The organism is Actinoallomurus liliacearum (assembly GCF_039542035.1).
GTDB lineage: Bacteria > Actinomycetota > Actinomycetes > Streptosporangiales > Streptosporangiaceae > Actinoallomurus > Actinoallomurus liliacearum.
In genome coordinates, this window is sequence record NZ_BAABHJ010000008.1 from 313,976 (window position 1) to 427,653 (window position 113,678).

At 71.1% G+C, this 113,678-nt stretch carries 107 protein-coding genes and 1 tRNA gene (1 of these 108 cut by a window edge); 40 read left to right on the top strand and 68 right to left on the bottom strand.

The window, feature by feature from the left end; genetic code table 11:
• The coding region (locus ABD978_RS16185) for a DUF8129 domain-containing protein (protein WP_345354353.1) at positions 1-524 on the top strand (524 nt) is incomplete at its 5' end.
• 161 nt (positions 525-685) lie between these two features.
• On the opposite strand, the gene ABD978_RS16190 is transcribed toward ABD978_RS16185, so the two are convergent.
• The 3 genes from ABD978_RS16190 to ABD978_RS16200 form a co-directional block, all read right to left on the bottom strand.
• Positions 686-1,915 (bottom strand): MFS transporter, encoded by a 1,230-nt coding sequence (locus ABD978_RS16190; RefSeq protein WP_345354355.1) that lies wholly within the window; start codon positions 1,913-1,915, stop codon positions 686-688.
• A gap of 17 nt (positions 1,916-1,932) precedes the next feature.
• Positions 1,933-2,355 (bottom strand): MarR family winged helix-turn-helix transcriptional regulator, encoded by a 423-nt coding sequence (locus ABD978_RS16195; protein ID WP_345354357.1) that lies wholly within the window; start codon positions 2,353-2,355, stop codon positions 1,933-1,935.
• Between the two features lie 138 nt (positions 2,356-2,493).
• Positions 2,494-3,219 (bottom strand): ArsR/SmtB family transcription factor, encoded by a 726-nt coding sequence (locus tag ABD978_RS16200; protein ID WP_345354359.1) that lies wholly within the window; start codon positions 3,217-3,219, stop codon positions 2,494-2,496.
• A 115-nt stretch (positions 3,220-3,334) separates the two neighbouring features.
• On the opposite strand from ABD978_RS16200, the gene ABD978_RS16205 reads away from it, so the two are divergent.
• The gene (locus ABD978_RS16205; protein ID WP_345354361.1) at positions 3,335-4,567 is read left to right on the top strand and encodes an MFS transporter; all 1,233 of its coding nucleotides are present in this window, start codon (positions 3,335-3,337) and stop codon (positions 4,565-4,567) included.
• A 10-nt stretch (positions 4,568-4,577) separates the two neighbouring features.
• Here ABD978_RS16205 and ABD978_RS16210 read toward each other — a convergent pair whose 3' ends face one another.
• Together ABD978_RS16210 and ABD978_RS16215 are read right to left on the bottom strand one after the other, a co-directional pair.
• Positions 4,578-5,555 (bottom strand): hypothetical protein, encoded by a 978-nt coding sequence (locus tag ABD978_RS16210; protein ID WP_345354363.1) that lies wholly within the window; start codon positions 5,553-5,555, stop codon positions 4,578-4,580.
• Positions 5,556-5,575: 20 nt separating this feature from the next.
• Positions 5,576-5,887: a PadR family transcriptional regulator gene (locus tag ABD978_RS16215; protein ID WP_345354364.1), complete on the bottom strand. Its 312-nt coding sequence runs from the start codon at positions 5,885-5,887 to the stop codon at positions 5,576-5,578.
• 57 nt (positions 5,888-5,944) lie between these two features.
• Between ABD978_RS16215 and xseA the strand changes: the two genes are divergently transcribed.
• The 3 genes from xseA to ABD978_RS16230 all read left to right on the top strand — a co-directional run bounded on the left by xseA (position 5,945) and on the right by ABD978_RS16230 (position 8,318).
• The gene (gene xseA / locus ABD978_RS16220; protein ID WP_345354365.1) at positions 5,945-7,150 is read left to right on the top strand and encodes an exodeoxyribonuclease VII large subunit; all 1,206 of its coding nucleotides are present in this window, start codon (positions 5,945-5,947) and stop codon (positions 7,148-7,150) included.
• 137 nt (positions 7,151-7,287) lie between these two features.
• Entirely contained in the window at positions 7,288-8,034 is a 747-nt protein-coding gene (locus ABD978_RS16225) for a hypothetical protein (protein ID WP_345354367.1), read from the top strand.
• A gap of 47 nt (positions 8,035-8,081) precedes the next feature.
• Positions 8,082-8,318: an exodeoxyribonuclease VII small subunit gene (locus ABD978_RS16230; RefSeq protein ID WP_345354369.1), complete on the top strand. Its 237-nt coding sequence runs from the start codon at positions 8,082-8,084 to the stop codon at positions 8,316-8,318.
• Positions 8,319-8,415: 97 nt separating this feature from the next.
• On the opposite strand, the gene ABD978_RS16235 is transcribed toward ABD978_RS16230, so the two are convergent.
• The 6 genes from ABD978_RS16235 to ABD978_RS16260 all read right to left on the bottom strand — a co-directional run bounded on the left by ABD978_RS16235 (position 8,416) and on the right by ABD978_RS16260 (position 13,485).
• Positions 8,416-9,054, bottom strand: coding sequence for a response regulator (locus tag ABD978_RS16235; RefSeq protein WP_345354371.1), 639 nt, complete (start codon positions 9,052-9,054; stop codon positions 8,416-8,418).
• The gene (locus ABD978_RS16240) at positions 9,051-10,232 is read right to left on the bottom strand and encodes a sensor histidine kinase (RefSeq protein ID WP_345354373.1); all 1,182 of its coding nucleotides are present in this window, start codon (positions 10,230-10,232) and stop codon (positions 9,051-9,053) included. The genes ABD978_RS16235 and ABD978_RS16240 overlap by 4 nt, the downstream gene beginning before the upstream one ends.
• 2 nt (positions 10,233-10,234) lie before the next feature.
• Entirely contained in the window at positions 10,235-11,890 is a 1,656-nt protein-coding gene (locus ABD978_RS16245) for a substrate-binding and vWA domain-containing protein (RefSeq protein WP_345354375.1), read from the bottom strand.
• Positions 11,891-11,991: 101 nt separating this feature from the next.
• A complete protein-coding gene (locus ABD978_RS16250; protein ID WP_345354377.1) occupies positions 11,992-12,756 on the bottom strand; it encodes a DUF4245 domain-containing protein in 765 nt (254 codons plus the stop codon).
• Positions 12,740-13,327, bottom strand: a complete 588-nt coding sequence (locus ABD978_RS16255; RefSeq protein ID WP_345355917.1) for a TetR/AcrR family transcriptional regulator — start codon at positions 13,325-13,327, stop codon at positions 12,740-12,742. Before ABD978_RS16255 ends, ABD978_RS16250 begins: the two co-directional genes overlap by 17 nt.
• A 20-nt stretch (positions 13,328-13,347) precedes the next feature.
• Positions 13,348-13,485: a hypothetical protein gene (locus ABD978_RS16260; RefSeq protein WP_345354379.1), complete on the bottom strand. Its 138-nt coding sequence runs from the start codon at positions 13,483-13,485 to the stop codon at positions 13,348-13,350.
• 101 nt (positions 13,486-13,586) lie between these two features.
• On the opposite strand from ABD978_RS16260, the gene glpX reads away from it, so the two are divergent.
• Positions 13,587-14,621 carry a class II fructose-bisphosphatase gene (gene glpX / locus ABD978_RS16265; protein WP_345354381.1) on the top strand — a complete coding sequence of 345 codons (1,035 nt, stop codon included), beginning with the start codon at positions 13,587-13,589 and terminating at the stop codon, positions 14,619-14,621.
• Between the two features lie 47 nt (positions 14,622-14,668).
• Here the strand turns inward: glpX and ABD978_RS16270 are convergent, their stop codons facing one another.
• From ABD978_RS16270 to ABD978_RS16285, 4 genes are all read right to left on the bottom strand, one after another.
• Positions 14,669-15,538 carry a carbohydrate ABC transporter permease gene (locus ABD978_RS16270; protein ID WP_345354383.1) on the bottom strand — a complete coding sequence of 290 codons (870 nt, stop codon included), beginning with the start codon at positions 15,536-15,538 and terminating at the stop codon, positions 14,669-14,671.
• Positions 15,535-16,494, bottom strand: a complete 960-nt coding sequence (locus ABD978_RS16275) for a carbohydrate ABC transporter permease (RefSeq protein WP_345354385.1) — start codon at positions 16,492-16,494, stop codon at positions 15,535-15,537. The genes ABD978_RS16270 and ABD978_RS16275 overlap by 4 nt, the downstream gene beginning before the upstream one ends.
• A gap of 10 nt (positions 16,495-16,504) precedes the next feature.
• Positions 16,505-17,758 (bottom strand): extracellular solute-binding protein, encoded by a 1,254-nt coding sequence (locus ABD978_RS16280; RefSeq protein ID WP_345354387.1) that lies wholly within the window; start codon positions 17,756-17,758, stop codon positions 16,505-16,507.
• 341 nt (positions 17,759-18,099) lie between these two features.
• Positions 18,100-18,705 carry a DUF1707 SHOCT-like domain-containing protein gene (locus ABD978_RS16285; protein WP_345354389.1) on the bottom strand — a complete coding sequence of 202 codons (606 nt, stop codon included), beginning with the start codon at positions 18,703-18,705 and terminating at the stop codon, positions 18,100-18,102.
• Between the two features lie 54 nt (positions 18,706-18,759).
• Here ABD978_RS16285 and ABD978_RS16290 point away from each other — a divergent pair, with 54 nt between their 5' ends.
• The 3 genes from ABD978_RS16290 (at position 18,760) to ABD978_RS16300 (ending at position 21,752) form a co-directional block, all read left to right on the top strand.
• The gene (locus ABD978_RS16290; RefSeq protein ID WP_345354391.1) at positions 18,760-19,695 is read left to right on the top strand and encodes an ABC transporter ATP-binding protein; all 936 of its coding nucleotides are present in this window, start codon (positions 18,760-18,762) and stop codon (positions 19,693-19,695) included.
• Positions 19,688-20,470 carry an ABC transporter permease gene (locus ABD978_RS16295; protein WP_345354393.1) on the top strand — a complete coding sequence of 261 codons (783 nt, stop codon included), beginning with the start codon at positions 19,688-19,690 and terminating at the stop codon, positions 20,468-20,470. The genes ABD978_RS16290 and ABD978_RS16295 overlap by 8 nt, the downstream gene beginning before the upstream one ends.
• A 70-nt stretch (positions 20,471-20,540) precedes the next feature.
• A complete protein-coding gene (locus ABD978_RS16300) occupies positions 20,541-21,752 on the top strand; it encodes an MFS transporter (protein ID WP_345354395.1) in 1,212 nt (403 codons plus the stop codon).
• A gap of 76 nt (positions 21,753-21,828) precedes the next feature.
• Here the strand turns inward: ABD978_RS16300 and ABD978_RS16305 are convergent, their stop codons facing one another.
• Positions 21,829-23,070 carry a helix-turn-helix domain-containing protein gene (locus ABD978_RS16305; protein ID WP_486303912.1) on the bottom strand — a complete coding sequence of 414 codons (1,242 nt, stop codon included), beginning with the start codon at positions 23,068-23,070 and terminating at the stop codon, positions 21,829-21,831.
• Positions 23,071-23,199: 129 nt separating this feature from the next.
• On the opposite strand from ABD978_RS16305, the gene ABD978_RS16315 reads away from it, so the two are divergent.
• Positions 23,200-23,574, top strand: a complete 375-nt coding sequence (locus tag ABD978_RS16315) for a hypothetical protein (RefSeq protein ID WP_345354397.1) — start codon at positions 23,200-23,202, stop codon at positions 23,572-23,574.
• Between the two features lie 705 nt (positions 23,575-24,279).
• Here the strand turns inward: ABD978_RS16315 and ABD978_RS16320 are convergent.
• Positions 24,280-24,534, bottom strand: coding sequence for a hypothetical protein (locus ABD978_RS16320; protein WP_345354399.1), 255 nt, complete (start codon positions 24,532-24,534; stop codon positions 24,280-24,282).
• Positions 24,535-24,611: 77 nt separating this feature from the next.
• Entirely contained in the window at positions 24,612-26,027 is a 1,416-nt protein-coding gene (gene pdxR / locus ABD978_RS16325; protein WP_345354401.1) for a MocR-like pyridoxine biosynthesis transcription factor PdxR, read from the bottom strand.
• An 85-nt stretch (positions 26,028-26,112) separates the two neighbouring features.
• Here pdxR and ABD978_RS16330 point away from each other — a divergent pair, with 85 nt between their 5' ends.
• Positions 26,113-27,066, top strand: coding sequence for a DMT family transporter (locus ABD978_RS16330; RefSeq protein ID WP_345354403.1), 954 nt, complete (start codon positions 26,113-26,115; stop codon positions 27,064-27,066).
• A gap of 33 nt (positions 27,067-27,099) precedes the next feature.
• Here ABD978_RS16330 and ABD978_RS16335 read toward each other — a convergent pair whose 3' ends face one another.
• The gene (locus tag ABD978_RS16335; protein WP_345354405.1) at positions 27,100-27,351 is read right to left on the bottom strand and encodes a hypothetical protein; all 252 of its coding nucleotides are present in this window, start codon (positions 27,349-27,351) and stop codon (positions 27,100-27,102) included.
• Between the two features lie 135 nt (positions 27,352-27,486).
• On the opposite strand from ABD978_RS16335, the gene ABD978_RS16340 reads away from it, so the two are divergent.
• Complete coding sequence (locus ABD978_RS16340) at positions 27,487-29,127, top strand: fumarate hydratase (protein ID WP_345354407.1); 1,641 nt, start codon at positions 27,487-27,489, stop codon at positions 29,125-29,127.
• A 37-nt stretch (positions 29,128-29,164) separates the two neighbouring features.
• Here ABD978_RS16340 and ABD978_RS16345 read toward each other — a convergent pair whose 3' ends face one another.
• The gene (locus ABD978_RS16345; protein ID WP_345354410.1) at positions 29,165-30,391 is read right to left on the bottom strand and encodes a serine/threonine-protein kinase; all 1,227 of its coding nucleotides are present in this window, start codon (positions 30,389-30,391) and stop codon (positions 29,165-29,167) included.
• A 188-nt stretch (positions 30,392-30,579) separates the two neighbouring features.
• Between ABD978_RS16345 and ABD978_RS16350 the strand changes: the two genes are divergently transcribed.
• Together ABD978_RS16350 and ABD978_RS16355 are read left to right on the top strand one after the other, a co-directional pair.
• Complete coding sequence (locus tag ABD978_RS16350; protein ID WP_345354412.1) at positions 30,580-32,688, top strand: serine/threonine-protein kinase; 2,109 nt, start codon at positions 30,580-30,582, stop codon at positions 32,686-32,688.
• A gap of 92 nt (positions 32,689-32,780) precedes the next feature.
• On the top strand, positions 32,781-34,184 hold the full coding sequence (locus ABD978_RS16355) for a class II fumarate hydratase (RefSeq protein ID WP_345354414.1): 1,404 nt from the start codon (positions 32,781-32,783) through the stop codon (positions 34,182-34,184).
• 201 nt (positions 34,185-34,385) lie between these two features.
• Here the strand turns inward: ABD978_RS16355 and ABD978_RS16360 are convergent, their stop codons facing one another.
• The 8 genes from ABD978_RS16360 to ABD978_RS16395 form a co-directional block, all read right to left on the bottom strand.
• On the bottom strand, positions 34,386-34,850 hold the full coding sequence (locus tag ABD978_RS16360; RefSeq protein WP_345354416.1) for an aggregation-promoting factor C-terminal-like domain-containing protein: 465 nt from the start codon (positions 34,848-34,850) through the stop codon (positions 34,386-34,388).
• Between the two features lie 301 nt (positions 34,851-35,151).
• Positions 35,152-35,628 (bottom strand): aggregation-promoting factor C-terminal-like domain-containing protein, encoded by a 477-nt coding sequence (locus ABD978_RS16365; RefSeq protein ID WP_425550721.1) that lies wholly within the window; start codon positions 35,626-35,628, stop codon positions 35,152-35,154.
• 418 nt (positions 35,629-36,046) lie between these two features.
• Positions 36,047-36,880: an aggregation-promoting factor C-terminal-like domain-containing protein gene (locus tag ABD978_RS16370; RefSeq protein WP_345354420.1), complete on the bottom strand. Its 834-nt coding sequence runs from the start codon at positions 36,878-36,880 to the stop codon at positions 36,047-36,049.
• Positions 36,881-37,465: 585 nt separating this feature from the next.
• Positions 37,466-38,773, bottom strand: coding sequence for an RNA 5'-3' helicase PhoH2 (gene phoH2, locus ABD978_RS16375; RefSeq protein WP_345354422.1), 1,308 nt, complete (start codon positions 38,771-38,773; stop codon positions 37,466-37,468).
• A gap of 162 nt (positions 38,774-38,935) precedes the next feature.
• Positions 38,936-39,700, bottom strand: a complete 765-nt coding sequence (locus ABD978_RS16380) for an isoprenyl transferase (protein WP_345354425.1) — start codon at positions 39,698-39,700, stop codon at positions 38,936-38,938.
• 37 nt (positions 39,701-39,737) lie between these two features.
• Positions 39,738-40,358, bottom strand: coding sequence for a hypothetical protein (locus tag ABD978_RS16385; protein ID WP_345354427.1), 621 nt, complete (start codon positions 40,356-40,358; stop codon positions 39,738-39,740).
• 265 nt (positions 40,359-40,623) lie between these two features.
• The gene (locus ABD978_RS16390) at positions 40,624-42,159 is read right to left on the bottom strand and encodes a phosphoenolpyruvate carboxykinase (protein ID WP_345354429.1); all 1,536 of its coding nucleotides are present in this window, start codon (positions 42,157-42,159) and stop codon (positions 40,624-40,626) included.
• Between the two features lie 277 nt (positions 42,160-42,436).
• Positions 42,437-42,961 carry a hypothetical protein gene (locus ABD978_RS16395; RefSeq protein WP_345354431.1) on the bottom strand — a complete coding sequence of 175 codons (525 nt, stop codon included), beginning with the start codon at positions 42,959-42,961 and terminating at the stop codon, positions 42,437-42,439.
• 114 nt (positions 42,962-43,075) lie between these two features.
• Between ABD978_RS16395 and ABD978_RS16400 the strand changes: the two genes are divergently transcribed.
• Together ABD978_RS16400 and ABD978_RS16405 are read left to right on the top strand one after the other, a co-directional pair.
• Entirely contained in the window at positions 43,076-44,605 is a 1,530-nt protein-coding gene (locus ABD978_RS16400) for a DHA2 family efflux MFS transporter permease subunit (RefSeq protein ID WP_345354433.1), read from the top strand.
• Positions 44,586-45,203, top strand: a complete 618-nt coding sequence (locus ABD978_RS16405; RefSeq protein ID WP_345354435.1) for an acyl-CoA-like ligand-binding transcription factor — start codon at positions 44,586-44,588, stop codon at positions 45,201-45,203. Before ABD978_RS16400 ends, ABD978_RS16405 begins: the two co-directional genes overlap by 20 nt.
• 57 nt (positions 45,204-45,260) lie before the next feature.
• Here ABD978_RS16405 and ABD978_RS16410 read toward each other — a convergent pair whose 3' ends face one another.
• On the bottom strand, positions 45,261-46,415 hold the full coding sequence (locus tag ABD978_RS16410; protein ID WP_345354437.1) for a C40 family peptidase: 1,155 nt from the start codon (positions 46,413-46,415) through the stop codon (positions 45,261-45,263).
• Positions 46,416-46,625: 210 nt separating this feature from the next.
• The gene (locus tag ABD978_RS16415) at positions 46,626-48,611 is read right to left on the bottom strand and encodes a thioredoxin domain-containing protein (RefSeq protein WP_345354439.1); all 1,986 of its coding nucleotides are present in this window, start codon (positions 48,609-48,611) and stop codon (positions 46,626-46,628) included.
• A 157-nt stretch (positions 48,612-48,768) separates the two neighbouring features.
• Here ABD978_RS16415 and ABD978_RS16420 point away from each other — a divergent pair, with 157 nt between their 5' ends.
• Entirely contained in the window at positions 48,769-49,104 is a 336-nt protein-coding gene (locus tag ABD978_RS16420) for a hypothetical protein (RefSeq protein ID WP_345354441.1), read from the top strand.
• 102 nt (positions 49,105-49,206) lie between these two features.
• Here ABD978_RS16420 and ABD978_RS16425 read toward each other — a convergent pair whose 3' ends face one another.
• Positions 49,207-49,971, bottom strand: coding sequence for an MBL fold metallo-hydrolase (locus ABD978_RS16425; protein WP_345354443.1), 765 nt, complete (start codon positions 49,969-49,971; stop codon positions 49,207-49,209).
• 179 nt (positions 49,972-50,150) lie between these two features.
• Between ABD978_RS16425 and ABD978_RS16430 the strand changes: the two genes are divergently transcribed.
• A complete protein-coding gene (locus ABD978_RS16430) occupies positions 50,151-50,699 on the top strand; it encodes a hypothetical protein (protein ID WP_345354445.1) in 549 nt (182 codons plus the stop codon).
• A gap of 62 nt (positions 50,700-50,761) precedes the next feature.
• On the opposite strand, the gene ABD978_RS16435 is transcribed toward ABD978_RS16430, so the two are convergent.
• The 4 genes from ABD978_RS16435 to ABD978_RS16450 are packed head-to-tail and all read right to left on the bottom strand — an operon-like array spanning position 50,762 to position 54,605.
• Positions 50,762-51,397, bottom strand: a complete 636-nt coding sequence (locus ABD978_RS16435; protein WP_345354446.1) for a hypothetical protein — start codon at positions 51,395-51,397, stop codon at positions 50,762-50,764.
• 18 nt (positions 51,398-51,415) lie between these two features.
• Entirely contained in the window at positions 51,416-52,693 is a 1,278-nt protein-coding gene (locus ABD978_RS16440) for an ABC transporter permease (RefSeq protein ID WP_345354447.1), read from the bottom strand.
• On the bottom strand, positions 52,690-53,424 hold the full coding sequence (locus tag ABD978_RS16445) for an ABC transporter ATP-binding protein (RefSeq protein WP_345354448.1): 735 nt from the start codon (positions 53,422-53,424) through the stop codon (positions 52,690-52,692). Before ABD978_RS16445 ends, ABD978_RS16440 begins: the two co-directional genes overlap by 4 nt.
• Positions 53,421-54,605 (bottom strand): efflux RND transporter periplasmic adaptor subunit, encoded by a 1,185-nt coding sequence (locus ABD978_RS16450; protein WP_345354450.1) that lies wholly within the window; start codon positions 54,603-54,605, stop codon positions 53,421-53,423. Before ABD978_RS16450 ends, ABD978_RS16445 begins: the two co-directional genes overlap by 4 nt.
• Positions 54,606-54,794: 189 nt before the next feature.
• Between ABD978_RS16450 and ABD978_RS16455 the strand changes: the two genes are divergently transcribed.
• Positions 54,795-56,282: an efflux RND transporter periplasmic adaptor subunit gene (locus tag ABD978_RS16455; RefSeq protein WP_345354452.1), complete on the top strand. Its 1,488-nt coding sequence runs from the start codon at positions 54,795-54,797 to the stop codon at positions 56,280-56,282.
• Between the two features lie 248 nt (positions 56,283-56,530).
• Here ABD978_RS16455 and ABD978_RS16460 read toward each other — a convergent pair whose 3' ends face one another.
• From ABD978_RS16460 to ABD978_RS16470, 3 genes are all read right to left on the bottom strand, one after another.
• On the bottom strand, positions 56,531-58,135 hold the full coding sequence (locus tag ABD978_RS16460) for a S1C family serine protease (protein WP_345354454.1): 1,605 nt from the start codon (positions 58,133-58,135) through the stop codon (positions 56,531-56,533).
• 137 nt (positions 58,136-58,272) lie between these two features.
• A complete protein-coding gene (locus tag ABD978_RS16465; RefSeq protein ID WP_345354456.1) occupies positions 58,273-59,748 on the bottom strand; it encodes a sensor histidine kinase in 1,476 nt (491 codons plus the stop codon).
• Positions 59,748-60,443, bottom strand: coding sequence for a response regulator transcription factor (locus ABD978_RS16470; RefSeq protein WP_345354458.1), 696 nt, complete (start codon positions 60,441-60,443; stop codon positions 59,748-59,750). The genes ABD978_RS16465 and ABD978_RS16470 overlap by 1 nt, the downstream gene beginning before the upstream one ends.
• Positions 60,444-60,629: 186 nt before the next feature.
• On the opposite strand from ABD978_RS16470, the gene ABD978_RS16475 reads away from it, so the two are divergent.
• Positions 60,630-61,427, top strand: a complete 798-nt coding sequence (locus ABD978_RS16475; RefSeq protein WP_345354459.1) for a phosphatase PAP2 family protein — start codon at positions 60,630-60,632, stop codon at positions 61,425-61,427.
• Between the two features lie 159 nt (positions 61,428-61,586).
• On the opposite strand, the gene ABD978_RS16480 is transcribed toward ABD978_RS16475, so the two are convergent.
• Together ABD978_RS16480 and mca are read right to left on the bottom strand one after the other, a co-directional pair.
• Positions 61,587-61,805, bottom strand: coding sequence for a hypothetical protein (locus ABD978_RS16480; RefSeq protein ID WP_345354460.1), 219 nt, complete (start codon positions 61,803-61,805; stop codon positions 61,587-61,589).
• A complete protein-coding gene (gene mca / locus ABD978_RS16485; RefSeq protein ID WP_345355923.1) occupies positions 61,802-62,659 on the bottom strand; it encodes a mycothiol conjugate amidase Mca in 858 nt (285 codons plus the stop codon). Before mca ends, ABD978_RS16480 begins: the two co-directional genes overlap by 4 nt.
• Before the next feature lie 253 nt (positions 62,660-62,912).
• Here mca and ABD978_RS16490 point away from each other — a divergent pair, with 253 nt between their 5' ends.
• Positions 62,913-63,326, top strand: coding sequence for a DUF4307 domain-containing protein (locus ABD978_RS16490; protein ID WP_345354463.1), 414 nt, complete (start codon positions 62,913-62,915; stop codon positions 63,324-63,326).
• 133 nt (positions 63,327-63,459) lie between these two features.
• Positions 63,460-63,960, top strand: a complete 501-nt coding sequence (gene greA, locus ABD978_RS16495) for a transcription elongation factor GreA (RefSeq protein ID WP_345354465.1) — start codon at positions 63,460-63,462, stop codon at positions 63,958-63,960.
• 141 nt (positions 63,961-64,101) lie between these two features.
• Here the strand turns inward: greA and ABD978_RS16500 are convergent, their stop codons facing one another.
• Positions 64,102-64,569 carry an Lrp/AsnC family transcriptional regulator gene (locus tag ABD978_RS16500; protein WP_345354467.1) on the bottom strand — a complete coding sequence of 156 codons (468 nt, stop codon included), beginning with the start codon at positions 64,567-64,569 and terminating at the stop codon, positions 64,102-64,104.
• Positions 64,570-64,728: 159 nt separating this feature from the next.
• On the opposite strand from ABD978_RS16500, the gene hppD reads away from it, so the two are divergent.
• From hppD to ABD978_RS16515, 3 genes are all read left to right on the top strand, one after another.
• Complete coding sequence (gene hppD, locus ABD978_RS16505) at positions 64,729-65,874, top strand: 4-hydroxyphenylpyruvate dioxygenase (RefSeq protein WP_345354469.1); 1,146 nt, start codon at positions 64,729-64,731, stop codon at positions 65,872-65,874.
• A 156-nt stretch (positions 65,875-66,030) separates the two neighbouring features.
• Positions 66,031-67,455, top strand: coding sequence for a M1 family metallopeptidase (locus ABD978_RS16510; protein ID WP_345354471.1), 1,425 nt, complete (start codon positions 66,031-66,033; stop codon positions 67,453-67,455).
• A 97-nt stretch (positions 67,456-67,552) separates the two neighbouring features.
• The gene (locus ABD978_RS16515) at positions 67,553-68,971 is read left to right on the top strand and encodes a M1 family metallopeptidase (protein WP_345354473.1); all 1,419 of its coding nucleotides are present in this window, start codon (positions 67,553-67,555) and stop codon (positions 68,969-68,971) included.
• Positions 68,972-69,035: 64 nt separating this feature from the next.
• Here the strand turns inward: ABD978_RS16515 and ABD978_RS16520 are convergent, their stop codons facing one another.
• From ABD978_RS16520 to ABD978_RS16535, 4 genes are all read right to left on the bottom strand, one after another.
• Complete coding sequence (locus ABD978_RS16520) at positions 69,036-69,782, bottom strand: SDR family NAD(P)-dependent oxidoreductase (RefSeq protein WP_345354475.1); 747 nt, start codon at positions 69,780-69,782, stop codon at positions 69,036-69,038.
• Between the two features lie 34 nt (positions 69,783-69,816).
• A complete protein-coding gene (locus ABD978_RS16525) occupies positions 69,817-70,992 on the bottom strand; it encodes an NADH:flavin oxidoreductase (protein ID WP_345354477.1) in 1,176 nt (391 codons plus the stop codon).
• A gap of 71 nt (positions 70,993-71,063) precedes the next feature.
• Positions 71,064-71,156, bottom strand: a complete 93-nt coding sequence (locus ABD978_RS16530; RefSeq protein ID WP_345354479.1) for a DUF397 domain-containing protein — start codon at positions 71,154-71,156, stop codon at positions 71,064-71,066.
• Positions 71,147-71,923 (bottom strand): helix-turn-helix domain-containing protein, encoded by a 777-nt coding sequence (locus tag ABD978_RS16535; RefSeq protein ID WP_345354481.1) that lies wholly within the window; start codon positions 71,921-71,923, stop codon positions 71,147-71,149. Before ABD978_RS16535 ends, ABD978_RS16530 begins: the two co-directional genes overlap by 10 nt.
• Before the next feature lie 160 nt (positions 71,924-72,083).
• Here ABD978_RS16535 and ABD978_RS16540 point away from each other — a divergent pair, with 160 nt between their 5' ends.
• The gene (locus ABD978_RS16540) at positions 72,084-72,491 is read left to right on the top strand and encodes an ATP-binding protein (RefSeq protein ID WP_345354483.1); all 408 of its coding nucleotides are present in this window, start codon (positions 72,084-72,086) and stop codon (positions 72,489-72,491) included.
• Positions 72,488-72,742: a hypothetical protein gene (locus tag ABD978_RS16545; protein ID WP_345354485.1), complete on the top strand. Its 255-nt coding sequence runs from the start codon at positions 72,488-72,490 to the stop codon at positions 72,740-72,742. Before ABD978_RS16540 ends, ABD978_RS16545 begins: the two co-directional genes overlap by 4 nt.
• Positions 72,743-72,804: 62 nt before the next feature.
• Here ABD978_RS16545 and ABD978_RS16550 read toward each other — a convergent pair whose 3' ends face one another.
• From ABD978_RS16550 to ABD978_RS16575, 6 genes are all read right to left on the bottom strand, one after another.
• On the bottom strand, positions 72,805-73,200 hold the full coding sequence (locus ABD978_RS16550; protein ID WP_345354487.1) for a nuclear transport factor 2-like protein: 396 nt from the start codon (positions 73,198-73,200) through the stop codon (positions 72,805-72,807).
• A gap of 11 nt (positions 73,201-73,211) precedes the next feature.
• Positions 73,212-74,060 (bottom strand): alpha/beta fold hydrolase, encoded by an 849-nt coding sequence (locus ABD978_RS16555; protein ID WP_345354489.1) that lies wholly within the window; start codon positions 74,058-74,060, stop codon positions 73,212-73,214.
• A gap of 67 nt (positions 74,061-74,127) precedes the next feature.
• Positions 74,128-74,610: a winged helix-turn-helix transcriptional regulator gene (locus ABD978_RS16560; RefSeq protein ID WP_345354491.1), complete on the bottom strand. Its 483-nt coding sequence runs from the start codon at positions 74,608-74,610 to the stop codon at positions 74,128-74,130.
• Between the two features lie 175 nt (positions 74,611-74,785).
• Entirely contained in the window at positions 74,786-75,997 is a 1,212-nt protein-coding gene (ilvA, locus tag ABD978_RS16565; protein WP_345354493.1) for a threonine ammonia-lyase, read from the bottom strand.
• A 148-nt stretch (positions 75,998-76,145) separates the two neighbouring features.
• The gene (locus ABD978_RS16570; RefSeq protein ID WP_345354494.1) at positions 76,146-76,580 is read right to left on the bottom strand and encodes an SRPBCC family protein; all 435 of its coding nucleotides are present in this window, start codon (positions 76,578-76,580) and stop codon (positions 76,146-76,148) included.
• An 87-nt stretch (positions 76,581-76,667) separates the two neighbouring features.
• Positions 76,668-77,546, bottom strand: coding sequence for an MBL fold metallo-hydrolase (locus ABD978_RS16575; protein ID WP_345354496.1), 879 nt, complete (start codon positions 77,544-77,546; stop codon positions 76,668-76,670).
• 147 nt (positions 77,547-77,693) lie between these two features.
• Between ABD978_RS16575 and ABD978_RS16580 the strand changes: the two genes are divergently transcribed.
• A complete protein-coding gene (locus ABD978_RS16580; protein WP_345354498.1) occupies positions 77,694-78,146 on the top strand; it encodes a MarR family winged helix-turn-helix transcriptional regulator in 453 nt (150 codons plus the stop codon).
• 9 nt (positions 78,147-78,155) lie between these two features.
• On the opposite strand, the gene ABD978_RS16585 is transcribed toward ABD978_RS16580, so the two are convergent.
• Both ABD978_RS16585 and ABD978_RS16590 read right to left on the bottom strand, forming a co-directional pair.
• Positions 78,156-79,079, bottom strand: coding sequence for an ROK family protein (locus ABD978_RS16585; RefSeq protein ID WP_345354500.1), 924 nt, complete (start codon positions 79,077-79,079; stop codon positions 78,156-78,158).
• Positions 79,076-80,266 carry an FIST signal transduction protein gene (locus ABD978_RS16590; protein WP_345354502.1) on the bottom strand — a complete coding sequence of 397 codons (1,191 nt, stop codon included), beginning with the start codon at positions 80,264-80,266 and terminating at the stop codon, positions 79,076-79,078. The genes ABD978_RS16585 and ABD978_RS16590 overlap by 4 nt, the downstream gene beginning before the upstream one ends.
• 284 nt (positions 80,267-80,550) lie before the next feature.
• Between ABD978_RS16590 and ABD978_RS16595 the strand changes: the two genes are divergently transcribed.
• From ABD978_RS16595 to ABD978_RS16605, 3 genes are all read left to right on the top strand, one after another.
• Positions 80,551-81,933: a sigma 54-interacting transcriptional regulator gene (locus tag ABD978_RS16595; RefSeq protein ID WP_345354504.1), complete on the top strand. Its 1,383-nt coding sequence runs from the start codon at positions 80,551-80,553 to the stop codon at positions 81,931-81,933.
• A gap of 109 nt (positions 81,934-82,042) precedes the next feature.
• Positions 82,043-84,007, top strand: coding sequence for a VWA domain-containing protein (locus ABD978_RS16600; RefSeq protein ID WP_345354506.1), 1,965 nt, complete (start codon positions 82,043-82,045; stop codon positions 84,005-84,007).
• Between the two features lie 67 nt (positions 84,008-84,074).
• Complete coding sequence (locus ABD978_RS16605) at positions 84,075-84,671, top strand: hypothetical protein (protein ID WP_345354508.1); 597 nt, start codon at positions 84,075-84,077, stop codon at positions 84,669-84,671.
• On the opposite strand, the gene ABD978_RS16610 is transcribed toward ABD978_RS16605, so the two are convergent.
• Positions 84,668-85,825, bottom strand: a complete 1,158-nt coding sequence (locus tag ABD978_RS16610) for a cystathionine gamma-synthase (RefSeq protein WP_345354510.1) — start codon at positions 85,823-85,825, stop codon at positions 84,668-84,670. The genes ABD978_RS16605 and ABD978_RS16610 overlap by 4 nt on opposite strands.
• 179 nt (positions 85,826-86,004) lie before the next feature.
• On the opposite strand from ABD978_RS16610, the gene ABD978_RS16615 reads away from it, so the two are divergent.
• Positions 86,005-88,170: an MMPL family transporter gene (locus tag ABD978_RS16615; protein WP_345354512.1), complete on the top strand. Its 2,166-nt coding sequence runs from the start codon at positions 86,005-86,007 to the stop codon at positions 88,168-88,170.
• A 110-nt stretch (positions 88,171-88,280) separates the two neighbouring features.
• Here ABD978_RS16615 and ABD978_RS16620 read toward each other — a convergent pair whose 3' ends face one another.
• Complete coding sequence (locus tag ABD978_RS16620; protein WP_345354514.1) at positions 88,281-89,651, bottom strand: cystathionine beta-synthase; 1,371 nt, start codon at positions 89,649-89,651, stop codon at positions 88,281-88,283.
• A 135-nt stretch (positions 89,652-89,786) separates the two neighbouring features.
• On the opposite strand from ABD978_RS16620, the gene ABD978_RS16625 reads away from it, so the two are divergent.
• From ABD978_RS16625 to ABD978_RS16640, 4 genes are all read left to right on the top strand, one after another.
• Positions 89,787-91,154, top strand: a complete 1,368-nt coding sequence (locus tag ABD978_RS16625; protein ID WP_345354516.1) for an outer membrane protein assembly factor BamB family protein — start codon at positions 89,787-89,789, stop codon at positions 91,152-91,154.
• A 169-nt stretch (positions 91,155-91,323) separates the two neighbouring features.
• Positions 91,324-92,544 carry an acetyl-CoA C-acetyltransferase gene (locus ABD978_RS16630; RefSeq protein WP_345354518.1) on the top strand — a complete coding sequence of 407 codons (1,221 nt, stop codon included), beginning with the start codon at positions 91,324-91,326 and terminating at the stop codon, positions 92,542-92,544.
• Between the two features lie 223 nt (positions 92,545-92,767).
• On the top strand, positions 92,768-92,995 hold the full coding sequence (locus ABD978_RS16635; protein WP_252777695.1) for a DUF4287 domain-containing protein: 228 nt from the start codon (positions 92,768-92,770) through the stop codon (positions 92,993-92,995).
• 6 nt (positions 92,996-93,001) lie between these two features.
• The gene (locus ABD978_RS16640; RefSeq protein WP_345354520.1) at positions 93,002-93,412 is read left to right on the top strand and encodes a PPOX class F420-dependent oxidoreductase; all 411 of its coding nucleotides are present in this window, start codon (positions 93,002-93,004) and stop codon (positions 93,410-93,412) included.
• A gap of 75 nt (positions 93,413-93,487) precedes the next feature.
• Here the strand turns inward: ABD978_RS16640 and ABD978_RS16645 are convergent, their stop codons facing one another.
• From ABD978_RS16645 to eno, 8 genes are all read right to left on the bottom strand, one after another.
• Positions 93,488-94,273 carry a Bax inhibitor-1/YccA family protein gene (locus tag ABD978_RS16645; RefSeq protein ID WP_345354522.1) on the bottom strand — a complete coding sequence of 262 codons (786 nt, stop codon included), beginning with the start codon at positions 94,271-94,273 and terminating at the stop codon, positions 93,488-93,490.
• Between the two features lie 241 nt (positions 94,274-94,514).
• Positions 94,515-94,589 (bottom strand) — tRNA-Leu (locus ABD978_RS16650).
• 99 nt (positions 94,590-94,688) lie between these two features.
• Positions 94,689-96,032, bottom strand: coding sequence for an NAD(P)/FAD-dependent oxidoreductase (locus ABD978_RS16655; protein WP_345354524.1), 1,344 nt, complete (start codon positions 96,030-96,032; stop codon positions 94,689-94,691).
• 332 nt (positions 96,033-96,364) lie between these two features.
• Positions 96,365-97,177 carry a uracil-DNA glycosylase gene (locus ABD978_RS16660; RefSeq protein ID WP_345354526.1) on the bottom strand — a complete coding sequence of 271 codons (813 nt, stop codon included), beginning with the start codon at positions 97,175-97,177 and terminating at the stop codon, positions 96,365-96,367.
• 29 nt (positions 97,178-97,206) lie between these two features.
• Positions 97,207-98,265: a Ppx/GppA phosphatase family protein gene (locus ABD978_RS16665; protein WP_345354528.1), complete on the bottom strand. Its 1,059-nt coding sequence runs from the start codon at positions 98,263-98,265 to the stop codon at positions 97,207-97,209.
• Between the two features lie 160 nt (positions 98,266-98,425).
• Positions 98,426-98,980 (bottom strand): DUF501 domain-containing protein, encoded by a 555-nt coding sequence (locus ABD978_RS16670; RefSeq protein WP_345354530.1) that lies wholly within the window; start codon positions 98,978-98,980, stop codon positions 98,426-98,428.
• Positions 98,981-99,150: 170 nt separating this feature from the next.
• The gene (locus tag ABD978_RS16675; RefSeq protein ID WP_345354532.1) at positions 99,151-99,573 is read right to left on the bottom strand and encodes an FtsB family cell division protein; all 423 of its coding nucleotides are present in this window, start codon (positions 99,571-99,573) and stop codon (positions 99,151-99,153) included.
• Between the two features lie 12 nt (positions 99,574-99,585).
• Positions 99,586-100,866 carry a phosphopyruvate hydratase gene (gene eno, locus ABD978_RS16680; RefSeq protein ID WP_345354534.1) on the bottom strand — a complete coding sequence of 427 codons (1,281 nt, stop codon included), beginning with the start codon at positions 100,864-100,866 and terminating at the stop codon, positions 99,586-99,588.
• A 268-nt stretch (positions 100,867-101,134) separates the two neighbouring features.
• On the opposite strand from eno, the gene ABD978_RS16685 reads away from it, so the two are divergent.
• The 4 genes from ABD978_RS16685 to ABD978_RS16700 all read left to right on the top strand — a co-directional run bounded on the left by ABD978_RS16685 (position 101,135) and on the right by ABD978_RS16700 (position 105,721).
• Positions 101,135-102,178: an ABC transporter substrate-binding protein gene (locus ABD978_RS16685; protein WP_345354536.1), complete on the top strand. Its 1,044-nt coding sequence runs from the start codon at positions 101,135-101,137 to the stop codon at positions 102,176-102,178.
• A gap of 27 nt (positions 102,179-102,205) precedes the next feature.
• Positions 102,206-102,985, top strand: coding sequence for an ABC transporter ATP-binding protein (locus tag ABD978_RS16690; protein ID WP_345354538.1), 780 nt, complete (start codon positions 102,206-102,208; stop codon positions 102,983-102,985).
• Positions 102,975-103,859, top strand: coding sequence for an ABC transporter permease (locus ABD978_RS16695; RefSeq protein ID WP_345354540.1), 885 nt, complete (start codon positions 102,975-102,977; stop codon positions 103,857-103,859). The genes ABD978_RS16690 and ABD978_RS16695 overlap by 11 nt, the downstream gene beginning before the upstream one ends.
• A 128-nt stretch (positions 103,860-103,987) precedes the next feature.
• Positions 103,988-105,721 carry an alpha/beta hydrolase-fold protein gene (locus ABD978_RS16700; protein ID WP_345354542.1) on the top strand — a complete coding sequence of 578 codons (1,734 nt, stop codon included), beginning with the start codon at positions 103,988-103,990 and terminating at the stop codon, positions 105,719-105,721.
• Positions 105,722-105,802: 81 nt separating this feature from the next.
• Here the strand turns inward: ABD978_RS16700 and ABD978_RS16705 are convergent, their stop codons facing one another.
• The 5 genes from ABD978_RS16705 to ABD978_RS16725 all read right to left on the bottom strand — a co-directional run.
• A complete protein-coding gene (locus ABD978_RS16705) occupies positions 105,803-107,323 on the bottom strand; it encodes an MFS transporter (RefSeq protein WP_345354545.1) in 1,521 nt (506 codons plus the stop codon).
• A 155-nt stretch (positions 107,324-107,478) separates the two neighbouring features.
• On the bottom strand, positions 107,479-109,869 hold the full coding sequence (locus ABD978_RS16710; RefSeq protein ID WP_345354546.1) for a transglycosylase domain-containing protein: 2,391 nt from the start codon (positions 109,867-109,869) through the stop codon (positions 107,479-107,481).
• Between the two features lie 126 nt (positions 109,870-109,995).
• Entirely contained in the window at positions 109,996-112,206 is a 2,211-nt protein-coding gene (locus tag ABD978_RS16715; protein WP_345354547.1) for a transglycosylase domain-containing protein, read from the bottom strand.
• A 94-nt stretch (positions 112,207-112,300) separates the two neighbouring features.
• Positions 112,301-113,230, bottom strand: coding sequence for a nucleoside triphosphate pyrophosphohydrolase (locus ABD978_RS16720; RefSeq protein ID WP_345354548.1), 930 nt, complete (start codon positions 113,228-113,230; stop codon positions 112,301-112,303).
• On the bottom strand, positions 113,218-113,678 hold the 3' portion of the coding sequence (locus tag ABD978_RS16725) for a hypothetical protein (protein ID WP_345354550.1). Its footprint extends 223 nt past the window's final position; the window shows 461 of its 684 coding nt (coding positions 224-684); the start codon falls outside the window, past its right edge; it ends in the stop codon at positions 113,218-113,220. The genes ABD978_RS16720 and ABD978_RS16725 overlap by 13 nt, the downstream gene beginning before the upstream one ends.

Genomic DNA, 113,678 nt, shown 5'->3' on the forward strand with positions numbered 1-113,678 from the left:
GCCGGGCCGGGGCGGCGGAGCCGAAACCCGCGAAGCCGGGGGCCGGCCCGACAGGGGATGCCGGGGCCACCGGGCCGTCCGAGGCCGCCGCGGCGGCGACGGCGGAAGCCGCCTCGTCGGCCGCCGCCGAGCGCACGCGGCCGGCGGCCAATAGGACGCCGCGGGCCAAGGCCGCTCCGGCGAAGGCTCCCGCGTCGTCCACGGCTCCGGCCAAGGAGCGGAAGACCTCTCCGGCCAAGGCCACGCCCGCCACCCGCGCCCCGGAGCAGGCACCCCCCACGCGGACCACGGCTTCCGGGGCGACCGCGAGCGCGCCGAGCGCCGAAGCGGGGACGACGGCCGGCCGGGACCTGCCCGTCGCCGACTACGACCACGCGACCATCGCCTCTGTACGGGCCCGGCTGCGCAACCTGAACGCGCGCCAGGTCAACGAACTGCGCGACTACGAGCGGGCGCACGCGGCGCGCGCCGAGTTCCTGCGCATGTACGAGAACCGCATCGCCAAGCTCCGCGGCCAGGCCTGACCGGCACCGCGACACGGAGGCGAGCAGGAACAGGTTCGGGGCGACGAGCGCTCCGGAACCTGGAGCGAGGACGACGACGGCCGTGGCCGGGGGAACCCGGCCACGGCCGTCCCGCTCCGGACCCGCGTACGGAGCACGGCGGTCCGGGCGGGTCTGGGCGGTCAGTGCCGCGCGAGCGTGGGAGCGTCCTGGAAGGTGTGGTCGATGTCCACCCGCTCCAGTGACCGGAGGTGCCGTCGGCGCGTGTACAGCACCGCCATGCCGATGAGGCAGCAGAGGGCGCCGGCGTAGTACGGCAGGCTCGGATCGACGCCCTCACCCAATTTGCTGGCGATGTACGGCGCGACGGCGCCGCCGAGCCAGCGGACGAAGTTGTAACCGGCGGAGGCCACCGGGCGCGGCGCGTCGGAGACCTCCATGGCGGCCTCGGTGAAGACCGTGTTGTTGATGCCGATCGGAACGCCGGTCAGGATGACGAAGACGATGATCCCGGTGTGCCCGGACAGGGCGATCGCGACCTGCAGGACGAGCAGCACGGTGAGCGCGAGGTGGAGGACGCGGACCGAGCCCAGCCTGCGCTGCAGCACGGGGGCGACGAACACCGAGCACAGGGCCAGCAGGACGCCCCAGGCGAAGAAGACCAGGCCGATGCCGTGCGCGTCCATGTGCAGGACGAACGGGGTGAAGGCGAGGATCGTGAAGAACGCGTAGTTGTAGAAGAGCGCGGTGAACGCCGTCGTGGACAGGCCGCCGTGGCCGAGCGCCCGGATCGGGTCGGACAGGCGGGTCTTCTTCACCGGCCTGGCGGTCTGCCGGAGCAGCGTGGCGATCAGGACGAAGCCGATCGCCATCAGCGCCGCGGTCCCGAAGAACGGATACCTCCAGTGCCACCCGCCGAGCACCGCGCCGAGCAGGGGGCCGGTCGAGATGCCGAGGCCGAGCGCGGCCTCGTACAGGATGATCGCCGACTCGGCGCCGCCGCTGGCCGCGCCGACGATGACGGCGAGGGCGGTGGCGACGAACATCGCGTTGCCGAGGCCCCAGCCGGCCCGGAAGCCGACGAGTTCGCCCACCGAGCCGGACGTGCCGGACAGCGCCGCGAAGACGACGACCAGCGTCAGGCCGATGAGAAGGGTCTTCTTTCCGCCGATGCGGCTGGAGACGAACCCGGTGACGAGCATGGCCACCGCGGTGATCAGGAAGTAGCTCGTGAACAGCAGGGAGACCTGGCTCTGCGTCGCGTCGAGCCCCTTCGCGATCGCCGGGAGGATGGGATCGACCAGGCCGATGCCCATGAACGCCACGACGGCGGCGAAGGCGGTCGCCCACACGGACAGCGGCTGACGGAGGAGTCCTCCTGTCTCAGGGGAGTCGGGGGTTGTAGCGCTCATCGAGGTGAAAGTCCTCCTCAGGAGTCGGCGAAGAGCTTGGCCAACGCGGGCAGGGCGGCCTCGATGGTCCCCCGCTCGTCCTCGCTCAGCGCCATCAGTCGTTCGGTGAGGTGGTCGATGCGCCGTTCCCTGGCCCGCAGCAGCCGCTCCCCGCCCGCGGGCGTGAGCTCGACGGTGACCACGCGCGCGTCGTCGGCGTACCGGCCGCGGACGACCAGGCCGTCCCGCAGCAGGCGCCCGATCTGCCGGGTCATCGTGGGGAGCCGGACGCCGTGCTCGGCGGCGAGGTCGGACATCCTGCGGGGTCCGGCCTCCAGCGAGCCCAGGACGGCCATCTGCTGGGTCGTGATCGGCTGCCCGAGGCTCACCCGTCGCAGCACGAGCACGAGGTCACGGAGCCCACGGTTGATGTGCTCGGCGAGCGTCCGCGGGTCGGTCATCGCCCCTCCTCATTACTTAGCCAGTCTAAGTTAGCTTGGCTAAGCATATGAACGTCCCGACTCACTCTGGACATTCCCGGGGCGCGCCGATCCGTCAGGCCGAGACGACGGCCGAAGCGCAGCGAAATCCGTGATCCGTCACCCGACGGCGGTGGCGAGATCGGGCAGGAGGGCCGGCAGCTCACGGAGTCCGCGATCCGTCACCCGGAGGTCGCGGGTGCCCGGCTGCGGCTCGACCAGCCCGCGCTCGACGAAGGCGTCGAGGACCTCCTTGCCCAGCGCGCCGCCGAGGTGCGGCAGCCGCCGGGTCCGGTCCAGGCAGGCCGTCGCCAGTTTTCGGCGCCCGCCCCGTACGGCGTCCGGATCGACGCCGAGCTCGGCGAACGCGGATCGGTCCGGCCCGAGGGCGAGCTCGGCGGTGCGCCCGTCGGGCGGCACGAGGGCTCCCCTCTCGACCAGCGCCGCGAACACCGCCACGCCGAGCCGGCCCGCCGCGTGGTCGTAGCAGGTACGGGCGAGGCCGTGCGCGTCCGCCCGGCGACGCGGGCGGGCGTCGGCGGCTCCGCCGTCGGCGAAGCGGGACAGCGCGGCCAGGACCTCACCGATCCCCACCTCGGCCACTCGGTAGGTCGCGTGCCGGCCGGAGTGTTCGACGGCGACGAGTCCGGCGGTGCGCAGCCGCGCCAGATGGTTGCCGAGCCGAGGTGCCGACACCTCGAGCGCGTCGGCGAGCTGGCTCATGGTGTGCGGCCCCTCGGCCGCGAGGACCTGCAGCACGGTGAGGCGGATCGGGTCGGCCAGCTCCCGTGCGAGCGAGGTCACCGAAGCGAGGACGGGGTTCTCGAGATCCAGCCATCCGCTCATGGGACACCCCCCTCTCCGCCGCACCCACTTTACACCGAACCCTGAATCGTGCTTGTCGGAAGTCATCCACGGGGGCTACCGTCACGATTAATGATTCTGTGAAAGGTGGTTGTCCTTGGTCGCCGTCTCCGCACCCGAGGTCACCGCGCCGGTCGCCGTCGGCCTGCGCCGCCTGCTGTGGGGACGGGGAATCTCCGCGCTCGGCGACGGCCTGTGGTTCACGATCTGGGCGCTGTACTTCACCCGCATGCTCCACCTGGCGCCGGCGCTCGTGGGCGTCGGCATGGCCGTCGCCGGCGGGGCGGGCCTGGCGGCGTCCGTTCCGCTCGGCGCCCTGGCCGACCGGTTCAGCCCTCGCGTGATCCTCATCGCGCTCACGGCCGTCCGCGGCGCCGCCATGGCCGCTTACCTGCTGGTCCACGGGACCTGGGGTTTCCTCGTGGTCACCGTGCCGTTCGTCGCGCTCTCCAACGGCGGGACCGCCGTACGGACGGCCCTCGTCGCGGCGCTGGTGCGGGACAACGAGGCGCGCCTGGCGGCCCTGGGAGGCCAGCGAGTCGTCCAGCACATCGGCTACGCCGTCGGCGCCGGTCTCGGCGCCGTCGTCCAGTCGGCGGACCGTCCGGGCGCGTACGTCCTGGCCATCGCCGCCAACGCGGCGACCTTCGCGGTCCTGGTCGCCATGACGGCCGCCGTTCCGGAGCCCGCCGTACGACCGCCGCACTCCGAGCGCACGCCGCGATCGGCTCCGAGCGCCCAGACCGCCCTGGCCGACCGTCCCTATGTCGCCGTGATGGCGGTGTCGGCGGTCCTCTCGCTGTGCTGGGCGATGCTGTCGACCGGACTGCCGCTGTGGATCTCGCACTCGACGCGCCTGCCGCTGTCCCTGAGCGGCGCGGTCGTGGTGATCAGCTCGGTGGGGATCGCGCTCCTTCAACTGCCCGCCAACCGGCTGGCGCGGACGACCGCGAGCGCCGCCCGCACCGGCTCGTGGGCAGGCGTGTCGCTCGCGGTCGCCTGCGTGCTCCTAGCCGCGACCTCGGGCGGTGGCGGCCTCCTGGCCGCGACCGCCGTGATCGCCGCGGCCCTGTTCCACCTCGCCGGCGAACTAGGGTACGTCGCCGCCGGCTGGGGACTGTCGGTGTCCCTGATGCGGGAGGAGGCCAAGGGCGCCTACCAGGGGGTGAGCGAGGCGGCCACCGCGACGGTCCAGATCGCCGCACCGGCGATCTTCACCGCGGCGCTGGCCGCCTTCGGCGCGGGCGGCTGGCTGCTCGTGGCGGCCGTCTTCCTCGCCGTGGCCGTCCCGCTTCCCCCGCTCGCCCGCCACGCCCTCCGCACCCGCTGAACCCGGCGGCTCAGACCCGTTCGCGAGCCCCTCGGCGGGCCGTGACGACCATCGCCCCCACCAACACGGCCTGCAGGGCCCAGAAGACGGCCGTGACCGTCGTCGGGACGACGCCCTCGGTCAGCGCGAGGTACGGACCACTGCTCGTCAGGAGGACGAACGCCCCGGCCAACGCCCAGCGCAGATCCCGGGTCACCGCGGTCGCCCAGACCCCGCATGACAGCAGCACCATGGTCAGTCCGGCGCGCGCCAGATCGACCACCGGGAAATAGTCCGGAACCCGCGTCACGTGACAGTCGGTGTCCGAGGAACAGAACGTCTCGGTGTGCGAACTCATCGGGAGGTGCACATGCCGGGCCGCCCACATGGTCGCCAGCGCGGCGACCCACCACCAGGAACGGCTCTGCGGCCTGGACGAGCGGCGTACCGCGAGGACCGCGAGGACGACCAGGGCGGCCGCCATGGCGCCGTACCGCGTGACCGTCTCCCCGGAGCTGTAGTCGGGTCCGAAGTTCGGCACCACGCCAAGGATCGAGTCTCCGCCGATCAGCGACCGGTTGACCTGGTACGCCTCGAGCAGCACGAGGGGCAGCGCCACCCAGAGCCGGCCGCGCAGCAGGGCCAGGAACAGGACGGCGGAGCCGATCGCCCACACCGTGTCGGGCCCCCCGCGGTCCACCTCGACCATCGTCAGGTCACCGAAGAGGTTGATCAGTGCGATCAGGAACGCGCCCAGGGCGAGGCCGTCGGCCCACCACGGCCCGGACTGCGCGGCGCGCTCGCGGAGGCGGGCCGCCAGGCCGCCCGCGACCAGGCCGGCGCACTCCCGGATCGAGGGCCTCCCCTTGCCCGCCGAGACCTCCAGCAGCGTCCCGACGATCTCCTCGCCGTGCGCCGCCCGGTAGGCGGGCGGATAGGCCCGCAGCAGGCGGCGGTACCACGACTCCGCGCGGCCGGCCCCCGCTCCGCGCGGCGGCGCTGTCCTCATGATTCGCTCACTCCTTTCGCTCATGCCGGCGCCGCCCCGGGCCGGCCGAAGACGATCCTGGCCGCTCGTGCCATGCGTTGTGCCTCCTCGGTGACGGCGTCGGCGCCGTCCTCGGTGATCCGGAAGTAGCGGCGGGGTCGCCCGCCGACGGTCTCCTCGCGGTCGACGGCGATCAGGCCGGACCCGGCGAGCCGGTCCAGCGCGCCGTACAGGGTGCCGACCGCCAGCCGCACGCGGCCGCCGGACTGCTCCTCGGCGCGCTTGATGATCGCGTACCCATGGAGGGGACCGTCGAGGAGCGCCGCCAGGATGAAGTAGGTGGGCTCGCTCATCGATCTCATGCGACCGAACCATATATCGAGTGGCGAAGTATTGGCTACGCTTTCGCCATGGCGTTGGAGACCTCACCCGAGCAGCCCACCCCGGTCCGCACCGTCCTGCAGCTCGTGGGCGGCTGGATCGCCAAGCTTGGAAGGATCTGGGTCGAAGGCCAGATCACCGAGCTGAACCGCCGCGGCGGCACGGTGTACTTCACGCTGCGCGACCCGGTGGCGAACGTCTCGGTGCGGGTGACGTGCCCCCGCGCCGTCTGCGACAACGCGGGTCCGGCCGTGATCGACGGCGCGCGGGTCGTCGTGCACGCCAAGCCGGACTTCTACATCAACCGTGGGTCCTTCGCGCTGTCGGCGTTCGAGATCCGGCCCGTGGGCGTGGGTGAGCTGCTCGCCCGGCTCGAACGCCTCAAGCAGCTCCTCGCCGCCGAGGGGGTGTTCAACGCCGAGCGCAAGCGCCCGCTGCCGTTCCTGCCCGGGACGATCGGGCTGATCTGCGGCCGCGACTCCGCCGCCGAGCGCGACGTGCTGGAGAACTCCCGGCGCCGCTGGCCCGCCGTCCGGTTCACGGTGGAGAACACCGCCGTGCAGGGCTCGTACGCGGTGGGCGAGATCATCGACGCGCTGCACCGGCTGGACGCCGCACCCGACGTCGAGGTGATCATCATCGCCCGGGGCGGCGGGTCCCTGGAGGATCTGCTGCCGTTCTCCGACGAGGCGCTGGTCCGCGCGGTCGCCGCCGCCCGCACGCCCGTCGTCTCCGCGATCGGCCACGAACAGGACACGCCCCTGCTCGACTACGTCGCCGACGTGCGCGCCTCCACCCCGACGGACGCGGCGAAGAAGACCGTCCCCGACGTCCGCGAACAGCTGGCGCTCATCGGCCAGCTGCGCGACCGGGGGCGCCGCTGCCTGTCCGGGCGGGTCGAACGCGAGATCCAGTGGCTGACGGGCATGCGCTCCCGGCCCGCGCTCGCCGACCCGGCGCGGGAGATCGAGCGGCAGGCGGAGGGCGTCGCGACCCTGCGGGACCGGTCCCGGCGCTGCCTGGCCGCGGCCCTCGACCGGGCGGGGGACGGCCTGTCGCACACCCGCGCCCGGCTCGTCGCCCTCTCCCCCGCGGCCACGCTCGAGCGCGGCTACGCGATCGCGCAGCGCCCCGACGAGTCCGTCGTACGGGCGGCGGCGGACGTCCGCAAGGACGACGAGTTGCTGGTGCGGTTCAAGGACGGCCGGATCACGGTGCGCGTCGACGCGGTCTGAGCAGGCGTTTCCGGCGGAACAGGATGCGCAAAGGTCCCATAAGTGGCAAAAATGGTCTCCTGCCACTGGCTCACCTTCCCTCGGGCTGACCGACCGCGGACAGCGGCATGGACCCGACCTCGCGAAAAGGACCCCCGTTGACCCAGCCTCCGCCGTACCAGCAGCCCGGCCCCTACGGGCAGCAGCCCTACCAGGGATACCCCCAGCAGCAGGCCGCACCGCAGCAGTACCAGCAGCCCTACCAGGCGCCGCAGGGTTACCCGCCCGCGCAGGGACACCCCGGGGCGTACCCGGCCGACCAGGGTTACCAGCAGGCCTACCAGGGACAGCAGCAGGCCTATCAGGGCCAGCAGCCCGCCTACCCGGCACAGGGGTACCAGGGACAGCAGCCCGCGTACCCCGCGCAGGGGTACCAGGGACAGCCGATGGCGTACCAGCAGGCGCCGGCCCAGGGCTACGCGGCGCCGATGGGGGCCCCGTCCGGGTTCAACGGGATCACCTGCCGTGTCTGCGGGAACGGGCCCGCGGCGGAGGCGACGTTCCGCGGCGTCGTCGGCGCGGTCATCATGCACACCATCTGGACGGCGCGCGGGCCGTTCTGCCGGGACTGCGGCCTGGCGACGTTCCGCAAGCAGACGACGAAGACGCTGGCCGGCGGCTGGTGCAGCATCGGCGCGATCGCGCTGACGCCGTTCTTCCTGCTCTTCAACCTGATCGCCCGCGGCAAGGTGGCGAACCTGCCCGCGCCCCAGCCGGCCACCGCGAACGCCCCGGCGCCCCTGGACCCCGGGCCCTCGGTGTTCGAGCGGCCGGCCGCCTACGTCTATCCGGTGCTCTTCGTCCTGTTCTGGATGCTCGTGATCATCGGGAACCTGGCCTCCTGACCGGCGTCTCTCACCGCCCGCGACGCAACTACCTCTAGGGTTGGAGCGTGGCGGAGGAGAAACCGGAGCTGTCCTACGAGCAGGCCCGCGACGAGCTGACGGACGTCGTACGACGCCTTGAGGCGGGCGGCCTGACGCTCGAGGAGTCCCTGGCCCTGTGGGAGCGCGGCGAGAAGCTGGCCGCGATCTGCGAGGAGTGGCTGGAGGGCGCCCGGGCCAGGCTCGCCGCGGCCATGGCCGAGCGCGCCGAGCCCACGGAGCGCTCGGAGGGCGCGCCCTTCTGACTCCGCTGAAGCGCCGACGCGCCCTCCGAGATCCGCGGACGCGTCGTCCGAGCTCGGCGATGTGGTCCGGCGGGGCGATGGCGGCGGCGGCCCGCGCTCAGGACTTCGCGGTGCCGAGCCAGCGGGCGATCGCCGCGGCCCGGGAGCGCACGCCGAGTTTGGCGTAGATACGGCTGACGTGGTTCTTGACGGTCTTCTCGGACAGCACGAGCCCGTCGGCGATCTCCAGGTTCGAGCGGCCCTGCGCGATCAGGCGCATGACCTCCACCTCGCGCGTGGACAGGCCCAGGCCGCCGCGTCCGGGCGGTGGGCCGGCGGACGCGGACTGCAGGGACTCCACCACGACCCGGGCCGCCACCGCGGACAGCGGGTTGGCGCGGCCCGCCACGACATCGCGGATCGCCACGACGAGGTCGTCCGGAGAGAACGATCCGTGGACGAGGTACCCGCACGCCCCGGCCTGGATGGAGTCGCGGATCGAGTCGGGGTCCTCGTTGTACGACAGCATGAGCACCTTGCTGATCGCGGAGAGCGGACCGGCCGCCCGGATGCCGTCGACGTCGGGCATGCGCACGTCGAGGAGGACGAGGTCGGGGCGGAGTCGCCGGGCCAGATCGATGGCCTGACGGCCGTCACGGGCCGTCGCGACGATCTCGACGTCGTCGGCGACCTCCAGGAGCGCGACGAGCCCCATCAGCACGACCGGGTTGTCGTCCACCACCATGACGCTGATCATCGAACCGCCTCCCGTACTCCGTTGACCTCCGGCAGGCAGACCGTGAGCGTGCTGCCGTTGCCGGGCGCGGACGTCAGGGTCAGCAGGCCGCCGACCCGCCTGGCCCGTTCCGCCATTCCGACGACGCCGTAGTGGCCGTCCCGCGCCAGCGCGGTCGTCAGGTCGGCCATGGCGGGCGGGCAGGCGAAGCCCCTGCCGTCGTCCCGTACGGACAGCTCCACGCCGCGGTCGTCCGCCGTCAGGGTGACGCGCACGGTCGCGGCGGCGGCGTGGCGTTCGACGTTGGTCAGCGCCTCTTTGAGGATCGCCAGCGTCTCCGCTCGCCACGCGGGCGGTAGGCGTACGTCGGCGGTCGCGCCGACCTCCGCCGTGATCCCGGTGCTCGCCGCCCAGTCCGCCGTCATTCGCCGGACGGCCTCGGCCAGCGGGCGGCTCTGGTCGCCGTCCCGCAGGCCGCCGATGAGCTCTCTGGCCTCGGCCAGCGCGATCTTCAGTCCGGCGGCGATGTTCTCCGCCTCCTGCTCGGCGCGCGCCGGGGACTTGCGCACCCAGGCCGGCAGCGCGGCCGCCGACAGCGCGACTCCGTGCAGCGTCTTGGCCAGCGAGTCGTGCATGTCGCGGGCGAGCCTCAGGCGTTCCTCCGCGGACGCCGCGACCACCTCGGCCTCGCGGCGGGCCTCCTCGGCCTCGGCGTACTGCTGGAGCAGCCGGTGCACGGCGATGCCGACGCATCCCGCCACCGGGTAGAAGACCGGCAGCGCGACCACCGCCTGCAGGCCGACGCTCTGGATCGACCGGGCGGCCAGGTCGTACAGCATGACCTGCAGCGCGCACACGAACAGCAGGCCCCGCCACTCGTACAGGACCCCCGCCAGCGCCGAGGTGACCACGCTGAAGAGGAAGAACGGGCCGAAGGCGCCGGCGGACTCCAGAACGAGGTAGGCCACGGCGGCGTCCAGGGCCAGCATGAGCGGCCTGCGGGCCAGCATCGGCAGCAGCCGGCCCGTCAGCTGTGCCACCGTGACCGAGATCACGGCCACGGCGCCCATGGGGACGAGCACCGCCCAGGTGAAGCGCACGCTCGGCACGAGGACGACCGCCATCGCGAGCAGCAGCAGACGCGCGTACATCAACAGCCGGACCGTGACGTAGAGCCGCGAGGTCAGAGTGGCCTTCATGGTCAGCGCGGGCAGGGCAGGTCTTCGTCGACGCGTAGGGCGACGGCGCAGCGGAACAGGGTCATGATCTGCTGGTCGTTCCGAATGGAGTAGGCGGCGCCCGCCGTCGCCTCGGCGATCTTCCGCAGGGGCCTCATGTCGACGCCGTCCCCGAACGCCATGAGGGTGATGTTGACCTGGCGTTCCGGGTCGAAGTCCTTCTTCAGCTCGGCGACCAGCCGGTCGAGCGTGAGGCCGTCCCGGCTGCCGGAGGCGCCGCCGGTCAGCACGAGGATCTCGTTGAGCATTCCGGGCCGGTATCCCTGGGACAGCTCACGGTAGGCGTCGAGGATGGCGTCGTACATGCCGCCGTCCCTGCCCCCCTTCGCCCGCAGCCGGTCGATCCGCTGGAGCAGCCGGGCCCGGCGGGTTCCGGTGGGGGCGAGCTCCCGCAACGGACCGGTCTCGACCAGCCGCTGGTACGGGCGCCCGCGGGCGGGGAAGGACCACAGTCCGAACTCGGTGTCGTCCTCCAGCAGCGACAGGCCGTTGCTCAGCGCCCCCGTCATCACCTGCACGCGCGTCCGAGGCCCCATCCGGGCGAGCGTCGCGCCGGACACGTCGATCAGCGCGATGGCCCGCAGGCCCTGCTGCATCTTCTCCCAGGTCCCGCGCATGGCGAGCGCCGCTCCCGGGCGGACCACGGGCAGTGCCCGCGGCGCGGCGGCGGGCAGTCCGGAGGAGGCCGGCCTGCCCGCGTCGCCGGCCGGGGTGCGCAGTCCGGCGGCGTGCAGGCGGGCCACGCCGCCGGCGGAGCGCAGCGCGTCGAGCAGGCCCGCCGCGACCCGTCCGCGTTCCCGGTCGGTGGTGAGGACGGCGTACGGGAAGTCGAGGGTCGGTGCCGTCGCCGGGTACACCGCGGCGACCTGGCGTCCCTCCTGCCGCTGCCGCCAGATGGTCTGCTCCGCGAGCGGCAGCACGGGCGGCCTGCCCTGGTCGGCGAGGGCGGCGATGGCATCCGTGACGTCCGACGACGGCTTGACGCCCTGCAGCATGCGGCTGAACGTCTGCAGGCCCCCGGACCCGCCGCCCGCGGCGGACGAGAGGGCGAGCAGCGACGTCATCGCCGTCGCGGACGGGACCGGGTCGAGCAGGCGCAGGCTGTAGGCGCCGGTCGTGAACGCGCCCCATCCCCGGCTCGCCAGCCGCGACCCGTAACGCTGGGCGTTCTCCGGTGTCATGGCGAACACCACCGGAGACGACGCCACGGACGGCGCGGACCGCACCGCCTGGCTCTTGACGCCGTCGAACCACAGCGAGGAGTCGGCGATCCAGACGTCGGGCCGGGCGTCGGCGGCCTTGTCGCCGGACGCGAGCAGCCGCGCCGTCTGCGCGGAGTCACCGGTCACGACGTTCACGTCGGCGCAGCGGGCCTTGTTGTAGCGGACCGCGACCTCGGTGATCACCGCCGCGATGGCCGGGTCGGCCGTCACGGTGAGCGACCGGTCCTGGCAGGCGGTGTGGTTCCGGTAGACGAGCCAGCCTCCGCCGCCGAGCGCGAGACCGACGACGAGGGCTACGGCCGCCGCCACGCTCGCGCGTTCGCGCCCGCCCGCGGAGGACGGCGCCGCTCCGGTGGAGTCCGGCGGCACCTCATGGTCGGAGAATGAGGAGTCCACCGTTGTACGTCCTCAGGGGGAGGCGCGTGCCTGCACGGCATCTCGCAAGCGCGACGATCACTGGGCTCCCCATGATCCCCAAGCTACCCGAATCTCCCGACTTATCGCGGGGTTTCGGACTTCCCTGGAGACGCCTTCGGCTGGGGTCGAAGGGAGCCCGCGAGCGTGGCGAGTTCCTCGTACGAGGCCGTACCCGTGACGACCAGCGTGACGCCGGGCAGCCGCCGGACGAGCGACCGCTGGTTCTTGTCCTTACGGAGCGTCTTGTCCCACGCCGCCCCGGCCACCTGGAGCGAGCCGTCCGGCTTGCCCTGGCTGGTCATGCGGGCGACGAAACCGTCGCTGCCGTCCGGCCGCTCGTTGCTCTCCTCGAGCGCGGCGTACTGCTTGCCCGGCGTGTAGTACCCGAGGTGCCAGCCGATCGGGCCGTTCGCCCGGCCGCTCAGCCGCGAGCTGGTGGGATACCACTTCGGGTCCAGCCCCTGGGGCGCCTGCACGGTGAACGGCGCGATCGCCACCAGGCCGTTCAGATCGCCGTGGTAGTCGGCCTGCGGGATGGCGTTCGGATTGCGCCGGGGAGTGACCAGCAGGACGAACCCGACCACCACCAGGCAGGAGAGCATCGCCATCGCGAAGCCCGGCACCCCGGACGTCAGCCGCCGGTAGACCGAGGGCGACACGACGATCGGCCCCTCGCCGGCCGGGACACCCGCGGCCGCCTCGGCACCGCCCGCACCCGACGACTCCGAGGACCGCGCGGCGGACGCCTCCTCGGCTCGGGACGCCTCTCGGTTCTGGGTTTCGGACGCCTCCGGGGGCTCCGCCTCGCTCACCGGCGTCCGGGCCGCGTCACGGCTTTCGCTCACGGCGGCTCTCCATACTCGAGATGATCGCCAGCACGTCGTCGGCCAGCCGCCGGGACGCCTCATCGTCCTCCGACAGCGCCACCTCCGAGACCGCGCCGGACACGGCGCCGGTCAGCACGACCACGAGGGCCTCGTCGACATCGCCGTCGCCGGTCTCGAACAGCGCGGCGTTGCGCCGCGCCCAGGTGCGCAGCCGGTCGCGCAGCACCCGGTCGAACCCGGGCGGCCCGTCGCCGGACACGAACAGGCGGGACAGGTCGGGCTCGGCGAGGCAGCCGTCGAGGTAGGCGCGCGCCCCCGCGATGAACATCCGCATGGGGTCGGACTCACCCAGGTCACGGGCCCGGTGGACGGCCTCCCGGGTGCGCTCCTGCTGACGGGACTGGAACTCGCCGAAGAGCGTCAGGTAGAGATCGGCCTTGCCGCTGAAGTGGTGGTAGAGGCTGCCGACGCTGGCCCCCGCCTTGGCGACGATGTCGGTGACCGCCGCCTGGGCGAACCCGGCCTCGGAGAACACCTCGCGGGCGGCCGCCAGCAGCGCGCTCCGCGTGGCGGCACCACGATCCGACATCCGCGAAACGGGTTCGACGCTCACTGACGCGCTCCTCGTGGGGTGGAAGGCACGCCGAACACGCGCCGTACGGACGGCACGCCGCGGGAGCACCCCACGGCCGGCCCACCGGCCCGCGTCGGCCGCTCGTCGGCCTGCCACTCGATGTCGCTGCTCATGACGGCCCTAGATTACGCCCTGTCTGCTCGGAAATACGATCGAAGGAGACCCGTCCGGGTGACCCGTCAGGTAAAGCCCGCCAGGAAAGGCCCACATCGCCATGACTGAAGAAACGACCGTATCGTCCCCGCTGACCACCGAGGCCCACGCCCCGGACCGCAACCTCGCCCTGGAGTTGGTACGCGTGACGGAGGCGGCGGCGATGGCCGCTGCCCGGTGGGTCGGCCGCGGCGACAAGAACGGCGCCGACGGGGCCGCCGTGAACGCCATGCGCCAGCTCATCAACACGGTCTCGATGAACGGCGTCGTGGTGATCGGCGAGGGTGAGAAGGACCACGCCCCGATGCTGTTCAACGGCGAGCAGGTGGGGGACGGCAGCGGCGCCGACTGTGACGTGGCCGTCGATCCGATCGACGGGACGCGGCTGACGGCGCTGGGGATGAACAACGCGATCGCCGTGATCGCCGTCAGTCCCCGCGGCACGATGTACGACCCGTCCGCCGTCTTCTACATGGAGAAGCTCGCGACGGGGCCGGAGGCGGCGGACGTCGTCGACATCGAGGCGTCCGTGGCCGACAACATCCGCGCCGTCGCGCGGGCGAAGCACTCCTCCCCCGGTGACGTGACCGTCGTGATCCTCGACCGCCCGCGGCACGAGGGCATCGTGAAGGAGATCCGCGAGGCGGGCGCGCGGATCAAGTTCATCACCGACGGCGACGTGGCCGGCGCGATCATGGCCGCCCGCGAGGGCACGGGCATCGACCTGATGCTCGGCATCGGCGGAACGCCGGAGGGCATCATCGCGGCCTGCGCGATCAAGTCTCTCGGCGGCGTGCTCCAGGGCAAGCTGTGGCCGAAGGACGACGCGGAGCGGCAGAAGGCGATCGACGCGGGCCACGACCTGTCACGCGTCCTGACGACGGACGACCTCGTGGCCTCCGACGACGTGTTCTTCGCCGCGACCGGCATCACCGACGGGGAACTGGTCGGCGGCGTCCGCTACGGCAAGGGGATCACGTCCACGCACTCGCTGGTCATGCGCTCGCGCAGCGGGACGATCCGCCGGATCCACAGCGAGCACAGGCTGTCCAAGCTGCGCGCCTACTCCGCGATCGACTTCGACGCGGCCGGCTGAGGCGATCGGGCGGGGGCCGCGTGGCCCCCGCCTCTTGCCCTTGGGGGCTACTTCACCGAGCCGGCGGTGAGGCCGCCGATGAGGTAGCGCTCGATGAAGACGAACAGGATGACCACCGGCACGATCGCGATCAGCGAGGTCGCGAACAGGTACTGCCAGTGCTGCTGGTACGACGTGACGAATCCGGGGACGGCCACGGTCAGCGGCTGCCGGTCGGGCGAGGACGTGATCGTCAGGGCGACGACGTACTCGTTCCACGCCCCGATGAAGGTGTAGATCACCGCGGTGACCAGACCCGGCAGGGACAGCGGCAGCGTCACCCGGGTCAGCGCCTTGACCTTGCCCGCGCCGTCCAGGTAGGCGGCCTCCTCCAGCGCCTTCGGGATGCTGGAGAAGTACCCGTGCAGGATCCACACGCAGAACGGCAGGTTGAAGGCGGCGTTGACCAGGATCAGCCCGAACAGCGTGTCGGTCAGGTTGAGCGCGACCATCTCGCGGTAGATGCCGATCACCAGGGCGGTCGGCGCGAACATCTGGGTGACGAGTACCAGCAGGAGGAACGCGCCGCGCCCGCGGAACCGGTGGCGCGCGGTGTAGTACGCCGCCGGCAGCGCGACCGCCAGTGCGATCAACGTCGCCACGGCGGCGACGATGAGCGACACCTGCATGTTCTTCCAGATCGGCGCCGCTTTCCACACGTTGACGAAGTTGGCGAAGTCCCAGTGCTTCGGCAGGAGCGTGGTCGGCGACGCGGTCAGTTCGCGGTCGGGCTTGAGCGCGGTGAGCGCCATCTCCAGGTACGGCGCGATGAAGACGAACGCCACCAGGTAGCCGACGCCGGCGAGGATCGCGACCTTGGCCCGGCGGGCCATCGTGGACGGCCCGCCTTCCCGGCGCGCGGGGCTCGGGCTGCTCATGACTGTGCCTCCCCGCGCCAGCCGACGACCCGCAGGTAGACCAGCACCAGGATGAGGATCAGCGCGAAGTTCACGACCGCCATCGCGGCGGACTCTCCGACGTCGCCGCTCCCGGTGAAGGCCAGCTTGTACATGAAGGTCGTGCTGGTGTCGGTCTTGCTCCCGGGCCCGCCGCCGGTCATCGCGTAGATGATCGGGAACGAGTTGAAGACGTTGATCACGTTGATGATCGCCGCGACCAGCAGGGACGGTCGCAGCAGCGGCAGCGTGATGCTGAAGTACGTCCGCGCGCGGCCGGCGCCGTCGACGCGCGCCGCCTCGTACACCTCGTCCGGGACCGTCTGCAGACCGGCCAGGATGACGAACGAGGTGAACGGCAGCGAGACGAACACCGCCACCCACATCATCCACATCATCGCCTGCGCGGGGTGGGACAGCCAGTTCACCGGGTGATCGATGATTCCCACGCCCTGCAGGACCTTGTTGACGATGCCGTAGTAGTAGTTGAGCATCCACTTCCACGTCAGCGCGGTCATCAGCACCGACGCCGCCCATGGCACGATGACCGCCCAGCGCACCAGGCGCCGTCCCGGGAAGCGGGCGTTGAGCAGTTGCCCGAGCGCGAGCGACACCACGATCGTCACGAGGACGACGCCGACCACCCACACCACGGTCCGCAGCAGCACGCTGACGAGGTCGGACTCGTCGAACAGGTCACGGTAGTTGCCGGTCCCGCGGGTGCCGAGCGTCGCACCGGAGGAACTGATCCTCAGCAGTGACGTCCGGACCATCTCGATCACCGGCCACAGGACCACGGCGGCGATCAGGATGACGGCGGGGCCGATCCACGGAAGCGGGCCGAGCGCCCGGCCGAACCGGCGGAGGGCGCTCGTCGACGGCGGCGCCGGCGCCGGGGTGGTGGCCCCGGCGCCCTGCGCCTCGATGGTGTCGTGCACGGGTCGTCCGTCAGCCGTTCTTCTGCGCGGTCTGCTGGAGCTCACTCAGGACGCTCTTCGGGTCGCCGGTGATGGCGGTGCCGAGCTTCTCCTTGATCGTGTTCGCCAGCGGTCCCCAGGCGGCGTTGCCCGTGGGGTAGAACTTCGCGTTCGGCAGCGCGTCGATGAACGGCTTGTCGTACGGCACCGCGTTCGCGATCACGTCGCCCGCCGACTTGGTCACCGGGAGGAAGCCCTCTTCCTTCTGGAAGTTGGCCACGTTGTTCGCCTGGTAGAAGAAGTTCAGGAACTTCGAGACGGCGTCCTTCTTCTTGCCGCCGTTGTTCTTGAACGCCACCAGGAAGTCCTGCACGCCGAGCGTGTTGGACGTCGTGCCGCTCTTGCTGGGCAGCGGCGCGATGCCGTACGGCAGCTTGGCGTTGACCTTGTTGATGAAGCCCGCGGGCATGAAGACCGCGCCGTTGAGCATGCCGATCTTGCCCTGCGCGAACTCGTTGAAGACGTCCTTACGGTCGGTCGTCTCCGGGTTCGGCTGGGTGAGGCCGCCCTTGGTCAGGCCCTTGAGGTAGTTGACCGTGTCCACGTTGGCCTGGCTGTCGATCGACCAGTTGCCGGACTGGTCGACGTAGCCGCCGCCGTTGTTCATCGCCCACATGAAGAACTCGGCCTGGGACTCCTCGGCGCCGAGCGGCAGGCCCAGCGGGAAGACGCCCTTCACCTTGTCCTTGATCTTCTGGGCATCGGACTGCACCTCGTCCCACGTCTTGGGCGGGGTGTCGATGCCGGCCTTCTTGAAGACGTCCTTGTTGTAGAAGAACAGCCGGACGCTGGACAGCAGCGGCACGGCGTACTGCGTGCCCTTGTACTTGTCGCCGTCGATGAACGACGGGAGGATGTCGCTCGACACCTGCGGCGACAGCACGTCCGAGGCCGGGAAGAGCAGACCGTCCCGGGCGAAGTCGGCGAACGCGTTGTAGTTCAGGATGTCGGGCGTCTGCTTCGTCTGGACGTAGGTCTTGACCTTGGCGTCCATCTGGGTCCAGTCGACCATCTCCAGGTTGACCTTGTAACCCTTGTTCTGCTCTTCGAACGTCTTGATCAGACTGTCCCAGAGACCCTTGGTCTTGTCGTCGTAGATCGCGGCGACGAACCTGATCGTCTTGTTGTCACCGCCGCCGCCGGAGGAACTGCCCTTGCTGCAACCGGTCAGACCGAGGGCCACCGTAAGACCCGCGGCGATGGCGCCCGTGAGATGCCGTTTCACCTGTCCCCGCCTTCTGCTTTTGCTTCGGCTCCGGGTCCACGCGGGTGCGCGCGACGTCCCCGGGTCACTGTCTTATGGGTTCGCCAACCCCCCGGCCCGGCCCCTCAGCCCGTCACCTCCGAGCAGCCGTTTGGCGTGGCACAGCTCTGCTGCGGCTCCCGCCGCCGCCTCCTTTCACGCAGCATGAAAGGTTGTGCACGATTTACGCGCTCATTGAGCAAAATCGCGCATCGCAAGGAACGATAGGAGCTGGTCCGTACCAGTTCAAGAGGAGAGGGAGGTAGGAGTCTTAACCGTTACCGAAGCGCCCGTGACCTGCTGATCTCCGTGTTGCAACGGGATCACGGGCGGCGGCGGCTCAGCGACCAGCGGCGACGGCGCTTGGGCGTACGGGCGTTGACGGACCCCAGCACGACCACTCCACTGACCTCCACGACGGGGCCGTCGTCCTCGTACGGCGGCCGCACCCGCAGGTCCCGCGAGCCGAGGACGGACCGGCCGGTGAACTCCACCCGCACTCCCTCCGGCACCACGAGGCGGAGCCGCCCGCCGAGCATCGCCGCCCGTACGACGACGTGCCGGCGCTGCAGCAGGGCCTCCCGCAGGTCGATCTCCACGGTGCCGAAGAGCGCGGACACCGGCAGGGTGACCGGGACCACCCAGCGCCCGCCGCGCCGTACCGTGCCGAACAGCGCGACCATCGGGCGGTCCCCGACCTGGATCGGCTGCTGCTCCGGGGTGGTCAGGTCGGCGGTCAGCGCGGTCAGCTCGCCCAGCGTACGGGCGGAGTAGGCGCCCTCGACGCGCTCGGCGTGCTCGTCGACGGTGAGCCGGCCGTCGCCGTGGGCGTCGCGCAGCAGCGCGACGACCCGCTCCCGGTCGGCGTCGGAGGCGCGCAGGTCACGCGCCGGCACGTGCTGGTCGTTCGGTCTCCACGGCAACTCCACGGCTCGACGATATTCGCTGGCGCGGCGTTGTGGACGGTTCGTACCGTGGAGACCATGGCGGACCTCCCGGCGATCACCCTGCGCGACGTCGTCAAGCGGTACCGCGACAAGGACGGATCGCAGATCACCGCGGTCGACGGCCTCACGCTCGACGTGCCGACCGGGGTCTGCCTCGGCCTGCTCGGCCCGAACGGCGCCGGCAAGTCGACCACCATGCGGATGCTGACCGCCCAGTCCCGCGCCGACGAGGGCGCCATCACCGTCCTGGGCCACCCCGTCCCGGCCGAGTCGAAGGAGGCGCGGGCGCTCATGGGTGTCGTCCCGCAGACCGACAACCTCGACGAGGAGCTCACCGTCCGGCAGAACCTCGAGGTCTTCGCGCACCTGTACCGCGTCCCCCGGGCCGGGCGGCGCCGGGCCGTCGACCGCGCCCTGGAGATCGCCCGGCTCACCGAGCGTGCCAGGACCCGCGTCGTGAACCTGTCCGGCGGCATGCGCCGGCGGCTCCTCGTCGCCCGCGGGCTCGTGCACTCCCCGCGGCTCGTCCTCCTCGACGAGCCCACCGTCGGCCTCGACCCCCAGGTCCGCGCCGATCTGTGGGGCCTGATCGCCGCGCTGCGCGACGAGGGCACGACCGTGCTGATGTCCACCCACTACATCGAGGAGGCCGAACGCCTCGCCGACACCTGCGCGCTGATGGCGGACGGCCGGATCGTCGCGCAGGGCACGCCCGGCGACCTGATCGCCCACCACGCGGGCGACAGCGTCGAGGAGCACCAGGGCCCGCCCGACCGGCTCGCGGAGATCGAGGCGCTCGTACGCCAGGCCGGCCTGCCCACCCGCCGCACCGGCCCGACCGTGTCGGTGCTGCGGGCCGAGCACATCCCGCCGTCGCTGGCCGCCGCGCTCGGCGACGGCGACCGGGTCGTACGGCGGGCGGCCAGCCTCGAAGACGTGTTCGTCGTCCTGACCGGAGACAACGGTGGCTGACACGAGACTCCGCCGGTTCGAGTGGGCGCCCGTGCGCGGCGTCTGGCGGCACGAGCTGGCCCTCTTCCGGCGTTACTGGACCTCCTCGTCGTTCGCCTCGACCGTCGAGCCGACCTTCTACCTGCTGGCGTTCGGCTTCGGCTTCGGATCGCTCCTGGGCAGCGTCGCCGGCTACCGCTACGTCGACTTCGTCGGTACGGGGGTCGTGGCCACGGCCGCGCTGTTCACGTCGGTGTTCCCGGGGATGTTCAACACCTACATCCGCCGGATCTACCAGCACTCCTACGACGCGATGCTGGCGGCGCCGGTGGACGTGCACGAGCTCGTGGCCGGCGAGGCGTCGTGGATCGCCGTCAAGAGCGGGCTGTTCTCCTGCGTGCCGCTGCTGGTCGCGATGGTCTTCGGCCTGCGCCCCTCCGTCGGCATGCTCGCCGTACCGGTGGTCACGATCCTCACCGCGACCGGGTTCGCACTGTTCGGCGTGTGGACGTCCACGGTGGTCCCGTCGATCAACAGCTTCGACTACGTGATCACGGGGATCCTGACCCCGCTGTTCCTGGTCGCGGGCACGTTCTTCCCGATCAGCGCGCTGCCGGCCTGGGCCCACACGGTGGCGCGCGTCAACCCGCTGTACCACTGCGTCGAGCTGGTCCGGCACGCCGTGTTCGGCCTCCGGCCGCTGACGGACCTCGGCCACGTGGGCGCGCTCGCGCTGTTCGCGGCGTTGATGTGGATGCTCGCCGTCCGCGGCATGCGCCGCCGCCTCATCGACTGAAGCCGCTATTGACCCCCGGTGACCTGGTATCTACGCTGACGCGAACGTATTTCACGTTCCGGAGGGCAGCGTGGCGGCGGACATCGACGAACCGACTCGGCGCGGCCGGCGCGCGGCGTACGCGGCCTTCGGAGTGCAGGGGCTCTCCTTCGCCGCCCTCGTGACCCGCATCCCGGAGTTGCAGAAGGCGCACGACCTCAGCGACGGCGCCCTCGCGCTCGTCCTGCTGGCCGTCCCGGTGGTCGCCGGGCTGGGCAGCGTCCTCGCCGGTTCGCTCATGGCCCGGCATGGCAGCGGGATCGTGCTGCGGATCGCCCAGCCGCTCGTCCTCGTGTCGATCGTCGCGATCGGCGTCGCGCCCGGGAACCTCGCGCTGTACGGCACGGCGGCGCTGTTCGGCCTGTTCGTCGGCGCGGTGGACGCGTCGATGAACGCCCAGGCGGTGACCGCCGAGACCCGGTACGGCAGGAGCCTGCTCACCGGGTTCCACGCCGTGTGGAGCGCGGCGGGCATCCTCGCGGGCCTGTGGAGCGCGCTCGCCAACCGGATCGACATGGGCCTCGGCACCGGATTCGCCGTCCCGGCGGTGCTCGGCATGGCGGTGTCCCTGGTGGCCGGCCGCCGCCTGCACCCGAAGGCGATGGAGGCCGCCGGGCCCAGCATGGAGCAGCTGAAGGCCGCCGCCAAGAGGGTGCCGTGGAGGCCGATCATCATCATCGGCGCCGCGGTGACGTGCATGTACATCGCGGACTCGGCGACCTCGAGCTACAGCGCGAAGTACCTCAAGGACGACCTGCACGCCTCCTCCGCCGTCGCCCCGCTCGGCTACGTCGCGTACCAGGTCTGCATGATGCTGAGCCGGACCGGCGCGGACCGGCTCGTCCAGGCCCGTGGCGCCGCGAAGGTCGTGGCGGCGGGCGGGCTCATCGGCGGTCTCGGGCTGCTCACCGCCGCGCTCTCGCCCGATCCCCTGGCCGCCATCATCGGGTTCGCCGTCGCCGGGGTCGGCCTGTCCGTCGTCGTCCCCACGTCCTTCTCGGCGGCCGGCAGGCTCGACCCGACAGGACTCGGCATCGCCGTCTCCCGGGTGAACGTCTTCAACTACGCGGGGTTCGTGCTCGGCGCGGCCATCGCGGGCGCGGTCGCCTCCGACCTGTGGCTCGCCTACGTGGTGGGCGCCGCGCTGTGCCTCGTGGTCCTGGTGACGGCGCGAGCCTTCGAGCCGGTGCCGGTCGACGGCGCGCTGCCGAACTCCGCCGTCGCCGAACGCCCCGTCGCCTGAGCGGCGGCACACACCGGCACACCGAAAGCTCGGTAAAGCCGCCGCTACGTCGCAAGATGACTCGCTCGATCAGTTTTCAAGCCCGACAGGCGTAGTCGTCGATAAGGTCCCGGACTTCCCGGACATCGCGGAACGGGCGGAGGCGAGCGAGGACGACCTGAGAGCGCCGAGTGGTGCGCTCGCTCGGCATATCGGCTGAGAGTTCCAGCACACGACGAGCCGTATGCGCGGCCTCCTCGGGCTCGTTGGCATCCGCGAGGGCGACCGCGAGCCAGGATAGATACAGCGCGAGTTCTCGAGCGTGCGTGCTGTCGTACCGGCCGAGCACCTCGGTCAGCACGGGCACCGCTCGCAGCGGACGTCGCAACTCCACGTGGACACGGGCTTCCATGATCTGAAGCTCGTCCTCGTCGACCCAGTAGAGATAGGACGGGTCTTCGCCGCCGTGCTGGGAGAGAGCCTCGGATGCCCGTCCGAGGGCCCGGATCGCTGAGGGCGCCTGACCGGTCTTCGCATATGCCCAGGCGACCCGGTCCCAGAACAACGCCTTCGCCCGAGGCGGCGCGTCGTCACCTGCCTCGTCGAGCGCAGCGGTGGCGAGACTCAGACCGGTTTCGAAAGCTCCCGTATTGGTCTGGTGATAGGCGAGGGAACCGACCAGGTTGGCCGCTGATGTCCGGTCACCGGCCTCACGTGCCGCGCTGATACCGAGTTGGTAGACCTCCTCGGCCCGCTGGTCAAGACCTGCGTCACTGGCGATCCAGCCGGCGACCTGTGCCAGCTCGCTGATCGCGGCCAGGAAGGTCCGGCCGACCTGCTCGCTGAAACCGCCTGCCCGGTGCATGGCCACAGCCGTGTCCAGCTCTCGTAGTGCCGGGCCGATCAGGTCGCCGCCGGCCAGCACGTCGTCCGCGAGGCGCAGCCGGTGAATGCGGACCAAAAGGTCGGCGACCGCGTCAGAACCGATTCGCCACCCGGTCGCGCCGCCGAACCGCGACGCCGGCACGTCGTCCTCCGAGAAGCCGTAAGCGAAGAATTCCGCATGTGCGTCCATGTGAGGCGGCTGCTGACCTCCGAACGCGAGAGTAGCTCGTCTTTCCAGTTCTTCTAACGAGACTTCCAGCGCCTCAGCGAGATACGGGAGCCAGAATCGAGGCGTACGCCGCCCTCGCTCGTACCGGCTGATCTCGTGACGGGTGACCGTCGGGCAGCCGGAAAGATCACAGAGGATCTCGGCGAGGCGTCGCTGGCTCTTACCGGCTCGTCGGCGCAGGTCCGCGAGATATGCACCGAATTCCTCATTCGCACCACTTGGCATTGACTCGCCCTTCCCGGAAAGCCTAGTGGCCCCCCACCTGGCTCCCCTACCGCGAATTACTACAGGGTCTTATTGGTCTGCAAAGCGCAGCCTTCCAAATTCATCGTAACTCCGCGAGAAGGGAATCCCATGACCGAATCAACGACGAATCCGCAGGACGGTGTCCTCCGGCAGGAGCGGGCGGTCCGGGCCCGGCTGGACGAACTCGCCACGGCGCTGCGGGGCCACGGGCTGGAGGTGCGGGTGGGGACCAGCGCCCTGATGGCCTGGAACCCCAAGGCATCGATGACCGATGATCCGCGTGGGGAGGCGATGAATCCGGGTCTCTCGCAGTACGTGGCCATCGCCCCCGACGATGGATCGCTGAACTGGTACTGGTGCTGGACCGGCCCCTCCCGCGACGCGCCGCTGGAGACGGAGTACATGTGCCCGGCCGAGGAGATCGACCGCGCCGCCACCCTCATCACGAAGGTTCTGCGCGTCACCGACGAAGGCCGCCCGTGAGCACGCCGTGGCCGTACCCCCAAGGTCGCGCGGTCCCGGGGGAACCCGTCACTCGCGTCGATCCGCCGGTCTTACCGGCCGCGCGGCCGTACAGAGCGGGACCTGGGTGGTGGCTCACGCGCCTGCGAGCCGAGTTCCCACGCTGGGGAATCCTGTTCGACCCGTGGAGATCCACCTGGATCGCCGTGCGAGGACGACACGACATCGAGGTCGCTCCGACGGCGATCGCGCTTCATGACGCCCTCGCGGCGCGCGGTCTCACGCCGGCGCCGGTCAGCGGGCCGTGCCGAACTCCGCCGTCGCCGAACGCCTGGTCGGCTGAGCCTGCGGCGCGCCGGCGCACCTAATGCTCGGTGAAGCCGCCGCCGCGTCACGAGAGTGCGGCCTTTGGCGGGTATGCGGCCGCCTTTGCCGAGCGTTTTGTGCAGCGGTCTCCGCAGGTTGCATCACCCGGGTCGCCCGTCCTCTTTCACCGGCGTCTACCCAGAGGAGAATTCGTCTCCCCAGAGTAGACACCGCCAGAAACGACGCCCCGCCCGGCGGGCGGACCGTTCTCCCCGGCCGGCGACGCCCGCATCCCTCGCCGTGCCGCACAGTCAGCGGTCGACCAACATGTGTTCCACCGGACACGTTCTGGGCGGAAGCCCCGGTGGAAACATCTACCGCGTCCCCGCTGGTGGCGGGAACGCGGTGTCGGCGGCGGGCTTATGGCCTGGAGGGGTGGCTCATCTCCTGTTGGAGGCGGCGCATGGCCTCCTCACCGGCGCGTTCGGCCTCCTCGGGGGTCTTGATCTCGGTGAGGGCGATCCGCAGGGCGGCCTCTGCGGCGTCGGCCGCCGCGCGGGCGGTGATGGCGTGGGTATGAGCGCGTTCGATGTCGCCGAGGCCGATGCAGTCGAAGGAGACCTGCGTGTCGTGGGCGGCGAGTTCGAGCTGGCGGGCGGCTTCGTCAAGACTCATTCTTGATCCTCCTCATCGCCGCACGTCCTACCCGCGTTCAACACTTCGACACAACCATTTCGGCCGCGTCTCGGCCCTCAGGGCGAGACGGCCTGCGCCAGGAGGTCGACCGCCTCGGCGAGCCGGCGTTCCGGCAGGCGCGCGTAGCCGACGACGATGGCGGGCGGACCCGGGTGCCGTACGCGCATCGGCGCGACCCCTTCGACCGCGACGCCCAGCGCGGCGGCTCGGGCGACGACCTCGGCCTCGTCCGTACCGGCGGGCAGCTCGACGTACGCGTGCAGTCCGGCGGAGACTCCGTGGACGCGGACCTGCGGCAGGCGCCGCGTCAGGGCGGCGGCGAACGCGTCACGGCGGTCCCGGTAGCGCCGCCGCATGCCGCGCAGGTACCGGTCGTACGCTCCGGTGGCGATCAGCCGGGCGAGGACGTGCTGGTCGAGCACTGCCGGACCGAGGTCGTACAGCGCCCGCGCGGCGCGCAGCCGGTGCGCCAGCCACGGTGGTGCGACCGCCCAGCCGAGCCGCAACGCCGGGGACAGCGCCTTGCTCACCGATCCGGCCAGGACGACCCGCTCGGGGGCCAGGCCCTGGAGGCAGCCGACCGGGTCCCGGTCGTACCGGAACTCCCCGTCGTAGTCGTCCTCGATGATCAGGGCGTCGACGGCACGCGCCCACTCGACCAGTGCCGCGCGACGGCGAGGCGACAGGACGACGCCGGTCGGGAACTGGTGCGCCGGGGTGATGAGCAGCGCCCGCGCCCGCGTGCGGGCCAGGGCGGCGACGTCGATCCCCTCCTCGTCCACGGGGACGCCGACCAGCCGTATGCCGGTCGCCCGGATCAGCGGGAGCTGCTGGTGGGCCAGGGGGTCCTCGACGGCGAGCAGCCGGTGGCCCTCCTCGCCGAGGACGCGGGGAACGGTCGCCAGCGCGTGGGCCACTCCGGCGGTGATCACGACCGTGTCCGGCTCGGTCACGGCGGCGCGCACGCGCGCCAGGTACCCCGCCAGCTCGGTCCGCAGCCGCCGGGTCCCGGCCGGGTCGGGGTAGTTCAGCTCGGCGTACGGGAGGTCCCGCAGCACGTCCCGCGTCGTCGCCGCCCACAGGTCCCTCGGGAACGACGTCAGGTCCGGCTTGCCCGGCCGCAGGTCGTACGCGATGCCGGGTGGGTCGACCGGTCCGGCCGCCGTACCGGCGGCGAGCCGGAGGACTCGCCGGTGCGCCGAGCCGGTGGCCGTCGGCGGCGGGGGCGCGGCGGTGCGGGCCACCCGCGTGCCGTCGCCCTGCCGGGAGACGAGGAACCCCTCGGCGACGAGCTGTTCGTACGCGGTCACGACCACGCCTCGGGAGACCTTCAGGTCATCGGCGAGGTCGCGGGTGGAGGGCAGCCGCCGGCCGGGGGTGAGCGTTCCGCGTCGTACGAGGTCACGGAGCCCGTCGGCGACCTGTACGGCGAGCCGGCCGGTGGAACGGTCGAGCGTCAGATGCAGGTCCACACGCGCCGCCCTCCGGAATGGTCCTCGTTACGGGTGATCGATTGGTCCTCGTGCCCGGACCAATGACTGCCTAGCGTCTCAGTCCATGGAGCAGAGCACCAGCCCGCGCGGCCTCGTCCAGGCCGCGACCGCGATGACCCTTGTCGGCACGCTGACCGCCGTGTCCGCGGCGATCGCCCGTTACCCGGTGTACGGCGGCCAGGCCGTCCGTTACGCGGTCGCCGCCGTGATCCTCCTGGTCGTCGCCCGGCTGAGCGAGCGGTCCCGTGGGCCCCGGACGCGCCGGCGCCTGAGGCTCCGCGAGTGGGCGCTGGTCACGGCGCTCGCCGCGACCGGGCTGGCGGGCTTCAACGTCTGCATCGTCGAGGGGACGCGGTACACCACACCCGCGATGATCGGCACGGTGGTGGGCGCGGTCCCGGTGCTCCTCGCGGTCATCGCGCCGCTGCTGGAGCGGCGGCGCCCCGCCCCGCGTCTCGTGGTGGCCGCGGTCATCGTGGCGCTGGGCGCGGCGGCGGCCAACGGGCTCGGCGGCGGCAGCGTCCCCGGCCTGCTGCTGGCCCTCGGCGCCCTGGCCGGCGAGATGGCCTTCTCGCTCCTCGCCGTGCCGCTCCTGCCCAGGCTCGGGCCGATCCGGGTGTCGGCGTACTCGGCGGCCGCCGCGACCCCGATGCTGCTCGGCACCGGCCTGCTCGTGGACGGCACCGCCGTCGTGCGGGTGCCCACCGCCGGCGAGCTGGCGGGGTTCGCGTACCTGGTGGTCGTCGTGACGGTCGGGGCATTCCTGCTCTGGTACGACGCGCTGGGCAGGATCGGCGCGGACCGGGCCGGGCTGTTCGCGGGCCTGATCCCGGTGAGCGCGGCGGTCACGACGATGGTGCTCGGACTGGGCACGCCGAGCGCGGCGGAACTCACCGGCGCCCTTCTGGTCGGGTGCGGCGTCGCGGCCGGTCTCGGCGGCCCGCGGCGGTCGGCGCCGGCGGTCGCCGTACCGCCGGATCAGGAACCCGCGGGGGTCACGGGGGCGCCGTGTCCGTGACGCCGGGCGGCGCGGTGGCCCCGGACCGCCGGCTCACACCGAGTGCCGGCGATGCGGCAGGTGGCGCCTTACCGACGCCGATGTCATTCTCGACCGGAGGCGCCACGAGGCCGGTTTGGGGAGCGTGCCGATCGGCCACTCGCGATCGACGTTCCGCAGGACGATCGCCAGCAGGCTGATCACGATCGCGGAGACGATCACGATGCCGAAGATCGCGATCACCAGGTAGAAAAGGGCCGGGTGGTGGAACTCGCCGCCCGGGGCGGCATAGGTGTTGAACAGCATGACTCCCCCCTTCGCCCGTATTACCCCCCGTGCAGCCCTGCGGCAAGGGACTTCCGTCCCGAGGCGCGTTCGGTCCTGGAACCGGGCGGTCCTAGGCTTGGGGACCACACCACCGTGTCGTCAGCGAGGAAGCCGATGCCCGAATTCGCCTTCACCGAGCTACTCCCCCAGGGTTCGGACGAGACCGAGTACCGCCTGCTCACGAGCGACGGGATCAGCGAGTTCGAGGCGGGCGGCCGTACGTTCCTGCAGGTCGAGCCCGAGGCGCTCCGGCTGCTCACCGAGACGGCGATCCATGACATCTCCCACCTGCTCCGGCCCGCGCACCTGACGCAGCTCCGGAAGATCCTCGATGACCCGGAGTCGTCGCCCAACGACCGGTTCGTCGCCCTCGACCTGCTGAAGAACGCCAACATCGCGGCGGCGGGCGTGCTCCCCATGTGCCAGGACACCGGTACCGCCATCGTGATGGGCAAGCGCGGCCAGCACGTCCTGACCGACGGGGACGACGAGCGCCACATCGCCCGGGGCGTCTACGACGCGTACACGAAGCTGAACCTCCGCTACTCCCAGATGGCGCCGCTGACCATGTGGGAGGAGAAGAACACCGGCAGCAACCTGCCCGCCCAGATCGAGCTGTACGCCGCGCCCGGCGACGCGTACAAGTTCCTGTTCATGGCCAAGGGCGGCGGCAGCGCGAACAAGTCGTTCCTGTACCAGGAGACCAAGGCCGTCCTGAACCCGAACCGGATGCTCTCCTTCCTGGAGGAGAAGATCCGGTCGCTCGGCACCGCCGCGTGCCCGCCGTACCACCTCGCCATCGTGGTGGGCGGCACGAGCGCGGAGTACGCCCTCAAGACCGCCAAGTACGCCTCGGCGCACTACCTCGACACGCTGCCGACCGAGGGGGGCCCGACCGGCCACGGCTTCCGCGACCTGGAGCTCGAGCAGCAGGTCTTCGAGCTCACCCAGAAGCTCGGGATCGGGGCGCAGTTCGGCGGGAAGTACTTCTGCCACGACGTCCGCGTCGTCCGGCTGCCCCGCCACGGCGCGTCGTGCCCGGTGGCGATCGCGGTGTCCTGCAGCGCCGACCGGCAGGCCCTGGCGAAGATCACTCGAGACGGCGTGTTCCTCGAGCAGCTGGAGAACGACCCGGCGCGCTACCTGCCCGAGACGACCGACGACGACCTCGAGGGCGAGGTCGTCCGCATCGACCTGAACCGCCCGATGGACGAGATCCGCGCCGAGCTCGGCCGGTACCCGGTCAAGACGCGGCTGGCGCTCACCGGGCCGCTCGTCGTCGCCCGCGACATCGCCCACGCCAAGATCAAGGAGCGCCTGGACGCCGGCGAGCCGATGCCGCAGTACCTGCGCGACCACGCCGTGTACTACGCCGGGCCGGCCAAGACCCCGGAGGGCTACGCGAGCGGTTCGTTCGGCCCGACGACGGCCGGCCGGATGGACTCCTACGTCGAGCAGTTCCAGGCGGCCGGCGGCTCACTGGTGATGCTGGCGAAGGGCAACCGCAGCAAGCAGGTCACCGAGGCCTGCAAGGCACACGGCGGCTTCTACCTCGGCTCGATCGGCGGCCCGGCCGCCCGGCTGGCCCAGGACTGCATCAAGAAGGTCGAGGTGCTGGAGTACCCGGAGCTCGGCATGGAGGCGGTCTGGAAGATCGAGGTCGAGGACTTCCCCGCCTTCATCGTCGTGAACGACAAGGGCGAGGACTTCTTCGCGGACACGACGGGACCGCTGCTGACCATCGGGCGGCGCTGACGCGTCGGGAGTTCCTCGGCCCGGCCTCAAGGGTCGGCTACTCCCCGTTGCCCTTCCCCTTGCCGCTGTTCTCGTTCGGGCCGTTCCCCTTGCCGTTGTTGCTGTTGCCGTTGTTGCCCTTGCCCTTGTTCACGGCGCTCTGATCGGTCTTGGCCTGGGTCGGTGAGACGGCGGCGGCCGGGCTCGTCCTCGCGGGCGTGCGGCGGGACACGGTACGGCGCGTGGCGGGCGGGGTGCCCGCCGAGGCGGGTTGTGGCGGTGCGTGGCCGCGCGGCCGGAGGGAGGGCGTGCCGGGCCGGGGCGACCCGACGGTGGCGCCGCCGGTGGGCGGCCGGCTCTCCCCCTGGTCCGTTCCGTAGAGCAGCGCGGCGACGACGGCGGCGGCCGTGGCGGCGACCACCGCGGCGACCAGGGCCGGTACGACCGGTCGCCGCGCGTACCCGGCCTTCTGCGGCGCCGTGGCGGCGACGCCGAGGCGCGCGAGGAGTTCGGCGGGTCGCGGCCGCTCCGCGGGGTCTTTCGCCAGTGCCGCCGCGACCAGCGGGCGGAGCGACGCGTCCAGCCCGGTCAGGTCGGGCGGCTGGTGGATCACCCGGCCCGCCAGTTCGTCGCCGTCCCCCTCACCGAACGGGTTGCGGCCGAGCCCGGCGTACGCCACGAGACAGCCCCAGCCGAAGACGTCGGACGCGGCGGTTGCGGGCTGCCCGGTCAGCCGCTCCGGAGGGATCCAGCCGGGACTGCCCATTACGACGCCGTCCCTGGTCAGCCCGCCGGAGGCGGGCAGCCGCTGGGCGATCCCGAAGTCGATGATCCGCGGGCCGGTGGGCGTCAGCAGGACGTTCGCGGGCTTGAGGTCCCGATGGACCATGCCCGCCCCGTGAATCGCGGTCAGGGCGCGCGCGACCCCCGTCGCGAGGGCGCGCAACTGCTCCGGCCGCAGGGGTCCGCCGGTGTCGACGATGTGCGCGAGCGACGGGCCCTCGACGTACTCGGTGATCAGGTAGGGCGGCCGCTCGGCGGTGCCGTCGGCGAGCACCCGCGCCGTCCAGCCCCCCGGCACCCGCCGCGCGCAGTCCGCCTCGCTCTGGAAACGGAGGCGCAGGATCTCGTCGTCGGCGTCTTCGGGGCGTGCGGTCTTGACCGCGACGAGCCCGCCGTTCCGGTCGCGCCCCAGGTAGACGACGCCCATCCCGCCCGAGCCCAGCCTGGCCACCAGACGATGCCCGCCGATGGCCGCGGGGTCGTCGACCTCCAACGGGAGCACACCGGAAGCGACGACGGTGGGTCCACCGAGCCCCGAAGCCGAAAAGGTTTCCATCCTCACGCCTCTTCCGACGGCGTCGACACCAGATGTGCCGTTCAGCTTCGATCTTGCAGTGGCACCGACGTGAGTGCAAGATCACGGTAGGGATCCGCGTGCCGCGCCCCGCACACGCGGGTATCTTGCGCTTCGTGGCCGAGTCTCAGGACCGCTTGCTCTCCGGTCGTTACCGGCTGATCGAGGAGATCGGCCGGGGCGGCATGGGCGTCGTCTGGTGGGCGCACGACGAGGCCGCTGACCGTGAGGTCGCCGTCAAGGAGGTCCACCTCCCGCCCAGCCTGAGACCCCGCGAGCGGCTGAACCTCATCAAGCGCACGAACCGCGAGGCGATGTCCGCGGGCCGGCTGAACCACCCGAACCTCATCGCCATGTACGAGGTGGTGGTCGAGGACGACCGTCCCTGGCTCGTCATGGAGTACGTCGCGGCCCGGTCGCTGGAGGACGTCTTCGTCGACGACGGCCCGATCTCCCCCGTACGCGTCGCGGACATCGGCCGGCAGTTGCTCGACGCCCTGCGCGCCGCGCACGAGGCCGGCATCGTCCACCGCGACGTCAAGCCCAGCAACGTCCTGCTGGAGAACTCCGGGCGGGTGGTCCTCACCGACTTCGGCATCGCGACGTACGAGGGCGCCACCACCCTCACCCAGTCGGGGACGTTCATGGGCTCCCCCGCGTACGTCGCGCCGGAGGTCGCCCGCGGCGAGCGCGCCTCGCCCGCCTCGGACCTGTGGTCGCTCGGCGCCACGCTCTACGCCGCCGTCGAGGGGCGGCCCCCGTACGACTTCGAGACCGCGATGGCCACGCTCAGCGCGCTGGTCACCGCCGAGCCCGACCCGCCGGTCCGCGCCGGACAGCTGCGCCCGCTGCTCGACGGGCTCCTGCAGAAGGACCCCGTACGGCGGCTGACGACCGAACGCGCCGTCACACTGCTGGCCACGACCACGGCGCCGCCGCTGCCGCCCCGGCCGGCGGAGGCGTCGCGCACCCGGTCGAGCAGACGGTCCAGCCATGAGTGGTCCAGCCGGGAGCAGTCCGGCCTCCGGCGGACCGGCCGCCCGCAGCCCACCCCGCCCGGCTTAGGCGCCTCCGGCCGAGCGCGGACCACCCCGCCCGGCTTAGGCGCCTCCGGCCGAGCGCGGACCACTCCGCCCGCGCTCGGCGGCTCGGATCGCGCGCGGACCACTCCGCCGGCCCTCGGCGGCGCGGACCGTGAGCGGTCCGCTCCACCCACTGCCGGGGGTTCCGATCCGGCGTGGTCCGCTCCATCCGCCACGGGGGATTCCGAACGGACGCGGTCCGATCCGCCCGGCGCCGGGGGTTCCGAACGGACGCGGTCCGGTCCACCCGCCACCGAGGGTTCCGATCGGGCGCGGTCCGGTCCACCCGCCGCCGGGGACCACGGTCGCCGGTCCGCGCTGCCCGGCCTCGGGCCGACCGGTGCCGCGGAACAGGTTCCGCCGGGTCTCGGCCCGCCCCGCCGGGCCCAGCCCACGCCGCCTGGTCCGGGACGCCCCGGGCCAGGCCGGACCAGCCAGGATCTGCCGACGGTCGGAGCGCCGGACCGGGCGCCCGCGCGGTCGACGGCGGGCTGGCTGCCCGTCCCGAGGCCGGAGGGCCCCGGAGCGCCGGACGCCGGATCCGTCCGCGGCTGGCACCGATGGCTGAACCGGCGGGGAGCGCTCGCCCTGGTGACCGGCGGTGTGCTGGCCCTGGCGGTGGCGGCCGGCGTGCTCGCCGGGCTGAACGGCTGGGCCGGCTCGCGGAACGCCCCTTCCGGCGCCCGCCCGTCCGCCACCTCCCCGGCCACGGCGCCCGGGAGTCCCGCCGCCACCTCGTCCCCGACGCTCACCGCGCGGTCCCCGGAGGCACTGCCCGCCACACTGCTGGACGCGTCGGACCGGCCCGTGTCGCGCCGGGTCGCGAAGCGAAGCGGCACCTGGCCGGGCACGTCGACGCTGACGCTCAGCGTTCCCGACCACGGTCGCCGCGTCGGTGTCCTCCTCGTATGCCGGTCCGGTGCCCGCCGGCTGTCGTTCACGGCCTACGCCCTGGGCGCTTCCGGCCGCACGGTGCACGGCGAGTGCGCGGCCAACGGTCACCGGTTCGCCGCGCCGCCCGAACTCCGGCTTCCCTCCGGCGTCTCGCACGCCCGGATCCGCGTACGCCTGCGCCGCGGCCCGGAGGCCGGCACCGGTCCCGTCGAGTGGCTCGCCGGAGCGTACGAGTCCCTGACGAGGTGAGCCGCGCTCGGGTTCCGCCTGGGAATACGGCTGGCACTCCGTGAGTCGGGTAAGGACGGGGACGATGACGACTGCTACCCGGAGAACGACCCATGAGTGAAGCACAGGAGTTCCGTGTCGAGCATGACTCCATGGGGGAGGTACGCGTTCCCGCATGGGCCAAGTGGCGGGCCCAGACCCAGCGTGCGGTGCAGAACTTCCCCATCTCGGGACAACGGTTGGACCGTGCCCACATCGCCGCGCTCGGCCACATCAAGGCGGCCGCCGCGAAGGTCAACGCCGACCTCGACGTGATCGACAAGGGGATGGCCGACGCGATCGCGGAGGCCGCGCTGGAGGTCGCGAACGGCGACCATGACGCGCACTTCCCGATCGACGTCTTCCAGACCGGTTCGGGGACCTCGTCGAACATGAACACCAACGAGGTCGTGGCCACGCTGGCCGAGGAGCGGCTCGGACGGCCGGTCCATCCGAACGACCACGTGAACGCCTCGCAGTCGTCCAACGACGTGTTCCCGTCCTCGATCCACATCGCGGCGACCGGGCTGGTCGTGGACGAGCTGATGCCCGCCCTCCGGCACCTGGCGGGCGCGCTGGAGCGCAAGGCCGAGGAGTTCGGGTCCGTCGTGAAGTCGGGCCGGACGCATCTGATGGACGCCACTCCGGTCACGCTGGGCCAGGAGTTCGGCGGCTACGCGGCCCAGGTACGGTACGGCGCCGAGCGGCTGGAGGCCGTGCTGCCCCGGCTCGCCGAGCTGCCGCTGGGCGGTACCGCCGTGGGCACCGGCATCAACACCTCCCCCGGCTTCGCCGAACGCGTCATCGCCGAGCTGGCCCGGGTCACGGGCCTGCCGCTCACCGAGGCCCGGAACCACTTCGAGGCCCAGGGAGCGCGCGACGCCCTCGTCGAGACGAGCGGCGCGCTCAAGACGATCGCGGTCGGCCTCACGAAGATCGCCAATGACCTGCGCTGGATGGGCTCGGGGCCGCGCGCCGGGCTGAGCGAGATCCGGCTGCCCGACCTCCAGCCCGGCTCGTCGATCATGCCGGGCAAGGTCAACCCGGTGATTCCCGAGGCGGTCTGTCAGGTCGCCGCGCAGGTCATCGGCAATGACGCCGCGATCGCGTTCGGCGGCGCGGCGGGCAACTTCGAGCTGAACGTCATGCTGCCGATGCTCGCCCGGAACATCCTGGAGTCGATCCGCCTGCTGGCGAACGTCTCCCGGCTGTTCGCCGACCGGTGCGTCGAGGGCATCGAGGCCGACGCCGACCGGTGCCGTGAGTACGCCGAGTCGTCGCCGTCGATCGTCACGCCGCTCAACCGGTACCTCGGGTACGAGGAGGCCGCCGCGGTCGCCAAGCAGGCGCTGCGGGAGCGCCGGACCATCCGTGAGGTCGTTCTCGAGCGGGGTCACGTGGACGCCGGCCGGTTGACGGTGGAGCAGCTCGACGCCGCCCTCGACGTCCTCGCGATGACCCGGCCCGCCGGTTCCTGACCCGATCCCGACCCGCCCCGCAGGTTCCCGACCCGGCTCCGACCCCGACCCGCCCCGCAGGTTCCCGACCCGGCTCCGGTTCCGGCCCGGGCCGGGCCGGGGGTGACCCGGTCCGCGGCCGTACCGGGGTGCTCCGGGCCCGGCCCGGTCCGGCCGGCCCGTGCGGCCGGCCGGATCCCTGCCGGATCGGTGCGCACCGGATCAGTACCAGCCGGTGGCCGCCGAGTGACCCAAGGCCGCGCAGGGATTCCCGTAGCGGCTCTGGATGTAGCCCAGTCCCCACTTGATCTGGGTGGCCGGGCTCGTCCGCCAGTCCGAACCGGCGGTGCGCATCTTGTCCGCCGGCAGCGCCTGCGGGATGCCGTACGCACCCGACCACGGGTTGCGGGCCCGGTGGTTCCAGCTGCTCTCGCGCATCCACAGGCGATCGAGGCACTGGTACTGCCGGTACGACCAGCCGTGTTCGACGAGGAACGGCAGCGCGAGCACCCTGTTGCGCTCGGAGATCGACAGCTGTGGCTGCCGGGGCGGCACCATGTCGGGCCACGCGTGGGCGGGTACCGCGCCGAGTGCGAGGGGCTCTCCCGCGAGTCCGGTGATCAGAGCGGCGGCGCTGCCGAGCGCGGCCACGCCGCTCCGGGAGAGTCCCGTCAGTTTGAGGTCCAAGTCGGCTCTTCCGTCAGCCGGGGCGCCGGTCACGCTCCGAGCGGGCCTTCACTCCGCCGTCGGCTGCCCTATGGGCGACCGGGCCACCGGACGGCGCCCCCGTGGGGGCGCCGTACGCGACGTTTCGCGCTTCGGAGTGACGGTGACGGAGCGTCCCGGCTGGGAGCGGTCCGCCACCACGCCATGACACGTTCCGTGACACGCCCGGCTCGACACCGCTCCCGGCTGCGTTTGTGCCGCTCTTTTACCGAGTTGTTGCCGCCGATCAGGAGTGTCGCGGTGGAGCGGCGGTCGATCGGTCTCAGTACCAGCCGGTCCTGTGCATGTGTGACCATGCGCGGCAGGGCGTCGTGTAGCGGCCCTTGATGTACGCCAGACCCCATTTGATCTGGGTCGCCGGGTTGGTCTTCCAGTCCTTGCCGGCGCTGCGCATCTTCTTGCCGGGCAGGGCCTGGGGGATGCCGTAGGCGCCCGACCAGGGGTTGTGCGCCTTGTGGTTCCAGTTGCTCTCGCGGTTCCAGAGCTTTACCAGGCAGGTGAACTGGCTCTTGTAGGTGCGCGTCCAGCGCTTCTTCACGAGCGGCTTGGCGATGTGCTCGTTCCGCTGCTTGCGGGTGAGCTTCTTCTGCGCGCTGACGGTGACGTACCGTGCGGCCGCCGTGGTCGGCGCCGTGGCCTGGGCCGGTGCCTCGGCGGTGAGACCGATGCCGAGGCAGATGCCGAGGGAGAGGACGACGGCCTTGACCACGGAGTACCCATGCGGGCGGTTGGGGAACAAGAAGGACCCTTCGTCAGCCGACGCGCCGGTCGCGCGGCAAGCGGTGTCCGCCTCGGCCGAAGCAGCCTTCATGGAGCGGGAGGAAGGCGACCGGGCCATCGGCGGCGTCGCTGTCGGACGCCGTGTCCGGCCGTGAGGGACGGCCGGATTCCGAGGCGGTGCGGCGGATGTTCCGCCGCGCCGGCACCGCGGGCGTTGCGCGTTCCCGCGGGTGGGGCTCCGCGGGCGTTTCCGGCCCTGCGGATGGTGCTCCGCAGACGTTCGAGGATCCTGCGGATGGAGCTCCGCGGGCCGTTTCACGATCCCGCGGATGGCGCCCCGCAGGCCTGTCCGGTCCTGCGGGTGGAACTCCGCGGGTGGTTCAGGAGCCCGCGGGCGGGGCCCGGCGGCCGGTGGCCGCCGGGCCGGGGAAGGCCTGTCAGTACCAGCCGGTGCTCTGCGAGTGCGCCCAGGCGCCGCAGGGGGTGCTGTAGCGGCTCTTGATGTAGCCGAGGCCCCACTTGATCTGCGTGGTGGCGTTGTTCTGCCAGTCGGGCCCGGCGCTGGACATCTTCGAGCCGGGCAGCGCCTGCGGGATGCCGTACGCGCCGGAGGGGTTGGCCGCGTGCACCCGCCAGCCGCTCTCACGGTTCCACAGGTTCACGAGGCAGCCGAACTGCGTGCTCGGGTCGAATCCGTAGCTCGGCAGCAGCGACTTCGCGATCTGCTGAGCCTCGCCGGCCGGAACGGGGTTGCCGGCGCTGCCCCCCGGCGGCGTGGGCGTGGGGGTCTTGGTGGGGATCGGCTCGCCCTTGGCCAGCAGCGACGGCCGGTCCTTCTCGCTCCGGGCGGCGCGGAGGGCGCGCTTCTGCAGTTCCTTGCGGCGCGCGGTCTCAAGGCTCTTGCGCTGCTGCTCCGTCATCGGAGCCGGTGCCTGCGCCTGGGCCTGGACCTGCTGGGCCGGGGGTTCGGCGGACTTCTTGCCCGAGCCGGAGTCGCCGCCGGTGAGCGCGAAGGCGGCGGTGCCACCGCCGACGACCACGGCCGCCGCAGCGGCGATCGCGCCGATCTTCAGCAGCCTGCCCGAGGAGCGGCGGCCGCGGCCCGCCGGCTCGGATTCGTCGTCTCCGGGACCGCCGGGGCCGTTCGGCGGCAGCGGGCCGCCGGGAGGAACCGCGCCGAGGTCGTGGCGGGTGTCCGCGGGGTCGTAGTCGTGGCGAGTGGCCTCGAAGCCATCGGCCGGGGCGGTTTCGGCCGTCCCCGGGAGGGGCATCGCAGAGGTGGCGCCTGAGAGATCCGGCCGCTCGGGCTGTGGCTCGAGGGGAGAACCGGCGACCTTCACGTCCTCGGCGGACGGGGGCTGGTTCTCGGCGAAACGAGCGTCGCCGTGAGGCTCCGTGCCGTCTTGTCGATCGTCTCGCCCGGGGGACCCGAAACGGTCTCCGTACAAGGCGGTCCTTCCGACGGTCGCACGCGCATGGGCACGCGTACGAGTGCCTTCACCCCCGGTGCCGTCGCGGTCTCCGGCGCGGCACCCTGGGCGGGCATGCCTCCCGACGTACGGCGCAGGGGGGACGCGCCGGGACCGGGGGGTGTCCCACAGGAGTGCTTACGGCGGACAACACTGCATTAAGACGGGGGGTACTCCGCAACCGGAATGGCGTGACTGATCTCACGCCTAATCACGCCACAGTGGACACATGCGGCCGAATACCCGCGACCAACAGGGAGTTCGTATGGTGGCGCGATCGTTATGTGATGTTGGTCACACCATGACGATTCCCGCGCGCGCGACTCCGCTCCGTGACGAAAACGGGGCTCCCCCGAATGAGATCGAGGGAGCCCCGCCGTCGTCCGATCAGACGCCGACGTCGCCGAGCGTCTCCGTCACGAGGGCGGCGATCTGCGAGCGCTCGGACCTGGTCAGGGTCACGTGCGCGAACAGCGGGTGGCCCTTGAGCTTCTCGACCACGGCCACGACGCCGTCGTGGCGGCCGACGCGCAGATTGTCACGCTGTGCGATGTCGTGGGTCAGCACCACGCGCGAGCCGGTGCCGATGCGCGACAGCACGGTCAGCAGCACCCCGCGCTCCAGCGACTGCGCCTCGTCGACGATCACGAACGAGTCGTGCAGCGAGCGGCCGCGGATGTGGGTCAGCGGCAGGACCTCGAGCATGCCGCGGTCGAGGACCTCCTCGACGACCTCGGGCGTGGTCATCGCCGACAGCGTGTCGTAGACGGCCTGGCCCCAGGGCGACATCTTCTCGTTCTCGGTTCCGGGCAGGTAGCCCAGCTCCTGCCCGCCGACCGCGTACAGCGGCCGGAAGACCACGACCTTGCGATGGCTGCGGCGTTCGAGGACGGCCTCCAGGCCGGCGCAGAGCGCCATCGCGGACTTGCCGGTGCCCGCCCGCCCGCCGAGCGAGATGATGCCGATGTCCTCGTCCATCAGCAGGTCCAGCGCCACCCGCTGCTCGGCCGACCGCCCGCGCAGACCGAAGACCTCACGGTCGCCGCGCACGAGCTGTACCGACTTGTCGGGCAGCACGCGCCCGAGGGCCGAGCCGCCGGTCGAGATCAGCCGGAGCCCGGTGTGGCACAGCAGGTCGCGCGCCGCGTCCAGCTCGAGCCGGCCCGCGTCGTACAGCTCCTCCAGTTGCTCGGAGGTCACCTCGAGCTCCGCCATGCCCGTGTGACCCGTCTCGACGACCGTCTCGGCGCGGTACTCCTCCGCCGCCAGGCCGACCGACGCGGCCTTCACCCGCAGCGGCAGGTCCTTGGACACGAGTACGACGTCGTACCCCTCCTGGGACAGCGACAGCGCCACCGTGAGGATCCGGGTGTCGTTGTCGCCGAGCCGGAACCCGGCCGGCAGGACGGACGGATCGGAGTGGTTGAGCTCGACTCGGACCGTTCCACCCTCGTCGCCGATCGGCAGCGGCTCGTCCAGGCGGCCGTGGGCGACGCGCAGGTCGTCCAGGGTGCGCAGGGCGTTCCGAGCGAAGTAGCCGAGTTCCGGGTGGTGGCGCTTGGCCTCGAGTTCAGTGATCACGACGATCGGGAGTACGACCTCGTGCTCGGCGAACCGGGTCAGCGCCCCGGGGTCGGCGAGCAGAACGCTGGTGTCGAGGACGTACGTGCGCCGGGTGGCGGCAGGTGTGGCCACTCGTTCTCCTTCGGGCACCTGCCCAGGCGGGTCGCCTGGGAGAGCGCCCTTTCCTCGGGGGGACCTGGTACGACGCTAGGCCGAGGGAACCGCCCGAGAACAGATGCGCACCGAGTGGTCGACCGGCCGAAACCGGCCGTTCGGTAACGCTCTACAGAAGGTTCAGAAGCCGTAGCGCCGATGCCTCGCGGCGTAGGAACGAATCGCCCGCAGGAAGTCGACCTTGCGGAAGTCAGGCCAGAAGGCCTCGCAGAAGTAGAACTCCGAGTGGGCGCTCTGCCAGAGCATGAAGCCGGACAGGCGCTGCTCTCCCGACGTCCGGATGACAAGGTCCGGGTCGGGTTGGCCGCGGGTGTACAGATGCTCCGCGATGTGCTCCACATCGAGGATCTCGGCCAGTTCCTCGATGCTGGTGCCCCTGCTCGCGTGTTCGTGCAGGAGTGAGCGCACCGCATCAGCGATCTCACGCCTACCTCCATACCCAACGGCGACGTTCACAATCAGGCCAGGAGCGTCAGATGTGCTTTCGGCGGCCTGCTTTAGCACACGGGCGGTTTTGTCGGGCAGGAGGTCGAGCGCGCCGACCGGCTGGACGCGCCAGCCGCCCTGGGCGGCCAGGTCCTCCACGGTGTTCTCGATGATGGCCAGCAGCGGGTCCAGCTCCTGCGCCGGCCGGGTGAGGTTGTCGGTCGACAGCAGCCACAGCGTGACCACCTCGACGCCCGTCTCCTGCGACCACTGGAGCAGCTCGGAGATCTTGTCGGCGCCCCGCTGGTGCCCGGTGGCGACGTCGCGGTGCCCCATCGATCGCGCCCACCGGCGGTTGCCGTCCAGGATCACGCCGATGTGGCGTGGCGCGGTGTCCGGGCGGAGCCTCGTCTCAAGCCGTCGTTCGTAGAGCTTGTAGACCAGGTCTCGCAAACCCATATGCGCGCACCTTCTTCGTCGACGACGCCGGGGGGGATTAGTAGTCAATTATCGCCCCAGACGGCGCATGCCGGGCGCGTACCGGTGAACTCGTGACAACGTCTCGGTAATCGGCGCCCACGAGCCGGGCCTCCACCACCAGGGCCGTCAGGAGGTCGGCGAGCTCCGCCGAGGTCAGGACCGCGCGCACGCCCTGGCCGTCCGGGCCCCAGGCCTCCACGACGGCGCGCCGGGACAGCCGCCACTCGCCGCCGCGGTGGTCCGGGCCGGACAGCCAGGTGCACGTCGTACGCAGCGTGCACCGGAGTTCGCCGGTGCCGGGCGTCTCCCCGCGGTCCCGGCGCCGGAACGCGAACAGTTCGGGCTCCCGGGAGACGGGCCGCCGGTCCTCCGTGGCGTCGGTGGCGGCCGGGGGTTCGGGGAAGCGATCCGCCGGGTCGGGCCAGGCCCTGGCCGCCGGTGAACCGTCGACGCGGGCGTCGGCGACCCGGCGGGCGAGCGTGGCCAGGAGGTACCCGCAGCGCTCCCCCACCACGCCGAACGCCCGGCCGTCGCGCTGGAGTTCGAGCGTGACCTCGTACGGGGTGCCCGCCCGGTCACGGACCGGGACCATGATCACCTCGAGCCGCGACCCATCGACGCAGCGTAGTTCTCCCACATGGGTAAGCGTAGATTGCTCGTTTGCTCCAGATCGAGACGTCGCGGGATGCTTGACCCGACGCTGACCCGCCCGGACCTGATATTTCGCCGCTCACGCGGACGGCCGGGCGGGAGGCCCGGCCCGGATACCGCCGACCGACGCAGTACCTCGCCCGGCTACGGACCCGACCGACGCAAGACTGACCCGGCTACGGGGCCGACCGGCGTGAAACGCCCCGGCGGCGGTGTCCCGCCGCCGGGGCGTACCCCATCCCCGCGTTGGCTCAGCCGATCGACTTGACGATCGCGTCGTCCAGACCCGCGAAGGATGAGAGGTATTCCCGACGCTCGGTCTTCAAACGCTCGACCATGGCGTCGTACTCCTCCATCCGGCCCTGCCGCGCGTACAGCCGCCGGGGCTGGATGATCTCGATGTCGTCGATGCCGGGTACGGACGACGCGATCTCGTACCCGAAGTCCGGGTCGTCCTCCCACTCGATCGTGCCCTCGACGATCGCCTGCACGATCGCCGACGAGTGCGGGATCTTGACCTTCTTGGCCCGGTCGTCGCCCTCACCGCCACCGACGCGGCCGGTGTTCAGGACGAAGACCTTCATCTCGTGGCTGTCGAGCAGTTCGAGCATCCGGTTGCCCATGTCGGCCATGTCGCGCGGGAAGAACGGGTTGGTGCCCGGCACCCGCAGGAACTTGCCCTCCTCGTCCTTGCCGCCGGCGCTCGTGCCCGTCGTCTCGCCGAGCATGAAGTACGCGGCCGCCTGCGCGCGGTCGAGCCGGGCCACGCCCGGGACGATGTTCTCGTTGCGGTTCAGGATGAGCAGGAACTCGGCGGGCTCCACCTGGTCGGCCGGCCACGGGTCGACGTACTTGAACGGCCAGGTCGTCCGGCCGTTCTTGGTGTAGGACGTGTCGAAGAAGTCGACCTTGCCGTCGGCGTCGACCGAGACGTTCTCCAGATAGGCGTCGGGTTTCACCGTGGCGTGGTAGATGGTCGGCTCGAATTCGGGGTCCAGCCCGAAGGTCTTGGCGAAACAGCCGTTCTCGGTCGTGTAGACACGCCCTTCCGGCATCAGGGCGATGAAGTCGTCCTGCACGGGCTTGCTGCCGAGCTGGGTGGTGAAAGTCGTCGTCGTCTTGCCGGTGCCGGACAGGCCCACGATGAGCACCGTCTTGTTTTCACCGCCCACCGGGATCACTTTGCAACCCGCGTGCAGGGAAAGGCCGCCGCGCTCATAAACGATGTTGTTCCACATCCGCAGGCCGCCCTTTTTCGACTCACCGAAGTAGTCCGAATTGAAGACCCGCGTGATGCCGGCGCCGAGGTCGACGGCGATGAGCCGGTCGTTCGGGTAGCCCTCCATCGGAAGGTTCGGCGTGTACACCACCGTGGTGTCGGGGTCCCACGTCGCCGGGTCGTAGTCCGCGTCGACCGGGTAGTAGAGCTGCTTCTGCATGCCGGCGACGTTGGCGTTCGACGCCTCGATGACCAGGCGCGCCCTGGTCCGGAAGTCCGGATCGCTGCCGATGTGACCGTCCACGACGACGACGTCGCGCCCGGCGAGGTACTCGTCCTGTGCGGCGGCGACGCGGTCGTACTCCGCCCGGGTGATCGTCTGCTTGGTGGTGTTGGTGGAGTCGTCGACGATGTAGGTGGACTTGGCGCTGCGGCTGTCCACGCGGGCCTTGACCACCACGTTGCCGAACTCGGTCACCTGGGAGTTGGGCATCTTCTCGGTGAGTTCGCGCAGCCGGGCCGCGGTCGGATTCCACTCGACCGACCCGGCCTTGACCTCATACGCCACGATCGCTCCTTCGCACGGGGACACCCGATGATTGATGTCGGGATTTGTTGAGTGTACCCACGTGCGGCATTTTGAACAGCCCTCGGCAAAGTGATCTCAACCGCAGGGAAGGTCGCTAAAGGAGGATTGGTTTAGACCTTTGGATTAGACCATTGGATTAGACCTTTGGCCTAGACCGGGCCGACAATTCTTCTTTTGTTTCGAGCGTGTTTCGGCTTTCTCGATTAAGACACCGGGAACGAAGGCCTTCGAAGAGCCCCTCGGCACGCCGTGCGGCTCAGACCTGAGGGCCGGCGGCCCGCGCGCGCTCGACGTGCAGCAGGGCGTCCCGCAACTCGGCCAGCCACTCGTCGGCGTTCTTCCCGACGAGACGGACGCACCAGGCGAGCGCGTCACTCCGGCTGCGCGCGACGCCCGCGTCGACCAGCGTGTCCAGGACCCTGCGCTCGGGCTGACGGAGCCTGGTCATCACCGGGACGGACAGCGTCGTGAACATGACCTTCTCGCCGCCGCACTCGACGCCCCAGGAGACCTTGCGGGCGAAGCGGTGCTCGGCCTCCCGGGCGATGTCGACCCGGCGATCCCGGGTGTCCTCACGGAACCGCTGGATCAGACCGGCGATCGCCTCGGAGCGCTCCGCCTCGGAGGCGCCCTCGGCGACCTCGGGCTCGGCCAACCGGCCGATGACACTGATCTCCTCGCGATCGAGGACGACCTGCGGCGGCTCCTCGAACCACTCGTCGGGCAGTCGGCCGGAGAACCACCCGCGGAGCTTCTCCTCCGCGCCTTCCGTCGTAGTCATGTAATCATGATTACACAGCATCCCTCCCCAGCCAAGAGCTCCCTGGCGTTGACAGAGACGCGATTCTGAGAGTTACTGTCATTTCAGTGTCGCAATCATTAGGGAGTCACAATCATGACCTCACTCGGTGGTCGGCGGTGGTGGGTGCTCGCCGCCCTCGTCGTCATCCTGCTCGCCGTCAGCCTCGACCTCACCGCGCTCAACATCGCCCTCCCCACGCTGTCCGCGCAGCTCGGCGCGGGGACGAGCGCGCTGCAGTGGATCATCGCCTCATACACCCTCGTCTCGGCCACCCTCCTCATCCCCGCCGGGCTGATCGGCGACCGGTACGGCCGGAAGAAGACGCTGCTCGGCGGCCTGGCGCTGTTCCTCGTCGGCTCGCTCATCGCCACGCTGGTCTCCAGCCCCGCCGGTCTGATCGCGGCCCGCACGCTCATGGGCATCGGCTCGGCGGCCATCACGACGCTCGCCATGTCGGTGCTGGTCGTGGTCTTCCCGCCCGAGGAGCGGCCGAAGGCCCTCGGCGCCTGGGCCGCCGCGTCCTTCCTCGGCCTGCCGCTCGGGCCGATCATCGGCGGCTACCTGCTCGACCACTTCTGGTGGGGTTCGATCTTCCTGATCAACATCCCCGTCTCGGCGGTCGCCCTCGTCCTGGGGTTCATCCTGATCCCCGAGTCCCGGGCCGCCTCCGCCCCCCGGCCGGACTTCGCCGGACTGCTGCTGTCGACCGGCGGCCTGGTCGCCATGGTGTACGGCACGATCCAGGAGGACGAGTACGGCTGGTCCAGCCCCGGCGTGTGGGGCGTGATGGCGGCCGGCGCGGTCGCGCTCGTCGCCTTCGTCGCCTGGACCCGGCACGTCGCCCATCCGCTGATCGACCTGCGCCTGTTCGCCGACCGGCGGTTCACCGGCGGGGTCGTCCCGGCCACGCTGCTGACGTTTGCCATGTTCGGTGTCCTGTTCGTCGCCCCGCAGTACTTCCAGGCCGTACTCGCGACGACGCCGCTCGGGTCCGGGCTGCGGCTGCTGCCCCTCATCGGCGGGCTGGTGGTGTCCTCCCGCCTCGGCGCACCGCTCGTCAAGCGGATCGGCCCGCGCCTCACCATCGCCCTCGGCGGCCTGTTGATCACCGCCGGGATGGTGTACGGCGCGACGACCACCGCCGAGTCGGGCTACGGTCTCGCCGCCTGCTGGCTGACGGTCGCGGGTCTGGGGATGGGGCTGATGCTGCCCGCGTCGATGAACGCCGCCATCAGCGCCCTGTCGGCCGAGCAGGCGGGTGTCGGATCCGCCGTCGTCATGACCGTCCGTCTGGTGGGAGGGGCGTTCGGCGCCGCCGTCCTGGGCAGCCTGCTGTCCGCGGGCTACCGGGGGCGGGTGGACGTCGCCGGGCTGCCGCCCGCGGCGGCCGAGGCGGCCCGGGCCAAGGTCGGAGGCGGGCTGGCGGTCGCCGAGCGCCTGCATGACCCACGGCTGCTGCACTCGGCACGGGCGGCGTTCACCCACGGCATGGACGTCACGCTCCTGGTGGGGGCCGGGATCATGATGTTCGCCGCGCTGCTCGCGCTGATCCTCCTGCCGCGTCGAGGTGCCGACGAGGCCATGGGTAACGGACAATCGACGCATGAGTACGTCTCCGCTTGAACGGTCTCTCGAACAACGCCTCGGCCTGCGGGAACGGAAGAAGCTGAAGACCCGGCGGTCCATCCAGGAGCACGCGCTCCGGCTCTTCCAGGAGCAGGGTTACGAGGCGACGACCGTCGAGCAGATCGCCGAGGCGGCGGAGGTGTCCCCCAGCACGTTCTTCCGCTACTTCCCGACGAAAGAGGACACCGTCCTCACGGACGAGTACGACCCGTTGATCCTCGAGGCGCTCCGCGGGCAGCCGGCGGAGTTGTCCCCGACGGAGGCGCTCCGCAACGTCCTCCGCGAACTCATCGGCGAGATGCTGGCCGCCGACCGGCAGCGGATCCTCGACCGGAGCCGCCTGATGCTGGCCGTGCCGGCCCTGCGCGCCCGCCAGTGGGAGCAGACCAGGGAGACCCAGGACAGGATCGTCGAGGCGCTCGCCGAGCGGCTGGGCCGTCCCGCCGGCGACTTCGAGCTACGGGCGTTCGGCGCCGCGCTCATCGCCGTGTGGGAGACGACGCTCCTGGCCTGGGTGGAGAACGGCGGCGAGGACGACATCCTGGCGCTGCTCGACCACGGCCTCGACTACCTCGCCGCCGGCTGCCCCCTCTGACCTCGCGTGCCGCCTCAGGTCAGGTCGCGTGCTCTCCGGTCAGGTGGCGCGCGGTGGTCAGGCCTTGGTGGAGGCGAGCTGGGGGTTGACCCGGATGACGCCCCAGAAGTTGGACAGGTAGACGTCCTGGATCTGGATCCGGGTGCCCGTGTGCCGGGCGACGACCATCTTGTTGTTGCCGATGTAGATCGCGATATGCGAGACGCCGTTGAAGGTCGGGTCGTTCTTCCAGGTCAGCAGGTCGCCCGGCTGGGCCTGGCTGTACGGCAGCCGCCAGCCGGTGAACGCCTGGATGTCGGCCGTCCGCGGCATCCTGATGCCGGCCTGGGCGAAGGCGTACTGGACGAGGCCGGAGCAGTCGTAGCCGCCCTCGCGGTCGGACTCGCCACCCCAGACGTACGGCATGCCGATCTTGGACTCGGCGGCCCGGATCACCGTGTTGACCTGGTCGGCCGTCATCACGCGGCCCGGGGCGCCGGCGGTGCCGCCGGGAACGGTCGGGCCGTCGAACCGGGACTCCAGGGTGGCCATCTTCGTGCCCTTGGGCAGGAGCTTGGCCAGTTGCCCACGGAGCTTGGCGAGGTCGGCGTGCGGGGCGCTGACGAGCAGGGCGTTGTCGGACGGCATGCCGATCGTCTGCGCGGTGTAGTGCGAGACCACCGCGTCGACCTGGTCGATGCCCATCGTGGCGTAGGCGCCGACGCGCACGGAGGTCTGGTGCGCCTGCCCGCCGATCTGGGTCTGGGACGCCAGCGGGATGCCGCCGTCCTGGCCCATCGTGAAGGAGATCGCGACGTCGCCGCCCGCGATGTTGTTCCACAGGGCGTCGGACTTGGCGCTCGCCTCGGGGGTGTAGGCGCGGAACGTCGACGGCTCGACGCCGAGCACGCCCACGCGCTTGCCGCCCACGAGCGCCCGCGCCGCGTCGACGACCTCCACGGCCTTGACGCCCTTCGCCTCGCGGACCTTCGCCACCGCGTCGGCGGGCAGCGTCTGCGGGGAGGCGATCAGCAGGTGCGGCGTGATGGTCTTCTGCAGCGCCGCGACCCGGTAACTCGTGCTGTCCGCCGCGGCGACATAGCGCCCGCCGGGGAGCCGCACGGTCGGGGCGTGGAACGGCCCGGCGGCCACGATCGCCAGATCCGCGGCGATGGTGGTGGCCAGCGAAAGGCCAACGACCGTCGGAAGCATGCGGCGGCTCGGCCAGCGCACGGCGCCCTCCCTAACTCCCCAGTGCGTTGTACGACTATGACCTACGACGGCGATGGTCGTCCAGAGCCCCATATGCCTCATAAGCCACTGCTGTCGCCCGTTGACAGGCGGGCGCCTGTTCTGAGGTAACACGGCCGTAAACGAAAGATCAAGCCCAGGGCTGATCTTTATTGACAGAGATTCCAATGAGTGGGCTTCCGGGCGGGCCGCTCACCGCTCGGAGGCCGCCCGAATCTGCTCCTGGAGGGCGCCGACCTCCGTGACCGGGAGCCGGCACGTGAAGTCGCGGCAGACGTACGCGGCGGGCCGCCCGTCGACGGGCGCCCGGCCCTCCAGCAGCGGCACTCCGGCGCCGACCGCGACCACCGCGGGCAGCGGGCTGAGCAGCGCGGCCCGGTGCAGGTCCCGGGTGCGCGGGTCCTCCGCCGGACCGGCGACGGCGATCTCGAGCGGACCGGCGAGGGCCGCCTCCGTCACCGCGAGCCCCCAGCCCGCGAAGCGGGCGTGGCGCTGCGCCATCGGCGTCACCGGGCCGAGGGCGGCCAGAGCCGCCTCCCGGTGCCGGGCCGAACCGGTGAGCGCGGCGTACGACAGGAGCGCGCCCGCCGCAGCGAACCGGCCGGACGGCGTCGCGTTGTCCGTCGGGTCCTGCGGGCGCTTCCACAGGCGCTCGGCGTCGTCGGCGGTGTCGTAGAAGCCGCCGCGCCCGTCGGCGAAGCGCTCCAGGACGACGTCGAGCAGCTCTCCGGCGAACCGCGCGTGGCCGGCGTCGCCGGTCACGCCGTACAGCGCGATGAGCCCCTCGGCCAGGTCGGCGTAGTCCTCCAGGACCCCGGCGTTCGTTCCGGGGCTGCCGGCGCGCGAGGTCCGCAGCAGCCGCCCGTCCCGCCAGTGGGTCTCCCGGAGCAGCCGGACCGCCTCCTCGGCGGCGGCGACGAGGTCCGGCCGGTCGAAGTACGCGCCGCACTCGGCCAGGGCCGCGATCGCCAGGCCGTTCCAGGCGGCGACGACCTTGTCGTCGCGGCCCGGTGGGACCCGCCGGGACCGCGCGTCGAGCAGCGCGGGACGGATCCGCGCGTACCGCTCGGCGTCATCGGGGTCCGCGCGCAACTGCAGGACGGAGGCGCCGTGCTCGAAGGTGCCCGCCTCGGTCACGCCGAACAGCCCGGCGGCGTACGCCCCGTCCTCCTCGCCGAGCACCCCGGTCAGCTCCCCGGGCGTCCAGACGTAGTAGGCGCCCTCCTCGGGGCGGCCCTCGGCGTTCTCGCTGTCGGCGTCCAGGGCGCTGGCGAACCCGCCCTCCGGCGTGCGCAGCTCCCGCAGCATCCAGTCGCAGGTCTCCAGGGCGATCCGGCGGGCGAGCGGACCGCCGCTCAGCCGCCACCAGTGGGCGTACACGCGGGCCAGCAGGGCGTTGTCGTACAGCATCTTCTCGAAGTGCGGCACCACCCAGCGCTCGTCCACCGAGTAGCGGGCGAACCCGCCGCCGAGCTGGTCGTACATGCCGCCCCGCGCCATCGCCTCGAGCGTGCCCGCGGCGACCGCGAGGCCGTCGCCGCCACGCGCGGCGTGCCGCAGCAGGAACTCCAGCACCATCGACGGCGGGAACTTCGGCGCCGTGCCGAATCCGCCGTTCGCCTGGTCGTACGTCCGCGCCAGGTCCCGTACGGCGGCCTCCGGCACGTCCGGGGCCGGAGCGCCCTCGCCGCCGAGCGCGGCCTGCTCGGACAGGGCGGAGACGACCTTCTGCCCCTGCGCGATGATGTCGTCGCGCTTGTCCCGCCACGCCTGCGCCACCGCGCGCAGGAGCTGCTGGAAATGCGGCCGGGGGAAGTAGGTGCCGCAGTAGAACGGCTCGCCGCCGGGCGTGATGAACACGGTCATCGGCCAGCCGCCCTGGCCCGTCATCGCCTGGGTGGCCTCCATGTAGACCGCGTCGACGTCGGGGCGCTCCTCACGGTCCACCTTGACGCTGACGAACAGGTCGTTCATCAGCCCCGCCGTCGCCTCGTCCTCGAAGGACTCGTGCGCCATGACGTGGCACCAGTGGCAGGCGGAGTAGCCGACGCTGAGCAGGATCGGCACGTCTCTGCGGCGCGCCTCCTCGAACGCCTCGTCCCCCCAGGGGAACCAGTGCACGGGGTTGTCCGCGTGCTGCAGCAGGTACGGACTCGTGGCGTCCTTGAGTCGATTCATGGGTGGTCCCGCCGGTCGGTCGGTGCGTCTCATCCCCACCGTATCGATCTCGCCTGGCGCGTTGACCGACGCGGACCCGGCCCAGGACTTAACCTGTCGGCAGGGTCGGACAACGGTCGGAGTGTGCACAGTGGATCCGCTCTCGGTCTCAGCGCTCGTGACTCTCTTGTCGAAGATCTTCGACGGCACCACCGGCAAGGTCGGTGAACAGCTGTGGGACGACCTGACCTCGGTCGTACGGCGCGTGTTCGGCCGCCGCAGCACCTCGGTCGAGGCGGCCAAGCGTCTCGGTGAGCGCCCCGGCGACCCGGACTCGATGCGGGCGCTGGCCGAGGCGCTCATCGCCGACTCCGCCCGTGATCCGCAGGGGGCCGCGCAGATCCGCCACTGGGTCGCCCGCGCCGAGCGCGCCCTCGCCCCGGACGAGTCGGTCCGGGGCACCGTCAGCGGTACCGTCCAGGCCCGCGACGTCCACGGCGACATCACCTTCTGAGCCGCCGGCCACCGCCGCTCCCGGGTGGCGGGTGCGGCCGGCCGGCGCCTGACGCGGGTGTACCGCCCGCGTCAGCCGGTTCTTCCGGGGACCGGCACGGCGCTACGGCGTCAGGGTGGTGAAGGGCTCGGCGAGATGGGCCGTGGCCAGGGTGCCGGAACGCCTCCGGACCCGTTCCAGCAGCGCCGCGCGGGTGGCGGCGGCGCGTTCGGGGTCCTCGTCGTGCGCGTAGCGGATGGCGGGGTTCACGAGCTGCACCGGGTGGTGCAGGACGTCGCCGCTCAGTACCAGCCGGCCGACCTCGACCGACTGGTGTCCCGGCGTGTGGCCGGGCGTGGGCACCACGGTGATGCCCGAGGTCATCTCGACCAGGCCGTCGACCACTTCGAGGGCGTCGCCCAGCGGCCGTACGACCTGCTCCAGTACGGGTCCGCGGACCCAGTCGAGCTCGTCGCGCTGGATGATGTACCGCGCGTTGGGGAAGGCGGGCAGGCCGTCCACGACCGCGCCGCCGGCGTGGTCGCTGTGCAGGTGGGTGAGCACCACCGCGTCGACGTCCTCGGGGCGCACCCCGGCCGCGGCGACCTCGGCCATGAGCGCGCCGGGCACGGGCGCCCACCCGGCGGCCGGTGACTCCGTACCGCCGACCCCGGTGTCGACCAGGATCGTACGGCCGGTCGGGTCGCGCAGCAGGTGGCAGTGGAAGTGCAGCACCCACTCCTCCCGGCCCACCACCGCCCAGTCCGCGGCGGTCGCGCCGAGGAACGTCTCATCCAGCGGCCTGCGCAGCGCGGGCCCCATGGGGCCCACCGCGTCGCAGAGCGGGATCACCTCGACGCCGGCGAAGACCTTCGACGAATGCGGCATCAGCGGGCTCCCGAGCGGCGGCGACATTTCAGGCTCGAACGATAGCGAGGACCGGCCGCGCGGTGCCGCAGGCCGACCGGCCGTGGCGCGGCGGTGCGCGCCAGGGCGGAAGCACCCTGGAGAAACCTTTCAGCCAGGCCGAAGGCGGGCTCCAGGAAGATCGGCCATCATCGCGGCCCATGCGAATCCTCCATGGCGGAGCGATGCTGGCCTCGGTGGCCGTGCTCGCCGTCTGCGCGGGCTGCGGATCCTCCGGCGGCAAGGCGGCGTCCTCGCCGTCCGGGTCGGCCGGTAAGACGGGTGCGAACGGTTTCGCGGCCTACGCCGCCTGCCTCCGTCAGCACGGTGTGAACATCCCGACGGCCCGCCCCAGCGGACGGCCCTCCGGCCAGCCGGGGCGGCAGGGCGGCGGGTTCGGTCGCGGCTTCGGCGACATCAGTCAGGAGGCGCGGGACGCCTGCCAGTCGCTCGCCCCGCAGGGACAGCGCCAGGGCATGCAGGAGCTGCAGGCGTTCCGCAGTTGTCTCAAGGACCACGGCGTGACGCTGCCGACCCCGACGCCGGGGGCCGTGCGGTCGCCGGACGCGAACCGTACGCCGGGCGCCCGTCCGTCTCCGGGCATGCGTTACCTCGGTGGGCTGAAGACGTCCGATCCGAAGGTGGCGGCCGCGCTCAAGACCTGCAAGCCGCTGCTTCCGACCTTCTCCCCCCGTCCCTCGGCGAGCTGAGCCGAGTAGCCCGGTCCCGGTGCCCGGCCGTGGGGCCGGGCACCGTTCCCGCCGCAGGTCCCTCAGGGCCGCTGGGTCACCGTGGTCGCCGTCACGCTGCCGTCCTGGCCCGGCGTGCCCTGAACGACCACGGAGGCGCCGGCCTTGAGGTCCTTGGCCTTGGCGCTCTTGGTCACCGAGACCTTCGTGGACCCGTTCGTCTTCACGCGCACGATCCCGTTGGCGGTCTGGACGTAGATGATGTCGCCGTCGACGAGTTTGACGGTGCCGGTCGTCCCGCCGCCACCGGGAGCCGCTTCCGCGCCGGAGCCGTCGGTCGGCGCGCCGCCCTGACCGGTCCCGCCACGCTGACCCGGCGCGCCGCCCTGCGTGCCTCGGCCGCCGAAGGCACCGCCCGCACCGGCCACGCCCGGGAAGCCGGTTCCGTTCTGCCCGCCGCGGGCGAACTGCCCGAAGCCGGCGGGGGTCTGTTTCTTGCCCCAGTGCTGGTCCGCCTGCACGCCGCCGACGAACCCGGCGACGATCAGTACCCCGGCGGCCAGGAACATGGTGGCCGAGGGGATCCGGCGTTCCTTGCGCGGTTCCGCGGCCGCCAGCTCTTCGGCGAGGTTCCCGTCGAACGGTGAGGTGCGCAGCAGTTCTTCCGGCGGCACCTCGTCGACCGGTGCGTCGCCGCCCTTGCGCCGTGTTCCAGGCACAGTCTCTCCCTATGCGTGTTATTCGTGGCGGAGTGCTTCGATCGGCCGGAGCTTGGCCGCGCGGTTGGCCGGGTAGCTGCCGAAGAACAGCCCGATCGCGACGGACACGCCCAGCGCCAGCGCGATCGAGCTCGGCACGATCACCGGCTGCACTCCCAGCACCTTGAACTGACTGCCGATCACACCCGCGGCGACCCCGAGCAACCCGCCGAGGAGGCTGAGGACGGTGGCCTCGACGAGGAACTGGCCGAGGATCGCGCCCCTCGGCGCCCCGATGGCCTTGCGGATGCCGATCTCCCGGGTCCGTTCGGTGACGGTGACGAGCATGATGTTGGTGATCCCGATGCCGCCGACCAGCAGGCTGATGGCCGCCACCGCGCCGAGCAGCACGGTGAACGTCCGGCTGCTGCTGCTGATCGCCGACTGCAGGCTCGCCTGGTTCATGATCTGGAAGTCGGCGGTGTTGGACCCGGAGATGTCATGCCGCTGGTTCAGGATGTCGGTCACCTCGGACTGCGCGGCGTCCACCGTCTTCGGCGACTTGGCCTGCACGACGATCTGGTTCAGCGCCCCGTAGCCGGTCAGGCTCTGCTGCACGGCGGGCAGGGGTGCGATCGCGACGTCGTCGGCGTCCTGGAATCCGGACGAGCCCTTGGTCTTCAGCACGCCGACGACGGTGAAGTTCACCCCGCTGACGGTGATCTGTTTGCCCAGCGGGTCGACCGTGCCGAACAGGTCCTGCGCGACCGTGTTCCCGATGACCACGACCTTGCGGCCTGATCGCACGTCGTCGTCGGTGAAGTACGTGCCCTGGGCCACCGGGTCGTTCGACGCCTCGAAGTACGCCGGGTACGTGCCGACGAACTGCTGGATCGCGTGGGCGGTCCCCTCGTACGTCGCGTTGGCGGACGACGCGGTGACCACGGGCGAGACGCTCTTCACCGAGGGGGCGTCGGTCGTGTCGGCCAGTGCGCGGGCGTCCTCGACGGTCAGGCTCTTGGCCTGCGCGCGGGGCCCGGTCTGCTGCGCCGCGCCGCCGGCCCCGCGGAGCAGCCGGGCGAACCCGCCGCCCCCGCCACCGCCTCCACGGCCGCCCGACGTGGACGGCATGACGGTCAGGGTGTTGGTGCCGAGGCGTTCGATGTTCTTCTGCACCTGCTGGGACGAGCCGTTCCCGACCGCCACCAGCATGATCACGGCGCCGACGCCGATGAGGATGCCGAGGGTCGTGAGGCCGCTGCGCAGCTTGTTCGCGGCCAGCCCGCGCAGGGCGAACCTGAGGACTTCCAGTGTCATCGGTGCCACACCCCCGTCCCCATCGGTCCGGGCGGCGGGCCGGCCACGGGCGCCGCGCGCCGGTCCTCGACGATGCGGCCGTCGACCAGCCGGATCACCCGCTTGGCGCGCGCCGCGACGTCGTCCTCATGGGTGATCAGCACGATGGTGCGGCCGTCGGTGCTGAGCCGGTCGAGCACGCCCAGCACGTCGTCCGTGGAGCGGGTGTCGAGGTTGCCGGTGGGCTCGTCGGCCAGCAGGAGCGCCGGCGAGGTCACCAGCGCGCGGGCGACGGCGACGCGCTGCTGCTGACCGCCGGACAGCTCGTTCGGCTCGTGTCCGACGCGGTCGGCGAGGCCGACCTGCTCCAGCGCGGCCAACGCCCGCAGCCTCCGTTCCGCGGCCTTGACGCCGCCGTACGCCAGTGGCAGCTCGACGTTGGCCAGGGCGCTCATCCGCGGGATCAGGTTGAACGACTGGAACACGAACCCGATGCGCCGGTTGCGCAGGATCGCCAGCCGCCGGTCGTCGAGCGCGCCGACGTCCATGCCGTCGAGGAGGTACCGGCCGCCCGTGGGGATGTCGAGACAGCCCAGGATGTTCATCAGCGTCGACTTGCCCGAGCCGGACGCGCCCATGATCGCCACGTAGTCGCCCTCGTCGACGGCGAGGCGGACACCGCGCAGCGCGTGCACCGCCGTGTCGCCGGCCCCGTACACCTTGGTGACGTCCTGGACGTCGAGGACGGTCACCCCCGGCCTCCGCCGCGGGTGCCGCCGAAGCCGCCGCCGGTGCCGGGGAAGCGACCCGAGGGGAATCCGCCGCTGCCCGCCGTGGAGCTCAGCGCGATCAGGACCTGGTCGCCCTCCTTGAGACCCGACGTGATCTCGGTGCCCTGGTCGCCCTGGACGCCGGCCTGCACGACCTGGACGACCTGCTTGCCGCCCTGCAGCACGGTCACCGTGCTGCGGCCGCCCGCGGTCCGGACGGCGGCGGTCGGGACGTACAGCACGTTCTCCGCCCGCGCCGTCGTCACCCGCACCGTGGCGGTCGCCCCGATGCGGAGGCCGGCGGGCGGGTCGGTGAGCGAGACGGTGACGCCGTACTGCACGACGTTGTTCGAGGTGGTCGCGGTCTGGTCGATGGCGGTGACCTTGCCGGACGCCTGGGCGCTCTGGACCGCGTCGAAGGTCACGGTCGCGCTCTGGCCCTTCTTGAGCTTGGCGACGTCGGCCTCGGTGAAGTCGCCGGTGACCACCAGCTTGGAGGTCTCGGCGATGGTCATGAACCCGCCGCCGGAACCGCTCGACGAGCCGCCCGAACCGGCCGAACCCGACGAGCCGCCGGCCGCTCCACCGGCGCCGGAACCACCGGATCCGCTGGAGCCCGACGACCCGGAGGAACTGCTCGAAGAGCTGCTCGAACCGCTGGATGACCCGCCGACGGTGCCGTTGACCGCGACGATGGTGCCGCTGAAGGGCGCGACGAGCTCGGTGCCGTCGAGGGCGCGCTGGGCGCTGTTGTAGGAGGCCTTCGCCTGCACGTAGGAGGAGTAGCCCGAGGCGGTCGTCGTGTCGCCGGCCTCGGCGGCGTTCAGGGCGGCCCGCGCGGCCTCGAGGGAGTCCCGGGCGTTCGCGTCGTCGACGGTGGCGAGCACCTGGCCCTTCTTGACCTTGTCGCCCACCTGAACGTTGATCTTGTCGACCGTACCGCTGGTCGCGAAGGAGAGGTCTTGGGAGCGGGCGCTGGCCACCGCGCCGGAGGCCGACACCGAGGCGACCACCGTGCCACGGCTCACCTGGACGGTCCGGCCCGGGGACGACGCGCCCGCGTCATCGCTCAGCGAGAAGTACGCGACCCCGGCACCGCCCACGAGCAGAACGGCCAGAGCGCCGTTGATGAGCACGCCACGACGTCGGAGGAGGGATTTCACCGCCACAGCGTCCCGGAGACTGCTTGGGCGAACCTGATCCGATCCTGAGAGGTTTCTGTGAGCTCATGTGGCCGCGGCACGGGCTCCGAGGCCACGACCAGTGGCCGACCGCGATCGGAGAGGCCGTCTTCAGGGAACTTTGAGGATGGGCTCGGGTGCCTGTGACCTTCATCCGGCAGGATTCCGCGCGTGAACCGCCCGACCATACGCGATCTCCGAAGGCCACCGTGGCTCACCGCCGGTGCGGTGCTCATGCTCACGACCGGGGTGGTGGCCTTCGGTGACTCCACCGCCGCCGGCACGGCGTACGCCGTGGTGCGGCGCGGGACCGTGACGGCCACCGCCGGCGCCGCCGGCACCGTACGGAGCGCCGATACCCGCGAACTCGTCTTCGGGACCTCCGGAACGGTGCAGGAGATCGAGGTCACGCCGGGCACCCGGGTGCGCGCGGGCCAGGTCCTCGCCCGGCTCGACGACACGGCGGCCCGGGAACAGGTCTCCGTCGCGAAGGCCGTGCTCACGGCGGCTCAGCAGACCTACGCCGACGCGCTGCAGGGCGTCTGCACCGGTGGCGGCGCGGGCTCCGGCGGCACGGGCGGCGGCGCGTCGAACGGGTCGGCGGGCGGGAACGCCGCGAGCGGAGGCACCGGGAGCGCGTCCGGAACGACGGTGCGGACGGCCGGCTTCCGGCGTCCTCGGCCGCCGCGGAAGCCGACCCCGACGCCCACCAGCACGTCGCCCACCCCGACGCCCACGCCCACCCCGACGCCCACGCCGACCCCGACGCGGCCGACGCCGACGCCGTCGCCCACCCACTCGCGGCCGACCGGCCACCCCACGCCCACCGGGCACCCGACACCGACCGGCCGCCCGAAGCCGACCGGACGTCCCAAGCCGACCGGGCACCCGAAGCCGAGCGGCCGCCCGAAGACCGGCGGCAGGACCGGCGCGGGCGGTGGCCGTCCCGGTGCGGCCGGCGGTCGTTCCGGCGCGGGCGGTGGCGGCGGCTGCCAGCCGAACGCCGCCGAACAGGCCGCCGCGAAGGTCACCCAGGCGGAGGTCAACGTACGGCAGGCCGAACGCACGCTGTCCGACACCACCCTCGAGGCGCCGATGGCGGGCACCGTGCTCTCGATCGCGGGAGCGGTCGGCGACCAGACCGGCTCGGGGAAGAGCGGCTTCCTCACGCTGGGCGACCTGGACGACCTGCAGGTACGGGCCCTGTTCTCACTCGGTGACGTGGATCGGCTCAAGGTCGGCCAGCAGGCGACGATCGGACTGGGGATGTCGCCGAACGGGCAGTACACCGGGAAGGTGACGTGCATCGACCCGGCGGCCACCACCAGCGGCAACCTGGCGCGGGTGGGCGTGAACATCTCCCTGGACGACCCGCCGGACGGCGTGCTCGTCGGCATGAGCGCGACCGCCGACGTCGTGACCGCACAGGCCCAGAGCGTGCTGTACGTCCCCGCCAACGCGGTGCGGACCGCGCCCGACGGCAGGGCCACCGTGCTCGTACGACACGACGGACGGGGCGTCACGCGGACGGTGAACCTCGGGGTCCGGAGCGACCGTTACGTGGCGATCACCGGCGGCCTGTCCTCCGGCGACAAGGTCGTGCTGCCGACGGGCAACGGCCCGGACGGCTTCCCGGACGGAACCTTCCCCGGCGCCTGACGCCCGTCGGCCTGACACCGCCCGCCCCGACGCGCAACGGCCCGACGACCTGTCGGAGCCCTCCCCGGCGCCTCACGCCACCGGACATCGCCTGCCCGACGGGCGACGGCACACGGGCGCCTCATCTGGCGGCTCTCGGCGGTCGGGCGGTGCCAGGACGCAAACGGCCCGGCCGAGACGGTCCCTCGTTCGGGACCGCTCCGCCGGGCCGCCTGGCTGGTTCCCCCGCCGGGCCCTCGTCGCTCGGGTCAGCTGCCCGAGTTGGAAGCGAGCGTCACGCTCACCGTGTGCTTGCTGCCGCCCCGCAGGTAGGTCAGCGAGATCTTGTCGCCGGGCTGGTGGCCGCGGATCGCCGCGGACAGGGTCTGGGAGTCCGCGATGGTCTTGCCGTCGACCTGGGTGACGACGTCGCCCTCCTGCAGTCCGGCCGCGGCCGCCGGGGTGCCCTTCTGCACGCCGGCGACGAGCGCGCCCTGCTGGTCGCCGGCCGCGTCGGACAGCGAGACGCCGAGGTAGGCGTGTGTGGCCTTGCCGGACTTGATGAGCTGGTCGGCGACCTGCTTCGCGGTGTCGATCGGGATCGCGAACCCGACGCCGATGTTGCCGTTGCTGCCGCCGGACGTGGCGATCGCGGTGTTGATGCCGATGACCTGGCCGGAGGCGTTCACCAGCGGACCACCGGAGTTGCCCGGGTTGATCGCCGCGTCGGTCTGGATCGCGTCGCCGATCGTCGCTCCCGAGCTGCTCTGCTGCTGCTGTTGGCCCTGCTGGCCCCAGCCGGGGAAGCCGGGCTGCTGTTGCTGCTGGTCGCCGCCCTCATTCAGGGTGCGGTGCAGCGCGCTGACGATGCCGGAGGTCACCGATCCCTCCAGGCCGAGCGGGCTGCCGATGGCCACGACCGGGTCGCCGACCTGGAGCCGGTCGCTGCTGCCGAGCGTCGCGGGCTTGAGCCCGGAGACCCCCGATGCCTTGATCACGGCCAGGTCCGTGGCCGGGTCGGTGCCGAGCACGGTGGCCGAGGCCTTCTTCCCGTCGCTGAAGTTCACCGTGATCTGGCCACCCTGGGTGGCGTCGGACACGACGTGGTTGTTGGTCAGGATGACGCCGTCGGAGCGCAGGATGATGCCGGAGCCCTCGCCCTCGGCGGTCTGGGTGGTCACCGTGATCGACACGACGCTCGGCTGCACCGCCTGGGCGATGGCCGCGATGCCGGTGACGCTCTTGTTGGACGCCCCCTGCACGGCGGTCGGGCTGGCGTACACGGTCCGGCCGTGGTCGACCAGCGCCGCGACGGCGCCTCCGGCGAGTCCCCCGGCGAGGACCAGGGCCAGGGCGATGCCGCTGGCGGCCACCTTGCGCCGCGCCGTCAGCCGGCCGGCGGGGTGCTGCTGTGGCTGGGCGGGGTACGCGTACGGGCCCGGCTGCGCGCCGTACGGCGATCCGTACGCTCCGGGCCCCTGCGGAGGCTGCTGGCCGGGCGCGCCGTACGCCGCTGCGTGCTCGGCCTGCGCGCCGTACGCCGCGGCGCCCGCGCCGTGCGGCTGCTCGGCGTGCACTCCGTAGGCCGCCGCCTCCGGCCGCGCGCCGTACGGGTGCTCGTCCTGGCCGCCCTGCGGCCCCTGTGGGCCGGGCGCCGGCGGCTCGGCCGGTGTCTCGGCGGCCGCCGACGGCACCGGGTTCTGCGGTTCGGTCCGCTCCTCTGCCGGCTGCGGCTCGGACGGCGGCCAGGAGCGCACGTCGGCGGGCTGCGCTTCGGATGTGGACGAGGAACCCGTCTGTGACTCCACGGACGGGGTCGTCCCGGGCTGCGACTCCTCGGGACGCTCGTCCGCGGGCCGGTCGTGGGTTTCCATGGCTTCGTCCCCCAAAGTCGGTACTTTGTCTGACACTTCGAGGATGTCCACCGCGTCTTGAACAACGCTGAGCCCAACCTGAGAATTGGCGCAATAAGGCCCTGGTAAAAGCCGAAGACCGGACGCGCCGCCCGGGTCTAGGCGGAGACCGTCTCGGCCGGGTCCGCCTCGACCGCGTCCGGGTCGAGCGGGAGGGTGATGAGGAAGGTGGCGCCGTCGCCCGGTGCCGTCTCGACCTCGACCGTGCCGGCGTGCGCGTGCACGAGGCCGGCGACGATCGCCAGGCCGAGGCCGGTGCCGCCGCGGCTGCGGGCGGGGTCGGCCCGGTAGAACCGCTCGAACACCCGCTCCGCCTGCTCCCGTGGCATGCCCGGACCCTGGTCGGCGACCTCCAGCACGGCCGCCGGCGAGTCGCCCAGCCGCCCGGAGTGCACCGTCACCTCGACCGGCGTACCGGCCGGGGTGTGCTGCAGCGCGTTGGTCAGCAGATTGCGGATGACCTGCCGCAGCCGCAGTTCGTCCCCGGTCACGATGAACGCCGAGCCGCTGCGTACGGACAGGGTGATGTTCCGCTCGCCGTCGAGGACGCGGGCGTCGTGCACGGCCTCGGCGGCCAGGGCGAGCAGGTCGACGGGGCGCATGGCGAGGGGACGCTGCTGGTCGAGCCGGGCCAGGAGCAGCAGGTCGTCCACGAGCGCGCCCATCCGGACCGCCTCGTCCTCGACCCGGACGATGAGCCGGTCCAGCTCCGCGCGGTCGACGTCGTCGCGCTGCCGGTAGTACTCCGCGAACCCCCGGATCACGCTCAGCGGCGTGCGCAGTTCGTGGCTGGCGTCGGCGACGAAGCGGCGCATGCGCTCCTCGGACTCGCGCGCGGTCGCCTCCGACCGCGCCTGCGCGTGGAAGGCCGTCTCGATCTGGGCGAGCATGCCGTTGAGCGCGTCGCCCAGACGGCCGACCTCCGTCCGCGGATCGGCGTCGGGGACCCGGCGCGACAGGTCGCCGGTCGCGATGGCGGCCGCCGTGTGCTCGATGTCCTCGAGGGAGCGGAGGCTGGCGCGCACGATCGCGATGCCGAGCCCGGCGATGAGGACGATGACGACGCTGCCGACGACCAGCTCCACGCCCACGAACCTGCGCACCGTGCGCCCGGCCTCGGTCATGTCGATGGCCACGACGATGTAACCGGTCCCGGCCGGCTCGACGCGCACCCGCCAACGGGTGTCCCCGGACTCCGCGCCGACGGTGAACGGCTTGTCGGTGTGCTCGTCGAGCCAGGCCGTGTCCTCCGGGACCGCGGGATTCGGCTGGACGATCCCCCAGGGCGACACGGACGTGCTCTTGGCCACCTTGCCGTCGGCGTCGCGGATCTGGACGATGGACCCGCCGCCCTGCCCGGGCAGCGGCTTGCCCGGCTGGGCCAGGGAGCGTTCGCTCCGGTGGAGCAGGTCCTGCAGTTGCAGGTCGGTGCGGCCCAGCAGGTAGTTGCGCATCACCGAGACGCTCGCGACGCCGACCACCATGAGGGCCAGGATCACGAGTGTGACGACCGCGGCGATGAGCTTGATCCGCAACGGAGTCCGGGCGGACAGGCGCCGCGCCCAGGCGGCCATCAGCGCTCCGGAGGCAGGCGCAGCACGTAACCGACCCCGCGCAGCGTGTGGATCAGGCGGGGGCCGAGCTTGTCGAGCTTGCGGCGCAACACCGAGACGTAGGACTCGACGATGCCGGTGTCACCGCGGAAGTCGTAGTCCCAGACGTGGTCGAGGATCTGCGCCTTGGACAGCACGCGGTTGGCGTTGGTCATGAAGTAGCGCAGCAGCTTGAACTCGGTCGGCGACAACTGGATCGGCTTGCCCGACCGCCAGACCTCGTGGCTCTCCTCGTCCAGTTCGAGGTCGGCGAAGCTGAGGCGCGGCGGTGGCTCGGCGGGGCCGCCCTGGGCGCGGCGCAGCACGGCGCGGATGCGGGCGATGACCTCCTCGAGGCTGAACGGCTTGGTGACGTAGTCGTCCCCGCCGAGCGTCAGCCCGCGGATCTTGTCCTGCGTGGCGTCCCGTGCGGTGAGGAACAGCACCGGGATGTGGGCCCCGCCGCCGCGCAGCCGGCGGATGACGTCGAAGCCGTCCATGTCGGGCAGCATGACGTCCAGCACGATCAGGTCGGGTCGACGCTGCAGCGCGACCTGGACGGCCTCGGTGCCGCCGGTCGCCGTCGCCACCTCGAATCCCGCGTAGCGCAGGCTGCCGGACAGCAGTTCGAGGATGTTGGGCTCGTCTTCGACCACGAGAAGTCGCGCTTCAGTCACCCCTCCATAGTGACCTGCTGAGTTGAGTACTACCTGAACGCGTCCTGAGAGCCCGCTCGGGAGACGCACCGGAGGCCCTGGGCGTCGGGAATGAACCAGGTAGATGTACGTTACACATAACACCGGTGCAGGAGGGTACGGACAGACCTCGGACAGAGGCACGACGGCGGAGGGGGTCCCGCGTTGGTGACCAAAGTTCCCCGGGCGTACACGGCACCGCCCCCGGCACTTCCCACGATTTCGACACGCCCCCGCAACCGATGGTGGGGCGAGGTACTGCTGCTCTTCGCCGTGTACCTGATGTACGACGGCGTGCGGATGCTGGTGGCGGCGGGCCACGGGCAGGCGTTCGCCGACGCGCATCACGTGCTCGGCCTGGAGCGGGCGCTGCACCTCGCCCACGAGCGGGCCGTCAACCACGCCGTCTCCGGCCTGCCGGTCCTCGGGGTCGCGATGTCGTACGCCTACGCGACCCTGCACTACGTGGTCACGCCGGTCGTGCTGGTGTGGCTGTGGAAGCGGCGCCCCTGGCAGTACGCGCGGGCCCGTACGACGCTGGTCGCCGCCACCCTGCTCGGGCTGGTGGGCTTCTCGTTGTTCCCGACGGCCCCGCCGCGGATGCTGCCGGGCTTCGTCGACACGCTCGCGAAGTACCACGAATGGGGCTGGTGGTCCGGGGACGCCAGCGCGCCCAAGGGGCTGGGCGGTCTGACCAACGAGTTCGCGGCGATGCCGTCCCTGCATGTGGGCTGGGCGGCCTGGTGCGGCTGGCAGGTCGCGCGCAACACCACCCGCCGCCTGCTGCGGATCCTGGCCGTGGCCTATCCGGTCTTCATCTTCGCGGTCGTCATCGGGACCGCCAACCACTACATCGCCGACGCGGTCGCCGGACTGGCCGTGATCGTCGTTGGAGCCGGGCTGGCCGGCGCGGCCGACCGGCTCCGGGGCCGATCCCCGGTCCAACGGGTGCCCGCCTCGGCCTGAAGCGACGGACGCCCTGGCCGGACCCGACACCCCGGCCTGGCCGGACGCCGCGACCTCACCCGACGCAGCGGCCAGGCGCGGCACACCTGCCTGGCGCGATACACCGGCCCTCGTCACGCCGAGGGCCGGTTCTCCGGACGGGAGGTCCTGCAGGAGGTGTCAGGCCTTGCGCTCGTCCGCGTCGGACGTGACGCTCTTCTTCTGCCGGCGCTCCCAGTCGGCCTGCCGCAGCTCGTCCTCGCTGGGCGCCTCGATCCTCCGGATGTGCCGGTTCATCGAACGGATCAGGAAGAAGAGCGTCACGCCCAGCGCGGCGACGATGAAGAAGGCCACCACCCCAGGGGTGACCTGGTCTTCGTTGACCGCGAGATACATCATGACAGGCACACCTTCTCCCGGACGCCGGCGAACAGGTCGTCCTCCGGCAGCTCCGTGTCGACCAGGGAACGCGCCAAATGGTAGTCCTCGGTCGGCCATGCCTCGCGCTTGATCTCCGTCGGGCAGGCGAAGAACGGCCCGTTCGGGTCGATCTGCGTGGCGTGCGCGAGGAGCGCCTGGTCACGGACCTCGAAGTAGTCGGCGCACGGCACGCGGGTGGTGATCTCCCACTGGAGCGGGCGGTCCTCCCAGCGCTGGAGCATCTCGGCGTAGGGCGACTCGAGCCCCGCCTTGATCATCGCCGTGTGCTCCGCCTGGAACCGCTCCTGGTGGAAGGTCAGGTGGTAGTAGAGCTTGAGCGGCTGCCACGGCTCGCCGGTGCCGGGGTACCGGTCGGGGTCGCCCGCCGCGTTGAACGCCTCCACCGACACCTTGTGACACATGATGTGGTCGGGGTGGGGATAGCCGCCGTTGTCGTCGTACGTCAGGATCACGTGCGGCCGGAACTCCCGGACCGCCCGGACCAGCGGCTCGCTCGCGACCTCGATCGGCTGCAGGGCGAAGCAACCCTCCGGCAGCGGCGGCAGCGGGTCGCCCTCGGGCAGGCCCGAGTCGACGAAGCCCAGCCATTGCTGCTCCACGCCCAGGATCTCCCGGGCCTTGGCCATCTCCTCCATGCGCACCGCCGCGAGGTTGGCCTTGATCTCCGGCTTCTCCATCGCGGGGTTGAGGATGTCCCCGCGCTCGCCGCCGGTGCAGGTGACGACCAGGACCTCGACGCCCTCGGCGGCGTAGCGCGCCATCGTGGCGGCGCCCTTACTGGACTCGTCGTCCGGGTGAGCGTGGACGGCCATCAGGCGCAACGGCTCCGTACCGGTCGATCTCTCGGACAACGTAGGCTCCCCGTCAGCGTAAGGTCGTAGTCGTCGCGCGGGTGGCCCCGGTCATCAAGGCCGCTCCCGCCAGGTGGATTCTTCCGGAGAACACCGGCCCCCCGCACGAAGATTCCCGGGCGGGGCCACGGTAACGAGCCCCACCGACATTTCGAGGGAGGGATGCGGTGTTCGACCTCGGCGCGACCCCCGAGGCGGCCACGCCGCGACGCCGATGAGCACGCCCGACACCGCCCGCACGGGCGACCCCGACATCGCCGGCACGGGCGCCCCCGATGCCGCCCGCAAGGGCAACAAGGTGGCCTACGCGGTCATCGGCCTCCTGGTGGCGGTCTGCGCCGTGGGCTGGGCGATCATCGTGGGCTTCTCGGAGGGCAGGCCGGGGATCACCCCGGAGGTCATCTCCTTCCAGCTGGCGGATCACTCGGTGCGAGTGCACTACCAGATCAGCAAGCCGAAGGGCGATGACGTGCGCTGCGCCCTGGTCGCGTACGCCACCGACCACTCCGAGCTCGGCCGGGCCGAGGTGACCGTTCCGCCCGGTACCGGCAGTGTGGAGAGGCACCAGGAGCTGCCGACTTCATCACGGGCCACATCGGTGACCGTCAACGACTGCCGCGTAGGTTAAAAAGGGCTCCCCACTGGGGAACAAACATGAACGTCATAACGGCATAAAGCTCTCGACGCTCGGCTACTTCACGTTCAAGTGCCGGTAGCCTAGAGAGTTCAACGGCCGCACATCCTGTGGATGAGGAGTACCCGTGACCGAGACCCGCGATGAGAACGTCACCTGGCTGACCCAGGAGGCGTACGACCGGCTCAAGGCAGAGCTGGACTACCTCACGGGTGAGGGCCGGATCGCGATCGCGCAGAAGATCGAGGCCGCCCGCGAGGAAGGGGACCTGCGGGAGAACGGTGGATACCACGCGGCCAAGGAGGAGCAGGGCAAGCAGGAGGGCCGTGTCCTCCAGCTTCAGCAGATCCTGCAGAACGCCCGCGTGGGTGAGGCACCGCGTACCGAAGGCGTGGTGGGCCCCGGAATGACCGTGACCGTGCAGTTCGTCGGTGACGACGAGGAGGTCACGTTCCTGCTGGCCTCCCGGGAGGAGAGCGGCGCCCCGATCGACGTCTACTCCCCCAAGTCCCCGCTCGGTGCCGCGATCAACGGCAAGAAGGTCGGCGAGAAGGCCAAGTACAACCTGCCGAACGGCCGGAGCATGGAGGTCGAGATCCTCGACGCCACGCCGTACGTCGGCGGCTGAGGCCCCCGTTCTCCCGACGGCCGGTCGCACCCCCGGTGACATCGGCCGAAATCCCGGATCGATCCCGCAACGTCGAGACGATCGGACCTGACGCGCGTCATCGCCCGTACGCCGGCGGCGTACGGGCGATGACGCGTGCGGTCACGGCCGCGTCGCGGCCCGTACTAGCGGCAGCGTCCGCTGCGGCACCGGCGTGGCCAGCGCGATGACGGTGGAGGTCCGCTGGACGCCCTCCACGTCGACGATCAGGTCGATGACGCGCTGGAGATCCTGGTTGCCCCGCCCGACGATGCGGCACAGCATGTCGCCGCCACCGGTGATCGTGTGCACCTCGATGACCTCGGGGATGGCCGCCAGCCGCGCGGCGACGGGATCATGCCCGCCCACCTGCCGGATCTCCAAGGTGACGAACGCGGTCACCTGGTAGCCCAGCGCGGCCGGGTCGACATCCGGTCCGAACCCGCGGATGACCCCGCGCTCCTGCAGCCGGTCCAGCCTCGCCTGCACGGTGCCGCGCGCCACACCCAGCCGGCGTGAGCACTCCAGAACGCCGATGCGCGGCTCGGCGGTCAGCAGCCCGATCAACCGGGCGTCGAGGTCATCGATCATCTCGCCTCACCGATTCCCTGGGCAGGGTGTACAGATCTCCCAATCGTCTGCCGAGTGCACTGTACAAGGTGCGCAGTGAATCTGTCCGGCCTTGCGCACTCTGTACCTGGCGATCGACATTGTGGAGGAACCTCGCCCACCGCAGTGCAGGGAGTAGCCATGACTGAGGTAACCGAGCGGCAGGAACTCGCGTCGCGCCCGCGCCGGGAGGACCCGTTCCCCGTCAAGGGCATGGACGCCGTCGTCTTCGCCGTGGGCAACGCCCGCCAGGCTGCGCACTATTACTCGTCCGCGTTCGGGATGCGCTGCGTCGCGTACAAGGGGCCGGAGACCGGGAGCCGGGACGAGGCCGCGTACGTGCTGGAGTCCGGTGGCGCGCGGTTCGTGCTGAAGGGCGCCGTCCGCGCCGGCACCGACCTCGGCCGGCACGTCGCCGAGCACGGGGACGGCGCGATCGACCTGGCCATCGAGGTGCCGGACGCGGAGGCGGCGTACCGGCACGCGATCGCCCAGGGAGCGACGAGCGTCGAGGCCCCGCACGTCCTGGAGGACGAGCACGGCAAGGTCGTGGTCGCGGCCATCGCCGCCTACGGCGAGACCCGGCACTCGCTGGTGGAGCGGACGGACTACTCCGGCCCGTACCTGCCGGGATACGTCGCCGCCGACCCCATCGTGGCGCCGCCCGCCAAGAGGTACTTCCAGGCGATCGACCACTGCGTCGGCAATGTCGAGCTCGGCAGGATGGACGAGTGGGTGGAGTTCTACCAGCGTGTCATGGGCTTCACCAACATGAAGGAGTTCGTCGGCGACGACATCGCCACCGAGTACTCGGCGCTGATGTCGAAGGTCGTGGCCGACGGCGGCAGAAAGGTGAAGTTCCCGCTCAACGAGCCGGCGATCGCCAAGAAGAAGTCCCAGATCGATGAGTACCTGGAGTTCTACGGCGGCGCGGGCATGCAGCACATCGCCCTGGCCACCAACGACATCCTGCGCACCGTGGACGCGATGCGCGCGGCGGGCGTGGAGTTCCTGGACACGCCGGACTCCTACTACGAGGACCCTGAGCTGCGGGAGCGCATCGGTGACGTCCGGGCGCCGATCGAGGAGCTGCAGAAACGGCGGATCCTGGTGGACCGCGACGAGGACGGTTACCTACTGCAGATCTTCACCAAGCCCGTACAGGACCGGCCCACCGTCTTCTTCGAGCTGATCGAACGGCACGGCTCGCTCGGCTTCGGCAAGGGCAACTTCAAGGCCCTTTTCGAGGCGATCGAGCGAGAGCAGGAACGGCGCGGGAATCTTTAGTCGGCGATCTCCGGAGAAGGGGGAGATTCCCGGCAAGGGGCGGGCAAAGTCTTCTTTGCGAAGGCGCGGCGACCGGTCCGGTTCCGCCGTTTCACCGGCCGGATCGGGCAAAACGGCGAGTTCGCTTTATCGGCGTTTTGCGGCGAGGCTGGGGCGGTGAGTCTTCCCTCTTCCCGGATCACCGTGAGCGCGCTGCTGGTCGGCGCGCTCACCGCCTGCTCGCCGCACGGCGGCTCCGCCCGGTCGTCGGCGGCGGCCTCGGCGCCGCCGGCCGTCGGGGCCACGAGCGTCGGGGACTCCTACGTCCCCGGTGACGGCAACGGCGGCTACGACGTCCAGCACTATGCCCTGGACCTGCGGATCACGCCCAAGGGGACGCCCGAACTGGCCGGCACCGCGACCGTCACCGCGGTCGCGACCAGCCCGCTGAGCCGCTTCGACCTGGACCTCACCGGGCTGACCGTGTCCGAGGTCACGGTCGACGGCCGGACCGCCTCCTACTCCCGCACCGGCAGCGAACTCGCCGTCACCCCGGCCACGCCGATCGCCCGGGGCGGGCGGTTCGCCGTCCGGATCCGCTACTCCGGGAACCCGGGGCAGGTCGACGACCCGGCGCTGGGCCGGTACGGCTGGATCAGCACCTCGGACGGGGTCTTCACCGGCGACGAGCCGAGCGGGGCGCACACCTGGTTCCCCTCGAACGACCACCCGGCGGACAAGGCCAGCTTCGACTTCCGGCTCACCGTGCCGCGCGGCCTCACCGCGATCGCCAACGGGATCCAGACCAAGGCCGCCACCAGCGGGAACTCGACGACCTACACCTGGCGCGAGGACGCCCCGATGGCGACCTACCTGGCGATGGTGGACGTCGGGCGGTTCAAGGTCCGCACCGGCCGTACGCCCGGCGGTGTCCCGGTGTACGCGGCGGTCGACCCGGCCGTCACGACCACGACGGCGGACAAGCTGTACACCACGACCGCACAGGTCGTGGACGCGTGGTCGAAGCTGTTCGGGCCGTACCCGTTCGCGTCGACCGGCGGCGTCATCGACGACCTCCGGGTCGGGTTCGCGCTCGAGACGCAGACCAAGCCGGAGTACAACCCGACGATGGGCGCCGACCCGACCACGGTCGCGCACGAACTGGCGCACCAGTGGTTCGGCGACAGTGTGACGATCACTCGCTGGAGCGACATCTGGCTCAACGAGGGCTTCGCGACGTACGCCGAGTGGCTGTGGGGTGAGCGGACCGGCACCGGCCCGTCCGTGCAGACGCAGTTCGACCAGCGGTACCGCCAGGTCGACAGCCCGGACCTGTGGTCGGTGCCCACGGCCGCGCCGGGCCGGTCGCAGTTGTTCGGCCGCGCGGTGTACGAGCGCGGCGGCATGACCCTGCACGCGCTGCGGCAGAAGGTGGGGGACGCGAAGTTCTTCGCGATCCTGCGGGCGTGGACGAGCGAGCACCGTCACGGGAACGCCACGACCCCGCAGTTCATCGCGCTCGCTGAAAAGGTCTCCGGCAAGGATCTCGGCAGATTCTTCCAGGTGTGGCTGTACGGAAAGACGCGCCCGACCTCGTGGTGAGCACGAGTGGAACCTTGTGATCGGCGAGGACAGAGAGCATGCTGTGTCCCGCGTGACACCTGAGGCGTCGCGCCATCAAGGACAACTGGAGAGGTGCATGGCAAGGCTTACCCCACGAGCTCTGTCGATCGCCGCCATCGTGGCGGCGGCCGGCCTGCTCACCCCCCTTTCCGCCGCACAGGCCAAGACCGGGTTCACCCCCGGCGCGCCCGGCGCCGGTGACCCGTACTTCCCCGACATGGGCAACGGCGGCTACGACGCCCGGCACTACAGCCTGTCGCTCTCGTACGACGCCGGCACCAAGGCGATCGACGCGCAGGCCACGATCTCCGCGACCGCGACGCAGAACCTCTCCCGGTTCGACCTGGACTTCCTCGGCCCGCTGAAGATCAGCAAGCTCAAGGTCGACGGGCAGCCGGCGAAGTTCGAGCGCACGGGCGCGCAGGAGCTGGTGATCACGCCTCCGCACGGCCTGCACAAGGGACGGTCGTTCACGGTGGACGTCGCCTACTCCGGCGTCCCGCAAATGATCGACGACAAGGCGCTCGGCATCTCCGGCTGGATCCAGACGCACGACGGCGCGGTGGCGCTCTCCCAGCCGTTCGGCTCCGCGACCTGGTACCCGGTCAACGACAGCACCGACGACAAGGCGACGTACGACTTCACCATCACGGTGCCGAAGGGCCTGCAGGCGCTGGCCAACGGCGAGCCGACCGGTACGCACACGCACGGGTCGACCACGACGTACCGCTGGGCGGACCGGCAGCCGACCGCGAGCGAGCTCGTCATGGTGGCGATCGGCCACTTCGACGTCAAGGACACCCGTACGCCGAGCGGTCTGCGCAACATCACCGCCGTCGACCCGACCTCGGTGAAGTCGGCCACGGCCTCGGACGACTTCAACCGGGCGACCTCCGACGTCATCGAGTGGGAGCAGAAGCTGTACGGCCGCTACCCGTTCGGCTCCGTCGGCGGCATCAACGTGCTGGCCCCGAACGTCGGCTACTCCCTGGAGACGCAGGGCCGTCCCGTGTACGCGCGCCGGTCGGCCGGCGCGCTCCCGAGCGCGGACCTGCTCGCCCACGAGCTGGGCCACCAGTGGTTCGGCGACGCCGTGACCCCGGCGCAGTGGAAGCACATCTGGCTGAACGAGGGCTTCGCGACCTACTCCGAGTGGCTCTACAGCGAGCAGCACGGCGGTCAGACGGCGCAGCAGTACTTCGACCAGGCGTACAACTCCGCGGACACCGACTGGACCGGCAAGGTCGCCGACCCGGGCCGTGATCACATCTTCGACGACCTCACCTACACGCGGGCCGCGATGACGATCCACCAGATCCGCAAGGCCGTCGGTGACAAGGTGTTCTTCCAGCTGATCAAGGCGTGGCCGGCCGAGCACCGCTACGGCAACGCCACGACGGCGCAGTTCATCTCCTTCACCGAGCACTTCACCCACAAGAACCTGGACAAGCTGTTCAAGGCGTGGGTCTACAGCGAGGGCAAGCCCGCGCTGTAAGCAAGAGTTCGAAGACGACCCGGTGACTCGGTGAGTCACCGGGTCGTTCGCTTCGCCGCGTCGGTCAGCCGGCGGCCATGCCGTTGTCGACGCTGAGCACCGCGCCGTGGATCGAGCGCCCTTCGTCCGAAGCGACGTAGGCGAACAGGGAGGCGACGTCCTCCGCCTCACCCGCGTTGCGGAGGGGGGCGTACCGCATCAGCAGGTCGACCTCGACGTCCGCGGGGAACTCCCACTTCTGGATGAGCGGTGTGTCGATCACACCTGGGGCGATGGCGTTCACGCGGATGCCCCGCTTGACGTACTCCATCGCCAGCGCCCTGGTCATCTGGATCACCGCGCCCTTCGAAGCGCAGTACGCCACCGTGTACGCCTGTCCCACCAGCCCCGCGCTCGACGCGATGTTGATGATGTTCCCGCCGGTCTCCAGCAGGTACGGCATCGCGGCCTGGCTGAGGAAGAAGCACGCGTCCACGTTGACGCCCATCAGCCGGCGGTACTGCTCGACGGTCAGCTCGGTGAAGTGGTCGGACCGGGCGACGCCCGCGATGTTGCCGAGCACGTCGATCCGGGAGTACGCGTCGACGCACTCTTGGACCACCGCCGCGCAGGTCGCGGGGTCGGAGACGTCGGCCGTGCGAGTGGTGACCGTCCCGTCCGCGAGCGACGCGGTCTCCTTCAGCCGCTCGGCGTCGAGGTCGACGGCGAACACCGTGGCGCCCTCCCCCACCAGGCGGAGTGTGGTGGCGCGGCCGATGCCGGAGGCCGCGCCGGTGATCAGCGCGACCTTTGCTGCGAAACGCTGGGACATGCGGGTCGTCCTCTCCGGGCGGGGCCGCCGGTGTTCAGGCGAGTACGCAGTGAGTGCCGCGGAAGATGGTCGGCATGCACTTGTTGCAGTGGATGCACAGCGACCGCGTTGCGGGATCCTTGCGAATGCGGTTGACGAGGTCGGGCTCGCGGAGCAGCGCGCGGGCCATGGCGACGAACTGAAAGCCCTCGGCCATCGCGCGGTCCATCGTCGCCCGCTCGGTGATGCCGCCCAGCAGCACCAGGGGCAGTCTCAGGGCGGCGCGGAACTGGCGGGCGCTGTCCAGCAGGAACGCCTCCTGGTAGGGATAGCTCCGCAGGAAACGCCCGCCGACCAGCGCGATGCCCAGCCGCTGCGGCTGGGGGAACGCCCCGGCGAACTCCCGGAGCGGCGCGTCGCCCCGGAACAGGTACATCGGGTTGAGCAGCGAACTGCCCACCGTCAGCTCCAGCGCGTCGACGCCGCCGTCGCGCTCCAGCCACTGGGCGACCTGCAGGCTCTCGTCCAGCCAGAACCCACCCGGTACGCCGTCGTCCATGTTGAACTTCGCGAGGACGGCGATCCGGTCCCCGACGGCGTCCCGTACGGCCCGTGCGATGCCGAGCGCCACCTTCGCCCGGCCTTCGAGTGATCCGCCGTACTCGTCCCGGCGCTTGTTGAGCCTCGGGCTGAGGAACGCACTGGCGAGGTAGTTGTGGCCCAGGTGGATCTCGACCGCGTCGAACCCCGCCTCGATCGCCAGTAACGCCGCGTCGCCGTACGCCTTGGTGACCCGCTCGATGTCGGCCGGAGTGGCCTTGCGGTTCATCCGCATGCTCTGTGGATTGAACCCGCCGGACGGAGCCAGCGACGGGACGCCGTTGGACCTGCCGTTCGCCACGGGCCCGGCGTGCCCGAGCTGAGCCGAGATCGCCGCACCCTCGGCGTGCACCGCGTCGGTCAGCCGCCGCAGACCCGGCAGCGCCTCCGGACGCATCCAGATCTGATGCCGCTCGGTACGGCCCTCCGGCGCCACCGCGCAGTACGCCACCGTCGTCATGCCGACCCCGCCCGCCGCATGCCGCCGGTGGAACTCGATGAGCTGATCGGTGACGACGGCGCCCTTCGTCATCCCCTCGAACGTCGCCGCCTTGATGACCCGGTTCCGAAGGGTCAACGGCCCGAGCCGCGCCGCCTCGAACACGTCCGGGGCCGCGGATCCCTGCTCCATACGCACGCCTCCTGCCGCCCCGAAAGACGTCCGGCGCGGCCGCGAGTCCATCCGCGGCCGCCGCCGGCCGATCACTCGCCGTCGAGCACGGTCACCTCGACGCAGTCGCCGCCGTTGTCACTGCTGCGCTTAGACTTCCGCCACTGCGCGTCGTTCACGTCCATCTCTCTTCCGCCGTTCTCCTGATGAAGTCCAACGACTCTCGCTGGGAAAGGGCATGGGTACGGATCGTCTCCCACACATCCTCTAAGGCGGCTATGTCCTCGTGGTTGCCGGTGACGATCCCGCGAACGGCCGTGTCTATATAACCCACCTCACTACCGTCGATCGTCCCGATTGTAAAGGCCCCCGACAGTCGCGGGCTGGCGTCGGAGGGGACGACCTGCACGGTGACGTGCTCGGAAACGCTGTCGACGAGCCGCAGGAGCTGCTCGTGCATCACCTTCGGGCCGCCCTTGTCGCGGTAGAGAACCGCTTCGTCGATGACGAAGTGCAGTTTCGGCGGCGGGTCCGCCGAGAGAAGCGCCTGGCGCTCCATTCGCGTCTGCACCGCCGCCTCGTTCCCGCCGAGGAGGACCCGCGCGTAGTCCTCGGTCTGCAGCAGACCGGGCATGATCGCGAGTTGGAACGACCGGAGCCGGGACGCCCGGCGTTCTTCGATCAGCCAGTCGCGTATCCAGCGGGGAAGGCTCTCCTGTTCGAGGAGATCGAAGAGATCGACCAGTGCGCCGTCCGAGGTTTGGAGCGCGCGTTCTATCGCGGCGACCATCTCTCGCGAGGGGCGCTCCCGCCCCGTCTCGATCGCGCTGATCGTCTTGTCCGAGCAGGGGATCTCCTTGGCCAGCTCGACCTGTGTGTATCCCGTCCGCTTCCGGTTCCGCCGGATCGCCGCTGCGAGCTTGATCAGGGCCGGGCTCGGGGGATTGCCCATGTCGATACCTTTCTGTCCGACTCTAGATATCTCTCGTCGGCTCCGTGAGTTGCCACGAATTCTCTGCGCGTTGTGACCGTTCAATTCCGGAGCGTAGCGCATGTCGGCACTGTGGACAGAGCTTGCAGAAAGGCAGGCCATTCAAGGCGGGAGCCGTCCCATGCGCCAACTGCCCACAGAGCCGAACGACATCCGGACCCTAACGATCATGGGTGACCCCAAAGAGGCCAAGCGCGCCCGCGCCTTCGCGCGCACAACACTCGACAGCCTCGGCTGTAACCCCAGCACGATCGACGACGGAGAATTGATCGTCTCCGAATTGGCCACGAACGCGATCGCCGCGGCTCCCGGAAAACAGATCGACATATCGATCTTCCCGATCAAGGACCTCGTCGCCATCTATGTCTACGACCCCGCGAACGAGCTACCCCGACGACAGCGCCCGACCCTGGCCGGCGAAAAAGGACGCGGCCTCGCGATCGTCAGGAGCTGCTCGTATCGGCACGGGACCTCCCCGAGCGCTTCGGGAGGGAAGGTCGTCTGGGCGATGGTGCGGAGGTACTCGTGATCGACACCACCCTCACCATCGAGCACATCAAGGCACGGTTCTCCGAATGGATAATCGCATTCGATCCATCGATGCGCTGTTACTGGCTCCTTCACTGGCGCTACCTGGAGCTCGGATGGTGCCGGGTCGACTCGATGCTCCGCATCGAGGCCGTGATCCTCGACATCCGACGAAGGTACGCCCCGTATGTCCGCTCCTGGGAGACGGCTCAAGGCGTTGCGCTGGTATTCACTGCATCTAGAGCGCAGTGATTGCCAGGGAGCACGGCCGGGGCCGACGCCGGCGTCATCCGCCGGCCTGTCGGCGCGTGGTGTCACATCACCGTGTCGGTTTCCAGCGGCCCGGCGGTGATGCGAATGCTTCGAATGCGGAGCGGTTGTCCATCGTCGAGGTAGTAGATGTGCATGAAGGGGGCGCGCACCATGTGGTCCGGTTCGGTCTTCTTGGCCATGGTCGCCTCGCCGTGCAGGAACACGACGCCGTCGGCGCTCCAGCATTCGAGGACGTCGTGGGTGATGTTCAGCGGTTCGTCGATCTTGACGAAGAACGCCTTGATGGCCTCGGCGCCGCGGACATGCGCGGTGCCGAAGAACATCTCGGTGTCCTCGGTCATGTGCGCGAACCCTTCTCCGAACTCAAGGGTGTCGATCTCGCGCATGATCTGCAGGATCCAGTCCGGCGTCGTGGCCGGGGTCGCGTCGTGGGTCATGGTCGGCTCCTTCAGACGGTGGCGGGCAGAGCGGCAAGGAAGGCGTCGATCTCGGCGTTGACGGCGTCGGGGTTCTCGCGCGCCGCCAGGTGGCCGGTGTGAAGCAGCACGCGGAACGTGCTGCCCTCGATGGCGTCCGCCATCTTGCGCACGGCGTGCACCGGGAACTGGCTGTCCTCTTCACCGGCGATGATCAGGACCGGGATGTTCCTGATGGTGGCCAGCCGGCGGTGCTCGTCCTTGCGGCCGATGAGGATGCTGCGCAACGCCCATGCCACGGATTTGGGGTCGTCGCGCAGGACGAAGTCGGTGAACTTCAGGAACTCCGGGTTGGTGGCCTCCGCGGTCGGGCCGGCGAACGCCGCGCGCGCGGCCCTGGCGGCCAGTGGCGGCATCTTGGCGTGCAGCGAGAGGTAGGTCGCCAGAGCGGTGGCCCAGATGCTCTCGAACATCGTGGGCAGTGAGGCGGTGCAGTTGATGCCGATCGCCGCCGCGGTGCGCTCGGGGTGGTAGGCGGGAAAGACCCCGGCGAGCATGCCGCCCCAGCTGTTGCCCATGAGCACGCACTTGTCGATCGCGAGGCTGTCGAGGATCTCGACCAGCGCGTCCGCACAGTCCCTGAGATCGATGATCTTGCGAAGGGCGTCGGACCTGCCGTGCCCCGGGCTGTCGATGAGCACCATGCGGTGGCGGGGGGCGAAGTGCTCGTACTGATAGCGCCACATGGTGCCGTCCATCATCAGGCTGGGCCAGCAGACCATGGCCGGGCCGTCGGGCCGGCCTCCCTCGCGCACGTTGATCAGCCCGAGGGAGGTGGGGATCAGTTGCTCGGTGACCTCATCAAGCCAGCTTGTCGTCATGACCAGTCGTCCTTTCACGCGACGGAGCCATGACTAGTACTTTATTGCTACTAGTTCATCGTTGCAACTAGTTGGTCTGCGATGAAACCCCCTTCACTTCCTCCTCCTGGACGCCGAGCGGCAGCAGGGTCGAAGCCACGATCGGCTGGTGGCAGGCGCTGCAGGCGAGATAGGGGTCGGTCTCACCGCCGCAGGCCGTGTGCACCAGCGGGCGGCGAGCCTCTTCTCCCCCGGTCGCGTGGCCCTCCGCCCAACGGGTGATCGCCACGATGGCCGGGACGACCAGCTCGCGGGCGGCCTCGGTGAGTTCGTACTCGTACCACGGCTTGTCGGAACGGTAGGCGCGCCTGGACAGCAGACCCAGCTCGGTCAGATCATTAAGACGCGACGTGAGGATGTTCGCCGAGATGCCGAGGGTGCGCTTGAGCTCACCGAATCGGCGGACACCGAAGAACACCTCCCGCAGGATCTGATAGCTCCATCGTTCGGAGATCGCGGCGAGGAACGCCTGGCCGTGCTGGAACGTGACATGTCCGGTACGATCAGCCACAACCCCTCCAGTAGTTTCAGAACACAACTAGTTCGTGAATTCTACTATCGGCGTCTCGGGGCGGACACGGATCGGGCTGACAGTGCCGCGCGACAGGGCGGGTCGGCCAGACCACCGACCAGGCCGCCCGACCCGGCGCGGCGGGCGGGAGGCCAGAGCGCGGCGGCGGCGGACGTCAGCTGAAGCTGAGGGTGTAGCCCTCGGCGCGGAGGCGGCCGAGGACCTCGTCGCAGTGGTCCGGGCCGCGGGTCTCCAGGTGCAGCGACACCTCGGCCTCGTCGATGTTCAACCGGGCGGCGGTCCGCTGGTGGACGACGTCCAGGACGTTGACGCCCAGTTCGGCCAGCTCGCTCAGCAGCGTGACGAGCGCGCCGGGCCGGTCCGGGAGCCGGACGCGGAACATCAGGTAGCGACCGGCCACCGCCAGCCCGTGGCGGAGCACCTTCGACAGCAGCAGCGGGTCGATGTTGCCGCCGGACAGCACCGTCACCACGGGCGGCTCGAACATCTGTGGCCGGTCCAGGAGCGCGGCGACGCCGACCGCGCCGGCGGGCTCGACGACCTGTTTCGAACGTTCCAGGCAGTTGAGCAGGGCTCGGGAGATCATCTCCTCAGAGACGGTGACGACCGAGTCGACGAGCTTGGAGATCAGTTCGAAGGTGAGGTCGCCCGGTCGGCCGACCGCGATGCCGTCGGCCATGGTGCCGGCCGGCTCCACGGACACGGGGCGTCCGGCGGCCAGTGACGGCGGGAAGGCCGCCGCGCGCTCGGCCTGGGCGCCGACGACCCGTACGTCCGGACGCAGTTCCTTCACGGCCGCGGCGATCCCCGCGATCAGGCCGCCGCCCCCGACCGGCACCACGATCGTGCGGACCTCCGGGCACTGCTCGAGGATCTCCAAGCCCACCGTGCCCTGCCCGGCGACCACGTCGGGATGGTCGAACGGGTGGATGAAGACGGCCTCGTTGTCGTGGGCGTACGCCTTGGCGGTCGCCAGGCAGGCGTCCACGCCCGGTCCGCCGAACACGACCTCCGCGCCGTACGCCCGGGTCGCGGCGACCTTCGGCAGCGGGGCGCCTTCCGGCATGAAGACGACGCTCCGGCAGCCGAGCAGCGTGGCGGCCAGCGCGACGCCCTGCGCGTGGTTCCCGGCGCTCGCCGCGACAACGCCGCGCGCCCGCTCCTCCGCGCTGAGGCGGGCGATGCGGACGTACGCTCCGCGCGCCTTGAACGACCCCGCGCGCTGAAGGTTCTCGGCCTTGAGCAGGACCGGGCCGCCGACCTTCGCCGACAGCGACCGGGACTCCAGGATCGGGGTCGTCACGGCGACCTCGCGTAGTACCTCGCGAGCCGCACGGACCTCATCTACGCTGACGGGACCGCTCATGCCCCGAGTCTCCCACGGCAGGGATCGGGCACTCATCCCACCAGGTTCGTGGCGTCGGTGTGGGGCGCGTTCAGGGCTCCGCCGAAGCGGTGGCATATCAGGGGCCAGGCCGGTCGGAGCCGGGTCTTCGTGACGGTGGTGGATGCCGTCATGGTGTGGATTCGAGGATCCGCCGGAGGGTGTGCAGGTTCTTTTTCATTCCTTGTTTGAACAAGTGTTCGGCGATGCCGCTGAGGGGGTGGGGCAGGCCCGTTCCGCTGATCTGTGCCTCGAGTGTCAGCCTGGTGCCTGCTGCGGTCGGTTCGACCCGGTAGTGGTAGCGGAAGGGTGTGGGGCCACTGGTGGAGGCGAAGGTGACCTGTTCGCCCGGGATGTGGGTGGTGACCTCGACCTCGTTGTGGGCGGGGCCACCGGGCAGCGAGCGCACCGTGCGGAATCGTGCGCCGTTTCCGGAGAAGGCCGGGGTAAGGGCGGTGACCTGGGTAACGGCTTCGTACCAGCGAGGCATTGTGCGGAAGTCGGCGATGAAGGCGAACACGGTGTCACTGGGGCGGTTGATGTCCAGTGAGATCTGAAAGCTCATTCTGGCTCCTGGGGGCATGCGGAGGGTCGGTGGTCGGGGGCTGTCGAGGGCGGCGGTCGGCCGCCGGGCCGGGGGCGAGGGCGGCGGTCAGCCGCCGACCGGGGGGCTGTCGAGGGCGGCGGTCAGCCGCCGCCCTGCCTCGGGGTCGTGTGCCGGCAGCACGACCAGTCCGGGAAGCCGGCTGCGGAGTTGGTTGACCATCCCGGTGGCGGTGCGCATCTGCCGCTTGCCGCCGACGCCGGGGAGTTCTCCTTGGGCCAGGAGCCGGTCGTCGTAGGTGAGGTCACCGACCATGAGGAGCGGTCGGCGGCCGGGGCGGCGCACGAGCATCGACAGGGAACCGGGGGTGTGGCCGGGGGTGGGCAGCAGCACCAGGCTGCCGTCGCCGAACAGGTCGTGCCCGTGCTGGAACGGCGCGAGCGCGGGGTCGGCGAGGCCTTCCATCGTGATGCGCTTCCACCGCAGGCCGGGCAGGTCGATGTGGTCGGTCAGCAGACCGCGGGCACGGCGCAGCGGCCGGTGCAGTGACTCCCATTCGGATCGGCTGACCACGATCTGGGAGTCACCCAGCAGCGGGAGACCACCGATGTGGTCCTGATGCAGGTGGGAAAGGACCGCGGTGTGGACGTTCTGGACGGCGTGACCCAGCCCTCGCAGCCCGGCCGCCAATGTCTCGTCGGCAGCGATGTCGAACTTGGCCAGCCGCGAGTAGACCAGGCCGTTGACCCCGCCGGGGAAGTAGTCCGGATCGGTGACCGAGGCGCGATCCTGGCCGGTGTCGAACAGCACCAGGCCCTGGCGGTGTTCGATCACGTAGACGTTGATCGGCCGGGGGGCCGTCCAGCGCCGGGATGTGGCCAGCCACAGGTAGGTGTTCTTCCACGTCGGCCCGACGTGCTCGGGACGGATCGTGACGTTGCCGGTGCTGATGACCGAGACTCCCGCGATGGGGTCGGACGTGCTCATGGCACTCTCCCTCGTTGTGTTACATGACATTAGATGTCACGACATCTGTTGTCCGCAAGAGGGTTCGGTCAAATACTTGTCATGACATACGTGTCGTGTAACCTTTGCACCGTCGTCCGATTGCAGACGCGAGCGAGGGGGCGAACCGTGAAGCCCGTTGAAGAACTGCGGTACCTGATCCTGGCCGTGCAGCGGGAAGGGAACCGGATCCTCGCCGCACAACTACGGCCGCTCGGTTTGACCCCCTCCCAGGGCGAGGTACTCCGGGTGATGCACGACCATGGGCCCCTCACACTGTCGGCTCTCGGCCACCTGCTGGTCTGCGAGACCACTGCGAGCCCCAGCCGCCTGGTCGACCGCCTGGTGGGACAGGGACTTTTGGAGCGCACCACCGACCCGCACGACCGCAGATACGTCACGCTGACCCTCACCCCCGAAGGGCGGCGGCTGGAGCGCCGGGTCGTCACCGTCGAAGACCACCTGCACGGCGTCTTGGAACGGCTCGTCGCGGGCCAGCCGCTCGAGGAGACCATCCGGCTGTTGCGCAACATGGCGAACGAGTTCCCCGCCGGCCAGGCCCTCGCCCGCCGCCGGGCTTGAACGCGAACCCTAATCCGCGGTCCAGTAACGGTCCTCGGCGAGGATGAAGGCGGCGGCGCCGATCAGGCCGGCCATCTGGCCCAGGGCGGCGGGGACGACTCGGACCTGGCGGGCGAAGTCCATCCGGGCGTGTGCCCGTAGCGTGTCCTCGAGCGGCCGGAACAGCAGCGGGCCCGCCTGAGACAGGCCGCCGCCGATGGCCACGACCTCCAGGTCGCACAGGTGCGTCGCGGAGGCGATCGCCACGCCGAGCGCCCACCCCGCGCGGTTCATCGCCCGGACGGCGATGGGGTGTCCTCGGGCGGCGTCGGTGGCGAGGTCCTTGCCGGTCTCGCCCGGCCAGCCCTGCTCCCGCGCCCAGGCCGCCAGGCCGGGCCCCCGCGCGATGGCCTCCAGGCAGCCGCGACCGCCGCACTCGCACGGCGGCCCCTCATGGTCGACGATCACGTGACCGATATGGCCCGCGTTGCCGCTCACCCCGTCGACGAGGCGGCCGCCGAGGATCAGCCCGCCGCCGACGCCGGTCGAGACGACCATGCCCAGCATGTCGCCGCGCCCGCGGCCCGCGCCGCGCCAGTGCTCTCCGACCGCCATCGCGACCGCGTCGTTGTGGATCCGGACCGGCAGGTCCGGGTAGCGGTCCTGCAACCGCTCGCGCAGCGGGAAGCCCCGCCACGCCGGAATGTTGAGCGGCGAGACCTTCCCGCTCGGCCAGCTCATCGGGCCGCCGCACCCGACCCCGACGCCGGCGAGCCGCGCGGCGGGCAGCCGGTCGATCAGGCTGAGCACCGTCCGCCAGAGGGTCTCGGCGTCGGCGTGCGGCGGCTGCGGCGTGGAGATGCGCTCGTACGCGGCGATCCGCCCGCCCGGCTCGACCAGCGCGGCGGCCAGCTTGGTGCCGCCGACGTCGACCGCGAGGACACAGTCGGTCACGGGCCCTCCTTGCCGCCGGGGCCGAAGGCCAGGATGGACGCGGTGAAGCTGTGTACGTGGTTGCGCCCCGCGACCGGCCCGATCTCCCCCGCGGCGAAGAACCCGCCGACGCCGGGCCCGCCGAGCACGTCGCGCAGCGTGCGCACGTCATGGTCGGAGCCGGCGAACATCGCCCGGCCCCGCCCCGTGCACGAGAACAGCAGCGCGCCCTCGATGGGCGCCAGGTCCAGGTCGGCCAGCAGGTGGGTGAGGTCCTCGTCCGCCGCGCCGGCGTCGCGCACGTGGAAGCGCACGGTCCGGCCGACCTCGATGATCTCCCCGGCGGCCAGCGCCCCCACCTCGGGGTCCGCGCCGATCACGCCGCGGACCAGGAAGTCGCCGCGCTCCTGCCGCTCGGCGTACTCGTCCATGGCCACGCCGATCAGCAGCCCCGCCTCGACCAGCCGGCGCTCGTCCTCCGGCAGCCCGGAGACGATCTCCTCGAGCTTGGCCAGCGCCGACATGCCGGCCAGCTCGTACAGGATGTTCTCCTCGGCCTTGGTGACCACCATCGTCGGGCCGATGGGCCGGGCGCCCTGGCTGACCACGGTCGACGTCATCAGCGACCCGCCGAGGAGCACGCCGACGGCCCCGGAGTCGACGATCTCCCCGTCCGCGAACAGCCGGGTGGTCCCGCGGCCGCCCTGGCCGGTGGCCAGCCCGCCGACGAGCGGGAGCCCGGGCAGCACCTCCCCGGACCGCTCGACGAACGCGTCCACCGGGAAGCTGTACGGATCGGCCAGCAGCACCGCGACGACGTCGTCATCCCGGGTCTGCGGCATGCCCACGACCGCCAGACGCGCCATCGCCTCGCCCTCCGAGGCGGGGAACTTCAGCGTCTCCAGCCGGAACGGCTCGATACGGGCCTCCGGAAGCCGGGCCGCCCAGGCGCTCACCGCGCTGGACCCTTCGACTCCCTGGCTGCCGCCGATCACCCCGGAAGCGCCACAGCCGATCACGTTGGGGGTGCCCGCGATCTCCATCGCCCGCCGCGCCGCCGGCTCGACGGCCTCCGGGCTCGACGCGGACACGAAGACGAAAACCAGGTCCGGAGGGCCGTCCAGCGGCGTCACCGCCTGCGCCACCGCGGACTCCGCGGCCGCGACCAGGTCCGGCCCGACCGCCAGCCCATCGCCGAAGCGTGCCATCGCCCCCTCCCCTGCACCATGGGTCCGATGGTTACGGTCTACCACAGCCATCTGACGAAGCCACGAGTCAATGATCGACTTCGTAGCGCGACGCGCCCCGTGGTCGGATGCGGCGGCGGAGTTCCCGGCATAGGGTCATCACGAGCGAGCCCGACGCAGCGAGCGGAGTGGGCGGTGAGGCAAGAGCCGCCCATGAAGCCAGTGAGACGGGTGAGCATCTCTCTGACCTGGAGCAATGTGCTGCACCACGCCGGTCGTCCGGCGAGTGAGGAGCGGTACCCACAGTGAATACGCGACCAACGACACTCGGTGAGCTTCGGGCGGGCGGCCACGTGCACCGGTCTGTCAAGGCCGAGATCCGGCACAACCTGCTCGCGCGGCTGCGCTCCGGAGAGCCCCGGTTCCCGGGCATCGTCGGGTTCGACGACACGGTTCTGCCGCATGTCGAGCGTGCGCTCCTCGCCGGGCACGACCTCGTCCTCCTCGGCGAGCGCGGCCAGGGCAAGTCGCGGCTGATCCGTACGCTCGGCGGGCTGCTGGACGAGTGGACTCCGGTCGTCGAGGGCTGTGAGATCAACGACCACCCGTACGCCCCGGTGTGCGTGCGCTGCCGCCGGCTGGCGGCCGAGGCGGGCGACGAGTTGCCCGTCGCTTGGAAGCATCGGGACGAGCGGTACGGCGAGAAGCTCGCCACGCCGGACACGAGTGTCGGCGACCTCATCGGCGACATCGACCCGATCAAGGTCGCGGAGGGCCGTACGCTCGGGGACCCGGAGACCGTGCACTACGGCCTGGTCCCGCGCACCAACCGCGGGATCTTCTGCGTGAACGAGCTGCCCGACCTCGCCGAGCGCATCCAGGTGTCGCTGCTGAACGTCCTGGAGGAGCGGGACGTGCAGATCCGCGGCTACAACCTGCGGCTGCCGCTGGACGTCCTGCTGGTGGCCAGCGCCAACCCGGAGGACTACACGAACCGCGGCCGCATCATCACCCCGCTGAAGGACCGCTTCGGCGCGGAGATCCGCACGCACTACCCCCTGGACGTCGACGACGAGCTCGTGCTGATCGGCCAGGAGGCCGAGGTCGCGGCGGCGGTTCCGGTCCACCTGATGGAGGTCATCGCGCGGTTCACCCGGCTGGTCCGCGAGTCCCCGGCGGTCGACACGCGGTCCGGCGTGTCCGCCCGGTTCGCGATCGCGGCGACCGAGACGGTGGCGGCCTCCGCGCTGCGCCGCGCGGCCCTCGCCGGTGAGGAGCAGCCGGTGGCGCGCGTGTGCGACCTGCCGTCGATCGTGCCGACGCTGCTCGGCAAGGTCGAGTTCGAGGTCAGCGAGGAGGGCCGGGAGGAGGAGGTGCTGGCGCACCTGCTCCGCAGGGCCGTCGCGGAGACCTGGCGGCGCACGCTCGGCCCGGTCGACCTCAGCGGCCTGCTGGACCGGTTCGACAGAGGCGCGACGGTCGACTCCGGTGAACTGGTGGCGGCGGCCGACCTGCTGCACCACATCGGCCCGGTGTCCGGCCTGGCCCGCATCATGAACGGCCTCGGCATGGAGGGCGAGTCGCCGGGACACGCGGCGGCGGCGCTGGAGTTCGCGCTGGAAGGGCTCTACCTGATGCGCCGGCTGTCCAAGGACACCGAGGACGGGACCACCACGTACCGGACGTGACGTGCTCCGGTGCCGACCGGTTCCCCGACGCGGTCCGCGTCGGGCCCGACCGGGACGGAGCGAGCCCCCGGCTCGGTGAGGGCCGGACGTAGCGAGGGAGGAGGTCGCCGTGGCCGGATACCGCTACGGTCCGTACCACGAGGGGCCGGACCCGCTCGCCCCTCCGTACGACGTGCGCGCCGCGCTGGACGCCATGGGCGATTCGATGCTGGAGGGCACGAACCCCGGTGACGCGCTGCGCGACCTGCTGCGCCGCGGGCTGCCCGGCGCGCAGCGCCGGCGCGGGCTGGACGACCTGCTGCGGCAGGTCCGGTCCCGCCGGCAGGAGCTGCGCGGCCGCGGCCGGCTCGACGGCACGCTGGAGGAGGCCCGGTCCCTGCTCGACCGGGCGATCGGGCAGGAGCGGACCGCGCTGTTCCCGGACCCGAGTGATGACGCGCGGCTGCGGGAGGCCGAACTCGACACGCTCCCGGCCGACACCGCGCAGGCGGTGCGCCGGCTGGCGTCGTACGAGTGGCGGTCGCCGGACGCGCGGCGGACGTTCGAGGAGCTGAAGGACCTGCTGCGCCGGGACGTGCTGGACGCGCAGTTCCGCGGCATGAAGCAGGCGCTGAGCAGCCCCGACCCGGCCGCGATGCAGCGGGTCAAGGACATGATGGCCGCGCTCAACGACATGCTCGAGAAGGACGCCCGGGGCGAGCACACCCAGGAGGACTTCGAGGCGTTCATGCGGGAGTACGGCGAGTTCTTCCCGGACGATCCGCGCAACCTCGAGGAGCTCGTCGACTCGCTGGCGCGGCGGGCCGCGGCGACGGAGCGGCTGCTCGCGTCGCTCACCCCGGAGCAACGGGCGGAGCTGGCCGGGTTGATGGCGCAGACGCTGGAGGACGCCGGGCTGGCCATGGAGATGCAGCGGCTGGCGTCCTCGCTGCGGCAGCGCCGGCCCGATCTCGACTGGTCCGGCTCCGAGCGCATGTCGGGCGAGGACCCGATGTCGATGGGTGACGCGACGACCGCGCTGGAGGAGCTCGGGGACCTGGCGGAGCTGGAGGGCGCGCTGCGGCAGGACTACCCCGGCGCGCGGCTGGACGACATCGACGAGGAGGCGGTGCGCCGGGCCCTGGGCCGGCAGGCGGTCGACGACCTCGCCGAGCTGCGCCGCATCGAGGCCGAGCTCGAACGCCAGGGCTACCTCAAGCGCAAGGGCGGGGCGCTGGAGCTGACGCCGAAGGCGGTGCGGCGCCTCGGGGAGACCGCGCTGCGCCGGGTGTTCGCCCAGTTGGACACCGCTCGGCGCGGTGACCACGACCAGTCCGACGCGGGGCAGGCCGGCGAGCTGACGGGCGGGAGCCGGCCCTGGCGGCACGGCGACGAACAGCCCATCGACGTCGTACGGACGGTGTCGAACGCCCTGCGCCGCGGCGAGCACCGCTCCGGCGGGACCGGCGTGCGCCTGACGGTGGACGACTTCGAGGTGCTCGAGACGGAGCGCCGTACGGCGGCGGCGGTATGCCTGCTCGTCGACCTGTCGTACTCCATGGCGCTGCGCGGCACGTGGGGTTCGGCCAAGCAGACCGCGCTCGCGCTGCACACGCTGGTGGCGAGCAAGTACCCGCAGGACGCGATCCAGGTGATCGGGTTCTCCAACTACGCGCGGGTGCTCCCGCCCACCGAGCTGGCGGGCCTGGACTGGGACATGGTGCAGGGCACGAACCTGCACCACGCGCTGCTGATCGCCGGGCGGCATCTGGAGAAGCACCCGGAGCACGAGCCGATCGTGCTGATCATCACGGACGGCGAGCCGACCGCGCACCTGCTCCGGGACGGCCGTTCGTCGTTCGACTGGCCGCCGTCGCGCGAGACGCTGGAGCTGACGCTCGCCGAGGTGGACAAGATGACCCGGCGGCGCGCGACGCTGAACATCTTCATGCTCGCCGACGACGAACGCCTCGTCTCGTTCGTCCAGGAGGTCGCGCGGCGCAACGGCGGACGCGTGTTCGCGCCCACGCCCGACCGGCTGGGCGAGTACGTCGTGCGGGACTATCTGCGGGTCCGCCGTGGCCGGGCCGGGTGATCCGGCCGCGGGTCCGGTATGGGTCAGCGGAGCGTTTGAATTGACGGCCTCGGGCTAAGTTCACACCATGTCGAGCGCTGATCGCCTGCTAATGATCCTGCACATCGGCTTCGCGATCTTCGCGTTGGGGCCGCTGACCGCGGCCACCATGGCGACGCCTCGCTACATCCGCGGGGGCCGGCCGGGCATCGTGCGCTACCTGAACCGCGCCACCCGCATCTACGGCCTGCTCAGCCTGGGCATCTTCCTCTGGGGCGCGCTGCTGGCGCGGGGACAGTTCGACAAGGTGTGGCTGTCGGCGTCGATGACCCTGTTCATCGTCGCCCTGGTGCTGCTGGTCATCGTCGAGCGCGATCAGCGCAAGGCGGTGCACAAGCTCGAGGTGGCCCAGGCCGAGCGGCGCCCGGCGACGACGCCCGCCGCACCGCCGCCGGCCGCGAAGACCGCCGCGGCCGAGACGGCCGGCACGGACGCCGTCACCGCGCCGGGCGAGGGCCCGGCCCCCGAGCCGGCGACGGACGCGGGCACGGCGACGCCGGAGCCCGCGTCCCGGGCTCCACTCGGCGAGCCCGCCAAGGTGGAGACCGGCCGGATCGCCACGCTCTCCGGCGTCGTCGCGCTGATCTGGATCGTGATCCTCGTCCTGATGGTCTGGAACGCCTAGCCTTCCAGGGCCTGCTCCAGGTCGGCGAGGAGGTCGTCGACGTCCTCGATGCCCACCGACAGGCGTACGAGGTCGCCCGGCACCTCCAGCGGCGAGCCGGCGGCGGAGGCGTGCGTCATGCGCCCCGGGTGCTCGATCAGCGACTCGACGCCGCCGAGCGACTCCCCGAGCGTGAACACCTTGGCCCGCTCGCAGACGCGTACGGCCGCGTCCTCGCCGTCGACGTGCCGGAAGGAGATCATGCCGCCGAAGGCCCGCATCTGCTTGGCCGCGACCTCGTGGCCCGGGTCCTGCGGCAGGCCCGGGTAGTGCACGGCGCCGACCTTCGGGTGCCGGGTGAGGAACTCGGCGATCCGGGTGGCGTTGGCGCAGTGCCGGTCCATGCGGACGCCCAGCGTCTTGATCCCGCGCAGGGTGAGCCACGCGTCGAACGGGCCGGCGACCGCACCCATGGCGTTCTGGTGGAACGCCAGCTCCTGGGCCAGCTCGACGTCGGCCGCCACCAGCGCGCCGCCGACCACGTCGGAGTGGCCGCCGAGGTACTTGGTGGTCGAGTGGACCACGACGTCGGCGCCCAGGGCGAGCGGGCGCTGCAGGTACGGCGAGGCGAAGGTGTTGTCCACGACGAGGCGGGCGCCGGCCTCCCGTGCCACGTGCGCCAGCGCGGCGATGTCGGCCACGCCGAGCAGCGGGTTCGTCGGGGTCTCCACCCAGATGAGCTTCGTCTCCGGGCGTACGGCGGCGCGCACGGCCTGGACGTCGGTCAGCGGCACGGGGTCGTACGCCACGCCCCACCGGGCGAGGACCTTGGAGATCAGCCGGAAGGTGCCGCCGTAGGCGTCGTTGGGGATCAGCACGTGGTCACCCGGCTTGCAGACCGTCCGCAGCAGGGTGTCCTCGGCGGCCATGCCCGAGGCGAACGCGAGCCCTCGCACGCCGCCTTCGAGGGCGGCGAGGCACTCCTCCAGCGCCGTACGGGTCGGGTTGGCCGACCGGCTGTACTCGTATCCACCGCGCAGGCCGCCGACGCCGTCCTGCTTGTAAGTGGACACCTGATATATCGGCGGCACGACCGCCCCTGTCGCGGGGTCGGCCTCTTGACCTGCGTGAATGGCGAGGGTCTCGAAGCCGGCCTCGTGGTTGAAACCGTCCATGCACGCGAGGTTAGTGCCTCGCAAGGGGCATCCGTACGGTGCGCCGTCCCTACCGGGGGATGACCCGTCTCCACCGTAGGGACTAGACCGGAAATCGACTCCGACGGTGAGGCAAAGCCCGTTTTACCTGGATATCGTCGGGGCGTTACTCGAAGACACTCTACGAAGGGGAGCCACCCGTGTTCGGATGGCTGGGGCGCGGTGTCGTCAGACACCCATGGTGGACGATTGTCGCGTGGCTCGTCGCGGCAGCCGTCCTGGTGGTGTTCGCCCCCAAAATGACCACCAAGTCGGACCAGCAGGCGTTCCTGCCGAAGAAGTACGAGTCGATCGCGGCGGCGAGCCTCGCGGAGAAGGCGTTCCCGAGCGGTGACCAGAAGGTCAGCCGGGAGATGGTCGTGGTCAAGCGGAGCGACGGGGGCTCGCTGACCAGCGCCGACCAGCAGAAGATCGGCGATGCGGCCAAGGCGATCCAGGCCAAGGCCATCCCGAGCGTGCAGGGGGTCATGACCGACCCGAAGCAGACGCTCTCGCAGAACCACAAGGTGCAGCTGATCGTCGTCATGCTGCCGAACGGCTTCGACAGCAAGACGCAGAAGGCGGGCCAGAACGCGGTCAAGCAGGTCCGCGCGGTGACCGCCGACCAGCTGAAGGGCAGCGGACTGGCCTACGGCGTCACCGGCGACTACGCGTCCAGCCTGGACAACGAGAAGTCCAACAACCAGACCATGGCGCTGATCGGTCTGGCGACGATCGTCCTGATCATCGTGCTGATCCTGATCATCTTCCGCAGCCCGATCGCGGCGTTCCTGCCGATCATCGTGATCGGCCTGGTGTCCCAGGTGACGAACGCCGTCACCGCGTTCATCGGGAAGGCGTTCGACCTCAGCTTCGACCAGGGCTTCTCGGTCATCATCCTGGTCGTCCTGTACGGCATCGGTACCGACTACATGCTGTTCCTGCTGTTCCGGTACCGCGAGCGCCTGCGGGCCGGCGACGACAAGAAGACCGCGATGATCACCAGCGTCGAGCGGGTCGGCGAGGCCATCGCCTCGGCCGCCGGCGCGGTCATCGCCGCGTTCATCGTCCTGGTGCTCGCCTCGTTCAAGGCGTTCGGCGCCCTGGGGCCGCAGCTGGCGATCGCCGTCGCCGTCATGTTCGTCACGTCGCTGACGCTCGTCCCCGCGATCGTCTCGCTGCTGGGCCGCTTCGTGTTCTGGCCGTCGAAGGCGTGGAAGAAGGAGCCCAAGCCCGGCCTGTGGGTGAAGATCGGCAACGGCGTCGGCCGTCGCCCGGTCGTCGCCGCGCTGGCCTCCGGTCTCGTCCTCGTGGCCCTGGCCGCGGGCGCCCTGGCGTTCAAGGCCGACTACGACTTCCAGGCCTCGGCCCCGCAGAACACCGAGTCGGCCAAGGCGATGAAGGACCTGCGGGCGAGCCTGCCCCAGGGTCTCACCGCCCCCACCGAGGTGTACGTCCAGGGCAACGGCCCGCTCGACAAGGCCGCGGTGAACAAGTTCGACCAGTCCCTCGCGGGCGCCAAGGGCGTCGGCCAGGTGGCGCCGGCGCAGTACAGCCAGGACCAGAGCGTCGCCAAGATCACCGTCATCCTCAAGCTGAACCCCAACTCCAACGAGGCGATCAGCCTGGTCAAGGGCCCCTTCCGGGCCCTCGCGCACCAGAACGCCCCGCCCGGCACCAAGGTGCTGGTGGGCGGCACGACCGCGGTGTTCGCCGACATCAACACGATCAACAACCGCGACCTGTCGGTCATCCTCCCCGTGGCGGTCCTGCTGATCGGTCTGATCCTCGCGCTGCTGCTGCGCGCGCTGGTCGCGCCGGTCTACCTGGTGATCGCGGTGCTGCTCGGCTTCACGGCCACGCTGGGCGCGACCGTCGGGCTCTTCCAGGGCATCGAGGGCAAGGACGGGCTGATGTTCCAGCTCCCGATCATCTTGTACCTCTTCGTCCTGGCGATCGGCACCGACTACAACATCCTGATGATCGCCCGGCTCCGCGAGGAGGCACGCGAGGGGCATGACCCGCGTCAGGCCGCCAAGCTCGGCATCCAGCACGCCGGGCCGACCGTCGCGGCGGCCGGTGTGATCCTGGCGGGCACCTTCGGTGCCCTGACCCTGTCGCCCGACTCGATGTCGGCGGAGATCGGCTTCGGTGTCGCCATCGGCATCCTGCTGTCCGCCTTCGTGATGTCGGCGTTCTTCGTGCCGTCCATCACGGCGCTGATGGGCCACAAGGCCTGGTGGCCCGGGCACGGCGACGCGGCCCGGCGCTCGAAGGAGCCGCCGCCGGCCGCCGAGCCGTACGACCTGGTCGACCGTCGGGTCTGATCGGCCGACGGGTCTGATCGGCCGGTAAGCACCGAGGCCCCGGTGGCGCGCTCGTCGCGCCACCGGGGCCTCGTCGTTCATCGGCCGCCCGGCCGGGCGGCGCGACCGGGTCAGCCGCTCGCGAGGAAGCCCAGCAGGTCCTGCCGGGTGATGAGACCGGCCGGTTTGCCGTCGACGAGGACGACGGCGGCACCGGCGTTCTCCAGGACGCTCACGGCCTTGCTCACGCCCTCGCCCGAACCGACCATCGGCAGCGGCGGCGCCATGTGGTCCCGCAGCGGGTCCTCGAGGCCCGCCTTGCCGCTGACCAGGGCGGCCAGGAGGTCGCGCTCGCCCACGGAGCCGACCACCTCGGCGGCCATCACCGGCGGCTCCTCCTTCATGACGGGCAACTGCGAGACGTCGTACTCCCGCAGGATCGCCACGGCGGTGCCGACCGTCTCGTGCGGATGGACGTGCACGAACTCCGGCAGCACGGAGGCCTTGCGGGCCAGCACGTCGGCGATGCGCGGCTCCTCGGTCTCGGCGCTGAGGAAGCCGTAGTCCGCCATCCAGTCGTCGTTGAAGATCTTCGACAGGTAGCCGCGCCCGCCGTCGGGCAGCAGGACGACGACCACGTCGTCGGGGCCGGCCTCGGCCGCGACGCGCAGCGCGGCCACGACCGCCAGCCCGCAGGAGCCGCCGACGAGCAGCCCCTCCTCCCGGGCCAGCCGCCGGGTCATGGTGAACGAGTCCTTGTCGCTCACGGCGATGACCTGGTCGCAGATGTCCCGGTCGTAGGTCTCGGGCCAGATGTCCTCGCCCACGCCTTCGACGAGGTACGGCCGACCGGTGCCGCCGGAGTAGACCGAGCCCTCCGGGTCCGCGCCGATGACCTTGACGCGCCCGCCCGAGATCTCCTTGAGGTACTTGCCGGTGCCGGTGATGGTGCCCCCGGTGCCGATGCCCGCGACGAAGTGCGTGACCCGGCCCTCGGTCTGCGCCCAGATCTCCGGCCCCGTCGTCTCGTAGTGCGAGCGCGGGTTGTTCGCGTTGGCGTACTGGTCGGGCTTCCAGGCTCCGGGGATCTCGGCGGCGAGCCGGTCGGAGACGGAGTAATAGGAGTCCGGGTGGTCGGGTGAGACGGCGGTCGGGCAGACCACGACCTCGGCCCCGTACGCGCGCAGGACGGCGATCTTGTCGTTCGCCACCTTGTCCGGGCAGACGAAGACGCACCGATAGCCCTTCTCCTGCGCCACGATCGCGAGCCCGACGCCGGTGTTGCCGGAGGTGGGTTCGACGATCGTGCCGCCCGGCTTGAGGGCGCCCGACTCCTCGGCGGCCTCGACCATCCGGACGGCGATGCGGTCCTTCACCGAGCCGCCCGGATTGAAGTATTCGACCTTGGCGAGCACCTGCGCCCGAGCTCCGGTCGTGACGTTGCGGAGGCGTACAAGGGGGGTGTCCCCGATGAGCTCCGTCAGCGAGTTGTGCACGTGCACCAGCGACGTCCCTGTCGTCGGCAATAGTTCAGTTCAGACGGTACCCCACCCAGGCGTCATCACGTTCCGTCTACCATCGGTCACGATTCGCTGTTACCGTCGATCGACGCATGGCCCCACCCCCGGGAGACGACCATGGCGACAGGTTGGCCACCGCCGGGCGGACGCCGCCCGGGTCCGCGACGGAGTGTCGCGGCGATCGCCGTCCACCTCGGCCTCCTGGCCGGCCTCGGCTGTGGGGCCGCCGGTCACGGCGATCGGATGCGCCCCGCCGCGTGGCAGGACCCGGCCGCCGGCGCGGTCGGCCGGCCCGCGATCGGCGGAGGCGTCACGGCGGTGCCCTCTCTCGGCGCCGACGGACGGCTCCGTACGCTCGTCCTCGACCTGGCGAGCGGACGGCGCCTGTGGTCACGGCCCGCGACGACGGCCGGCCGCCCGGCCGACCTGGGGGTGACCCCGGCCGCCGTGGCCGGAGCGCCGGATCGTCCCGTGGTCGTGAGCGCCGAGCCGCGGGCCTCCGGCGCCGCCGTGGTCGGCCGCTACGCACGCGACGGGCGGGAGCTGTGGGCGCGCGCCGTCGGGACGACCTTCGGGCCGGCCCGCTGCGGCGACGCGATCTGCCTGTCGGAGTTCACCGCGCGGAAGGACGCGCGGTTCGCGGTGGTCGAGACCGCCACCGGCGCGACGTCGTGGACGATGCCGGGGATCGCCGAGGTCGAGTGGGCCGATGACCGCCGCGTGGTGGTGTTCCGGATCGCCGGTCATCCGGTGGTCGAGGCCCGCGACCTCGGGACCGGCCGGCTGCTCTGGTCCTTCTCCGTCGAGGAGGCCCTCGGCCGGCCGGTCGACCTGTCCGGCGGCTGGTCCTTCGGGGTGCTCGACGACCGGCTCATCGGCTACCTGGCCCCGTACCGCGCGCGGGACGACGCGCCGCTGTCGGCGTTCGGCTTCTTCGCCGTCGGACTCGACGACGGGCGTCCGCGGTGGGTCCACCGGCGGTCGCTCCGCGTCTACCCGAGCGCGAGCCCCGCGGTCGCCCTGATCACGCGTGACGTCGACTCCCGCGACCGCGACGGCGGGTTCGCCCAGCTCGACCCGCGCACCGGCCGTACGGTGGCGACGGTCCCGGCCCCGCCGGACGCCGGCGGCGACTGGTGGCCCGCGTTCCCCGCCGACCTGTCCGCCCTGGGCCTGCTGCGCCCGGGGCACGCCGGGCGGGCGTACGACCTGCGGACCGGGCATCGGATCGCCGGGCACGTACGGGCCTGGTCGTACTGCACGGTCGGCCCGACGCCGCTGCGGATCAGCGGCAACCCCGGGTTCCTCCCGGTGCCCGCCCTGTGCCCGTACGACCTGTCGACCGGCCGGCGCCCGTCCGCCGCCGGTCCGCCGCCGGGCTGGTACACCGGCTCCGTGACCGGCTGGCGGGTGTGGCGCGACGAGCGCGGCGGCCTGCACGGCCGGCATGACGCCTCCGGCACCGTCCCCGGCATGCTCGGCTGACGCACCTCCCGCGGCTTCGCCACAGCGCCTCCTGTGGCTTCGCCACAGTGCTTTCGGCGGCTTCCCCGAAGTGCGGCTACCCGTCAGTAGGTTTCGCCGCCGACACGCAGTAGCCTGCCAACGGGACACAGGGCCACCGCCCGGTCGGCCAAGGAGAAGGAGACCCATCATGCCCGAGGCTGTCATCGTCGCGACCGCACGCTCTCCCATCGGGCGGGCGTTCAAGGGATCGCTGAAGGACCTGCGTCCCGACGATCTCACCGCGCGCATCGTGCGGGCGGCGCTCGACAAGGTCCCGCAGCTGGACCCGAACGACATCGACGACCTGCTGCTGGGCTGCGGCCTGCCCGGCGGCGAGCAGGGTTACAACATGGCCCGCGTGGTCGCCCTCCTCCTCGGATACGACAACCTCCCGGGCGCCACGATCACGCGCTACTGCTCCTCGTCGCTGCAGACCACCCGGATGGCCTTCCACGCCATCAAGTCCGGCGAGGCGGACGTCATCGTCTCGGCCGGGGTCGAGATGGTCAGCCGGTTCGCCAAGGGCAGCAGCGACGGCCTGCCCGACACCCAGAACCCGCTGTTCAACGAGGCTCAGGCCCGTACGGCCAAGCGTGCCGAGGGCAACGCCGAGACCTGGCGCGACCCCCGCCAGGACGGTGGGCTTCCCGACGTCTACATCGCGATGGGCCAGACCGCCGAGAACGTCGCCCAGTTGCGCGGCATCGGCCGCGCCGAGCAGGACGAGTTCGGGGTGCGCTCCCAGAACCTCGCCGAGAAGGCCATCGGGAACGGCTTCTTCGAGCGGGAGATCACGCCGGTCGAGCTGCCGGACGGCACCGTGGTGGCCAAGGACGACGGCCCGCGCGCCGGAACGACGCTCGAGAAGGTCTCCCAGCTCCAGCCGGTCTTCCGGCCCGACGGCACGGTGACGGCCGGCAACTGCTGCCCGCTCAACGACGGCGCGGCCGCGGTCGTCGTGATGAGCGACACCAAGGCCGCCGAGCTCGGCATCACGCCGCTCGCCCGCATCGTCTCCTCCGGGGTCTCGGGGCTGTCCCCGGAGATCATGGGCCTCGGACCGGTGGAGGCGTCCCGTCAGGCTCTGAAGAGGGGCGGCCTGACGATCGACGACATCGACCTGGTCGAGATCAACGAGGCGTTCGCCGCCCAGGTGATCCCCTCCTACCGGGACCTGGGGATCGACATCGACAAGCTGAACGTGAACGGTGGCGCGATCGCGGTCGGCCACCCGTTCGGCATGACCGGGGCACGCATCACGGGCACGCTGCTCAACGGGCTGCAGTGGCACGACAAGACCTTCGGCCTCGAGACGATGTGCGTCGGCGGCGGCCAGGGCATGGCGATGGTGTTCGAGCGCCTCAGCTGAGGGCCTCGGTCACGCGCTGGTCAAGCTCGCGGCCCGTTCACGTGAAACTCCCCGGCGGGACACCCGCGCCGGGGGGTTTCGTTAGCAGTTCGTAACCCGCGAGGGGCGCATCGTGACGAAGGATCTACGTGCCGTGACAGAAAGCTCTCCGTAGGGGGGTTGTGTGATTGCGATGCGTGTTGCAGAGTCGTCAACAAGCAGCCCGCCCATCCAGGAGGTGCCTATGTCTTTGAACCACTCACCGGAGACGCACAAGAATCTCATCGCACGCATCCCGAAAGTCACAGGACGTGACCTCCCCGAGTGGTTCGAAGCCATCGACAACGGCCCCGCCTTCCTACGCTGCGACGAGCGGGTCAACTGGCTTGCGGACGAGCACGGGCTCTCGCACGGTTACGCCTCGGCCCTCGTGCACGAGCACGAGCTGCATCGGCGCGCCGTCCGGTTCTGACCCCGCGTGGAGCAGCGCAGGGCACTCGACTTCATCACCAAGCACCATCGAGCGGTGATGGTGACGTTCCACGCCGACGGCCGCCCGCAGACCTCACCCGTCCTCTGCGCGGTCGACGACGAGGGACGGATCATCGTCAGCACGCGTGAGACCGCGGCGAAGACGCGCAACCTGATGCGCGATCCCCGCGTGACCTTCTGTGTCTTCACCGACGCGTTCTTCGGCGAATGGATCCAGGTCGACGGCGAGGCCGAGATCGTCCCGTTGCCCGAAGCGATGGAACCACTGATCGACTACTACCGGAAGGTCTCCGGCGAGCATCCCGACTGGGACGACTACCGCGCCGCGATGGAGCGCGACCGCCGGGTCGTCGTCCGGGCGACGATCGTCCGCGCCGGCCCTGACTTCCACGGCTGAGACGGCGCCGGCGCCCCCGCGTGAGGCGGGGGCGCCGATCACTTCGCTGTCGGGGCGGCGCGTTCGCCGGCCGGCTCAGTCCCGGCTGTAGAAGTAGGACAGGAACCGGAGCAGCTCCAGGTAGATCCAGACCAGGCTCACGGTCAGCCCGAACGCCGCGAGCCACGCGGCCTTCCGCGGGGCGCCCGAGCGGACCCCGTCCTCGATGGAGCTGAAGTCCAGCAGCAGGAAGAAGCAGCCAACGAGGATCGCGGCGAGGCTGAAGACGATGCCGAGGGGGCCGTTCTCCCGGATCCCGATGCCGCCGACGTGGAAGAACGACACCAGCAGGTTGAGCACCATCAGGCCCATGAGGGCGAGCCCGGCGGCGACCACGAAGCGGACGAACCTCGGGGTCACCCGGACGATCCGCAGGGCGTAGACGGCCAGCGTCGCGCCGAACGCCAACGCGGTGCCGACCACCGCCTGCAGGACCACCCCGTTGTAGACGGAGTTGTAGGCGTGGCTCACCACGCCGACCGCGACGCCGTACGCGGCGGCGTAGCCGAGCACGAGGACGGGATTGACCCGGCGGCCGAACGTCAGGATCGCCCAGCAGATCAGCCCGACCACCACGGCGGCGAGCGCGACGGCGTTGGCCAGCCGGTCCGGGACGAGGACCCAGGCGGCGGCTCCGGCCACGACGAGCGTGCCGAGCGTCAGGAACGACCGCACGACGACGTCGTCGATCGTCATGGACCGGGGCGGCGCGTACGCGGACGCGTTGTACATCGCCTCGAGCTGGTACACGCTCGGGGCCCCTCCCGACGCCTGCTGCCCGAACGCGCCGCGCCGGGACAAGACCGGGTTCCGGCTCTCCATGTAACACCCTCCCGACTCGCTGTGACCGTTCAACGACAGCGTACGGTCACAGTGTTCCCACCGGCACGACGTGACTCTCCCCGCCGCAGGTACGCATATATCACGAAACGGATAGTGCGGCACGGCCGGTATCGGACGAGAAACGGCAGACCGATACCGGCCGAACTGACGGCCATAACGCCGCCGGGAGCACTCGGACGAAAGGTGTGGATTGCTCCACGACACCTCTGTCAACGTGCAGTGCCCCCGGTCGGGGTCGAACCGACACAACCGACTCTTTTAGGGAGTCTGCCTCTGCCTGTTGGGCTACGGGGGCGGCGTAATCATACCGGGCATGAGCCAATAAGGGACCACCCAGTAAATGCGACAAATAACGCCTATTAGTGCCGCGCCCTAATTACAGGCCGAATACCGATCAGTCTTTCGCGGCCAGCTCGAACTCCTCGCGAGGTCGTGTGATGGAGCCGAGCGAGACGACCTCGCGCTTGAAGAAGAAGGCGAGGGTCCAGTCGGCGGTCACCCGCGCCTTGCGGTTCACCGTGGGCACCCGGGACAGGTGGTACGTCCGGTGCAGCCACCACGCGAGGAGACCCCGCAGCTTCACGCCGTAGATCTGCGCGACCCCCTTGTGCAGCCCCAGGCTCGCGACCGATCCGGCATACGCGTGTTTGTAGGGTTTGAGCGCCTTACCGCGAAGCGCGGCGAGAACGTTGTCCCCCAGAACCTTCGCCTGCCGGACGGCGTGTTGCGCGTTCGGCGCGGTCAGGTTGCCCGGTTTCGTCAGGTCGGGGACGGCCGCGACGTCGCCCGCGGTGAATGCGCCTTCCACGCCCTCCACCGTCAACTCGGCGGTCGCCTTGAGCCGGCCCTTGTCGTCGATCGGAAGATCGGTGCGCCGCACGACGGGATTGGGCTTGACACCTGCCGTCCAAACGAGCGTTCCCGCGTCGAATTCCTCGCCGTCGCTGAGCACGACGTGGTGCCCTTCGGCGGATTTGAGAAGCGTCTGGAGCTTGATCGCGATACCGCGCCGGCGCAGCGCCTCGATCGTCCAGCGGCCCATGTCCGGGCCGACCTCCGGCAGGATGCGGTCGCCCGCCTCGACCAGCACCCACTTCATGTCGGACGCGTCGACGTTCGGGTAGTACGCGCAGGCGTCGCGGGCCATGTCCTCCAGCTCGGCCAGCGCCTCGACGCCCGCGTATCCGCCGCCGACGAAGACGAACGTCAGCGCCCGCCTCCGGACCTCCTCCAGTTCGGTCGAGGCCGCGATGTCGAGCTGCGCGAGCACCTGGTTGCGCAGGTAGATGGCCTCCCCCACCGTCTTGAACCCGATGCCGCACTGGGCGAGACCGGGGATCGGCAGGGTGCGGGAGATCGATCCGGGGCAGAAGACCAGGAGGTCGTAGGAGAGCATGCGCGTCTCGGCGACCTGCTCGGATCCATCGCCCTCCGCGCTGGTGCTCCCCACCACCTGGACCCACGCCTGGCGCTTCGCGTGCTCGATCTTGGTGACCCGGCCGTTGAGGATGGTCGCCCGCGGCAGGACGCGGCGCAGGGGCACGACGACGTGCCGGGCCTCGATGTTGCCGGCCGCCGCCTCCGGCAGGAACGGCTGGTAGGTCATGTACGACTGAGGGTCGACGACCGTGATCTGAAGTTCACCGCTCTTGAGCTCGCGGCGCATCTTCTTGTGCAGCCGGAGCGCGGTGTACATGCCGACGTAGCCGCCACCGACGATGAGCACGTGCGTTGCCATACGGGTTTCGGTACCCATGGCGTCCTCCCGAAACGGGCTGAGACTTTGTGAAAACTTTCACAACCTCGCTTTTTACTCTAATCCGGCACGTCGCCCAAGCACAGACCCCGCCTTGTGAAACCGATCACGTACGAACCAACGGGCGGGCGGCCGCGTCAAAGAGGGAGAAGGAACCGGTGCGGAGTGACGGGTGGCGCGAGGGGGCCGTGCAGTGGGAGCGGGGGCTCCACTGTGCGCCGCTCCACCCGTCACCCGCCCGGTCCGTCATCTGCCGGGTGGCCCGGCGCGAACGTGCGGCCGCGTCCGCGAGAACGGGGCGCGCCGGCTCCGGTTCAGCCCGGCAGGCCCGCGTACTCTCGGGCCCTGGTGAACACCGCGTCGAGCATGGGCTCGGTCACCCGGCCGGTGAAGGTGTTCTGCTGGCTCGGGTGGTAGCAGCCGAGCAGCAGCGTCTCCGCGCCGCCCGGCGCGGTCAGCGCGACCTCGGCTCCGTGCCCGAACGCCGGACGCGGAGCGGGTACGGCGTACCCGGCCTCCTTCAGCGCCGGCCACAGCGCCTGCCAGCCGAACCCGCCGAGCACGACGATCGACCGGACCGTACCGGCGACGAAACCGAGTTCCCGAGCCAGCCAGGGCAGGCAGGCCGCGCGTTCGGCGGGGGTCGGCTTGTTGGCGGGCGGGGCGCAGCGCACCGAGGCCACGACGCGGGCGCCGAGCAGCCGCTGGCCGTCGGCCGCGTGGGTGCTGGTCGGGATCGCGGCCAGGCCGGTCCGGTGCAACGACGCGAAGAGCCAGTCACCGCTGCGGTCCCCGGTGAAGATCCGTCCGGTGCGGTTCCCGCCGTGCGCGGCGGGTGCCAGGCCGACGATGAGGATCCGGGGCTCGGGGTCCCCCCAGCCCGGGATGGGCCGCCCCCAGTACTCCTCCTCCGCGAACGCCCGGCGGCGTTCGACGGCGACCTGTTCCCGCCAGGCCACGAGGCGCGGGCAGGCACGGCACACCGACTGCCGCGCGACGAGTTCGCCGAGGGTGGGGGCGGAGTCCGCGAGGGCCCGCACGTCCGCCGGCGCCGCCGCCACCGGCGTGTCCGGGGTGGCGGGGTCCGCTGGATGTCCGGATCCCGGGGGGATGAAGGGGGCGTTCATGCGGGCGGGCTCGGTTCGCTTCTCCGGCGTCAGACCAGCGACCACGCGATGCCGTCGAGGATGTCGCGCTCGCTGACGATCACGTCGGCGAAGGCGTACTCGCGCATGATCCGGTCGAGGATGAGCGCCCCGGCGCCGATGACGTCGACCCGTCCGGGGTGCATGACGCCGATCCTGCTGCGCTCCTCGTGCGTGGAGCGCAGCAGCGTCCGGGTCACGTCGTGCACCTGGCGGGCCTTGATCCGCGACAGGTGGATGCGCTCGGAGTCGTACGCCGGCAGGTCGAGCGCGATGCCCGCCACGGTGGTCACCGAACCGGCCAGCCCGACGAGGGTCCGCGCCTCGGCGACCGGAACCGCCGGCAGGCTCGCGGCCGGCGCCCCTTCGGCCGGCGGGCCGGCGGGCGCGGCCGGATCGGCGCCCACGGCGCCGTTTCCGGGCGGCATCGGGACGCTCGCCGGCTCCGGCGCCGGCCGGCCGTCACGCACACTGGCGAGGGCCGCGTCGATGTCCGCGACGGCGGCGGCGACCTGCTCGGGCGACGGCGGGTCGGCCCGCAGGTGCCGCTCCGTCAGCCGGACGCAGCCGATGTCGACCGAGCGCGCGGCCTCGACCTCGGTGGTGCCGAAGACGAACTCGGTGGAGCCGCCGCCGATGTCGACGACGAGGTACGGGCGCATCGGCCGCAGGGCCGACAGATCCTTCGTCGCGCCGATGAACGACAGGTGGGCCTCTTCCTCACCGGTGATCACCTCGGGCGCCACGCCGAAGATGTCGACGACGCCCCGCACGAAGTCGTCCCGGTTGGACGCGTCACGGGTGGCGCTGGTCGCCACGACCCTCGTCCTGATGGGAGTGCCGGTGACGTCGTGCGCGGCGATCAGCTTCGCGTAGCCCCGCATGGCGGCGAACGTGCGGTCGAGGGCCTCGGGGGCCAGGCGACCGGTCTTGTCGACGCCCTGCCCGAGCCGCACGATCTCCATGCGGCGTTCGAGGTCGGTCAACCGGCCGTCGACGATGTCGGCGATGAGCAGACGGACGGAGTTCGTCCCGCAGTCGATCGCCGCGACACGCGTCGCTGTGCTCACGATTCGTTCGCCTCCCGGCGCACCTCGTCGGCGCGGTCCTCCCGCGCTCCCCGGCGACGGCGATCAACGTGACCGCCGCCTCCGCCTCCACCTCCGACCGCGCCCGAGGGGCCCGGCTCACGCGGGCCGCTCGCTCCGGCCGCCGACTTACACCAAATCATTACAAGGCCTGACGGTTCTCGTCATCGGATCCCGGGGACTGTCCGGCCTCGGTGCCACATGTGGTCGCGCACGAGCCGGCGCGCCACCAGTCCGGCATCCGGTCCAGGGCCTCCCGGCCGAAGGGATTGGCCCCCGGCACCGCGAGTTCGTGCGCGACCAGGGCGTGCAGGCACTTGACCCGGGACGGCATGCCGCCCGCGCTCTGCATCCCCTCGGGGAGCGGCTCGACGCCCTCCCCCTTCGCGGCGGCGTCCCGGCGGTCGAGGTAGTCGCGGTGCGCCGCCTCGTACGCCGCGGCCAGCTCCGGGTCGGCGTCGAGCCGGGCGGTCATCTCCCGCATCAGCCCGCTCGCCTCCAGCGTCCCGATCGCCGACGCGGCCTTCGGGCAGGTCAGGTAGAACAACGTCGGGAACGGCGTGCCGTCGGGCAGCCGGGGCGCGGTCTCCACCACGTCGGGCAGCCCGCAGGGGCAGCGATGGGCGATCGCCCGCAGCCCACGCGGCGCACGGCCCAGTTGCGCGGCCACCGCCGCGACGTCGCGTTCCTCGATCACCGGGTAAGCCCTCCGGAGTCACCGGCAGGCCCGCCTGCCGACCTGTGGCCACGGCACCGGGCCGCCGCCGTACTCCGGCCGCCGGTCATCGGCGTGCCGGATCGGCGCCGGCGGGTCGGTGCCGCGAACCGCCTCGCCGAAATCTGAATGCCAGCGCTCAGGGTATGCGGTCAGCGGCGCCGATCCGCCGCGTCCACCGACCGCCAGAGCGTGACGTACCAGGGCGGGGTCGGCGGCGGGCGCTTGCGGGAGGCGTCCTGACCGTTGTTCTGCCCCCCGCCCAGCACCACGTAGCACTTGGCGCCCGGGTCGCACATGTGCAACCGGCGGCGCGCCTCGCGCTTGATGTAGGACTCGTCGCCGAGCCGCTGCTTCTGCCGGGAGAGCTGCTCGACCTGCCCCTGCGCCACTCGCTGCTGTACCCGCAGCGATCCGATCTCCCGTCGCTGGGCGATGTACTCCCGGACGGGATAGGCCAGGCTCAGGGCGATCGCGCAGGCGACGACCGCCAGGATCGCGGCGCGACTCGTCAGATGAGCGCGCCGCATCTCCTTGGCGTTCCGCTCAGGCGGTCGCCGCTTCTCCTCGGTCATCGGAGCCCGGTCTCACTCCCCGTGGAAGCGGGGGAACGCCGACCGGCCGGCGTACCGCGCGGCGTCGTCGAGGAGCTCCTCGATGCGCAGCAGCTGGTTGTACTTGGCCACCCGGTCGCTCCGGGCCGGGGCACCGGTCTTGATCTGACCGCTGCCGACGGCGACGGCCAGGTCGGCGATCGTGGTGTCCTCGGTCTCGCCGGAACGGTGGCTCATCATCGTGCGGAAGCCGTTCATGTGCGCGAGGGTCACCGCGTCGAGGGTCTCGGTCAGCGTGCCGATCTGGTTGACCTTGACCAGGAGCGCGTTGGCCGCGGCCGAGTCGATGCCGCGCTGCAGACGCTCCGGGTTGGTGACGAACAGGTCGTCGCCCACGACCTGGACGCGGGAGCCGACGGCCTCGGTGAGCGCCTGCCAGCCCGCCCAGTCCTCCTCCGACAGCGGGTCCTCGATGGAGACCAGCGGGTACGCGTCGAGCAGCTCGCCGTAGTAGGTCGCCATCTCCTCGGCGGAGCGCTTGCCGCCCTCGAACGCGTACGTGCCCTCGGAGTGGAACTCCGTGGCGGCCACGTCCAGGGCGAGCGCGATGTCGGTGCCCGGCTGGAACCCCGCCCGCTGGATCGCCTCAAGGATCAGGTCGAGGGCGTCACGGTTGCTCGGCAGCTCGGGGGCGAAGCCGCCCTCGTCGCCGAGCCCGGTCGCCAGGCCCCGGCCCTTCAGCACGGCCTTCAGCGCGTGGTACGTCTCCGCGCCCCAGCGGACGGCCTCACTGAACGTCGACGCGCCGATCGGCGCGATCATGAACTCCTGGATGTCGACGTTGGTGTCGGCGTGGGCGCCGCCGTTGAGGATGTTCATCATCGGCACCGGCAGCACGTGGGCGTTCGGCCCGCCGACGTAGCGGAACAGCGGGAGGTCGGCCGACAGAGCCGCGGCCTTCGCCACCGCGAGGCTGACGCCGAGGATGGCGTTGGCGCCCAGGCGGGACTTGTCGGGGGTCCCGTCGAGGTCGATGAGCGCCTGGTCGATCAGGCGCTGGTCGTCCGCGTCGTAGCCGAGCAGCTCGGGCGCGATCTCGTCTTCGACGCCCTGCACGGCCTTCTCGACGCCCTTGCCGTTGTACCGCTCCCCGCCGTCGCGGAGCTCGACGGCCTCGAACTGGCCGGTCGAGGCGCCGCTCGGCACCGCTGCGCGCGCTCCACTGCCGTCGTCGAGCTGCACTTCCACCTCGACCGTGGGGTTACCCCGAGAATCGAGGATCTCCCGAGCGTGTACGGCTTCGATCGACGACACTTGAGCTCCTTGTGATCACTATCGGACCTTTCGCCCCTGAGCCTAGTCGCCCGGGGCCTGACGGCCGCGCAACGCCACCCCCCTTCCGCGATGCGGGCCGTCCGGGGCCTCTGACGGCCGGATCAGGCCACCGGCCGTCCATCTGCAGCCCCTTCGTCCCGTAGTCAACCGGTTACACCCGCATTCCGGCTACTTGACGCTTCCTTCGAATCCCTTGTCTACTTAAGCGACCAATCACACCTGTTCGATAGACATAGTGGAGTTGCCCATGAAACCGCGGCTCGCGGCCTTCGGCCTTGCCATCATCGTCGGCACCGGGCTGCTCACCGCGTGCGGCGGTGGCGACGACGCCAAGGCGTCCTCCGGCGCCGACGACACCGTCGTCCGGCTCGGCTTCTTCCCGAACATCACGCACGCCACGGCGCTCGTCGGCATACAGAAGGGCATCTTCACCAAGCACCTCGGCAAGGCCCCGAAGACGCTCACCTTCAACGCCGGCCCGGCCGCTACCGAGGCGGTCTTCTCCGGCGCGGTCGACGCGACGTACGTCGGCCCCAACCCGGCCATCAACGCCTTCGTGAAGTCGCACGGCCAGGCCATCAAGATCATCGCTGGCGCGGCCAGCGGCGGCGCCGCCCTGATCGTCAAGCCGTCCATCACGTCGGCGGCCGATCTGCGCGGCAAGAAGATCGCCACCCCGCAGCTCGGCAACACCCAGGACGTGGCCCTCCGCTACTGGCTGAAGCAGCAGGGTCTCAAGACGGACAAGGCCGGCGGCGGCGACGTCCACGTCGTCCCCCAGGACAACTCCCAGACCCTCCAGGCGTTCGCGCAGGGCCAGATCGACGGCGCGTGGGTGCCGGAGCCGTACGCCTCCCGGCTCATCCTGGAGAGCAAGGGCAAGAAGCTCGTCGACGAGGCGTCGCTGTGGCCCGGCGGCAAGTTCGTCATCACGAACCTGATCGTGCGGACCGAGTTCCTCAAGAAGCACCCCGCCCTCGTGAAGAAGCTGCTCGAGGCGCAGGTCGAGGCGACCGACTACATCAACTCCGACAAGGCCGGCGCCGAGCAGGCCGCCAACACGGAGCTGGGGTCGCTGACCGGCAAGCCGCTCAAGCAGGCCGCCCTCGACGCGACGTTCAAGAACGTCACGTTCACCAACGACCCGATCGCCTCGTCGCTGCAGGCCAGCGCCCAGCACGCCGAGGCGGTCGGCCTGCTCGACCACGTCGACCTGAAGGGCATCTACGACCTCGGCCCGCTCAACGAGGTCCTCAAGGCCAAGGGCGAACCGGCGGTGAGCGACTCGTGACCCGCCCGCTGGGCTGAGGGAGAAGAAATGGCTGTCACAACGAGGGAACCGGAGCGGGCGACCGCCCCTCCGGTGCGGATCGACGGCGTCTCCAAGGCGTACGGGACCGGCGGCGGCGCGCTCCTGGCGCTCGACAAGGTGTCGCTGTCGGTCGATCCGGGAGAGTTCGTCTGCATCCTGGGCGCGTCAGGGTGCGGCAAGAGCACACTGCTGTCGATCGTCGCCGGGCTGGACCGGCCGACGCTCGGCACGGTCGACGTCGGCGGCGCGCGGGTGGGCCTGATGTTCCAGGAGCCCGCGCTCTTCCCCTGGCTGACCGTCGCCGGCAACGTCGAGCTGGCCCTGCGCACGCGGGGCGTGCCGAAGGCCGAACGCCGGCGGCGCGCCGCCGACCTGCTGGCGGCCGTGCACCTGGAGGGCTTCGGCCGCAAGCGCCCCCACCAGCTCTCCGGCGGGATGCGCCAGCGCGTCGCCATCGCCCGGGCCCTCGCCCAGGACAGCGACGTGCTGCTGATGGACGAGCCGTTCGGCGCGCTGGACGCGATGACCCGCGACCTGCTCCACGACGAGCTGGAGCGCATCTGGTCCGAGCGTTCCCTCACCGTGCTGTTCGTGACGCACAACGTGCGCGAGGCCGTACGCCTCGGCGACCGCGTCGTCCTGCTGTCCAGCCGTCCCGGCCGCGTCGTCGAGGAGTTCCCCGTGCCGCTGGACCGGCCGCGGCGCATCGACGACGGCGAGGTCGCCGCGTTGGCGGGACAGATCACCGATCGGCTCCGTGCGGAGGTGGGGCGTCATGGATCGTGAGTCGGTCGAGCCGGGCACGTCGGCGACGAACGTGCTCGAGCGTCAGATCGCGGGCCTGGACGCGCTGGAGATGGCGAATCGCGCACGCCCCGGCCTGCTGCGGCGGATCTGGGCGTCGGCGTGGCCGGTGCTCGCCGCGATCGCCATCGCGATCGGCGTCTGGGAGATCGTCGTGCTCAGCGGCTGGAAGCCGACGTACGTCCTGCCCGGCCCGGCGCAGGTCTTCCCGCAGCTGGGCCGGGACCTGAGCGAGTCGTCGTTCTGGGCGGGGCTGGGCCTGACCATGCGCCGCGCGGTGATCGGCTTCGCGCTGGCGATCGTCGTCGGGGCCGCGATCGGGGCGGTCGTGTCGCGGGTGCGGTTCCTGCGGGTGGCGTTCGGCTCGCTGATCACCGGGTTGCAGACGATGCCGTCGATCGCCTGGTTCCCGCTCGCCATCCTGCTGTTCCAGCTCAGCGAGAGCGCGATCCTGTTCGTCATCGTGCTCGGCGCGGCCCCGTCGATCGCCAACGGCCTGATCGCCGGCGTCGACTACACCCCGCCGATCCTGCTGCGGGCGGGGAAGATCCTGGGACTGCGCGGACTGGCGCTGTACCGGCACCTCATCCTGCCCGCGTCGCTCCCGGCCTTCGTGACGGGGCTCAAGCAGGGATGGGCGTTCGCCTGGCGCAGCCTGATGGCGGGCGAGCTCCTCGTGATCATCGGGCACCACACGTCGCTCGGCGTCCGCCTGGAGTACGCCCGGGAGAACATCGACGCGCCGGACATGATCGCCATCATGATCATGATCCTGGTCATCGGCATCGTGATCGACCGGCTCTTCTCCGCCGCCGACCGCACCCTCCGCCGCCGCCGCGGCCTCGACCCCTCCTGAGGAACCGATCACCCGGACGGCCTGAACCGGCCAAAGGCTTTCAGGGGGCGGATCGTCCATTCCGTATGGGCCGTATCCGTGACATCGTCCAGCCCGTAACCACGGCCTCGATCAAGAGGAGGCACGCCGTGCGGGCTCGTGTCATCGGCGCGATCGGTGCGATGCTGCTGACGATGGGCGGAACGGTCGCCGCGGCCGACCCGGATCCGCCGCTGCGGTTCGCCTTGTCGTTCCCGTCGTCGCTGCGTCAGGACGCGGCGGACGGCCGCGCGTACGTCGTCATCTCGCGCAAGGTCACGCCGGAGCCGCGGGAGCAGATCGACATCACCGGCGGCGTGCCGTTCTGGGGGCAGGACGTCGACGGGCTACGGCCCGGGCGTACGGCGTATGTGGACGGGCGGGCGTACGGCTATCCCCTGGAGCGACTGCGCGACCTGCCGTCCGGGCGCTACACCGTGCAGGCGTTCTTCAACGTCTACACGACGTTCCACCGCTCGGACGGCTCGACGGTGAAGCTCCACATGCCGTGCGGGGACGGGCAGGACCTGTTCAACTCGCCCGGGAACATGTACGGCACGCCGCAGACGATCGATCTCGCGCCCCGGCGATCGGGCACGATCCGGCTGAACCTGGACCACGTGATCACGCCCGCGCAACCCGTTCCCGCCGGTGGTACGTGCCAGCAGGGCAACCCGGCGGACACCGCGCACGTCAAGCACATGAAGATCCTCAGCCCGTCCCTGTCGAAGTTCTGGGGACGGCCGATGTACGTCGGCGCGAACGTGCTGCTGCCCGCCGGCTACGACGCGGCCGACGACAAGCGCTACCCGGTGGAGTACCACTTCGCGCACTTCACGACCGGCGCGCCGCACGGCTTCCGCGAGGACCAGGGCAACGCGTTCTCCAAGTGGTGGATGTCGGACAGCGCTCCGCGTTTCATCAGCGTCGAGGTCCGCGAGGAGAACCCGTTCTACGACTCCTCGTACGTGGTGAACTCGGCCAACCTCGGCCCATACGGCGATGCCACCACCAAGGAGCTGATCCCCGCGATCGACGCCGGCTTCCGGACCATCGCCGCACCGTGGGCGCGGGTCACCTCGGGCGGTTCCACGGGCGGGTGGGAGGCGCTCGCGAGCGAGGTCTTCTACCCGGACGTCTACGGCGGAACGTTCGCCGGATATCCGGACCCGGTCGACTTCCACCGCCATCAGATCGTCAACGTGTACGGCGACGCGAACGCCTACGACACCGTCCGCGAGTGGGATCGCACGCCCCGCCCGGACAGCCGCGACGTCGCCGGTGACACGAACTACGTCATGGCCCAAGAGAACCTGTGGGAGCTGGCCCGGGGCGACCGTGACCGCTCGGGCGGCGCATGGGCGATCTGGGAGGCGGTGTACGGCCCTCAGGGCCGGGACGGCTACCCGGCGCTCGCCTGGGACAAGCGGACCGGCGTGATCGATCCCGCGGTGACCGCCCGGTGGAGGCCGATGGACCTGAGCGCGAAGCTCGCCGCCGAATGGCCGGCGCTCGGGCCGAAGCTCCAGGGCCGGATCTACGTCTACGTCGGCGACACCGACACGTACTTCCTCAACGACGCGGTGCAGTTGCTGCAGCAGACCCTCGACGCGCGTACGAACCCGACCGCGGACGCGACGTTCGTCTACGGCCGGGCCAAGCAGCACGGCTGGTCGCCGTACAGCGCGCAGGAGTGGTTCTCGGTCTACGCCGACTACATCGCCCGGCACGCGCCGAAGGGCACCGACACCAGCGCCTGGAGAGGACCGGCCGTCAAGGCCCGGCTGAGCCCCTCCGGCGGCGTGATCATGCCGCCGGAGAAGTCGGTCGGCCTCCCCCGCTGACCCCGCACACGAACCGGCCCCGCATCGGAGAGGATCCGATGCGGGGCCGGGCGTCGTCAGACCGAAGCGGGCCGGACGGGGTCAGATGGCCGGGGCGGGGCCGGGGCCGGGCTCGAGGTCGTCGAGCCGCTCGGCGAGGGTCTCCGGCACCTTCTTGGCCGCGCTGAGCGGGGCGGCGATGTCCTCCAGCGAGACCTGCTCGCATTTGACGCCGAAGATCGCCGCGATGATCCCCGCGAAGCCCATGACGCCCGCCGCGATGAGGTAGGCGATGAACAGCTTGCCGCGGTCCGGGTGGTCCTGGTCGCCGATCAGGGCACCGAAGATCGTCGGGCCGAGGGACCCGAAGATCTGCGCGATGGCGAAGAACAGCGCGATCGCCTGGGAGCGCAGCTCCATCGGGAAGATCTCGCTGACCGTCAGGTAGCCCGAGCTGGCCGCGGCCGAGGCGATGAAGAAGATCACCGTCCAGAGCACCGTCTGCGTGAAGGCCGTCAGCGACCCGATCTTGAAGAGGTAGCCGCTGACCGCCAGGAGCGCGCCGGACACGAGGTACGTTCCGGCGATCATCTGCTTGCGGCCGACCGTGTCGAACAGCCGTCCGATGAGCAGCGGGCCGAGGAGGTTGCCGGCCGCGAAGGCGAAGAAGTACTTCGCCACCTCGTGGTCGGACACCCCGTAGAAGTGCTTGAGCACCAGGCCGTACGTGAAGAAGATCGCGTTGTAGAGGAACGACTGGCTGATCATCAGCGTGGCGCCGAGCAGCGACCGCGAGGGGTAGTCCCGGAACAGCGTCTTCGCGACCTGGGCGAACGAGACGCTCTCCTGCGGGCGCACCTCGACGTACCGCTCGGGGTCGACCGGCTCCAGGGTGCGTCCGGACGCCTCGACCTCGCGTTCGATCAGCGCGACGGTCTTCTCCGCCTCTTCGGCCTGCCCGTGCGCCAGTTGCCAGCGGGGGCTCTCGGGGAGCGTGCGCCGCAGCCCCCAGATCGCCACGCCGATCACCGGGCCGATGAAGAAGCCGACCCGCCAGCCGATGTTGTCGGCGAGCAGGCTGTGGTTGAGCAGGGCGTACTCGCTGAGCGACGCGACGATCGCGCCGAACCAGTACGTTCCGCTGACCGCCAGGTCGACGCGACCGCGGAAGCGCGCCGGGATCAGTTCGTCGATCGCGGAGTGGATCGCCGCGTACTCACCGCCGATGCCCATTCCGGCGATGAACCGGAGCAGGAGGAAGCTGCCGTAGTTGAACGAGAAGGCGGTCAGCCCGTTGGCGACCAGGTAGAGCGCGAGGGTGGCGACGAACAGCCGGCGACGCCCGAGGCGGTCGGACAGCCGGCCGAAGATCAGCGCGCCGAACACTTCACCGATCAGGTAGATCGTCGCCGAGAATCCGACATTCTGGGAGCTGAGGTGCAGCGTGCCGGAGTGCTGCAGGACCGGTCCCACGATGCTGGCGATCTGGATCTCCAGCCCGTCCAGCACCCAGGCCACGCCGAGGGCGGCGATCATCCGGGTGTGGAAGCGGGACCAGGGCAGTCGATCGATCCGCGCGGGTACGAGGCTTCGCACGGTGGGCTGGTGCGGGGGAGCGCCCACGTCGTCTCCTTTGCCGTGTGGTTGCGTACCGTCAGGATGCGCTTACGTTAGAAAGCCCCTGCCGCACGGTGAAGGGATCATGGACAGATCTGAGGTTCAGGGCGTGGTTCATAGCGAAATGTCCGCTATCTGAGTGACCGGCGCGTGACGCCGGGTCAGAGGCCGGGCGTCCGGCCGACCGGTGGCGGGAAGGACGGCTGCGTCGGCGGGCCGGGCGGGGTCGTCGGCCCACCGGGCGGCGGGAACGGGTTGGACGGGGGTTCCTGTCGCGCGCCCTTGCTGACGTAGATGGTGACCGTGGCGCCCGGTTCGGCCGCGGCGCCGCCGCCCGGCGAGGTCCGCGCGACCGTGCCCGAGGGGTACGTGTCCGAGGCGACGCGCGGGCCGATGCTCACGTCGAAGCCCGCGGCCCGCAGCCGGGCGGCGGCCGCCGACGGGCTGAGGCCGAGGACGTCGGGGACCTGCACGCGGTCCTCGCCGGAGCCCTCGCTGTAGTAGTCGCCCGGCGGACTGTGGAAGTCGTGGGCGGGCACGTCCCGCAGCGCGCCGAGCATCGTCTGGCGCCAGATCGGCGCGGGGATGTCCGCGCCGAACACCTCGCCGAAGCAGCGGCCGCCCAGGCAGACGTTCCGCAGCGGATGCTTGTAGCCGCCTCGCGGGTCGCCGACCCACACCGCGCTCGCCAGGTCCGGCGTGTACCCGGCGAACCAGGCGGAGGAGAAGCCGTCGACCGTGCCCGTCTTGCCCGCGGCCGGGCGGCCGATGCCCATTCCGGCGGCCGTGCCCTGGGTCAGCACCCCGCGCAGTACGTGGTTGACGGCGTCGGCGACGCCCTTGTCGATCGCCTGGTGGCAGTGGGCGCTCGGGACCTTCAGCGCGTGACCGGCCGTGTCCGTGATCTTCGTGAGGACGATCGGCTCGCAGTACTCGCCGCGGGCGCCGAAGGCCGCGTACGCCGCCGCGACCCGCAACGGCGAGACCGTGTTGAAGCCGAGCGTGAACGAGGGGTACTGCTGCAGCGCCGAGCCGTCGGCGCGGCGCATGCCGAGCTTCTCGGCCATCTTCACCGTGTCGCAGAGGCCGACCTCCTTCTCCAGCCGGAGGAAGAAGGTGTTGACCGAGTGCCACGTCCCGGTGACGAGGCTGAACGTCCGGCCGCCCTCGCCGTCGGCGGCGTTGCCCAGCGACTCCGTGGAGCCGACCGGCTTGCCGTCGCAGTCGCGGAACCCGGTCGGCGTGTAGTGGTCGGGGGCCATCAGGCGGTGCCCGAACGGCATGCCCTGGTCCAGCGCGGCCGCCAGCGTGAAGATCTTGAAGGTGGATCCGGCCTGCATGCCGATGCTGGTGCCGTGGTCGGAGTCGGCGGCGAAGTCGACCCAGGTCTTGCCCCGCTTCTCGGCGGGCCCCAGATCACGGTCGACCGCCATGGCCTTCACCTGGCCGGTGCCCGGCTCGACGAGCGCCTCGGCGGCCGCCTTGTGGCTGGAGTTCTTCGGCGGGACGTAGTGGTCGACCGCGCGCTGCGCGGCGCGCTGCATCTGCGGGTCCAGCGTCGTCCGGATGATCAGCCCGCCGCGCTGGAGGAGCTTGGTGCGGATCTTGACGGTCTTGCCGAAGATCGGATTGCCGAGGATCTCCCGCTCGACGTAGTCGCAGAAGAACGGCGCCGAGCTCTCCACGCAGCCGTTCGGCGTCGACGTGACGTGCAGGTCGAGACCGGCCCGCTCGGCGTCCGACGCGGTCGCGGCGGGCAGCCAGCCGAGGTCGCTCATCCGTTGCAGCACGGTGTTGCGCCGTTGCTTGGCCAGGCCCGGGTTGACGGTCGGGTCGTAGGCGTACGGGTAGCGGACGATCCCGGCCAGCAGCGCCGCCTCGGGCAGGGACAACTTGGCGGCGGAGTGGCCGAAGTAGTGCCGGGAGGCGGCCTCGACGCCGTACGCTCCCCCGCCGAAGTAGGCGATGTTGAGGTACCGCTCGAGGATCTGGTCCTTGGTGAGCTGCTTCTCCATCGCCACGGCGTAGCGCAGCTCGCGGAGCTTGCGCGCCGGCGTCGTCGCCAGCGCCGACCGGCGTTCGGCGTCGTTGTCGGCGGTCTCGACGAGGAGGTTCTTGACGTACTGCTGGGTGATGCCCGACCCGCCCTGCGTGACCTGACCGGCGGCGAGGTTGCTGGCCAGTGCGCGTACCGTGCCCTTGAGGTCCAGCCCGCCGTGCTCGTAGAAGCGGCTGTCCTCGATGGCGAGGATCGCCTTGCGCATGATCGGCGCGACCTTGTTCAGCGGCACGTCGATGCGGTTCTCGTAGTAGAACGTGGCCAGCTTCGACCCGTCGGCGGCGAGGATCACCGAACGCTGGGCCACCGGAGGGGTCCGCAGATCGCCGGGAATGGCCTCGAACCAGTTGGCGCCGTTGCGCGCGCCCACACCGACCATGCCGACGGTGGAGAAGGCGATGAGCGCCGCCAGCACTCCGGCGACGACACCGGCGCCCGCGAGACGCCCCATGATCCGCAGGGCGTCACTCCGCGGGCCTTCCCCAGTTGACACGGGCTCAGCGTACGACGAACCGGACCCGGAAGGATCTCCACGGGTCAACAAAAGGCCATCGAAATCAGGCCACTATGGGACGAGGAGCGACATTTCGACTGCGGCGGCGAGGCTGCGGCGGCGGTGTCAGTCTCCCTTCCACGGCCAGGCGAACGGCGGATCGAAGAACCAGGGCAGGCGACCGTTCGGCTCGGGGGCATCCTTCTGATCCTGTTCCGCCCCCATGCCCTTCTCCTTGGTCTTGTCCTTGTCCTTGTCCTTGTCCTTGTCGTCCTCCTTCTCGCCGTCGCCCTCCCGGAAGTACTCCCCCGGCGGGGCCTCGAAGTCGTGCTCCGGAACCCCCTTCAGGGCGGCCTCCATCGTCTCCCGCCAGATCGGCGCCGGTACGTCCGCGCCGTACACCTGGCCGTAGCACCCCTCGCCCAGGCACACGTCACGCAGCGGATGACTGTAGCCGCCCCGCGGGTCGCCGACCCACACCGCGCTCGCCAGGTCCGGCGTGTACCCGGCGAACCAGGCGGCCGAGAAGTTGTCGACCGTGCCCGTCTTGCCCGCAGCCGGGCGCCCGATCTCGTTGCCCTTGGCGGTGCCCTTGGTCAGCACGCCCCGGAGCACGTGGTTGACCGCGTCCGCGACGCCCTCCTCGACGGCCTGGTTGCACTTGGCGCGCGGTACCGGCAGGGAGCCCGTCGGGCCCATGATGCTCGTGATCGCGATCGGGCGGCAGTAGCGGCCGCGCGCCGCGAACGCCGCGTACGCCGCCGCGAGCCGCAGCGGCGAGACGGTGTTGAAGCCGAGCGTGAACGACGGGTACTGCTCGAGCTTCTGCCCCGTCGCCCGCCGCATGCCCAGCCGGGTCGCCATCTTGTACGTCGCGCACAGGCCGACCTTGCGCTCGAGTTCGAGGAAGAACGTGTTGACCGAGTGCCACGTTCCGGTGACCAGGGTGAACTGCTTGCCGCCCTCGCCGTCGCCCGCGTTGCCGAGCGAGACGCGCGGGTCGCCGACGCGGTCTCCGTCGCAGTTCCGGAACCCGGTCGGGACGAACGACTTCGGCGCGTCCAGCTTGTGACCGAACGCCATGCCCTTCTCCAGCGCGGCCGCCAGCGTGAAGATCTTGAACGTCGACCCCGCCTGCATGCCCAGGCTGGACCCGTGGTCGGAGTCGGCGGCGAGGTTCACCCACAGCGTGCCGCGTTTGGTGCTGTCGCCCATCCGGCGGTCGAGGGCCATCGCGGTGATCTCGCCCGTGCCGGGCCGGATGAGCACCTCGGCGGCCGCCTTGCCCGACTTGTTGTTCGCCGGCACGTAGCGGTTCAGGGCGTGCTGGGCGGCCTTCTGCATGCGGGGTTCGAGCGTGGTGTGGATCTGCAGGCCGCCGCGCTGCAGGAGGAAGCGGCGCTCCTGGGGGGTCTTCCCGAACGCCCGGTTCGCCAGGATCTCCCGCTGTACGTAGTCGCAGAAGAACGGCGCGGAACTCTCCACGCACCCGTTCGGCGCGGCGGTGATCCGCAGCCCCAGCGGCTGGGCCTTGACCTCGGCGGCCTGCGCCGGGGTGACCACCTTGAGCTCGGCCATACGGTCGAGCACCGTGTCCCGGCGCTCCCGGCCCCGCACCGGGTGGAGGTTCGGGTCGTACGTCTGCGGCGCCCGTACGACCCCCGCCAGCGTCGCGGCCTGCGCCAGCGACAGGTCGGCGGCGTGCACCCCGAAGTAGTGGCGGGCCGCCTCCTCCACGCCGTACGCGCCGTCGCCGAAGTAGGCGATGTTGAGGTACCGCTCCAGGATCTGGTCCTTGGTGAGGTGCTTCTCGAGGCCGATGGCGAGCCGCAGCTCGCGGAGCTTGCGGACCGCGGTCGGTTCGAGCGCCTCCCGGCGCCCCGCCGCGGTGGTGGCCGTCTCGGCGAGGGCGTTCTTGACGTACTGCTGGCTGAGCGTCGACCCGCCCTGGATGACGGTCCCCGCGCCGAGGTTGGCGATCAGCGCCCGCAGGATGCTCTTGGCGTCCAGCGCGCCGTGCTGGTAAAAGCGGCTGTCCTCGATCGCGATGATCGCCTGGCGCATGATGGGGGCGACCTTGGCGAGCGGCACCTCGACGCGGTTCTCGTAGTAGAACGTCGCGAGCTTCGACCCGTCGGCCGCCAGGATGACCGAACGCTGCGGGAGCACCGGGGCGGCCAGCGACTCGGGCAGCGTCTCGAAGGAGTGGTTCGCGGCCTTCACGCCCAGACCGGTGGGCAGCAGGACCGGCAGCGCCAGGCAGGCCGACAGCACGCCGGCGGCCACCCCGGCGATCACCAGGTCCGTCAGCCGCGCCGACCGCCGCCCCGAATCCATCCCCACACTTCGCGGTCATCCCCACACAGACGGTGATCGGAAACCTGGGGAGGGGATTCACCGGCCATCGCCGTAGCCGTCCCGGTCTCGCCGGTTATCGACCCTCTTGCCGCTGCTCGACGCGCTCCTGGAAACGGCGGGCGGCGGCGCGGAGCTCGGCCTCGGGGTCGCGGCCCTCCTCGCGGAGCCGGCGGACGAGCGCGAACAGGTCCGCGCCCACGCCGTCGTCGGCGAACAGCTCCTCCGGCACGTCGGCCTTTGCCGCGCGCCGCTGCAACTGGGCCGCGAGCGAGAGTGCCGGCTGGGACATCGGGACCCCGTGGAAGATCGAGGCGTCCTCGCCCCGCTCCGCGGACTTGATCTTGTCCCAGTTGGCGTTGACCTCGTCGGCGTCCGCGACCGTGACGTCGCCGAACACGTGCGGATGGCGACGGACGAGCTTCTCGACGATGCCCTCGGCCACGTCGTCCACGGTGAACTCCGGCGACACCTCCGCGTGGAAGACCACCTGCATGAGGACGTCACCGAGCTCCTCGCGCAGGGCCTCGAGGTCGCCGCCCTCGATGGTGTCGACGACCTCGTACGCCTCCTCGAGGAGGTACGGCGCGAGGGAGGCGTGCGTCTGCTTGCGGTCCCAGGGGCACTCGCGGCGCAGCGTCTCCATCACGGTGACGAGGTCGAGGAACCGCGCGCCGGGCAGGTCGTACGCGCCCTGGACGACCTCGAGCGGCGGGGGCTCGTCCAGCCCGACGAGGACCGAGCCGACCGAACGCATCAGCGCCTCGTCGCCGTCGGGGTCCGCCAGCCACACCACGGTGCCGGCCGACGCCTCGCGTACGAGGGCCGTGGCGTCCGGCTCGACGACCTCGACCGTGACGCCGGCCGCGCGGACGTACGGCACCTGCGGGTGGTCGGCCGAGCCGGCGAGCACCCGGCCGGCCGAGCGCAGCGTCTCCCAGGCCGACCAGGTCAGCTGCCCCGGCGCGACCCGCGGTGAGGAGGCGAGGAAGATCAGGCCTGGCACGAGACTCCGCCGCTCGTGGTCGGCGTGCCGGAGTCCGGCTTGGACAGGGTCGGGCAGACCGGGCCGAGGGCCATGTGCTGGAAGTCGAAGGAGCCGTAGCGCGGGTTCACGTCAAGCTTCAGCCGGCGGCCCGCCCGCTGGTACATGCCGGCGACCTGCTGCAGCGCCTGCTGCTGGGACTGCTGGTCCTGCGCGGTGGTCACGCCGTACTTCTGCATGAGCTCCTGGCGGAGGACGACCGACTTCACGTAGTCGCGGCTGTACTCGGTCGGCAGGCCCTGGGCGAGCACGTTGGCGTCGATGGTGGGCAGCCCGCCGTTCTGCGCGATGATCGCGTCGACCTGGCCGCCGCTGACGCTCACGCCGTCGGCGCGCCCGACCTCGTCCCAGACCTTCATGTCGACGAGCTGGTACAGGGCGCTGCGCTGCGGGGAGGACGGGTCGAACG

Bases quoted from the DNA above. Each gene is read 5' to 3' on its own strand.
- ABD978_RS16190 (WP_345354355.1), bottom strand. From the start codon at position 1,915: ATGAGCGCTACAACCCCCGACTCCCCTGAGACAGGAGGACTCCTCCGT.
- ABD978_RS16195 (WP_345354357.1), bottom strand. From the start codon at position 2,355: ATGACCGACCCGCGGACGCTCGCCGAGCACATCAACCGTGGGCTCCGT.
- ABD978_RS16200 (WP_345354359.1), bottom strand. From the start codon at position 3,219: ATGAGCGGATGGCTGGATCTCGAGAACCCCGTCCTCGCTTCGGTGACC.
- ABD978_RS16210 (WP_345354363.1), bottom strand. From the start codon at position 5,555: ATGAGGACAGCGCCGCCGCGCGGAGCGGGGGCCGGCCGCGCGGAGTCG.
- ABD978_RS16215 (WP_345354364.1), bottom strand. From the start codon at position 5,887: ATGAGCGAGCCCACCTACTTCATCCTGGCGGCGCTCCTCGACGGTCCC.
- xseA (WP_345354365.1), top strand. From the start codon at position 5,945: ATGGCGTTGGAGACCTCACCCGAGCAGCCCACCCCGGTCCGCACCGTC.
- ABD978_RS16235 (WP_345354371.1), bottom strand. From the start codon at position 9,054: ATGATCAGCGTCATGGTGGTGGACGACAACCCGGTCGTGCTGATGGGG.
- ABD978_RS16240 (WP_345354373.1), bottom strand. From the start codon at position 10,232: ATGAAGGCCACTCTGACCTCGCGGCTCTACGTCACGGTCCGGCTGTTG.
- ABD978_RS16255 (WP_345355917.1), bottom strand. From the start codon at position 13,327: ATGTCGGATCGTGGTGCCGCCACGCGGAGCGCGCTGCTGGCGGCCGCC.
- ABD978_RS16260 (WP_345354379.1), bottom strand. From the start codon at position 13,485: ATGAGCAGCGACATCGAGTGGCAGGCCGACGAGCGGCCGACGCGGGCC.
- glpX (WP_345354381.1), top strand. From the start codon at position 13,587: ATGACTGAAGAAACGACCGTATCGTCCCCGCTGACCACCGAGGCCCAC.
- ABD978_RS16270 (WP_345354383.1), bottom strand. From the start codon at position 15,538: ATGAGCAGCCCGAGCCCCGCGCGCCGGGAAGGCGGGCCGTCCACGATG.
- ABD978_RS16290 (WP_345354391.1), top strand. From the start codon at position 18,760: ATGGCGGACCTCCCGGCGATCACCCTGCGCGACGTCGTCAAGCGGTAC.
- ABD978_RS16305 (WP_486303912.1), bottom strand. From the start codon at position 23,070: ATGCCAAGTGGTGCGAATGAGGAATTCGGTGCATATCTCGCGGACCTG.
- ABD978_RS16315 (WP_345354397.1), top strand. From the start codon at position 23,200: ATGACCGAATCAACGACGAATCCGCAGGACGGTGTCCTCCGGCAGGAG.
- ABD978_RS16320 (WP_345354399.1), bottom strand. From the start codon at position 24,534: ATGAGTCTTGACGAAGCCGCCCGCCAGCTCGAACTCGCCGCCCACGAC.
- ABD978_RS16330 (WP_345354403.1), top strand. From the start codon at position 26,113: ATGGAGCAGAGCACCAGCCCGCGCGGCCTCGTCCAGGCCGCGACCGCG.
- ABD978_RS16335 (WP_345354405.1), bottom strand. From the start codon at position 27,351: ATGCTGTTCAACACCTATGCCGCCCCGGGCGGCGAGTTCCACCACCCG.
- ABD978_RS16340 (WP_345354407.1), top strand. From the start codon at position 27,487: ATGCCCGAATTCGCCTTCACCGAGCTACTCCCCCAGGGTTCGGACGAG.
- ABD978_RS16355 (WP_345354414.1), top strand. From the start codon at position 32,781: ATGAGTGAAGCACAGGAGTTCCGTGTCGAGCATGACTCCATGGGGGAG.
- ABD978_RS16370 (WP_345354420.1), bottom strand. From the start codon at position 36,880: ATGCCCCTCCCGGGGACGGCCGAAACCGCCCCGGCCGATGGCTTCGAG.
- ABD978_RS16380 (WP_345354425.1), bottom strand. From the start codon at position 39,700: ATGGGTTTGCGAGACCTGGTCTACAAGCTCTACGAACGACGGCTTGAG.
- ABD978_RS16395 (WP_345354431.1), bottom strand. From the start codon at position 42,961: ATGACTACGACGGAAGGCGCGGAGGAGAAGCTCCGCGGGTGGTTCTCC.
- ABD978_RS16400 (WP_345354433.1), top strand. From the start codon at position 43,076: ATGACCTCACTCGGTGGTCGGCGGTGGTGGGTGCTCGCCGCCCTCGTC.
- ABD978_RS16405 (WP_345354435.1), top strand. From the start codon at position 44,586: ATGAGTACGTCTCCGCTTGAACGGTCTCTCGAACAACGCCTCGGCCTG.
- ABD978_RS16415 (WP_345354439.1), bottom strand. From the start codon at position 48,611: ATGAATCGACTCAAGGACGCCACGAGTCCGTACCTGCTGCAGCACGCG.
- ABD978_RS16425 (WP_345354443.1), bottom strand. From the start codon at position 49,971: ATGCCGCATTCGTCGAAGGTCTTCGCCGGCGTCGAGGTGATCCCGCTC.
- ABD978_RS16430 (WP_345354445.1), top strand. From the start codon at position 50,151: ATGCGAATCCTCCATGGCGGAGCGATGCTGGCCTCGGTGGCCGTGCTC.
- ABD978_RS16440 (WP_345354447.1), bottom strand. From the start codon at position 52,693: ATGACACTGGAAGTCCTCAGGTTCGCCCTGCGCGGGCTGGCCGCGAAC.
- ABD978_RS16460 (WP_345354454.1), bottom strand. From the start codon at position 58,135: ATGGAAACCCACGACCGGCCCGCGGACGAGCGTCCCGAGGAGTCGCAG.
- ABD978_RS16465 (WP_345354456.1), bottom strand. From the start codon at position 59,748: ATGGCCGCCTGGGCGCGGCGCCTGTCCGCCCGGACTCCGTTGCGGATC.
- ABD978_RS16480 (WP_345354460.1), bottom strand. From the start codon at position 61,805: ATGATGTATCTCGCGGTCAACGAAGACCAGGTCACCCCTGGGGTGGTG.
- mca (WP_345355923.1), bottom strand. From the start codon at position 62,659: ATGGCCGTCCACGCTCACCCGGACGACGAGTCCAGTAAGGGCGCCGCC.
- ABD978_RS16490 (WP_345354463.1), top strand. From the start codon at position 62,913: ATGAGCACGCCCGACACCGCCCGCACGGGCGACCCCGACATCGCCGGC.
- ABD978_RS16500 (WP_345354467.1), bottom strand. From the start codon at position 64,569: ATGATCGATGACCTCGACGCCCGGTTGATCGGGCTGCTGACCGCCGAG.
- hppD (WP_345354469.1), top strand. From the start codon at position 64,729: ATGACTGAGGTAACCGAGCGGCAGGAACTCGCGTCGCGCCCGCGCCGG.
- ABD978_RS16515 (WP_345354473.1), top strand. From the start codon at position 67,553: ATGGCAAGGCTTACCCCACGAGCTCTGTCGATCGCCGCCATCGTGGCG.
- ABD978_RS16520 (WP_345354475.1), bottom strand. From the start codon at position 69,782: ATGTCCCAGCGTTTCGCAGCAAAGGTCGCGCTGATCACCGGCGCGGCC.
- ABD978_RS16525 (WP_345354477.1), bottom strand. From the start codon at position 70,992: ATGGAGCAGGGATCCGCGGCCCCGGACGTGTTCGAGGCGGCGCGGCTC.
- ABD978_RS16530 (WP_345354479.1), bottom strand. From the start codon at position 71,156: ATGGACGTGAACGACGCGCAGTGGCGGAAGTCTAAGCGCAGCAGTGAC.
- ABD978_RS16535 (WP_345354481.1), bottom strand. From the start codon at position 71,923: ATGGGCAATCCCCCGAGCCCGGCCCTGATCAAGCTCGCAGCGGCGATC.
- ABD978_RS16540 (WP_345354483.1), top strand. From the start codon at position 72,084: ATGCGCCAACTGCCCACAGAGCCGAACGACATCCGGACCCTAACGATC.
- ABD978_RS16550 (WP_345354487.1), bottom strand. From the start codon at position 73,200: ATGACCCACGACGCGACCCCGGCCACGACGCCGGACTGGATCCTGCAG.
- ABD978_RS16555 (WP_345354489.1), bottom strand. From the start codon at position 74,060: ATGACGACAAGCTGGCTTGATGAGGTCACCGAGCAACTGATCCCCACC.
- ilvA (WP_345354493.1), bottom strand. From the start codon at position 75,997: ATGAGCGGTCCCGTCAGCGTAGATGAGGTCCGTGCGGCTCGCGAGGTA.
- ABD978_RS16570 (WP_345354494.1), bottom strand. From the start codon at position 76,580: ATGAGCTTTCAGATCTCACTGGACATCAACCGCCCCAGTGACACCGTG.
- ABD978_RS16575 (WP_345354496.1), bottom strand. From the start codon at position 77,546: ATGAGCACGTCCGACCCCATCGCGGGAGTCTCGGTCATCAGCACCGGC.
- ABD978_RS16590 (WP_345354502.1), bottom strand. From the start codon at position 80,266: ATGGCACGCTTCGGCGATGGGCTGGCGGTCGGGCCGGACCTGGTCGCG.
- ABD978_RS16605 (WP_345354508.1), top strand. From the start codon at position 84,075: ATGTCGAGCGCTGATCGCCTGCTAATGATCCTGCACATCGGCTTCGCG.
- ABD978_RS16610 (WP_345354510.1), bottom strand. From the start codon at position 85,825: ATGGACGGTTTCAACCACGAGGCCGGCTTCGAGACCCTCGCCATTCAC.
- ABD978_RS16625 (WP_345354516.1), top strand. From the start codon at position 89,787: ATGGCGACAGGTTGGCCACCGCCGGGCGGACGCCGCCCGGGTCCGCGA.
- ABD978_RS16630 (WP_345354518.1), top strand. From the start codon at position 91,324: ATGCCCGAGGCTGTCATCGTCGCGACCGCACGCTCTCCCATCGGGCGG.
- ABD978_RS16635 (WP_252777695.1), top strand. From the start codon at position 92,768: ATGTCTTTGAACCACTCACCGGAGACGCACAAGAATCTCATCGCACGC.
- ABD978_RS16645 (WP_345354522.1), bottom strand. From the start codon at position 94,273: ATGGAGAGCCGGAACCCGGTCTTGTCCCGGCGCGGCGCGTTCGGGCAG.
- ABD978_RS16655 (WP_345354524.1), bottom strand. From the start codon at position 96,032: ATGGCAACGCACGTGCTCATCGTCGGTGGCGGCTACGTCGGCATGTAC.
- ABD978_RS16660 (WP_345354526.1), bottom strand. From the start codon at position 97,177: ATGAACGCCCCCTTCATCCCCCCGGGATCCGGACATCCAGCGGACCCC.
- ABD978_RS16675 (WP_345354532.1), bottom strand. From the start codon at position 99,573: ATGACCGAGGAGAAGCGGCGACCGCCTGAGCGGAACGCCAAGGAGATG.
- ABD978_RS16685 (WP_345354536.1), top strand. From the start codon at position 101,135: ATGAAACCGCGGCTCGCGGCCTTCGGCCTTGCCATCATCGTCGGCACC.
- ABD978_RS16690 (WP_345354538.1), top strand. From the start codon at position 102,206: ATGGCTGTCACAACGAGGGAACCGGAGCGGGCGACCGCCCCTCCGGTG.
- ABD978_RS16695 (WP_345354540.1), top strand. From the start codon at position 102,975: ATGGATCGTGAGTCGGTCGAGCCGGGCACGTCGGCGACGAACGTGCTC.
- ABD978_RS16715 (WP_345354547.1), bottom strand. From the start codon at position 112,206: ATGGATTCGGGGCGGCGGTCGGCGCGGCTGACGGACCTGGTGATCGCC.